The sequence below is a fragment of the Catenibacterium mitsuokai genome (assembly GCF_025148785.1).
In the GTDB taxonomy this organism is placed as follows: Bacteria; Bacillota_I; Bacilli_A; order Erysipelotrichales; family Coprobacillaceae; genus Catenibacterium; species Catenibacterium mitsuoka.
This window is the reverse complement of the sequence record NZ_CP102271.1, coordinates 1,498,893-1,611,881: the sequence shown is the minus strand read 5'-3', so window position 1 is coordinate 1,611,881 and position 112,989 is coordinate 1,498,893. Positions and strand designations below refer to the sequence as shown.

Sequence of the window (112,989 nt, the reverse complement as noted above, 5' to 3'; positions counted from 1 at the left end):
ACTTCAAACTCCGTGCCGGTTCGATTCCGGCCCAGGGCACCATTTATGAATTGCGCTAGTAGCTCAACTGGATAGAGTACTTGTCTACGGAACAAGGGGTTACGGGTTCAATTCCTGTCTAGCGCGCCAATTATATAAACGGGAAGTAGCACAGCTTGGTAGTGCACCTGGTTTGGGACCAGGGGGTCGCAGGTTCAAATCCTGTCTTCCCGACCATTTGAAATGGGGCCTTAGCTCAGCTGGGAGAGCGCCTGCTTTGCACGCAGGAGGTCAGGAGTTCGATCCTCCTAGGCTCCACCAATTTATTTAATCATATACATGGCGGGATAGCTCAGTTGGCTAGAGCATTCGGTTCATACCCGGAGTGTCGGGGGTTCAAATCCCTCTCCCGCTACCATTTGATTAAAAAGCACTCTGATAGATGAGGACCCTTAGCTCAGTTGGTTAGAGCCACCGGCTCATAACCGGTTGGTCGCTGGTTCGAGTCCAGCAGGGTCCACCAAATTACATATCGCGGGATGGAGCAGTCTGGTAGCTCGTCGGGCTCATAACCCGAAGGTCGTTGGTTCAAATCCTTCTCCCGCAACCAAGATGGTCTGGTAGTTCAGTTGGTTTAGAATGCCGCCCTGTCACGGCGGAGGTCGCGGGTTCGAGCCCCGTCCAGACCGCCATTTTGGTTCCGTAGCTCAGTCGGTAGAGCAGAGGACTGAAAATCCTCGTGTCGCTGGTTCGATTCCGGCCGGAACCACCATTAGAATGATGCAGGTTTACCCAAGTCCGGCTGAAGGGATCGGTCTTGAAAACCGACAGAGGATTAACGTCCTGCGGGGGTTCGAATCCCTCAACCTGCGCCATTGAATGTTACTCGGGAGAAATCCTGAGTTTTTTTTGTATTTTCATTAAGGAGGTATTTCATGACATTCTACCAAGAATTACAATTGAATCAGAAAGGCTCTAAAGAGTTAATTAGAAACAGTCAAACCACAAAAGAGAAACTGTATCACATAGCAGTATATCTTTTTAAAATTGCAATCACAGTGGCTTTCTGCTTTCTCTTTGTAACATTATTTAGTATTTTATTTGGAAGTGAGAATAGTATTGCTGGAGTGGTTGTTCTCTTATGTATTATGGTATTTAGACAGGCACACTTTGAAATACATGCAGGACAATCTACAGTGCTTCTGGCTTTATTTTTCATTAATATGACTGTGTGTTCACACCTGGCTAATAAACTCCCACCAGTCGTAGGGATGCTGGTAAATATCGCGGCATTAGCTCTATTAGTATTCCTAGGATGTCATAATCCATCTATGTTCAATCAATCAACGCTTGTTCTAGGATATTTATTATTATACGGTTATGACGTATCTGGAAAGAGTTATTTGATGAGACTTGCTGGAATGGCTGTAGGTGCTGTTCTTACTTGTATCGTATTCTATCGAAACCATAAGCATAGAACTTATGATAAGCATGTAATACATTTATTACAAGAATTTGATCTTTCTTCTACTAGAACAAAATGGCAGCTATGTCAGATTATCTGTGTGCCAGTTGTAATATGTATAGCTGAACTTTGTGCTATGCCACGTGCTATGTGGGCTGGTATTGCCGCAATGTCTGTAATCTTACCACTTATGGACGATATGCAATATAGAGTACGTAAAAGAATTGTTGGAAATATTGCAGGAGTGATATGCTTTACAGTATTATATTTCCTTCTTCCTTCACCAATCTATGCATTTATAGGTGTGATTGGGGGAATTGGAGTAGGTTTTTCTACACAATATAGCTGGCAGGCTGTTTTCAATACATTTGGTGCTTTAGCTATAGCAACACAACTATATGGATTAAAGGGCGCAGTTAGCTTAAGAATAATCCAAAATGTATTTGGTGTAGTCCTTGCTTTACTCTTCTGTATTATATTTCATTGGTTTATATCAAGAATTAAAGTAAAAGAAACATTATAATCTATCTTAAAGTGAAATGAGGGCGTACAAAACTGTACGTTCTTTTTGTATAAATGATATTGCGAAAAGAATCTAATTATTATACTATTAGCAATAACTAATAAAGAAGGACTGAATGGGAAATCGATTATTAGTAAAAATCAGCTTGTTAGTAGTTGCATGTTTACTTGCATGTCCTATCGGGGGATTTCTAGCAGAACATATTGGATCTGTTCCAACAGAGGCTTTATTTCTTGCAAGAATGTCTCAATATGTATCCAGTATAAGAGTGGTTTGTATTATATTGCTGGTCTATTTTATTTATAGGGAAAAGAATTCTTGAGAGATGTGTAATGCATCTCTTTTGTAATGCGCGTAAATAAGCGTTTTGAGGCAGTTTTGTATATATTTGACATCTGTTTATGTATAATGTGTTATAAAGCTTAGAGGAGCTATATATGAGGAGAAATAACAATGAGAACGGAAATGGTTGAACTAACTAATCTCTGCATGATTAAAGATGGAGATAAGTACTTGCTGCAGAATAGAGTTAAGAAAGATTGGCAGGGTTATACATTCCCCGGAGGACATATAGAACCTGGAGAATCAATTGTACAATCTGCAATAAGAGAAGTAAAAGAAGAAACAGGTTTAATTATGAAGAATCCTCGTTTAGTAGGAGTGAAACAATTCTGGGTAAAATCGGGTAGATATATTGTATTTTTATTTTCAGCAACTAAATTTAGTGGAGAATTAAGAAGCAGTTATGAAGGTGAAGTGGGGTGGTTTACCAAAGAAGAGATGAAAAATATCAATTTAGTAAGTCATTTTTTTGACCATTTAGCTGTATTTGAAGGTGATTACTCAGAATATATCTATGAATCTGACGATTCTATTAAGATTTACTAAAAAAAGTTACCTAAAAAAACATTGATATATAGTACATATTTTATAAACTTAAAAAAATAATTTAAAAAAAGGGTTGCAAAACGTCTGAATTCATTGTATATTATACAAGCAATCTCGATTGCGAAGTGCCCTGGTGGCGAAACTGGTAGACGCACAGGACTTAAAATCCTGCGGACTTCAAACTCCGTGCCGGTTCGATTCCGGCCCAGGGCACCATCTATTTATTAACTCAGTGTACTGAGTTTTTATTAAGGCTTATAATTAAAAATAAGTCTTGACAACATAGAGATGATTTGATAAAATAATCAAGCATCACAAACGCGCCAGTAGCTCAACTGGATAGAGTACTTGTCTACGGAACAAGGGGTTACGGGTTCAATTCCTGTCTGGCGCGCCATCTAACGGGAAGTAGCACAGCTTGGTAGTGCACCTGGTTTGGGACCAGGGGGTCGCAGGTTCAAATCCTGTCTTCCCGACCATTTGAAATGGGGCCTTAGCTCAGCTGGGAGAGCGCCTGCTTTGCACGCAGGAGGTCAGGAGTTCGATCCTCCTAGGCTCCACCAATTTATTTAATCATATACATGGCGGGATAGCTCAGTTGGCTAGAGCATTCGGTTCATACCCGGAGTGTCGGGGGTTCAAATCCCTCTCCCGCTACCATTTGATTAAAAAGCACTCTGATAGATGAGGACCCTTAGCTCAGTTGGTTAGAGCCACCGGCTCATAACCGGTTGGTCGCTGGTTCGAGTCCAGCAGGGTCCACCAAATTACATATCGCGGGATGGAGCAGTCTGGTAGCTCGTCGGGCTCATAACCCGAAGGTCGTTGGTTCAAATCCTTCTCCCGCAACCAAGATGGTCTGGTAGTTCAGTTGGTTTAGAATGCCGCCCTGTCACGGCGGAGGTCGCGGGTTCGAGCCCCGTCCAGACCGCCATTTTGGTTCCGTAGCTCAGTCGGTAGAGCAGAGGACTGAAAATCCTCGTGTCGCTGGTTCGATTCCGGCCGGAACCACCATTAGAATGATGCAGGTTTACCCAAGTCCGGCTGAAGGGATCGGTCTTGAAAACCGACAGAGGATTAACGTCCTGCGGGGGTTCGAATCCCTCAACCTGCGCCATTGAATGTTACTCAGGAGAAATCCTGAGTTTTTTATTTTCAGAATATGTAAGAGATTACAGAATTATTTCTATTCTGTTATAATATTCTTATCACATGTAAGGGAGATTATATAATGGATCAGTCAAAAAGTATTAATATTAAATACTCAATGTTGCAGGGGATTTACTTTGTAGGATTCTGTGCAGTTATGGGCTATGCTGCAGTATATCTAGGGTCAGTTGGCATGAGCTCATCTTTAATTGGGATTGTACTTGCAATCGCAAATATTCTAACAAGTATTGCACAACCCGTACTTGGAGGATTTGTAGATAAGTCAAACATTTCTATGAAGAAAGTCTTAATGATCATGTTTGGTCTTTGTAGTATTCTATCTGTATTACTTATGTTTGTAAGTAAGGTGACATTCTTAGCTGCTGCTTTGTTTATTGCAGTTTCTACAATTCTTTATACTACAATGCCTTTAGTTAACTCACTTGCTTTCGCATTCCAGAAACAGGGTATTGATGTTAAGTTTGGTGTAGCACGTGGTATTGGATCAGTGGCTTATGCTCTTGCGTCTCTTGTATTAGGAAATGTAGTAAAAGCAGTGAGCCCTACTTTAATGCCGCTTGCTTATATTGTTATCTTCTTAGGTATTTTACCTCTCATTCGCTCATTTAAGATGCCAGAAGCTGAAATAGATGAAGTCATTGAAGAAAAAGTAGTCGAAAAAGAAAGCACAGGAGCTTTTATTAAGAAGCATCTTAAATTCATGATCTTTTTAGCTGGTTTTGTATTAGTTTATTTTGATCATACAATCATCAACAATTTCTTTATTAACGTAATTAGAAACGTTGGTGGTAATACTGGAGATATGGGTAATGCAGTATTCTTGGCTGCGATGTTGGAACTACCAACAATGGCTTTATTTGAAAAGTATAAAAATAAAATCAATATCAAAAATACAATCATCATTTCCGCAATATTCTTCACACTTAAACATACATTAACTTATTTTGCGACAAATATGTTTATGATCTATTTAGCTCAGGCTACACAGATGCTTGCTTATGCATTATTTATTCCAGCATCAGTTTATTATGTAGATAAATTATTTGATGCAAAGGATGCAGTTAAAGGACAGGCACTCGTTACTACAAGTATGACTGTATCTGGTGTACTAGCTAGTTTCTTAGGTGGTATTTTACTAGATAGTATGGGTGTTTATGAAACATTATTTTTAGGTTTAGTATTAAGTGCATTAGGCACAATTGTGATGATTGTGACTGTTGAGAACGTAAATAAGAAGGGGGCTTAAATATGTTAGATGTTTTAAAAACAAGAAGAAGTATTAGAAAATATACAGATGAAATGCCTAGAGATGAAGATCTTGAGAGAATTGTAGAAGCTGGTTTATATGCTCCTACTGGTATGGGCAGACAGGGCGTTAAGTTTGTAGTAGTAAAGAATAAAGAAATGAGAGATTATTTATCAAAGTTGAATGCTGATATTATGGGAAGTGATAAAGATCCTTTCTATGGTGCGCCTGTAGTGATTGTAGTATTAGCAAAGAAAGAATATCCTACATATATCTATGATGGATCACTTGCGATTGGTAATATGCTCAATGAAGCACATGGCTTAGGACTTGGTTCTTGCTGGATTCATCGTGCGAAAGAAGTATTTGAAGGTGAAGAAGGAAGAAGACTTCTTAAAGAATGGGGCATTGAAGAAGACTATGAAGGTATCGGAAATGTTATTATAGGATTTGCGGATGGTAAGGCTCCAGAAGCAGCACCTCGTCTTGATCATCGTGTGATTACAATCGAATAATGAAATAATCCTCCTTGCGGAGGATTATTTTTTTATCGGAAACAATGGAAGGGCTGCACCGACACCTAAGCAGATTCCTATACCTATATTGTCAAAACAAATACCAAATACGACACCTAAACTGATGCCAATAGGTAAATAATATGCTAATTTACCATTGTCTTTTTTCATGAAATCACCTCGACTAGAGTATATCATACCTATGTGAAGATAAGATGTTTATTGTGGAAATAATGCCTTAAGAATATCCTCTAACCCATTTTTATCGATAGATTTGCAGATGATATCGGCTTGTGCCTTTAATTCATCTACGGCATTACCCATAGCTACACCTATCTGACATAACTGAATCATTTCAATATCATTAAGACCATCACCAAATGCATAGGTATCTTTGATATCTAAACCATAATATTCGAGAACTTTCTTAATACCGATGGCTTTACTCATGGTTGGTGAAAAGAACTCAAATGAATTATCACTGCCATGCTGATCAAAACTGATAGTAGTACCAAACTTACCATCTAAATAGTCGCTTACTTTCTGCTTGTCTTTATTTGTGACATTGGCTTCTATTTTAATGGCACGTTTTAAGACATCATCACGGTCAAAATCCATAGAGAACATCTCTTCCATGCCGAGGTTCTTAAAGAACGTATAAAGCTCTTTATAACGCTTATCAATATAAATATGATGTGCTGTTTCAATCATATAATCACAATTCAGTTCTTCAAGCATATCAACTGTCTGAGTCGCAAGTTCTGTATCCATTCTCTCTTCAAAGATAGATTCACCATCAATCTCGATATAACCACCGTTATATAAGACATAACCATCAAAACCCAAATCAAGGAACTGCTGGTTAATCATGGCTTTAGGACGACCACTGCAGATAAAAAGCTTATGCCCATCATTTTGAATTCTTTTAAGTTCTCTTTTTACACCTTCAGGTACTTCATAAACTCCATAAGTGTTATCTACAAGCGTACCATCAATATCAAAAAATAATACTTTTTCTTTCATATGTATCTACTTTACCTCTGGTCTTAATATTTCTACAAATTTAAACTCATTGTTGTCATATGTATAATGAAGAATACAGCAATTAGTTAATCCTCCAGAGTTAAAAATAAAGGCTGGGTCATTAAATGCACTAAAGAATTGCATAGAAGCACCGGCATGACTTACTGCAAGAACTACTTCATGATCTTCTTTATTCATGATTTCAGTTAATGTTTTTACAACTCTATGTTGTACTTGCTTGGTTGTTTCGCCACCATAATGGGGAAATAAGTCATCATATTTAAAATCATCAAAATGAGGATTTAAATCTTCACTTTCTCCTTCAAATAATCCAAAATCTCTTTCCTTAAGACCTTTTACTCTTGTATAAGGTACTTGACCGTCTGTTACTATTTCTAATGTATCCGATGCTCTTTCAGCCGTACTAGAGTAGTAATGATCAAAAGGAATATCCTTGATTAACTCTTTTGCAGCTTTTGCCTGCTTAATACCTAGTTCAGTAAGCGGAGAATCACATGATCCCTGAATTCTTCTTCGAACATTAAATAGAGTCTGTCCATGACGCATCATATATAAATGTTTCATAATAAATTTCCTCCTGTATTTATGCGGTTTTTTAGGGGTATGAAACACTATGAAAGCGTAAACTAGTAACAAATCAGTAACAAGAAAACCGTTTAGAGTGCTTCAACCGCTAACACAATAAGTATATCATAAACCTCGCATAAACCTTTCATAAACCTCTCAAAATTTAATCTTATTGATCTCTGTCCATAACTTATTCTTAGAGGCATTGGTATAGATATCAAAGGTGATATCATTCAGTTTGTGCCCAAGAACCTTCTTACGTATATAAATATCAATATTGTAAAGCTGACAAAGAGAAGCAAAAGTATCTCTTGTATCATGCATCTTGTGGTTCATGCCTAGCTGATCATTGAGGGTATAGAGTACAGTCATGTAAAACCATGTGCGCTTAGAATCAAATAGTCTTTCTTTCTTATTAATCAGTTCATCAATGACATACTGCTTGATTCCTTCATGAATCGGAATGATTCTGTTTCTTCCAGCTTCAGTCTTAGAACCGGTAATGATATAACTGATTTTTCTTTCTACTCCATCATCGTTGCAAGGCTCATCTATGTGTATCTGTTTTCTATCAAGTGAGAGGAGTTCGGAAAGCCTACACCCTGTATAGATATAAATAAGTATCGCATGCGCTTCTGGAGTATCTAATTTCTTGAGTTTTCTTATTTCATCTAAAGTAAAGGATTTGTGCATTGTTGATTTAGGGAGATTCTTTATTTTTATATAAGTAGAATAATCATCATCTCTACTGATATATTTGTGCATCACTGCATACTCGAAGACTTTGACACAGATAAGCTTCATATCTCTCTGTACACTTACACCAGTATCCATTTCATCAAATATGTTCTGCATATCTCTTAATGTGATTATATTGACAGGCATATTTGACAACCTATCGAGGTGGCTAAAAGCATTCAGAATGTTTTTGTGTCCTTTTTCGGTTCTCTTAATAAAGGTTTCATTGTCTATGATAGTAAAGATTTCTTTGAACGTTGGCACTTTCTTCTGTGTCTTTTCCTGTATTCTGTCAAACAGATCAGGAGCGAGGTTTCTAGCTTCTTCATTTGTTATGCTGCTTGATCTCTTTAATGAGTAAATAGATAAGGCATTCAATGCTTCTTCACGAGTTGCAAACGTTCCGATGCTGATTTGTTTCTTCTTTCCGGTTATGAGGTCTCTTGAATCCGCTGAAATTCGAGCACAGTAGGGCTTTCTTCTATTGCCCGGAAGTTTGATAACAGTTCCACTATTATTCGGTCTGCGTCTAAATCTAGCGTTTCTAGGCATAATATGACACGTCCTTTCAGTTGTGATTTGCCTTTGACGTGCCAATAGTGATATAATTGAGTACGTAAAAGGACTTTATGAGAAGGTCTTTTATAAGAGGTATTGGTAGTACCTCGCTCTTACTCCTCTGTTGGTAGCAGGGGAGTTTTTTTGTTGTTTAATTGTTTAATACTGCTTTACCTAAAATTCTATCAAATTCTCTAATATCACATTTATCCGAAAGTTTTATTTTAAAGAATCCTGCTTTTGTCCATAATTCTAGTTCTGTATCTAGGTCAAAAGTTCCTGCGTTCGCAGTACTCCACATATTGATTGATCTATAAGGCAAAGAAAATATTTCTTTTTTTGCTCCTATGACTCCTTGAGTATCACAGATTATCAATCTTTTATTTGTTAATGCTGCTACATCTCTAACGGTTGAATAACATTGATAAACTTCCTCCCCTTCCACAAGAATTTCTTTGATTGCATTGTTTGGTTCGCATTTGCATCTGAATGCCCAGCTTAATGCTTTTTCAGTGTTTGCCATACTATTTCCTCCTTTTATTTTTTTAAAGTTTTTTTTAACAAACATCAATCTTCCCAATTGAAATCTTTAATAACTTTCTTCAATTTTCCCAGACATCTAATATTGCTGTTTAATGGATCAACAACGATAGGATCATAATCTGCATTCATTGGCTGTAACATGATTATCCCATTTAGTTCCTTATACTTTTTGCAAGTGGCTGTATTGGTGTCTGTACAGAAGCATCCAATAACACCATCATCTACTTTATTCACCTTCTCAAATATAAGAAGATCACCATCAGAGATACCAGCATCTTTCATACTTTCACCGCTTGCATATTGTGCAAAGTATTTAGCCGACTTACTCAAGCCTTTAGAAGGCACAGGAATCATATCAATGATATTGTCATCTACAAAGCCACCATTTCCACAACAAATAGAGTCGTACAACGGTACTCTAGTGTAATCAATATTCACATTTTCATATATTGCATCATCATGATTACCTTTTATTAAATAGTCTGTAGAAACGCCAAAGTAGTCAGCGAGTTGCTGAACTATCCCCATTTTTGGCTCGGTTCTATTGATTTCCCACGATGAAACTGTTTTATCGCTCACACCGACAATTTCGCCAAGTTCTTTTTGATCTATTCCTCTTTTTTCGCGTAATTGTTTTACATTCGTGCCGAATTTCGTTTTCATTTATAACACCTCTTTTCGCTTCTATTATAATGCAAATTGTAGAACAAATAAAGCAAATTGAAACGAATGTTCTACAAAGTGCATATTTTTATTGACAATCTACAAAACGTAGGATAGAATGGAATGCGTAAGGAGGTGGTAAGATGATTTCGAGAATGAGACTTGATGAAATTAGAAGAGCAAGAGGTTTTTCGCAAGAATATATGGCTGACAAATTGGGCTGTCACAGAAATACATACGCAAAAATGGAAGAAAAGCCCCAAAATATCACCATGGAAGCAGCTGATAAAATAGCCAAATTATTAAACGTTTCAATTAATGACATTATTTTTTTAGAGTCGAATCTACAAAACGTAGAATCAAAAGGAGAAACAAAATGAATGAAGTACAATTATTTAATTTTGAAAGCAATTCAGTAAGAGCACTGGAACGTGACGGGCAAGCGTGGTTTGTTGCTAAAGATGCTGCTAAAACTCTCGGTTACAAGAATCCAAGAGATGCTATCAGTAAACACGTTGACGAAGAGGATAAGGAGGTCGCGAAATGCGACACCCTTGGAGGAAGGCAAGATATTGCAATCATCAATGAAAGTGGTCTATACAGCTTAGTCCTCTCAAGCAAGTTACCAAGCGCAAAGAAGTTCAAACGTTGGGTAACATCTGAGGTGTTGCCAGCATTAAGAAAAACAGGGCAGTACCAAGTGAAGGAACTAAGCGGACAGGAATTAATGGCTAAAGCCTTAATCGAGGCTCAGAGCGTGTTAGCTGCTAAAGATAAGCAGATAGAAGAGATGAAACCTAAAGCATTATTCGCTGATGCAGTAACTGCTAGTCACACATCTATATTGGTGGGTGAACTTGCTAAGATTCTAAAGCAGAACGGTATTGATATGGGTCAGAAGCGTTTATTTGCATGGCTCAGAGAAAAAGGCTATCTGATCAAGCGCCAGGGCACTGATTACAACATGCCTACACAGAAGGCTATGGAACTAGGTCTCTTTGAAATCAAGGAAGGCTCTTACGTCAACGGCTCAGGTGTAAACATCACAACCAAGACACCTAAGATTACTGGTAAGGGTCAGCAGTATTTCATTAATAAGTTCCTTCAATAGGAGGTGATCAGCATGGATGAATGGAGTATCAGCGTTGAGGAAGTCATGCAGATTACCCACAAAAGTAGAGACTTCATCCTAAACGCTATAGAACAGGGTGTAATGCCTGGGTCAGTAGTAAAACATGACTCAGGTAAAAGAAGTACTTACATCCCTAGAAAGGCTTTCATGGATTACATGAACAATTACTATAGAGCTCCTTCAGATAAGTTGATTGCAGCAGTGGTAGAGGAGCTCACTAAAAGAAAGACAATTGAATAAGTAGCATAGTTGCTCGTAGGCACCTAAGGCTAGGAGACAAATAATAATTCGTAGAATGAACTGCAATACATAATTTAACATTTCTCTTTTTGGATAATTCCATTGACTATACATACCTACTGTATACGGTCTCCTAGCGCTAAGTGCTTATGAGCACAAAAAAAGAACACATGTTAGCGATCATGTGCCTAGATGAATAAAAAGATAACGTGGTTATTGTACCACAGAAAAGGAGAGCTTTCTATGGAAAGAAGAAAACCAAGACTAAAAATCCCATTTTTTAAAAGAATGTGGAGAAAATACGGATTTCCTAGAATTCGTAGAACTAGAAAGTATCAAAAATTAAGAATGAAGGTGATGGGGTATGAATAGATTTGAAAAAGGCATCATTATCGTATCTAATTTAATTATTTTAATCAGTTTCATTTCAGGAGTTGTAAGTGGCAATAACTGGAATTCTACAGGAATGAGAGTTCTAAGTGTTGCATCATTAAGCATGAACTTAATTATTCTTGAGTACATGCTAGTTGTTATTAGAAATAAATAAAGGAGAAGAAAATTATGGAAAAGAAAGCATTTATTAAAGTTGAAACCTTCGATGGAGGGGTTCACATTCAAAACGGTGGTACTAATTATCAAACATTATTAATGATGTCACTTTTAATTGACGCATTTAAAAAAAGGTCAATTAACAAATGAGGATGATCCCAAGAACGATACATTCAAACAGATTGTTGAGTTTATTTGGAAGAGACCAAAAGACGCATCAAGAGCACTTATTCAGATTATCAGTGTTGATAGTGATTTGGATTCTTTATTTGAAGGATTCAAAAATGAAAAGGAGACTAACTAAATGGATAAGATTAAAATCAATTCTCTTGAATTGGAAAACGTCAAGAGAATTAAGGCAGTACAGATTGAACCATCTGAAAATGGCTTAACAATTATCGGTGGCAATAACAACAACGGAAAGACTTCCGTATTGGATGCCATCACTTGGTGTCTTGGTGGCAACAAATACAAGCCATCAAAGCCAACTAGAGAAGGAAGCTATGTTCCAGCATCTCTAAAAGTCACATTAAGTAATGGTATTGTGGTTGAAAGAAAAGGAAAGAATTCAGCTTTAAAGGTTACTGATCCAACAGGCATGAAGGCAGGTCAAAACCTGTTGGACTCATTTATTAGTGAGTTGGCTTTGAATCTTCCAAAATTTATGAATAGTTCGGAAAAAGAAAAAGCCGACACATTGCTTCATATCATCGGAATTGGTGACGAGTTAACAAAGTTGGATTTAAAAGAAAAGGCAATTTACAATGACCGCTTAGCAATTGGAAGAATTGCTGACCAGAAACTGAAATATGCTAAAGAGATGATTCATTATGACAATGTACCAAATAAAGTCGTTTCAGCTTCTGAGCTAATCGCTAAGCAGCAAGAAATGCTAGCGATTAACGGAAGCAACGAAAGAAAAAGAGTATATCTTGCTGAGTGTAAATCTAAATCAAAAGCCATTGAAGAAAAAATGGAAGATTTAGATAAACAATTAAAAGCACTTAATGAAGAGTACTTGAAAGTTATCAAGGAAAGAGACAAGGCAACTATTGAAGTCTCTAACTTAGTAGACAATCCTACGGATGAAATTGAAAAATCCATCAAAGAGATTGATGACATTAACATCAAGGTTCGTGCAAACCTAGAAAAAAAGAAAGCAGAACAAGAAGCCAATGACCTTAAAAAAGAATATGCTTCTAAATCTCAAGAGTTAGAAGATATCAGAAAAGAAAAGGCTAACTTATTAAACAACGCTGATTTACCTCTTAATGGTTTAGGAATCAAAGAAGGAAAAATTACTTATTTAAATCAAGAGTGGGATAACATGTCCGGCTCACAACAGTTAAAAGTTGCAACTGCTATTTGCAGAAAAATCAATCCTAATTGTGGATTTATTCTATTAGACAAATTGGAGCAGATGGACATGAACACTCTTGCGGAATTTGGTGCTTGGTTAAAGTCTGAAGGATTACAGGCTATTGCTACACGAGTAAGCACTGGTGACGAGTGCTCAATCATCATCGAAGACGGCTATGTTGCCAAAAATAATTTAGAAAAAGAAAAGAAAGAAGAAGTAAAAGAAGAACCAAAAGTGAGTGCTAATTCTTGGGAAGGAGTGAAATGGTAATGGATTTTGAAATTACATCAGGAAAAATTAAAAAGCCGTATAAAGTAGTTGTCTATGGTCCTGAAGGAATTGGAAAGTCAACCTTTGCTTCTCATTTCCCTGACCCTTTATTTATTGATACAGAGGGATCTACAAGATCATTAGATATCAAGAGACTTCCTAAACCAACATCTTATGAAATGCTCAAACAGGAGATTGATTACATCATTCAGAATAATACATCTATCTGTAGAACATTAGTCATTGATTCGATTGACTGGGGAGAATCATTAATCGTTCAGGATATATGCAATAAATATCAAAAGAAAGGTATTGAAGATTTTGGATATGGAAACGGCTACGTCTATACAAAAGAGGAAGTCGGAAGACTTCTTAATAGATTAGAAAATGTAATTGACAGTGGAGTAAATGTCGTGCTGACTGCACACGCTCAGATTAGAAAGTTTGAAAAACCAGATGAAAGTGGTGCTTTTGACAGATATGAGTTGAAGTTAGGAAAGAAGACCGCTTCACAGACTGCGCCTCTTGTAAAAGAATGGGCAGATATGGTTCTGTTCGCAAATTATCAGACTTTTGTCTCAAAAGATGAAAAAGGGAAAACAAAAGTATCAGGAAACAGAAGAGTAATGTATACAGTTCATAATGCCTGTTGGGATGCCAAAAACAGAGATGGCCTTCCAGAAATGTGTGACTTTGATTATAGAGTTATTAAGAAAATCATTGAAGAACCATTGAATAATGTTTCTAGCATTCCTGAAAACGAAAAACTACAGGCACAAGAGAATGTACCTGTTGAGCCAAAAGAAACACAGATTAAAGAAAATAAGCCTGTGAGTGCTATTGATTTTGATTCTGAAGAGTATCAGAAGATTCCTAACAGCGTAAGGGACTTGATGAAATGTGACAATATTTCAATTGAGAAATTGAAGGAAGTCATCTTCTTAAAGGGGTTCTTCCCAAGAGATACTCCAATTGAAAACATGCCTAACGAATTCTGGGAATTCATCGCTAGCAATTGGAGCAACTTAAAAGACTTTATCACAGAAACAGAAATGCAATTCTAATTTAAAAAGGAGATTAAGAAATGGATAACAATTTTAATAACTACAATCAAAACAACTTCAATCAGAACGGATTCAACCAAGCACCTCAAAATGATGGCGCTATGGGTTGGGATGATGAAATCACAGCCGAAGCCAAAGAATACACATTATTGCCTGTTGGAACTTATCAATTCATCATTAAAGATAATTTTGTTAGATCTAAAACATCAGGTAATGGAAAACTCCCTGTGTGTAATAAGGCAGACATCACATTAACAATCAACTATGAAGGAAAAGAAGTAAAAGTGACTACTTCATTAATTCTTCACAAATCACTTGAGTGGAAGATTTCTCAATTCTTTGAATGCATTGGAATGAAACAGAAAGGAGTTCCGTTCCGTCCTAATTGGAACGGTATCATCGGAAAAACAGGAACGGTTAAAATCTCTCATAGAGAATATAATGATGCAATCTACAATAATGTAAAAGAATTCGTGATCAATGATAATGTTCCAGCACCTTCTCAGCCACAGGCTTGGGGAAACAATAGCTGGAAATAATGAAATTAAGACCATATCAACAAAAGGCTCATGATGCCATATTCACAGAGTGGGAAGAGAAGGGAACTCAAAGAACCCTTCTCGTTCTTCCCACTGGCTGTGGAAAAACAATAGTGTTCGCAAAAGTGGCTGAGGATTGTGTTAAAAGAGGAGATAAGGTTCTTATTTTAGCACATAGAGGCGAACTGCTAGAACAGGCATCTGACAAAATTAAGAAAGTGACAGGACTTGGCTGTGCAGTCGAAAAAGCTGAACAGACTTGTATTGGCAATTGGTTTCGAATCGTTACTGGAAGTGTTCAAACACTACAGAGCGATAAAAGATTGTCTAAATTTTCAAGAGATTATTTTGACACAATAATTATAGATGAGGCTCATCACGTTTTAAGTAATGGCTACCAGAAAGTACTAGAGTATTTCAACAGTGCGAGAGTTCTTGGAGTAACTGCTACTCCTGACAGGGGAGACATGAAGAATTTAGGCTCTTACTTTCAGACTTTGGCATATGAATATACTTTACCCGAAGCGATTAAAAATGGTTATCTAGTGCCAATCAAAGCACTGACTATACCGCTGACTTTGGATTTATCGAGCGTTTCAATGAGCGCTGGAGATTTCAAAGCAAGCGATATTGGTAGCGCATTAGATCCTTACCTTGAGGGGATTGCCAGTGAAATGGAAAAGTACTGCAAGAATAGAAAAACAGTTGTTTTTCTTCCACTGATTTCAACATCTCAAAAGTTTGTTGAAATTTTAAACAAACATGGTTTCAAAGCCACTGAAGTTAATGGCAATTCAAAAGATAGGAATGAGATCACAAAAGACTTTGCAGAAAATAAATACAATGTCCTTTGCAACTCTATGTTATTAACTGAAGGATGGGATTGTCCTGACGTTGATTGTGTCATTGTATTAAGGCCAACAAAAGTAAGAAGTCTTTATTCTCAGATGGTTGGAAGAGGAACAAGGCTATCACCTCAAACAGGAAAAAAAGATTTACTTTTATTAGATTTTCTTTGGCACAGTGAAAGACATGAATTATGTCATCCAGCCTCACTTATCTGTAATAGTGATGAAGTCGCTAGAAAAATGACTAAGAACCTAGAAGATAGCGCAGGAGTTGAAATGGATATTCAAGAAGCCGAAGAAGAAGCCTTGAAAGATGTCCAAGAAGAACGTGAAGAAGCGCTTGCTAAGCAGCTAGAAGAAATGAGAAAACGCAAGAAGAAACTAGTTGATCCATTGCAGTATGCAATGAGTATACAGGCTGAAGACTTGCAAAATTATGTTCCTTCTTTCGGTTGGGAGTGTGCTCCAGCCAATGAAAAGCAATTAGAATACTTAGAAGCACACGGGATTGAGTCTAATGAAGTTCCTAACGCTGGATATGCTTCGATGCTGATTGACAGATTAAAATTAAGAACTATAGAAGGATTAGCTACTCCAAAACAAATAAGATTTCTCGAAAGAAAAGGATTTAGAAATGTTGGAACTTGGAAGTTCAAAGATGCTAATTCTATGATTTCTAGAATTTCCGCAAATAATTGGAGAATTCCAAAAGGAGTAAAAGCTTCTACTTATAAGCCAGAAGGAGTTGAATAATAATGAAACAATACAATCTATTAGAGTTACTTAACTATATCAACCCTTCGGAACTCTCTTATCAGGAATGGACTAATGTTGGGATGGCTCTTAAACATGAGGGCTATGAAGCGAGTGACTGGGATTCTTGGAGCTCTCAGGATTCAGAAAGATACAAAAGAGGAGAGTGCTTTACAAAATGGAATTCCTTTAACGAAACAGCAGGAGATATTGTCACAGGTGGAACAATCTTTGATTACGCCAAAAAAGGCGGCTTCGTTCCTCCAAAAAAAATAGATCCTAATGAAGGTGTTCTTGATTGGGATGATGAAATTGGCAATATCATAGACAAGGACTCTATAGATAGTATTGAACTTCATGAGCCTAGCGATTCAATTTGGAATCCGGCTAACGAGTTAATTAGATACTTAACCACTCTATTTGATACAGACGAATATGTTGGTTTTGTGGTTTCTTCGATAGAAAACGAAAAAGGAAAATTTATTCCTGGGAATCGTGGAAACTTCAGAATGACAGCAGGACAGATTGTTGAAGGGCTTCACTCATGTAACGGTGATATTGGAGCCGTAATTGGAGACTACAATCAAGCAGCAGGTGCATGGATTCGTTTTAATCCATTGAATGGTGAAGGTGTTAGAAATACTGACATAGCATCATTTAAATATGCTCTTGTAGAATCTGACAGTTTGGACATTGGCAAGCAGTTGTCTATTATCCACCAATTAGAATTACCTGTCGCAGCAGTTGTATACAGTGGTTCTAAATCGATACACGCCATTGTAAAAGTTGATGCATCCGACAATAAAGAATATAGAGAAAGAGTCAGCTATCTGTATAAAATATGTGACAAGAACGGGCTTGAAGTTGACAGTCAGAATAAGAATCCATCAAGACTTTCAAGAATGCCTGGATGTGTTCGTGGTGAACATAAGCAGTTTATCATTGAAACTAATACAGGAAAAGAAACGTGGTCAGACTGGGTTGAGTGGGTTGAGTCAATGAATGACGATTTACCTGATGAAGAGAATTTGGCTGATGTATTGTTTAATCTTCCTGATTATGCTGAAGAATTGATTGAAGGCATACTAAGACAAGGACATAAGATGCTTCTTGTCGGTCCTTCTAAATCTGGTAAATCATTCTCTTTAATAGAATTGTGTATTGCTATTGCAGAAGGTACTAAGTGGATGGGCAGACAATGCAAACAAGGAGACGTGCTATATATCAATTTTGAATTAGATAGAGCCTCATGCCTTCACAGATTTAAAGATGTCTATCAAACATTAGGATTAACTCCCAATAATGCAAATAGAATTTTTATATGGAACCTACGAGGGAAAACCCCTGCGTTAGATCAGTTAGTACCAAAGCTAATCAGACGAGCAGAAAAGAAAAAGTATATTGCTGTAGTAGTTGACCCCATTTATAAAGTCATTACTGGCGATGAAAACAGTGCCAGCGAAATGGCTAAGTTCTGTAATCAATTCGATAAGATAGCAGATGCGCTTGGCGCGTCAGTCATATATGCACATCATCACTCAAAAGGTGCACAGGGTGGCAAGAAATCAATGGACCGAGCAAGTGGCTCAGGAGTTTTTGCAAGAGACCCTGATGCACTGCTAGATATGATTGAATTAGATATGAATAAAGAAGTTAAAGAACACTTTATTAATGAAGCAAGAGTCGAAGCAATGCACGCTGTACTTGATAAATATGTTCCTAAATGGAAGACTTATATCTATCAAACTAAGAAAACAGATGATCATGATTTTGAAGCAATGAATGATTACTGTGCTGAAATGCTTGGATTTGAGCAAATGAACGAATTACAGTATTTGACAGATTTAAAAGTTGATGAAGCAAAACATATCACTGCCCTCCAGATATCTGGAACTCTTAGAGAATTCGCTACATTTGACCCTATCAACTGCTTCTTTAAATATCCTGTTCACTTCTTGGATAATGCTAACTTATTAAAAGGGTGCCGTCCTGAAGGTTCAAAGAAAAAGTCTAAGTTCGAAAAGATGAACGAGACTAATAAGAAGAAACAGGATGAAAATATTGAATTATTTTTGAATGCTTTCGAACAGTTAAATCATGATGGACAGGTCACTGTAAAAGAACTTGCTGAAAGCGGATTGATGATGGGAAAGACACACAGTTCAATCGCTCACGCTATACCTAGATGGATTAAAAACGGAAGTCTAGAAGGGTTTGAATATACTAAAGGAATTGTAACAAAAGCGTAGTGCCACGTGTTCGTGCCACGCTATATATAAATATATATGTGGCACGTTCACTATTGCTAATTGAAAATACGAATATAGGGGAGTTGTGAAACTCTCCCCTATATGTATTTCCATTATCAAGTAAATAGTGATTTTTGAAAGAATTGAGGTATGAATAATGCAGTTTTTTATAAAGATGATTCCTCCAACAATTACAGCGCAGGAACATAGAATCGGAAGGTATGGAGTATATAAAAGTCCTGAACAGAAACAGGCATACATTAAGTTAAGAGATGCAATCGCACCTTACACTCCTAGTGTTCCGATTGATCACGCTTGCCAGTTGATTGTTAAATGGTGTTTCCCTTTAAACAGAAGTCATAAAGTGGACGGTGAATATAAGTATACAAAGCCTGATACTGATAATTTAAATAAGATGTTAAAAGACATCTTAGAAGAGTTAGGATTCTACACTAATGATTCAAGAGTGGCTTCTGAAGTAATTGAAAAATTTTGGAGCACCGTTCCAGGGATCTACATATCATTAGAGGAACTATGAAGTATGTATATAAGAAAGTCGATTATTATTCTATGCAGCAGCTAATGGATTTAATCGAACAGTTAAAAAGTGAATATCAAGTTATAGGATATGAGGCATACGCACAAGAACAGTATGCAGTGCTGACTTTATATTCTAAGAAAGAAGAGGAGAAAAACAAATGGAAAAATTATATCTGGTAAAGTTAGGAAATATGTATGTTACAAGCGCATCGCTAACATCTATTAAATTGGATGAAACAGTAGAGAAAGCGAAAGTATTCAAAAATGTAGTAGAAGCTGAAAGTATTGCTAATACTTTAGGAGCAATTGTCATTACTTTCGTTTCGGAGGATTAAAAGAATGTTTAAAGAAATCGGAAGAGTAGTGGAATTATTAAAATATCCACAAAGCATAATTTTAGGATTGGATAAGGTGGCACATATTAATAGTGATGATCTAACTCTCACTATTACATCAGAAGAGTGTGCTGAACTAATCCAATCTATTACAAAAGTAAAAAGATATGGATTTCATGATAAATATGAAGAAAATTTGCACGAAGAAGTGGCTGATGTGCTTATCTGTATTGCTGAGTTAGTATGTTTAGGCTACTTGGATATTGATAAAGTCAGAGATTACCAAAAGTTAAAAATCAATAGAGAAATAGAAAGGGCAATCCAGAAAGAGGAAGAACTGAGAAAGGAGACAGAAAAGCATGGAACTTGTGAGTAGTCAGAAGCTAGAAGCAGTCGCTGACTTCTTGGCAGATGATGAAGTATTCGGAATTGCTCCATGCTCACACTTTAATAATTCTCTAACAAGAAATAGAGTTAACGTTCCTTGTGACATCGGAGACTGTGAAGGCGACTGTCCATTCTATTCAAAAGAGAACTTCATCAAGTGGGTTAAAAAACCAGACAGTAAGTATGATGTTAGTAATTTAAAGAGACCACAGCAAGAAGACTTTATCGGATATGATAACGTAAGCAACAGTCTTCTTGACAAAGATGGATATATCAAAGCGTTAGAAGAATATTGTGATAACTTAGGAGACGCTCTCGCTGACGCTGAATATGATTTTGAAGAAGTGGAATGTGAAAATAGAGAGTTGCAAGATGTACTAGAAAAGATTAGAGGTGTTCTTGATGGAAAATATTAAACAAATAAATATCTATCTAGTAGATGGATCTAGATACGTAGTTATTCCTTCAGATGATAATTTAGCTAAATATGTAAAAGGTAATTTTTACGGAGGATATAACATTGGCATCTCAAAAAATGAAGCGAAATCAATTATTCATGAGTGGGTGTTTAATGCTGAAAGACAACACAGCGGCAGAATTGATGATATTGGCATTGAAGCAAGCAATATTATGTCTATTGAATTTTTAGAACATAGGGAATGATTATATGAACAAAAAGAATTTAAAAGAAATTACATATTCGGGCGAGTTTGTGAACGAATTAGAAAGCAAGATAGAATATTTAAAAGAAGAAAATGCATTAATCAAACGTAGATATACTGTTTTAGAATGTCAAAATCATTATCTTGAGTTATATAAGGAAGCGTTAGACCTAGCAATCACAAACGCTATTATTGTTGGTGGCTATGATCTTTGGGAAAGAGCTGCAATAGGATATGGCGTGCAAGAATTTTATAACAAGTGCATTCATAGAAACGCACCAAATCTTAATAAAGGTATTGTGGAATTCTATCTTTCGCTAATAGCAAACGCAAAAGCACAAAAGAGTGAGGTAAAAGAAAATGTTAAATGCAGAAAGATTTAAGAAAGAAATATTAGAAAATTCAAATGCTGTTTTTGATTTTTCAATGAGCAAGGATAAGCATACAATTAAGAAATGCCTTGGTGTTTGTGATGATTGTTTCTTTCACGAAGCAGGAAATCACTGCTCGAATATTAAAGTTAAGTGGCTCTTATCAGAATACAAGGAGCCTGTGAAATTAACTAGATTTGAGCAAGATGTTTTAAAACATCTTCTCGAAAAGACACAATATAGATTTATTGTACGTGAAAAAAGCGACAGTATTTACATTTACAAAAGAAAGCCAAAGAAAGGAATAGGTGCTTGGGATAATAGCACAGGGATGCTAAACCTTAATGTATTTATTAATTTATTCCCATTTATCAAATGGGAAGACGAAGAGCCTACATCAATTAAAGATGTGCTCAATAACTGTGAGGTGGTCAATGATGCTGAAGAATAAAGAAGAAAGAACCTCATTCTTAAGAAATGAGAAGAATTGGGAAGTTGAGTATTTAACAGCTGATATTAAAATGCTGACTTTAAAATTAACACCTAAATTATATGTCAGAAAAATTCAAGTGATGGGTTTTAATAAATATTTTAAAAAAAGTGGATGGTATACGCAGTTTACTAAGTTCTTTTATCCTGATGATCTATATTACAGTCCTAATACTTCAGATACAGAATTATTAAAATATTTAACTGCACATAAAAATGATGATTACATTGAAGACTTAGAAGTGAAAGGAGACGAGTAAAATAATGAGAGTAAATGAAGTGTTGACAAGAGTTGATGAAGATGAACTCTTTGATATCAGATGTAAAAGTTGGAATTTTTGTATACAAGGCACAAAATGGGAAATCACTCATAGTGACACATTCATGGATAACCATTTTGGAGATATGTTAGTAACTCATATTGAAGTAAATGATTTGCCAAGAGGACACGCAATCATGCTATTGGTTGATTAAGAAGGAGTTTATAAGATGATATTTGTGTTCATTACGTTCATGATCATTCTTTGGATGATTATGATGTCTGGTTAAAGGAGATTGGATATGATGATTTGGATTATAATAATAGCAGCAGTGCTTATTTGGATCTTGATGACTGCATAATTTTTCGGAGGTGTATCGATGACTACAGAAGAAACTAAACAGTATTTGAAAAACTACAAGAACATGATGCATAGAATAGAATATATTGATAACAAGCTAATCAATGTTAAATCAATACCTTATGATGATTCTTCAGTAGGATCATACGCAGAGCCAAAAACAAATAATGATTACATCATGATGAAGGATAAGTATCTTAAAGAAATGAGCAGTATAAGAGCATCAGTTGAAAGCATAGAAGATATGACTCTAAGAGATGTGTTGTTCTATCGATACATAGAATGTTTAGAGATATATGACATTGCTGATATCATGGATTGTTCTAATACATCTGTATTTGCTTATCTGCGTGATGCGATTAAAGAACTTTCAATTATTCTTGATTAATTCTTATTAAACTGTATTAATCTGCATTAATCAGAAGCGCATAGTATTTCAAAAGGTGCTAGTATGGTATTAGACAGAAATATATATAAGAGGACCGGACTAAACAGTTTGGTCCTTTTTACATTAAGAATCATTAAGGAGGCGTATTAATTGTATGACAGAAAAACAGAGACTGTTTGCAGATGAGTATCTGAAAGATCTAAATGGTACGCGTGCCTATAAAACGATATACACTACTATCAAGAATGATAATGTTGCAGCAGTAAGAGCAAATACACTTCTTAAGCAGAAAGATATTTCTGATTATATAAGCAAAAGACTTGAAGAGATTCACAATGAGAACACGGCTGACATCCAGGAAGTGATGGAGTATCTTACATCAGTCCTAAGAGGAGAATCAGCCTCAGCGGTATTGATGATGAGTGGCAATGGTATGCAGAAGGTCACTGAGAAGCCTCCGGATGAGAAGGAAAGGCTTAAAGCTGCAGAGCTTCTTGGAAAGAGATTCGGCATGTTCAAAGACAATGTAGATGTTACATCAAACGGCAAGACAGTGATTGTGGATGATATAGATGAATAAGATTAGGGTTAGTTTAAAGTCTACTATCGGTCCGGCTTTCTACGAAGTTCATAAGCATGTAAAAAACAATGACTACACGCATTATTGGTTAAAAGGTGGCCGTGGTTCTTTAAAGTCCTCTTTTATAGGTGTTGAGATACCTTTAGGCATTATGAGAGATGCACAGCGAGGTGTAATGAGCAATGCAGTCATTATGAGACGAGTAAAAGATACGCTCAGAGATTCAGTATATGAACAGATTAAGTGGGGCATCTATAAGTTAGGTGCTCAAGATGATTGGTTAATACCTGAGTCTAAATTAAAAATGACTTACATGCCGACAGGTCAGCAGATAATATTCAAGGGTGCCGATGAACCTAAAAAAATGAAGTCAACAAAGGTCCATATAGGTTATGTTAAATATGTCTGGTATGAAGAATGCGACGAGTTCGAAACATACGATAAGATAACCAATATCAATCAGTCACTTCTTCGTGGTGGACATGAGTATTGTGTCTTTTATTCTTTCAACCCTCCTGAATCACAGAGAAATTGGTGCAACAGGCAAGTTCTAGTTAAGAGGGATGATACATATGTCTCCCATACAACTTACTTACAGGCGCCTCCTGAATGGCTTGGAGAACAGTTCTTGATTGAAGCAGAGCATACTAAGAAAACAAATATTGAAAAATACAATCATGACTACTTAGGCGAAGTAACTGGTACAGGTAGTGAGGTTTTCACAAACCTTGATATTAGAGAAATCACAAAAGAAGAAATTGATGTATTTGATAGATTAAAATTCGGACTAGACTTTGGTTATGCTGGTGACCCTTTGGCCTTTATCAAAGCTAACTATGATAAGACACGCAGACGTCTTTTTATTTTTGATGAAGTATATGGCACTAGGCTGTCAAATGCTGATGCCGTCAAACTTATCAAAGAGATTAACCCACTTAACAATCAGGTCACTGCCGATTCAGCTGAACCAAGAACTATAAACGAATTCAAACTGTTAGGATTAAGAATAACAGGCGCCAAGAAAGGCCCTGACAGTGTAAAAAACGGTATTAAGTTCTTACAGGACTTAGAATCAATCATCATAGATCCTGTTAGATGTCCTAATGCTTACAGGGAATTTAATGAATATGAGATTGAAAAAGATAAGGACGGCAACCTCAGAGGCGACTTTCCTGATAAGAATAACCACACTATAGATGCGGTTAGATATGCCATGGAGTACGAAATACTTCAGAAAAAGTGGACTTTGTAAAGGAGATAACTACATGGAATTTAGTATTAATGGAATCAACTGGACAATGGAATATGCCGACAGCGATAAGGACTTTTTAAACGACGGTGATAACACTATCCTAGGCCTTACGAAGTTTCTAGAACAAACAATCTATATTCGAAAACGAATGTCTAAGGAGTTAACAAGAAGAACAGTGATACATGAATTATGTCACTGTTTTTTATTTTCTTTAGGCTTCTCAATGGATTGCTATACAGAAGAAACAATGTGCGATTTATTTGGAAATTATGCTGATCATATTGTTGGTTTAGCTGATGACTTTGAAAAAGAGGTGATTGAATGCTGACAGAAGAAGAAATCTTGAAGTTTATCAATGATGATAAGACATCAAAAAAGAAGCGACTCGCAAGAGTCGGAGAACGCTATTATGAGTCTGAACACGATATCTTAGATTATAGAATGTTCTACTATAATCAGGACGGTGTTTTAGTCGAAGATACAACTAGATCCAATGTTAAGAAGTGTCACGGCTTCTTTGGTGAATTGGTGGACCAGGAAGTACAGTATATCTTGAGCGGAAAAGACGGCATAGTTCACTCAGATGACACTAAGCTTCAGAAAGAGTTGAATAAGTATTTCAATAGAAAATTCAAAAACGCTCTTAGTGAAGTGATTACTGGTGCTATCACGAAAGGCTTTGAATATATGTATGCCTACGTAAACAAGAAAGGCAGATTAACATTCGAGCGTGCTGATTCTCTAGGAGTTATTGAAGTCAGAGAAAGAGAGACTGATGATGGATGCGCATATGTCATTTATTGGTACATTGATAAACTGACCAAAGATAACAAAGCAATTAAACGTATTCAGGTATGGGATGAAAATCAGACATATTACTATGTTCAGGAAGAAAACGGAAGACTTCTTTTAGATGATTCAGAACGAATTAATCCAAGGCCACACGTAATCTACACCAAAGATGGTGATGATACTATCTATTATGAAAATTTTGGCTATATTCCGTTTTTTAGATTAGATAACAACAAGAAGCAGCATTCAGGAGTCAAGGCTATTAAGTCGTTGATTGATGATTATGACATGATGTCATGTGGTTTATCGAATAACTTAGCCGACTTTGACAATCCAATTTATATAGTGAAGGGCTTTGAAGGGAATGACTTTGAAGAATTACAAACTAATCTGAAAACAAAGAAGATGATGGGAGTTCCAGAAGGTGGAGGGCTTGAAGTTCATACTGTTGAAGTACCTTATCAAGCGAGAGTTGCGAACATGGATAAGGATGAAGAAAATATCTATCGCTTTGGCATGGGCTTTAATTCCGCACAGGTAGGTGACGGCAATGTTACAAACGTAGTAATCAAATCAAGATACGCTCTTCTAGATCTTAAGTGTAATAAGCTGCAGGCAAGGCTTGAGGAGTTCCTAGATAACATCCTTGAGGTTGTTCTAAAGGAAATCAACAAGAACAATAAGACCGATTATGATATCGATGATGTTTATTATAGTTTCGAAAAAGAAATCATAACAAATGAATCAGACAATGCACAGATTGAATTATTAAAGGCTCAGAAGAGACAGACTGAAATTAATACTATTCTTTCACTTGCTGAAGAAATTGATAACGAGACTATTGTTAAATTGATTTGTGAACAGATGGACATCGATTACGAAGAAATCAAAGATAAACTCCCAAAGCCAAAAGAAGCGTATGAGCAAGTAGATGATGTGACCGATACGTTAAACAATACGGTGCCAGATGAATAAGAGACAGCTAGAAGTTGAAAAAGCCAAACTGCGAGAAGAGAAGAAGCTTCTGAAGGAATTAAAAAAGATATATGAAGATGCAGCTAAAGAAGTAGAACAGAAAATAAGGATTTCAAACGGTAAGATTGATTTACTCCTTTCTGTATTTGATGAATTAGATGAAAAGCAGAAATCATTGCTTCAATCTCAGATATATCAGAAGAAGTTTCAAGAAAATCTCAAAAAGCAGTTAGATGAACTGATTGGGAATTTAAACGCTGATTCTTATGACAGTATTACAAGATATCTAACAGATTCCTATTACACAGGATATATCGGAACTATGTATGATATTCAAGGCCAAGGCATACCGCTAATTACTCCTATCAATGAGAAGCAAGTCACAAGGGCTATGACATTAAATACTAAATTGAGTGTACCACTGTATACTAGAATGGGTATTGATGTTGGAGTCCTCAAAAAGCAGATTGCAAAGCATATCTCAAGAGGTATAGCCACATCTTCGTCTTATGCACACATTGCTAGAAACATAGATGGAGCATCTAATATTGGTTTTAATAAAGCAATGAGGATTGCTAGAACCGAAGGGCATAGAATACAGGTTCTTAGCGCTAATGATGCGCAGCATGCAGCAAAAGCCAAAGGTTGTGAAGTAGTCAAGCAGTGGGATGCTACACTAGATGGAAGAACTAGACCAATGCACAGGCTTCTTGATGGGAAGCTTGCAGAAATAGACGAGCCTTTTGTGGTAGATGATATGGAAGTTATGTATCCTGGAGGCTTTGGGATTGCATCACAGGATGTAAACTGCAGATGTGCGCTCCTTCAGCGTGCTAGATGGGCTTTAGATGCTGACGAACTCAAGACACTGAAAGAAAGAGCCGAATATTATGGGCTTGATAAGAGCGATGATTTTCGAGACTTTAGAGAAAAATACTTGATGACATCGAACAGATTGAAAAGCTCAAATGATGATGGTAATATAAACATAGAAATAGATGGGTTCGCGCCTTGCCTTATTGAATGCAAAACAGGCAGAGTGGTTAATACTACTGTGAAAGAAATGAAACGAAGTGAATTAAAAGGATATAATAAGACAAGCGGATGGGTCATTAATTGGACTAAGGTTCCACATGATCAGATCATAAAAGCTATATTCGCAGAAGGTAACGAGGAAATACAAGGGCTTATAGCGTATAAACCTGTGCATGAAAATTTAACTATAAAGATTCATTGGATAGTCGCCAATCCTAAAAGTAACGGCCATTTAACGAAAGATAAAGAGTATAAAGGAATCGGTGCCCATTTATTTGCTATTGCAGCAAAGGCCTCGTTTGATGAGGGTTATGATGGTTATGTTGAAAGCAAGGCTGCAAATAGTAAATTACTAAATTATTATATTAGTAAAATAGGTGCAAAATATGTAGGTGGTTATGATTTTTATTTAGATACCGCAGCAGCAAAAGAGTTATTAGCAAAGTGCAATTGGAGGGATGAATGATGAAGAATAAATTTGAGCCAATACCAGATCCGACAGAAGAAGATGGATTCGAAGGCATATATGTTGGGGATTTAGAAGATGGTGAAAAGTGTAGTACAAAACCGGTGCCGTATGATTTGCGTGGTTTGACAAAATATTTACAAGAACACCATCTGGATCAGCCAACAGAAGAAATACTATTAATGTTTAGAAAGTAGAAGTTATTTAAACGGTTCCTCAGAACCGTTTTTATTTTACTCTGAAAGGAGGCATTTAATGTCTGAAGGACTGCGACCACACAGGCACTGTTACTTTGAAGTAGAATCAAGAAGATACTTCGATAAAAATAGAGGCTGTGCAATCAGAAAAACGCACTATGAGTGCATGATATGTGGTCATGAGTTCTATGAAACAGTAGAACTTTCTCATGATCCACCGCAATACAAGAATAAAAACAATGTATTAAACAAAAATAGAAACAGAGGCTAGACGTAGGCTCTTTTTATTTTGCCCTGAACACGGCATTTAAAAGGTTTAAAAATTCATCCAGCATGATGTTAAAACTGCGACCGCACTAGAAGACACTAGATTTAAAAACGTAGCGGAGAGAGGTATTACATGGATTTTCTTAAAGATATTCTAGGCACTGAATTATTTGAACAGGTGGCTAATGCAGTAAATGCATATAACGGCAATGAAGCGAATAAGGATAAACAGATTAAGATTGCAAATCTAGCAAGTGGTAAATACGTTGATAAAGGCAAATATACGGCTCTTGAGGAATTATTAAATAAGAAAGATACCGATTTAACGGACGCTCAGAAACTTATTGAAGGTCTAAAAGAATCGGCCGGAAAAGGCGAAGATATGGCTGCTAAGATTACAGAATTTGAGACAACTATCAGAAATCAGCAGGAAGAACTAAAAAAAGCAAAGACAGAGTCAGCATTAAAGATTGAACTTCTTTCAGCTGGTGCCAAGGCTGACGACATTGATTATTTACTTTTTAAATTAGGTAATGACAGTGATTTTAAGGCTGAACTTGACGAAAACGGCAAGTTAAAAGGCATTGATGAAAAAATGAAGAATTTAAAGACTATTTATCCTAATCAGTTCGAAGCCGAAACATCTAAGAAAATTGATGAAAATAACTTACCAGGTGGCAAAACCGACGATACTCCTGAACCAACCACATTGACAGGAGCAATCAGAAACAGATATGAAAATAAAGAATAAAGAGAGGATTAATATATGCCAATTTTATTAAAAGACATGAAAGTTGGAATGCATGACAAAGTCGCTGAACAGGTAGTTGACTCATTTATCAGACATTCCGAAGTATTAGAATTATTACCATTCGATAATGCAGTATCACCAAGTGGAGGCTCTACATTAACATATGGATATGTACAGACTAAATTACCTTCTAACACTGCATTCCGTGCTTTAAATACTGAATATGCTTCTAGTGAAGCAAAATTAGAACAGAAAGCCGTTAACTTAAAGGTATTCGGTGGCGCTTTCGAAATTGACCGTGTTATTAAGGATGCAGAAGGCATGTACGATAACATGGCATACCAGATTGATGAAAAGGTCATCTCAGCAATTGGAACATTCCACAATGCTATGATCAATGGAGATTCAGCAACTAACTCTGAAACCTTTGACGGCTTAGACAAGTTCTTAGTTGGTCAGACAACAGAATTCAATACAGGCGCTTACTATGATTTATCAACAATGGCTAAGTTAGAAGCTAATGCCAGCACATTCTATGAAGCATTAATCAAATTAATCAACAGAACAGGCGCAGATGCTTTATTTGTGAATGAAGATATGAAATCTAAAATTCAGACTGTCGCTAGAGTATTGGGATATAAGACAGAAAGCGAAGAAGCTTTCGGCCGTGTCGTTACTACTATTGGAGAAAATAAAGTAAGATTAATTGATTTAGGAGACGTTGTAACTGCTTCAGGAGAAACAGCTGTTGAAACTCCTATCATCGGATTAAAGACTAGAAAGGTTGGTTCTGAAGCAAGTGTGACAGGATTAACAGATATCTATGCTGTTAAGTTTGATGTAAAGAAAGGATTCCACGGTGTCACTTTAACAGGATCTAGCGGAGTGAATACTTATTTGCCTGATTTCAACACTCCAGGAGCAGTCAAGAAGGGTGAAGTTGAAATGGTTGCTTGTGTTGCCTTAAAGAATACAAAAGGCGCTGGAGTATTAAGAAACGTTAAAATCTTATAGGAGGTATGACTATGGATAAAAAGAAACATTATGAAGTAAAAACACCTATTGAAGATTATTGCGGCATCGGGGCTGCAGGTATTCAGTTCGCTTACGGGAAAGCTGAAGTATATGACGAATGGGTGGCGCAGTGGTTCAAAGAACATGGATACACTGTAAAAGAAGTGAAAGAAGAAACTGAGACAGTTTCAGAAGCACCAAAAACAGAAGCCAAGCCAAAAGGCAATGCTAAAAAATAAGAAAAGAGGTGATTTTCTATGATCATGACAATTGAAGAGTTCAGGCTTTTGAACGATACAGATGACTCTGATGGAATCATCAAGATGAAATTAGAAGCCTTAGAGTTGATGATTAGAAAATACACTAATAATAATTTCCAAATGCGCAATTTTAGAACGACCGCCAATATAAAAGACGGTCGTTTTTCTTTTAATGGTCCTCAATTTTTTAAGGTCGGTGACACTGTACAGGTATCTAATTCATCTTTTAATGATGCTTTATATACTGTTACAGAAGCAAATGAGCATGACTTTGTGGTTGACAAGCCTGTCAATAATGAGGCTCGTGTACTATGCACTAAAGTTGAATATCCTGCCGACATTAAAATGGGAGTTATCAACCTTATGAAATGGGATAAAGAGAACAGAAGCAAGGTCGGAGTACAGTCAGAAACGATTTCTAGACACTCTGTGACCTACTTTAACATGGATGGGGATAATTCCTCTCTTGGCTATCCAAAGTCTCTCACAGGCTTTCTAAAGCCTTACATGAAAGCGAGATTCTAAGTATGATAGGTGGAAACATTACAGCAACTCTTCAAAAGTGCATCTATTCATTCAACGAGATTGGTGAACCTATTGAAGATTATACAGATTCAATCTCTTTGTTTGGTTTCTTAGATTTATCAAGTGGTGATAGCCATTACACTAACTTTAACGCAAAGGTACAGGAGTCAACCCATATCTTTTTATGTGATTATAAGGACTTAAAAGGCTATAAAGCTGATAACTCAAGACTGATTGTAAATGGTGAAGTCTATGATGTAACTCTCATTGATGATCCTATGAATTTACATCAACACTTAGAGATATATCTACAGTACAAAGGAGCACAAGATGAGCGTACAGTTTGAAGATAACTCAATGTTTATAATCGATGAAATTGAGAATGCAGCTTTAAAATTCTTAGAAGAAGCAAGCGGAGAACTAGAATCACAGGTAAAAAGAAATACCAGGGTGGATACTGGACAATTAAAAAACTCATGGGAGCATGTGGTAGATGCTGACAATATGATTGGTATTGTTGGATCATCTGAAGAAAATGCTATATGGGAAGAATTTGGTACAGGTGAGTATGCTCTTAAGGGCAATGGTAGAAAAACCAAATGGAAGTATAAGCATCCTAAATATGGATGGGTTACTACTACAGGGAAAGCACCATCAAGAGCGCTCGAGAAAGCCAAGAACTCCTCTAAGAAAAAGATTCAAGCAAGAGCCGAGGAAATCTTTGGAGATATTGGAAAATGACACCAGAAGGCTTGAAATTTATTTCTAAGACATTAAAACCACTTGTGAACTATCATTTTCTTTATTACAAGACTGATAAGGTTGAATATCCTTATTGGGTTGGCGAGTACTTAGAAAATGAATACAGTGCAGAGACCAATTACCAAGGAACCACTTTTATTCTTACAGGTGTCACAAGAGGCAGTTATTTAGAACTAGAAAAGCAAAAGGAAATTATTAAAAAGGCTCTCAAGGATAAGAGAGCTATCTTGTCGAACGGAGCAGGCATAGCCGTACATTATGACTACTCAATGCCGATTCGCACAGACGATATAGAATTGCAGAAAATACAGATTAATTTAACTATTCAGGAATGGGAGGTATAAATATATGGCGAATGAAATCATTCCTTCAAGTGGGATTACAGCCAAAACACCTGAAAACATTATGTTAGGTGCTGGAACTATTCACAAAGGTTTGAAATACGAAGGTGGTAAATGGAACTTTGTAGAATCATTATTTTGTGCTACATCAGGCGGTGGTTCAGTAAGTTTTTCCCCTGAATTATTAGACTTAGATATTGATGGAGCAACAGTCAAATTCGTTGGTGGCACTCTAAAAGTCGGAGAAAGCGCCAAGATGAAATTTAAAATGGCAGAAATCACTCCTGATTTTATTAAAAAGTCTATCTTTGCTAAAGAAGCGGAAAACAGCACGGCAACAGGATATACAGAATTAGTGTCTAAGCCACAGATTGAAACAGGTGACTATTATGAACATCTAGCGTATGTCGGAAAGAAGATTGATGGAACTCCAATCATTGTTATTTTTGATAAGGCTTTATGTACATCAGGACTTTCCGTTGAAGGCGAAAATAAAAAGATGGTAGTACCTGAAGCAGAATTTGAATGCTATGCAGAATTAGAACAGGCTGATAAGAATGTACTACCTTATCACATCTATTACCCTAGCGCCGTAGCTGCATAACTAAAATAAGAATTGAGAGGAGTTATTTATGGAATACAAATTAAGAAAATTAAAAGCAACAGATGCATTTTTAATCATTAAATTAATCAATAAGTTTGGCATCATGGAATTCAAGAAATGCTTTAATGCAAATGAGATTGCTAAACTAGCAGAAAATAAGGAAGGACTATCAAAAGAGGAACTAACTGAAAAAGTTGGCTTCAATATCATTCTTTCTTGCTGTGCAGTTATTTTTGAGAACATTGGAAAATGTGAAAATGAGGTTTTTGAATTCTTGTCAGCTGTAAGTAATCTAAATAGAAAGCAGGTTGAATGCTTATCACTTGCAGAACTTGCACAGATGATTATTGAAATCTTTCAAAAAGATGAATTCAAAGATTTTTACAAGGTTGTTTCTGGATTGCTGAAATAGGAGAAGTCGGCTTCATGGATTTGGTTTATAAGAGATATTCAAACCCCATGGAGTTGATTGATAACATGATCTCTTTATCTAATTTTTCAGAGTTCATTTCCGAGCTTGCTGACAATGTGTCAGAAGAGAAGTTATACGACATTTGGAAGTCAAAAGTTTATGACAAGTCATTTGCTGACTTTAAGAATGAAATGATGGCTAAGTGGAAGAAAAATACAGGAATTGAAACATCTGAAACAATGACAGACGAAGAGATGGAAACAACTATAAATGACTCCTATGAAATTCTTAACAATTTTAATCCTAATCTTTAAGAAAAAGAGAGGGGGAAATAAATGTTAGAATTATTTAAACTCTTTGGTATTGTCGGTCTAAAAGGTGTCGATAAGACAAAGAAGGATTTAAAAGATACAACTAACACAGCAAAAGAAGAATCTAGCAAGATTGAAAAAGCTGTAAACAAGACAGGTGAGATTGCTTCTAAAGTTGGGAAGCTAGCGGTCAAGGGAGTTGCTGCAGCGGGTGCTGCAATAGGGACTATCACAAAGTTCGCTGTATCTTCTTACTCTGAATATGAGCAGTTAGTTGGTGGTGTCGAAACCTTATTCGGTGCTCAGGGCATGAGCCTAAAGAAGTACGCTAAATCAATCGGCGAGACTGTCGGACAAGCGAAAGGAAAATATGATCAGTTAATACAGGCACAGACGGACGTTATGAATAATGCAAAAGTAGCATATAAGACGGCTGGAATGAGTGCGAATGATTATATGAACACTATTACTTCTTTTGCTGCAGCATTAAAGCAATCAACAGCCAATGAGACAGAAGCGGCTAAGGTTGCTAATATGGCTGTTATTGATATGGCTGATAATGCGAATAAGATGGGTACCAATATGGAAGATATCCAAAACGCTTATCAGGGGTTCTCAAAGCAGAACTACACAATGTTGGATTAACAAAATAGTTCAACTAAAACCTCGTGAAAACGGTGGAACTCTTAGAAAAGACAATACCGTGCCAAGACTAGAAATAGTAAGGTGTAACGACTATCGAAAGCACATAATAAATGTTATGAAAGTGAGTAGAGTACAATCAAGTGATTGGAAGTGCGAGGGAACGATTATATCGTTCAAGAGATAGTCTACTCTTTATAGTGATATAAAGCAGTTCATAAGAGAACGATGTAAGATTAACGACCTTACATGAATACAAAGGAATTTAAAATTGGGATACGGTGGTACTAAGTCAGAGATGGAGCGACTTTTACAGGACGCCGAAAAACTGACAGGTATACATTATGATATTAATAATTTAAGTGATGTATACAAAGCAATTAACGCTATTCAAGGCAAACTCGGAATAACTGGTACTACTGGCGAAGAAGCGATGAAAACCATCGACGGCGCGATGAAGATGACTAAAGCGTCATGGGATAACCTTTTAACAGGTCTAGCAGACCCTAAACAGGCAGTCGGACCGCTTATTAGTGAATTTACTAATAGTTTGGGAATTCTTGCCAAAAATGTGACTCCAAAAATCAAAGAGGTATTTAATGCGCTTCCTGATGCATTGATACAGATAACTCCGCAATTAATGAATACGATCATTGATTTAGCACCATCATTAATTCTTGCAGCTATTAATTTAGTGGCTGGGCTAATCGGTGCGCTCCCAGGAATATTGGAACCGATTTTTTCAGAATTAACAGATATATTCAATAAGATTCCTCAATTCTTGAAAGGAAATGCGAATATAGTAGATGGTTTCCTAAAATCTATTGACAGCGGGAAGCCTTCAATAGCTGCAAAAGGGATAGAGATGATAACGTCACTTATCAACGCTATCGTAAACAGTCTTCCTATTATTGTTCAGATAGGTGCGAAAATAATTGACAGTTTAGGAAGTTCTATATCTTCAAATATGCCTTCGTTCTTGTCGAGATTTCTTGATATTCTAATTCAGTTATCACAGGCGATATTAACTAATCTTCCTATTCTAGTAGGTGTCGGAATGAAATTAATCTTTTATTTAGTTCAAGGATTAATGAGTTCACTTCCTACATTGATATCTAAAGTGCCAACAATCATCTCTAATCTAGCAGATGCATTTTCTAACAGTGCACAAACTATTTTTGTGTGGGGAATTAAGATTATTGCTGAAATCATTAAAGGATTAGTAATGGCAATTCCTTCATTAATCGCGAATATCCCTAAAATTATCTATGCCATTTTTGCTGTGTGGAACGCTATCAATTGGTGGAACCTAGGGGAAGGGCTTATCAAAGGAATTAAGAAAGGCATTACCAGCATGGGAGAATCTCTTACTAGTTCAGCAAAGAACTTATTTAACAGCCTAAAAAGTCATGTATCAAGCATTTTCAATAACATTAAGAACGTAATTCAAAGTCCTATTTTTAGCGCTAAGACCAAGGTTTTAGCAATCATAGGAGAATTACAGAATGGTGTTAGAGTAGGATTTAACTTTATTAAGTCACATGCCTCAAGTATATGGAACGGCATAAAGAATGCGATTATGTCTCCAATGAGTGCTGCTGCTAACTTTGTGAAAGCCATCATAAGCAAGATTAAAGGATTCTTTAATTTTAAAATTTCATGGCCACATATCCCATTGCCTCATTTTAATATCAAGCCTAATGGTTGGAATGTTGGGGACTTACTAAAAGGTAAAATCCCATCGCTTGGTATTAAGTGGTATGCGCAGGCTATGGATAACCCAATGATTTTAGACGCTCCAACCATTTTTGGAATGTCTAACGGTCAGATGCTAGGTGCTGGAGAAGCAGGCGCTGAAGTTATTGCTGGTAGAGACACATTAATGAAGATGATTAATCAGGCATCTAACAATAGGGCTGATGAAATCCTAGACGCATTGCATAGAATCATTGCCTTATTAAGTGATGAAGATAGAATGCACGATATTATCGTAAAAGCTTTAAATGATGGCTCTTTTGTTGTTATGTTAGATGGCAGAGAAGTAGGAAGGATAGTGAGAAAATATGCTGGATAAAATTAAACATACAAATTCAAACAATGAAACACTAGACTTTACTTCTCTTGGTATCTTTGCAAATTATAGTGATTTACGTGATTTTGAGTGGAGCGTTAAAACGAATAACAATAGGATTACAGGATTTTATAAAGGGGTTGTCACTAAGACAATTCCTTTTGTTTTCCTTGTTGATCAGCAGAAAGCCAATGAGATTAAAAACCAATTTTATGAGCATTTTGAAATAGACATACTTAAAAAAGAGAAAGGATATTTTGAAATCAATGGTTATAAATATTATTGCTATGCAATCAAGTCCACTAAAAGCAAATATCTAATTGATAAGAGACTCTTATATTTAAGTGTTGAAATCACTACAGACGACTCTTATTGGATTAAAGAGACAACCTACACCGCTGACTTCAGTTCTAGCAGTTCGAGAACTGTTACAAAGTATCCTTTTGCATATCCTTTTACTTATTCAGTACCGAAGACGGTCAACATTGTAAATGAATCATTTACTGATACAGACATGATCATGCGAATATATGGAAGATGTACGAATCCTATTATTAATATCAGTGACAACACTTATCAGTTATACGTGACCTTGAACGCTGAAGAATATGCAGAGATTGACACGTTCAAGAAGACTATCACAAAATATTCTTCTAATGGAGTGCAGTCTAATATATTCAACAGTCGTAACAAGTCATATGATGCTTTTAAGAAGATACCTCAAGGCTCATTTGACATAACTACAGTTGGAGTTGAAAAAGTTGACATAGTCTTGATTGAAAGAAGAGGTGAGCCTAGGTGGGATTAGAATATATCTATACAGATGCTAACTATAACGAATTAGGATACCTCACTCATTTTGATGCTGACATTGAGATAGGAAAGTATGATGTAAGTAAGAACGATTTTGAATTGACATTATCCTTGGAAGATAGAGACCCTTTGTTTACTGTGGGGTCTCTTTTCTATAAGGAGAACACTGAAATTGGTGGAGTAATCCAGAGATTGAAGATTAATACGTCAGATAACACTATCACTTTGATAGGTCCTACATTTCGAGGACTGCTAGAAAAGGAATATGTACAACCACCAGCAGGAAGTGCATATTTAACTTTAAATGGTGAAGCTAACACATGCATCAATACTCTCATTGGTGACAGGTTCGATAGTCTCTATACAGTCGATAATGTGGGCGCTAGCAATATCAACGTTAAATATGATGTAAGAGATATAAATCTTTTACAAGCCTTAGAGAAAGCGTTAGGCGCTAGTAATGCGAGATTATGCATTAGGCATCGTGTTGATGGGAAAATCCATCTATATGCCGAAAAAATCAACGATTTAAGCAACACGCTACAGTATGACAATGACTATCAGATAGATATGACAGTAAAGACCGAATCTAAGCCATATAATCATATTTTATGTCTGGGAAAAGGTGAACTCCTGAATAGATTAAGAATTAACTTGTATCTACAGTCTGATGGATCATGGTCAGAATCCAATGATACTTATGCAGGGCTCAACAGGAAGACATACAAACATGAGGATGTAAATGTTGAAAAACGTGATGAATTAATCAAGAATGCGACCGAGAAGGTAGCAGAAGCAAACGAGAGCGACACATTAGAAATCTCTTTTGATGCTGATGATGCAGAACTTTTTGACATCGTTGGAGCAAAAGAAAATATTACAGGCATATCGTTCAAGGAGCCGATAACTCAAAAAATAATCAAGATTAGTGATGATGATATTTCAATTTCTTACAAGGTAGGTGATGCGAAGTGATAAAGAACATTAATATTACAGATGCTGAAGTCAGTGCCGAACTGCATGGATATATGTATCTAGCGTTATATGACTTTCAGGGCATTTTACACGCAGGAAGCAGAATGACGGCTGAAATTGTTTCCAACAATGAAATCAAGATTAATGACGGCATCCTGTGCAACTATGGCCGTTTTATGAGAATCGTTGGGAGCGAAACGGTACGCATTGAAAATGGTACAAGTGGAGTGAAGAGAACTGACTTGATTGTAGCAAGATTTACAACCACAGGCACAAAAGAGACTCATACTCTTACAGTTATTAAAGGGTCAGCAGGTGGAGCAGAACCATCATACAATCAGACCGACATATACAGCGGTACAGGCACAAGAGACTTAGTATTATATGCGGTGCATCTAGATGGATTAAATATCACATCTGTTGAGCGTAAATGTCAGGAATATATGAGTATGAGAGAACTTATTGATAAGGTCAATACACAAGAAAGCGGAACAAAACTCTATGGGCATGATGTTCTCGATGTCAAGAATGGTATTACGTTAGAGGCTAAATGGAATGACACTTATATAGAATTCTATTGGTACGGCACACTCACCACTGCATGGAACATGACTGGTGGCGCCGATGGAGAAAAATTCGGAAATGATTCTACAATGAAAAATGTTCTTAAAACCCATACAGCTTTCATGTTTGATATTTCTGTTAGTCCAGACTGCCCAATCATGTTCAAGTATGATAGAAACAAAAACGGTTTCAGTGTATTCTCTATGAAGAATTGCACTGTTTCTAAAGGAACATGGCTCTCTGGCAGCCATATGATGCTCAGATAGGAGGTGATGCATATGATTAGAGGTACATCACCAACAATAACATGTGAGTTTCCTTTTGATATATCTACACTTTCTTACGCTTATTTCACGATTGCTCAAAATGAGCGAATTATGCTTAATAAAAAAATTGAATGTGAAGGGCTTGAAGGAAGACAGATAAAAATACACCTTACGCAGGAAGAAACTCTTAAATTAAAAGAGAATCTACAGGCAGAAGCACAGGTGAGAGGAATTACAAGAGATGGTGAAGCTATCGCATCAGATATCATTAAAATATATGTTGATAAGATTTTAAAAGATGGAGTGATCTGATGTGCAATTTAGGTCTAATGATATTCGATTCAGGTTAAAATTTCATACTAATGACGCATCTTTTAAGTTTAAGGTTCATGATATGGAAAACGGCTTCAAATTCCATTATGATGATTTTTTTGAAGTTGACAAAAGTTATGATGCTTATTTAGGAGAGTATGAGGTTGTTCCAGCAATCAAACAACAACAACTAGATACTAAAGATAAGCTAATGAAAAAAAATGTGGTTATTAGCGCAATCCCCTTCTTCGAGACTAGTAACGATGAAGGGGGTAATACAGTATACATAGGAAAGGAATTATAACATGGCAGAAACTAAACATATAAATAAGGTCGTCTATGGTGGCAAGACATTAATCGACTTGACAGGTGACACTGCGACAGCAGACAAAGTATTGAAGGATTTGACGTTCCACGATAAGACAGGTGCCACAGTCACAGGGACTTGTACATTTGATGTAGATTCTGGTGATGCGACTGTGGCAGTCGCTGAAATGCTAGCTGGAAAGACTGCGTATGCAAGAGGCACTAAATTAACAGGTACCATGAAGAACAATGGTTCTGTTAAAGGAAGCATCACAACCAAGGCACAGGTATACACGATTCCCCAGGGGTTTCACGATGGTTCTGGTAATGTTCAGATTGCGACTGCTGAACAGGCTAAACTTATTCCTACGAATATTCGTGATGGAGTAACAATCCTAGGCATCAAAGGTACTATGTCGGGAACAGAAGGTGCTAAACCTCAGCAGAAGACAGTGATACCTAGTACAACTGCGCAAACAATCATGCCTGATACAGGATATAACTATTTATCACAGGTTACTGTTAATCCGATTCCATACGCAGAAAGTGAGAACTCTGCTGGCGGAACTACAGTAACAATCGCATAGGAGTGTTTATATGAGCATCAACAAGGTCATATATAACGGAAAGACATTGATTGATATATCAGACAGTACAGTAACTGATGATAATATTGAAGAAGGGCTGATTGCCTATTCGGGAGATGGGAAAAGGGTGGTAGGAACTAAGATGAATCTAGAAAACAGAAGCAAAAGAAAACTGATTTTCATTGGTGACAGTTATGGAGATGGTTATACTCCTGATGGAAATGCCACGGGTTGGTGCGACAGACTCAAGAATAAGTTAGTGAATTGCCACTTCTCTGCAGCCAACATCTATATCAATCATAAAGGTGGTGCATCCTTTTCTAATCCATCCAATAACTATCTGACTCTACTTAAAGGTGTTCAGGTGAGCAATAAAAAGATGGTAACTGATATATTGATTGGTGGTGGCTATAACGAGCTGGCATATGGCGATAAAGCAGACACTGTTAAATCCAACATCGATACAGTGATATCATATGTACAGAGTACATATCCAAATGCAGTTGTTCATTTTGCACCTTTTGGAGTCGCGTTCAAAAACAGAAATAACCAATTTGCATTAAGATATAAATTGATGCCTGCATACATAACAAAAGCGTGCTATACAAATCAGCCTTTTATGTTAGTTCCAGGTGCTGAGAACATTCTGTCTTTTGAAAACATGATGAGTTCTGACGGGATTCACCCAAATGAATGGGGATTAGAAAACATTGCTGAGTATCTAAAAGGATATATTCTAGGTACAGGTAGCAGTGCGATTGATAAGAGACAGTTAAGCGTAAGTTTAAATGGTGGCACATTTACAGGTACTATGTACGGACAGTGCTTAGGTGATATTAATATCTATAGAATTATGTTTAATTCATCGGTTAAGAATCTTAACTCCAATGGAATAAATGGGTTCAAATTATATAGTCCTCGTATTGGTGATGCTTTCCCTTGGCGAGCTCCTAATATGGGGTATACGGATGCTAATGCAATCATACAGGCTAACGGTGGATTCTTTGACGTTCCTGTCAAATTCAACGTTACTAACAATAATGAATTATATATGCAATTTAAGCAGTGTAACTCTGCTCACAACAATTATCAGAGTTATTCGAACATCACTCAAATTCAGCTAGATGCATGGATCATTGCAGAAAATATGTAATAAAGAGGTAATAAAATGAAATTATACGACACATCGCTAAAATATATGGACACTCTTAATGCAGTAGGGGGCACTATTGTAGCAGTGTTAACCGCTGCATTAGGTACGCACTGGTTTTTATTTATTGGTTTTTTAATCTTGAATATTATCGACTACATTACAGGAGTTAGAAAATCAAGATTGACAGGCAAAGACAACAGCGCCAAGGGAGTGCGAGGAGTGTGGAAGAAACTAGGCTATTGGTTAATGGTTTTAGTTGCATTCTTGGCTTCCGCTATCTTCATTGAAATTGGTAAGACTATAGGCATTGACTTGGCGGTTACTGCCTATATTGGGTGGTTTACTTTGGCATCTCTCATTATCAATGAGTTACGCAGTATTCTTGAAAATTTCGTTGAGGCAGGGGATAACGTACCATCCGTACTTACAAAAGGTTTAGAAGTGGCTGAAAATGCCATTAAAAAAGGAGAAGAATAATGGGCAACGATGAATTTTTAAAGATTGCAGTTGAAGAAGTAAGAAGATATACAGATGAACATCTAGAAGAGCCACAGGAGTATGATGTGTATGTGGTATGGGTGTGTAAGACACTTCAGAATAACAAGGCTCTTTTGTCAACTACTCTGCCAGACGGTATGTATTTTGAAGTGACTTATAATGGAGACAAAAAAGAATTATACTTTGATGCCTACCATAAATTAGAAAATAGATGTATTAAAGCGGAGGGATAAACATGGCAAGTTATTTTAATCTTGTATTAGATACACTCGCTCCCCAGGGACTGACTGTCAAGCTAAACAATGGATCACAATACACTACATCTAAGAATGTTACTTTAAGCATCTCAGTATCTGATACATCCACATCAGGATATCAGATGAAGGTGTGGGGCATCAACGGTGCTGAGAAAGAATCAGATGCTTCCTGGGAGACTTTTGCAACTTCCAAGAGCATCACTTTATTAAACAATGATGGACTCAAGACAGTTTACGTAAAAGTACGTGATGATGTTTACAATGAGACAGCATCAGCATCTGCTACTATCACATTAGATACATCAGTACCAGCAGTCACTATTATCGGACCAGACGTATCAAGAATCTCTAAGACAGCACCTAAAAACGTAGCTACATTCAGTTTTACTTCTGATGTTGCATTTACAGAATATAAGGTCAAAGTTGTTCCTTCTAAGTCTTCATTGCATGATTCTGGTGTTCTTATTGGTTCTGCAAATGGCTCTACTAATATGAGTGCAACTGGAACGTTTAAGGCTAGCACAGCAATCTCTTGCAAGATTTATGGCAAAGACCTCGAAGCTGCTTCAAGTGGAGATGGTGAGAAGATCATCAAGGTATTCGTTAAGAACGCACACGGCACTTGGTCAGTGGCTTAATTATGGCACAGGAATATACAGTAACGGCAGAAGCCACAATGTCTAAAATCCATATTTCAGGTAGTGGACACAATATAGAGAAAGTTACATGGACTATTCCTTCTCTGCCATCAAATGCGATAGTCGTCAATGTTAAATTCTCAGGAATATTCAACTGTTCATATACTTATGCCAATGCAGTCAGATTCACCATAAATAGTGGGACACAATACAAGAAGACTGCCAGCGTAACTATTGATTTAGGCACTTCACTTGATGGCTCGGTCGAATGTGATGCGTGGGGAGCATCGTGGGCCGCTGTTGGTAATGTATGGCTTACTGAAGGACTTATCACAGTCACTTATAGACTTGCTGAGGCACCTATCGTAACAATTGATAGTATTGATAAATATCGAATATCTAGAGTATTAGGTATCAACGAGTGTATCTGTAGATTTCATTGTGATATTGATGTATCTGAATGGGAGGCTCGTGCTACTCGTGAAGGCGAAGCATCCGGAAGAGGAATAGGGTTACTCGTTGAAAGTGGAACGAATCTAAAAACTGGAGAAACAGGAATAGTTAGTGTATTAGACACAGAGTTGTTAAATGGAGATGGAGAATATCTCATAAGAATATATGCTAAGTCATCAGATGGAGTGTGGTCAGGATGAGTAGAGGATGGTTCACTCTTTTTCTTTATTCAGGACCAGATGAAGCACAGACTACTGAAGTAGATATAGAAGCCTCTCATACTGTAGGTGTGGATATTAGCAAGTGTACACACGTTAACGCTTCAATAGATGCTGATCATAGGAATATCAATATAGCTGCACAAACTGCATTAGATGCTGAAATTGAAGTAAGCAATACAATGCATATAGATATCGGAAAGGTTTCGCATTTTGAAGGAGATGAATAAATGAATTGCAATAAGCGTGATATAGATGTGATTGAAGGAACTACACATCTTATCAGATTTTCGTGCTCGTCTGATGGCGAGCCTTTTAATTTCAATGAATATAGGGCTCTTCTTGTAATCATTGATGGCGATGAGATTAGAAGAAAAGAAACAACAATCAAGGATAATGTAATAACTGCGAAGATAGATCCTACTGATACACTAGGCAGAAGCAGAAACGAGCTTTCTTATGAATGCCGTGCTTTCTCAAGCGCAGGAGATGTGTTTCATATATCTTTAGGAGATATCAACGTCATCAAGGCGAAAGCACCTATTATCAAATATGAGGAGAATTAGAAATGAAAATATTTATTTCACAACCTATGAAGGGATTGCCTGAAGAAGAAATCAGACACAATAGAGAAAAGGCTATCAAAAAAATCAAAAGTCTCTATGGTGATGATGCTGAAATTATTGATAGTTATATTAAAGTAGAAGGCACTCCTTTATGGTGCCTTGGTAAATCTATTGAATTATTATCAACTGCCGATGTTGCTTACTTTTTAAAGGGATGGAACAAAGCAAGAGGGTGCAGAATTGAATATATGTGTGCGTCAGATTATGGAATAGGTGCATACTTAGAGGAGGAATAAGAGTATGAATTTCAATGTACATGGTGGACATTCATTGAAATGCCGTGGTGCTAGTGGATTACTCGACGAAGTCAATGAAGATAGAAAAGTTAAGAACAGAGTTATCGAATTATTAAGAAATGAAGGACATACAGTATATGATTGTACCGACGATAATGGAAAAGACCAAAATTCAAATCTTAAGGCAATTGTTAACAAATGTAATGATCATAAGGTTGACTTAGATGTCTCAATCCACCTCAATGCTGGAGGAGGCACAGGAACAGAAGTATACATCTATAGCGATAACTCAAAAGCGAAAGACGAAGCAACTAGAATTGCTGATAATATTTCTAACACTTTAGGAATTAGAAATAGAGGTGTTAAAGTAAGCAATAAGTTATATGTGCTAAGAAAATCAAAAGCTCCAGCACTACTTGTTGAGTGCTGCTTTGTTGACAACGCTATTGATAAAGTGAAATGGAACGCTGACAAGTGCGCAAAGGCAATTGTAGAGGGTATCTTAAATAAGAGTGTTAATGAACACGTTGAAACTCCTACACCTAAGCCACAGAGCAATGCATCTAATGCTTTAGGTACTTATATGATTACTGCTAGTGATTTAAGCGTCAGAACAGGACCAGGGGCTAACTGTAGAAGAAAGACATATGAGGAATTAACTAAGAACGCTAAGGCTCACGATTACGATAAGGACGGATGTCTTAATTACGGTACTCGTGTCACTGTATCTCAATTCGATGGAGATTGGGCAAAGATTCCTAGTGGATGGGTTGCGAGAAAGTATTTGAAAAAAGTCTAATTTAAGTTTTATTATGAGGTTATTCATAAAGATGTTGACTAAACTCGACTAAATCTCGACTACACAACAATTTAAAGCATAAGAAAGGACCAGGGCTTAATTGCTCTGGTCCTTTTTTGCTTTCTCAATATCATCTCTTATAAGTTTTTTAATGTAACCCATTTTAGATTCGACATGATCAAGTTTTTCTAGAATGTCTGCATCTGTTTTCTTATTGAATGCAAGATTGACACATTTCGTCATCTTCTTAGCATAGTTTGCGCTAGCTTTCTTCTGCGCTTCAGTTGACACGGTTATACCTCCCTTAGAATAATTTTGAAATCAAGAATACTAATACTGCAATAAGCCCAATCAATTCGATAGCTTTTAAAATTAATTTTTCCATTGTTTTCTTTGAAAAGTGGTTTTATAATGGTAATGGGAAGAGAGGACAAGCCTCTCAACCTACTTAGTTGAATAGTTTGATTAGAATCAAAACCCAACCAATCAAGGAAATGATTTTAATCACTAGCGCTTCGAATAGGTCCAATATTCGAAGCATTTTTTTTAACTTCTTTTCCACTTTCCTTACCTCCTTTCTTGATTATAGTATATCATAAAATTATACATATGTCAATGTATATTGATATATTTATGAGAATATTATATAAAAAATATCAGTAAACAATGATAGTTTTTGCGTTTTAATTATGTTGTTTCTAACACTCAAAATGAGCGTTAGAACTTATCAAAAAATAAAAAAATGGCTTATTAAGCCATAAAATTAGAATCATAAGTGAGCGTTAAATAAGTGTTAGAATGAGCGTTATAAATATATGATGCGCCACTATGTAGGTACTAAACTAGTAACAAATCAGTAACAGTGGGTAAAAAGTCTAGGAAACAAGCCAATTTTAACATCATATATAAATGTTTCATAATAAATATAACCCCTTTCATTGGATGATAAGTTAATTATATCTATTATTTAAGAAAAATTTAAGGTGAAAGTACACAAATAATACACTTTTCTTTGTTAAGATAGTGCAATAGATTAAGGAGTGGTGGATATGAATGAATTAAAAGGCCTCTCACAACAAGAGGTACAAGAAAGAATAGAACAAGGACAAGTGAATTATACAGGTCAGTCTATTTCTAAAACAAAAAAAGAAATTGTGAAGCAGCATACACTTACATATTTCAACTTTCTAAATATATTTTTAGCTGTTTTGATTGTGATTTCAGGACAGCTGCAGAACTTAACTTTTATTGGAGTTATGGTAGCTAATACAATATTAGGTATCATTCAAGAATTCAAGGTTAAGAAAACTATTGATAAGCTAAGTGTTGTGACTGTAGAGAAAGTAAAAACATTACGTGATGGGACTTTGATAGATGTTCCTGTAGAAGAACTTGTTATGGATGATATTATTTTCTTGCAGGCTGGTAATCAGATTGGCACAGATTGCCAGGTTGTAGAAAATCATGCATTAGAAATCAATGAATCTCTTTTGACTGGAGAATCAGTGCCTGTTAAAAAGAAGGAGAACGATGAAATATATGCAGGAACCTTCGTTGTGGCAGGAAGTGGTTATGCAAAAGTAATTCGTGTAGGGAATGCGAACTATTCTACAAAGCTAGTGAACCAAGCTAAACATAAGAATCTTGCATCTAGTGAGATGAGAGATTCTATTGAGAAGATTATCAAGGTTATGAGTATTATTATTGTACCTGTAGGTATACTACTTTTTAGAGCACAATATAAAGCCATGCCGAATGATTTTAATACAGCCCTTGTTAAAACGGTAGGCGGTGTTATAGGCATGATCCCTGAAGGACTTGTCCTTCTTACTTCTTTATCTTTTGTATTAGGTGTTGGTCGTCTTGCAAAAAAGAAAGCTCTTGTTCAACAGATGGAATCTATTGAAGCGTTAAGCAGAGTTGATGTACTATGTCTTGATAAAACAGGGACTATTACAACAGGTGAACTTAAAGTTAAACATATTGTTCCTATTAGTGATCAATATACGCGTGAGATGATTTGCGATATTATGGGTTCATTTGCTTTCTTAGTAGATGATATTAACCCGACACAGAATGCTTTAATGAATTACTTCACTAAAAATGATAAATATCATAAGAAATCAGAAGTACCATTCTCTTCAGAACGTAAATATCGTGCCATTACTTTTGATGATGATCGTTCTTTTGTGTTAGGTGCTCCTGAATTCTTGACTGATAATAAAGAAATCTTAGATCAGGTCAGGGGTTATTCTGAATTTGGATTACGTGTATTACTGTTAGGAGAAGCAGACTATTTAGAAGAGGGACATTACCATTCTCTTACTCCAGTTTGCCTTATTACTATTAGTGATATCATTAAAGAAGATGCACACGATACATTTGATTATTTTAAATCTCAGGGCGTTTCTATCAAGGTCCTTTCAGGTGATAACCCTCTTACAGTTTCTCGTGTATGTACCCTTGCAGGGCTTGATAACGCAAATAATTATATGGATGCTTCGACTCTCCCTGATACTGTAGAAGAAATGAAACAAGTATTAGGAGAAACATGTGTCTTTGGACGTGTTAAACCAGAACAGAAACAATTGATTATCAAAGCTTTCCAGGAAAATGGTCATGTTGTTGGTATGGTGGGTGATGGTGTCAATGATGTACTTGCGATTAAGGATGCAGATTGTGGTATTGCGATGGCCAATGGAGCAGATGCGGCTAAGCAGGCAGCACATATTGTATTATTAGATTCTAACTTCAGTTCAATGAAGGAAATTGTAAACGAAGGTCGTGTCATCATTGCGAATATCGAAAAGGTCAGCTCACTCTATCTGACTAAGACTATTTATTCTACAATTCTTAGTCTGATCTTTGGATTCTTCTGCTTAACTTATCCATTTACGCCTTTCCAGCTCTCTTTAGTAAGTGGTATGGCAATTGGATTACCATCATTCATTATTACTCTTGAACACGATACAACAATGAGTTCTAAGGGCTTCTTAACACATGTGATTCATACAGCACTTCCATGTGCTTTAAGTGTTGTAGTGCTTGTATTGTTTAATTTTTTATTAAAGTGGGTGTTCTTCTTAAATGCGAAATACTTTTCTACATATAGTTTCTTAGTGACTATATTTATTAGTTTTATTGTATTATTTAAGGTTTCTAAACCACTCAATTTTTTAAGAAAGTTTAATATTGGTTTAAATATCCTACTTACTATTGGTTGTCTTTATGCAATTCCAACCTATTTTTATATGTATCCTATTACGGACTTACGTGTTATTATAGTAGTAGCTTTTGAATGTGTTGTTGCTTATTATTTAGTCGCACTTATTACAAAAGCATTAGATAACATAACTGAATATAGACGTTGGAAGAGGGAGAAGCATGGATAAAAAATATTTTTTCTTTGATATTGATGGCACTTTGACAGATATTAAAACAGGTATTCCGGTAGCAAGTGCCTTAGAAACAATTAAAAAATTACAGGATAAAGGACATTTTGTCGCAATTGCGACAGGACGCGCCTATTATAAAACAAAAGAAACAGCTAAGATGCTAGGTATTCATAATCTTGTATCTAATGGAGGAGCTGCTTTGATTTATAATGATGAGTTAGTTACAAATAGTCCGTTAGACAGAGAAAAGGCTCTTGCACTTATTCATGAAGCAGATGAAAAAGGCTTTGGAGTATTAATTGCTGTTAATGATAGTATTGATGTCGTGATGAAGGATGAACGCTTTATTGAACAGGTAGGAGAAAGACAGGAACCAACTCGTTATATTCTTGATAAGTCATTAAACTATGATGATTTGAAGGATATCTATAAGATTTATATTGCAATTCCAGAAGACAAAGAAGAAGAACTTACTCTAAGAGATACAGTAGGTCATATCCGCTTTGTACCGCCTTATCTCACTTATCAGCATGATGCAAAAGAAAAAGGTATCATTAAGATGATGGAGTATTTAAAGGCTGATATTAAGGATGTTGTTGTTTTTGGTGATGGTGAGAATGATCTTGTTATGTTTAAGAAGGAATGGACATCTATTGCGATGGGTAATGGTGTAGAAGACTTAAAGAAAAAAGCAGATTTTGTCACAAAAGATTCTACTGATGATGGTATAGAGTATGCATGTCGTCATTTTGGATGGATTGATTAAGAAGGAGTAATCCTTCTTTTTTTATATATAACACAAATACATGTATAGATAATTATAAAACAACTAAATAAACTTCTGATATTAATAAGAATACTTGTATACAATCCATGAATAATGTGATAGAATAGATTCAACCTTCAAAAAGGAGTTGATGATATGGATCAGAATATAAAAGATTGTTTTAAAAAATCTTTAGATGAGACAGCTATCCCTGGTGAGCTTTATAAGAAGTATTCTGTAAAGAAAGGCTTACGTAATGAAGATGGTACTGGTGTATTAGTTGGTCTTACAAATATATCAGATGTAGTGGGGTACAAGAAGGTTGATGGTGAAAAAGTTGATGACTATGGTACATTGTATTATCGTGGTATCAATGTGAAAGACATTGTGGAAAATGGAAAAGGACGCCGTTTCCTCTATGAAGAAGTGTGCTTCTTGATTCTATTTGGCTATTTACCAAATAGAGAGGAATTGGAGCATTTTAAGAAGATGATTAGTGATCATTACACCTTGCCTGAAAGATACCTAGAATTAAATATTTTGGGCTATCCAGAGAAAAATCTCATGAACAAGCTACAAAGAGAAGTATTGATGCTTTATAGCTATGATGATGATCCAGACAATGTAGGCGTATTAGAAACATTATATAAGGGAATTGATTTGATTGCGAAGATTCCTGTTATTGTTAGCTATACATATCAATCAAAGGTCCATCATTTTGATAAGGGATCTATGATTATTCATCATCAGAATTATGATTATTCTATTGCTGAACAGATTTTATATTTATTAAGAAGAGATGGTACATTCTCAAATAAGGAAGCAGAAGTACTTAATACTGCACTTATTCTTCATGCAGACCATGGTGGAGGTAATAACTCTACATTCACAAATGTTGTTATATCTTCTACTGGTACAGATATTTATTCAGCTATTTCTGGTGCTATTGGTTCTCTAAAAGGTCCAAAGCATGGTGGGGCAAATTTAGCTGTTAAGAAGCAGATGGAACTTGTTATTAACGAAATTGGTATACAAGCTTCAGAACTTCGTATTAGACAGATAGTCCAGGACATCTTAGATGGGGACTTTAATGATCATACAGGACTTATTTATGGTATTGGACATGCCGTTTATACACTAAGTGATCCACGTAGTGAAATCTTAGCAAAACAATGTGAAGAACTATCATATGAAAAATTCAGACATGATGAATATGAATTTTATAGAAAATTCTCAGCTATTGCGATTGAGGAAATCTATAAAAGAAAAGGAATTCATGTTTGTACAAATGTCGATTTCTATAGTGGTTTAGTATATGATATGCTTGGTATTCCTGAAGATCTCTATACATTACTCTTTGTAATTGGAAGAACAGTAGGGTGGGTCGCTCATAATATTGAATCTAAGCTTTATAGTGGACGAATTGTTAGACCTGCCACTAAATTTGTGGGAGAACTTAAAGAATATAAAAATATCGAAGATAGATAGGGAAAGTGCGACTAAAATCGCATTTTTTCTTTTGTTTTCAATAAAAACACTACACTTTTGAACCAATAAATGTTACTATCTTTATAAGGATGTTGTCCTCTTAAGGAGAAATATATGGTTGTTTCCTATTTATTGACAATATGTGGTTCTTTAATCATAATTATTGGAGCTGCTGTATTTATTATTGGAAAACACAGCAAATAAACCACTCCGGCTTAATTTTAAAATTAAGTCGGAGTTTTTAGTTACTTAGTATTTCAGTTTTCACCTAATGCGAGTCTACGTCGCCTCTATCGTATAGGCCACTTGTAGCCACGACGTTACTTTTAGACAGTATATTTAATGCGCCATTAACATCTGCATTCAGCACTTGCCCACGATATATTCTCTTACCATTGAAATGATATTATATCACTGTTATAGATTGGTATTGCATTTCTTATCCCAGAGGCTGCCTTTGAGGTGTACGATTCTTCTTGCATTACAAGCAGGATGCCATTTTATTTACAGAGATATTCAAGCTTATCTTGAAGCATCTCATAGGGGATATCAACAAAACTCTGATGCTTGCTTTTACTTATATAGGAATCCTTCTGAAATGTTTTGCTATAGTTCACAACAAGTATTCCTATATCGTTATCAAGACAATAATTGATCCCAATGCGTGCAGTTTTGTTCATGTAGTCTTTGATTCTATTGTTGCGCTTACGTGCTATTGTCTTTTGGTCAGCTTATTGGGATAGTTCTGTTTTTCCTTGATGGATTCTAATCGTGCATTCTCCTGTCAATCTCGAAAAAGAGTTTCCTATACTTTTATTCTAGATCACCCAATTAAAAGTACAAAAAAAAGCGCCAAAGCGCTTTTTTGATTATTTTACTTTATGAATCCAGTTGAACTTATCTGGAAGTTTACCCCATTGGATACCTGTTAAAGTATCATATAATTTCTGAGTTAATTCACCAGTCTTGAAGTCGTTGATAAGAACTTCTTCACCCTTATAACATAATTCACCTACTGGAGAAATAACTGCTGCAGTACCTGTACCCCAAGCTTCTTTTAAAGCACCAGTACGTCCTGCTTCCATTAATTCATCAACACTTAGATGACGTTCTTCTACTTTATAGCCCCAGTCACGAAGAATTGTAAGCATAGAATCTCTTGTAACACCTGGAAGTACTGAACCTTCAAGAGGTGCAGTGACTACTGTATCGTTGATTAAGAACATGATGTTCATAGAACCAACTTCTTCAACATACTTTCTTTCCTGACCATCTAGCCATAATACCTGAGTATAACCATGTTCTTCTGCTTTAACCTGAGCAGCAAGTGAACCAGCATAGTTACCACCACATTTAGTGAAACCAGTACCACCCTTAACAGCTCTTACAAATTCATCTTCAATCCAGATCTTAACTGGTGCAACACCTTCAGGATAATAGTTTCCAACTGGTGTTAAGATAATAACAAATTTATATTTATTGGCTGGATGAACACCAACACCTGGTTCAGTCGCAAACATGAATGGACGAATATATAGAGAAGTTTCAGGTGCAGTAGGAATCCAATCCTGTTCATACTTAACAAGAGTTTCTACTGCTTCTACGAAGTCTTCTTCTGGTAATTCAGCCATACATAAACGTTTGTTTGAGTTTCTCATACGTTTTGCATTCATTTCTGGACGGAATAATTGAACATTTCCTTCAGGATCACGATAAGCCTTTAATCCTTCAAAAGTTTCCTGTGCATAGTGAAGAACCATTGTGGCTGGATCCATCTGAATTGGAGCATATGGTACAATACGTGCATCATGCCATCCTTTTTCTGAATCCCAATCATATACAAACATATGATCTGTAAAATATTTACCGAAGCCAAGATTTGACTGATCTGGCTTTTCTTTAAGAGTCTTTGCTCTTTCTACTTTGATTTCCATTATTAAAATCCCCCTTTAGAATTGTTCTCATTATAGTACTATCATTTACTAGATGCAATACAAAATGAGGAAATAATACAAAACAATTTATATAATTTATGGAAAACAGAAAAATAACACTAAATCACTTTAACCTGTAAACTCTTTTCTAATAATGTCAAGGCTGCTTTTTCTAGGTTTTCATCAAAAGAAGCACATCCTTTTGTATCTACTTCAATTAAAGCTTCAGGAAGCGCACTCTTAATCATAATACAATTAGAAATAACACAAATATCAGTCACTACTCCTACTACTCTTACTTCTTCATAAGCTGTATCCTTTAATAAGTTCGCAAGCATTAAAGATGGGAAAGTATTTTTTTCAATCACTGTATGATTTCTACTTAAAGACTGCAATTCTCCATAAAGTTCATGTCCTTTAGTCTGCGAGATACAGTGAGGAACAGGTAAATTCTTACCTTCCTGTGTTTCTAGATAGTTATTAAAGTGTGTATCTTTAGTAAACCAGACATCTTCACCTTCTTCTTCATATTTCTTTACTAATGAAATGATATAAGGGGCAATCTTGGGTGCTTTTTCAAATCCAAGTGCACCATCCACAAAATCATTCTGATAATCTACAACAACCAGTAGTTTCTTGCTCATGATGAAACCTCCTTTTTTATTTATTATAAACCACTTTCATATGTTATAATAGGGGACAGAGAGGTGTTTTTTATGGATAAGAATTTATTGGGTATGTATGATTTGAAAATTGAAAGATTAAAGAAAGCATTAGAAAGAAATAACATGACTTGTGAAGTATTTAATACTGAAGAAGAACTTCATGATTATTTTAAGACAATTTTCAAGGACCAAAAGGTAGTGGCAGTAGGTGGCTCTATGTCACTTGATGAAATGCATGTATTAGATTTAGTGCGTGCAAGTGATGTCAAGTTCCTTGATCGTTATGCTAAAGGATTAACTAAAGAAGAAATCAACGCAATACATCATGAAGCATTTAATGCGGATATTTATTTAACGAGTACCAATGCAATGACAACAGATGGCTGTTTATATAATATTGATGGCAATGGTAATAGAGTGGCCGCAATGATTTATGGACCTAAGGATGTTTATGTCGTTGCAGGTGTCAACAAGATCTTTGAAACAGAAGAAGAAGCCATTGATCATATAAAGAACGTGTCAGCACCAGCAAATGCAATCAGATTAAACCGTCAAACAGGCTGTGCTGTTACTGGTAAGTGTGTGAACTGTATGGCAGATCAAAGAATCTGTGCATCTTATGTCAAACTTGCACGTCAAAGAAACAAGGATAGAATTCATGTAATTATTATGAGACAGGAGTTAGGTTATTAATATGAAAGCAGGAATACTATGTCCTATCTCTACACTACCATCGTCTTATGGTGTAGGAGATTTTGGAAAGAACGCATATACATTTGTGAATCAACTAAAGAAATCAGATATAAAGATCTGGCAGATCTTACCACTTAATCCTTTAGCATATGGTAATTCACCTTATCAGCCTTATTCATCTTATGCGGGTGATGAACTTTATATTGATTTAGAAGACTTAGTTAAAGATGGATTACTTGAAAAAGGAGAACTAAAAACATTTAATAAACAGGCTGAAACAGTGGAATATGAAGCTGTACGTGCACATAAAGAAGACTTATTAAGACTCGCTTATAAAAGATTTGAATTTAATGATGATTTTAAGCAGTTTGTGGAAAACAATAAATGGGTTGAGGGTTATGCATTATTTCGTACCTTTAAATTAACAAATGAGGGAAAGCCATGGACAGAGTGGCATGAGGAATATAAGGAGTTCCCTAAACATCAGTCTTTTGAATTATTACCTTTTGAAAAAGAAATCAATTATCAGGAGTTCCTACAGTACTATTTCTTTAAACAGTGGTATGCATTAAAGAAATATGCGAATGATCAGGGTATTATGATTATAGGGGATATGCCTATTTATGTAGGATTAGATAGTGCTGATTGCTGGTTGGATCAGGAAGACTTCTTATTAGAGGAAGATGGCACACCTTCATTTGTAGCAGGTGTACCACCTGATTATTTTAGTGAATTTGGACAGAGATGGGGTAACCCTATTTATGACTGGGATCATCTAGAAAAGACAAATTTCAAGTTCTGGATTGATAGAATTCATAGTGCAAATAAGCTTTATGATGAAGTACGTATTGATCATTTCCGTGGATTTGATACTTATTGGAAGATTCCAGCATCAGAACCTACTGCAGTAGTAGGGGAATGGGTCGAAGCACCAGGCTATGCACTATTTGACAAATTATTTGAAGAGTATCCAGATACACATATTCTTGCTGAAGATCTAGGATTATTAAGAGATGAAGTGTATGAACTAAGAGATCATTATAATTTCAAGGGTATGTATATCTTCCAGTTCCATTATAAGGATGAATTTGATTTTGATAAGGTTGTTGTATATAGCGGTACACATGATAATGATACATTAATGGGATGGTATAGTAATCTTGATGAAGATACAGCAAAGGAAGTAGATTTACTTCTTGAAGGTTATAAAGAACGTAAGAAACATCGTCAAATGATTCATTATTGTATGGATTTACCTGCTGAGTCTGTCATTATTCCTGTATGGGATCTTCTAGGAGAACCAGAAACATCACGTTTTAATACTCCAGGTACAATTGGATCTCCTAACTGGGAATGGAAGATGTCTCGCTTTACAGAATTAAATAAGGAAATGAAATTCATGAAGAAAATCATTCATGATACGAATCGAGATGAAACTCTATGAAAAGAGCTCTTGTATTAAGTGGCGGAGGATCAAAAGGTGCTTATGAAGCAGGTTTCTTACTTGCTGCAAAAGAATTAAACCAACATTTTGATATTGTGACAGGAACTTCTATTGGTGCTCTTAATGGTGCGTTAGTCGCTATGGGAGACTATGAAGGATTAGAGTATACATGGAATATATTAGATATGGATCATGTTTTTAATAATGCCCCTGATTTGACTGATTTAAAAGATGACTTTATGACAACTTCTTTATTTAATAAGGAAGAGGGAAGTAACTTGTCTGAACTCAAAGAATCCATTGCCCAGCAGACATCACTGGCACAATCTTTTTTAAGATACTATTTCAAAAACAAAGGGGCAGACAATACACCTTTTGTCGAACATTGTCGTGGATTAATGGATGAAGAACGCTTATTGTCTTCACCTATTGATTTTGGTATATGTACAGTGCAGTTTCCAAGCATGAAAGCGTGTTATAAGACAAAATCTGAAATGGAAAGAGGACATATGCTTGATTATTTACTTGCAAGTAGTGCCTGCTTTCCTGTCTTTCCAATGACAGAAATAAATGGTAATAAATATATTGATGGGGGATTTAGCGATAACCTGCCTATTGATCTTGCCTTAGATATGGGTGCCGATGAAATAGTCGTAGTGGATATGCATCTCGTTCCAGTTCATCCACAATATCTTAATCGTCCTTCTATTCTTTATTCATGTCCACCAGTTGATTTAGGTGGTTTTATGGACTTTAATAAGGATGCACTAGAAAGAAATAAGCGTTTGGGCTACTTAATGGCTTATAAGCTATTTGGAAATTACGAAGGCAATCAGTATACTTTTCTTCCTTCAAATCAGACAGTATTTCATGATTACTATAAACAATTATTGATGATGGAAAAAGAAATGAGAGGATTCTTTAATAGTAATTCTTCAGAACTGACATCTTTATTATTAGAAGCCAATCATCAAATGATCTTAAATCTCAAAGACTATACATATATTACTTTAGATTTTATTGGAGAATTAATGGACTTTGATGATTTAAAGGTTTATGCGTTTGAAGAATACAAAAATATGATTCGTCATGCATTTGAGAAATATATGGAGAAGGATTATTTCCCTCAGGAATTAAGTCTGACAAAGGTGAATCTATCTTTCTTACAAAATCATCTCAACAGAGAATCAATTGTGGGATTCTTTCTACATCAAATGAAATACAAGGAAGCAATGGATATGAAGTCGTATTATACGTTCTGTAAAAAGGAACTAATGATGGCTTCACTCATTTATTTATTAATAGGAGGTTTAACAGATGAACATCATTAAAAGACAATATCAGAAAGATGATTTAAAAGACGTGGTTTCTCTTTTTAATGAAGTGATTGAAACAGGACTTTATCTTGAAGAAGACACACCTGTTCTTGATGATTTTATTGAATCAGCATCATATTGTGGTGTGATGCTTGATGATCATCTATTAGTAGGTGCTTATTTGATTAAATCTTTAGGAACTGGACATTGTAAGCATATTGCAACCTGTTCATATGCAATTAAAGCTGACTATAAGAAAGAACTAGATAGTCTGATTAAGGACTCTTTGGAACAGGCATTTAAAGCTGGATATGCAATTATGCAACTAAATACAGTCACTAAAACATTAAAGACAGTTTTAGATACAGTAGGCTTTAAGAGTTTAGGAATGATTCGTGATGGCTTTAAAACGTCTAAAGGTGATTATGATAACACTTATGTTTTATATCGTACTCTAGATGAATCTGTTTTAGAATGTAAGGAAAAACAGGACCCTATATCTATTGAAATCAGTCATATCTCAAAGAAGATTCAAAATAGAGGAATTTATTGGATTGTATCAGAAGTCAAACATTATCGTATACAAACAAAAAGAGAATACTCTACTTTTGATTATCGTGATCTTCATTATCAATCAGAAGAAGATATTAAAAAATTTGTAGAAAATATTTTCCATAAGTATTATATTGAGAATGAAAAAAATCACGATACTGTGCATGTTTTATCCGTTCATACATCTAAGGATGATGCAGTAGCTGAATGGATCAAAAGAGATGATCTAGAATTACAGAAGCAGATGACAAGCATGCATAGTTTTTCAAAGGGAGTTAAAGTGTGAAACAAAAATCAATCAAAACGTATAAAAAAAGACAAACTTAAAAACAAGTTTGAGTAATTTAGAAAAAATAGAATAATTGAATATTATTGTTTAGTTAATTTAGAAACATCAAAACCTGATTTCTTAAGAAACTCAATTGCTGATTCTTCTGTTAAATCTTGTTGCTTTATGGGTGGCTTAGGATTTCTAAATGATTCATAATCTGAAGGATTAAATGTCTCTCCAGTAAGAATCATATGGTATATACTGACAAGCATCATTCTTGCAATTGCGATAATGGCTTTCTTGTGGCCTCGTCTCTTTTTGATACGAGAATACTTGATTCCAAAATAGCCCTCCTTATCTTTGATTGCTCCAAGAGCACACTGAACTAATAAAGGTTTTAAATATTGACCTGCTTTAGAAATACGAACTGATTTTTTCTTATTAGCACTTTCGTTATTTGCAGGTGCTAATCCAGCCCAACAGGTTAGTTGTTTATCTGATTCGAATTGTTTCATATCTACTCCGATTTCTGAAATAATAAGAATTGCAGATAAAGTGCTGATACCTGGTAGTTGGGTGATGTGCATGAATTGATCGAACATTGGTGCTGCACGTTTCATCATTTCGATTTCACAGTTATCAATATGGACTTGTAATTCTTCCATATGAGTCATTGACTCATTCATTTTAAACCTTTGATCAGTTTCGATATTGCAGTGTTTAATGGAATCTAGAATCTTATCTTTATTTTTACACGATCCATGGATACATTTCAAAATTTTCTCATCTTCAATGATATCTGACTCAAGTACTTCTTTCATGATTGCTTGTGCAGACTTTCCAAACGGATCTGAAAATACAGAACCAATACCGATATTGGAAACTGTCATACAGTTTTGATATCGATTACGTTCAGAGGAACGCATTCCAACCAATTTATAGCGATAGCGAGATATCTCTCGTAAAGCTCTTATTTCTTTGGGCGGTATAAAAGAAAATTTGATTAGATCATGTTTAAATAAATCACAGATCCATTTTGAATCTTTCTTGTCAGTTTTCTTCCCTTTAATTGCTTTGACATATTTTGGATGAGTTAAGTAAATATTGATTTCATCTTCTAAGATGTTGAAAATTGGAATCCAATATTTACCAGTAGATTCCATGCATGCATCAAAGCATTTGTGATTAATGAGCCACTGTTTAAGATTCAGTAAATCAGGGTTTAAAGTTGAAAACGTTTCTTGGATGTATTCGGTAATACGAGTTTTCTTATTAGTAATACCGATTGTAGCCACAATGATATTCTTGTGAACATCCATGCCACAGCAGATTGGTCTAACAATCTTCATAAAAAAAATCTCTCCTTTCATTGAAAGAAGAGAAGTGGCATTGACTGCTATCTAAGCTAATCACTCAGTTGATTGTACAATCATAAGTGTCCTGGCTCTAAGTCCAACTTATTTGTGCTTGAAAAGATAGCGGCGACTTATAACAATTCAGGATATTCTATTTGAGTAGAATTGCCTACTCACCCCCACGTGCTCTGTAGTATACCACCTCTCTTTGATTATACTATTATATCGAGATGCACACTAGAGTTTTGGTGGATTTGAGTTTGGTTATATATTTGTGTCCGCGCAACGAAGGCGCGGGGAAATGGAGAAAATAATGAAGGAACTGAATTACAAAAGAATTGGAATTTATCTTCTTGGATTATTGATTTTAGGCTGTGGTATTGATCTCAATACAAAGACACAATTAGGTGTGTCACCCATCATCTCTGTAGCCTATAATATCGCCTATCTCACTCATATTCCTATTGGTGTAATGACTTTTATCTATTATGTTTTACTTGTCATTATTCAATGGATTTTACTCGGTAAGAAGTTTGATTATTTTCAATTCTTACAGATTCCAGCCAGTCTTGTCACAAGCCTCTTTATTCAGATATTTTATGGAGTTATTCCTGTCGCTTCTAGTTATTCATCACGTTTAATGATGCTTATTTTTGCGATTGTAATTACGGGTATTGGGGCATCACTCACTGTAGGTATGAAAATAGTACCTAATCCTGCAGATGGCTTAGCAAGTGTTATTGGAGAAAAGTGTCATAAAGGATTTGGTTTTGGTAAGAATCTCTTTGATGGTATTTCTATTATCATTTCACTTATTATAGGCTTTGTCTTTACAGGTGGCATTTTGGGTATTGGACTAGGAACCGTGATTTCTATGATTTTTACAGGTCGAGTTATTGCTGTGCTTGAAACAAGTATTTCTAGATTATATTCTTCTGTCACAGAAATAGAGTTTGTTGAGTGAACTACCTCGACTTAATACTCCGTATTTGAAGTCAAGGCTTCTAGGATGCTTACGCATCCGTTTAAGAAGATTGATATTTAAGTCTCCACCTATCGCTAGGCAATCCTTATTCTTATAGGCGTGTCCACTTCGCCTCTACTGTATAGGATGTTTACATCCACAACTCTACTTTTACGCATGATATTTAATACACCATTCACATCTGCATTCAGAACTTGTCCACTGGCTGTTCTATACTGTCCACGATGTATTCTCTTTCCACTGAAATGATATTCTTCAGTATCATCACTCTTATAGACTGGTATGACATCCTTATCCCAGAAGCTTGCTTTTGATGTATAGGACTCCTCCTGCATTACAAGTGTGATGCCATTCAGTTCACAGAGATATTCAAGCTTGTCTCTCAGCTTTCCATATGGAATATTGACGAAAGTCTGATTGTTTCTTCTGCCTATGTTGGAATCCTTCTGAAATGTTTCATTATAGCCCACAACAAGAGTTCCAATATCATGATCGATACAGTAATCAATCACCCTGCGTGCAGTCTTGTTCATGTAGTCATTTATTCTATTGTTGCGCCTGCGTGCTAATGCCTTCTGTCTGTTGGTCGGCTTCCTGCCATAGTCCTGCTTATCCTTGATGGACTGTAATCTTGCATTTTTCTTGTTGAACCACTGGTTAATGGACTTCAGTCTTCTTCCATCGATGATGAATGTTTCACCTTTACTTGATACTGCAGTGACAAGATTATTGATACCTAGATCTAATGCCAGTGCATTTGTTGTATTGAGATTCCTTTGAATGCATTCAGCTTCATAGGTATACTGAATTTCAAAGAACCTGGCATCTGCCTTTGGTATGATACGTATTTCCTTCACTTTCTTATCAAGCAGTATAGGTGGAATAGTAATCTCAACAGCCTTATGTGTCTTTCTGAAGCTGTTTGAATATGGAAGTATGAGCTTATTCCCTTTAAGTCTTACAAATCCAATGACAAGTGTAGTATATCCATCCTTCGGAAGATAGCGTGGAAGTCTGCAGTCCTTAAGTGCATACTTTCCCTGCTTTGCCTTTTTAAGAAGACCAAAGAATGATTTAAATGAGCCATCTACTTCCTTCAGTATCTGCTGTGCCATATTGGAATTAAGCGTTCTATAGTTATCAGACGACTTCAGAAGTGCATAGTTCTTCTCATAATTGAGATACTTGCCTTCTGCAAAGTAATGCTGTCTGATGTTATAGATTGCCTGATTAGTAAGATTCTTTGCAATATGACATAATTCCTTGATGGAACGATAGTCTTCCTTGGACAGATGCTTTACCTGCTGCTTGACTGTAAGATACATATATTTAGCCTCCTTTCTGTAGATTCAGGAAAAGAAGTTTCCTATATGTATTATACTATTTCTTACTCCAAATTTCTCTATCAGATGCATTAACGGCATTCATCCCCCACCTATATTCTATATTGAGGTGGGGGTTCTGCCTGTTTTTTAGATAAAAAATACTTTAAAGGTAACGTTTGCAGTATTATAATAGTGACAAGGTTATTGAGGAGGCAATATATATATGGTAAACATTATGTTATGTTGTGCAGCAGGTATGTCTACAAGTTTACTTGTTGAAAAAATGAAGAAAGAAGCAGAAAAACAAGGTATTGAAGCAAATATCTGGGCAGTCGGTGCGAATGAAGCAAAAGCAAACGGTGTTAAAGCAGATGTTGTATTACTTGGCCCACAGGTAAGATATCTTGAAGCAACTGTTAAGAAGGAAGTAGCACCAACTCCTGCACAGTTAATTGATATGCGTTCATATGGTCGTATGGATGGCGCTGCAGTATTAAAGCAGGCTATGGATCTAATTGAAGCAAATAAGTAATGAAATCCGCATATGCGGATTTTTTTGTTTTATAATGGTAATAGAGGTGAGCATGATGGAAACAATATCTATTACCAATAGAGGGTCTATACGTAAGTTTGTGGATGATGTATTTATTGATACAATAGAAAATATCTATGCTTTATTTGATTTGAAAATATCTTATTATGGTGTAAGTATCGCATATAAGAATACTGGTCAGTTGAAGAAATATAAGAGAGGAAAAATATTACATAACTATCTATCAAATAATGAACTAGAAAGAATCAATTTCTTTTCAGTACCAGATGATTTTGTGACAGTAGCATATGATTATCTCCTCTCTATTTCTATTAACTATAAAAATAACTTTATGACAGCGACATTTGATAAAAATATAATGAATCATGAATGTATTGAAGAAATTAAAACCCTATTAGATACCTTCATGGAAAAACCCTATATGCAGGAAATATATACGATGGATAAAGAAGAAACGCCTTTATTATATGCGATGGGAATTAAAAATAATTTCAAAACATTAAAAATACTTTCAAGTGAAGCAGTGAAGGAGGACGATGTATGAATCTTCTTGTATTAGGAAATGGCTTTGATTTACTACATGGGTTGCCAACAACCTATAAGGATTTTATCGATTTTACTACGTTATTTCGTATGTCGTTAGAAAAGAATGATATATCTCGTCGAGATTATGATTCACGTATGATAGATTTTATTCTTCATCTTTCTCTTGAATTATCCAATGAACTAGAATCTCTTATTAAAGATAATCTTTGGCTTATTCATCTAGAAAAAGAAACAATAGGAGAGGGCTGGAAGGATTTTGAAAAAGAGATGTCTGAAGTCATACAAAAGCTTGATGCAATCAGAGTTGAATGTGATATGCAGTTTAAATCAGGGCAGAAGGTCGCAAGAGTCAATGAGTATTTAGGCACATCTCTTCTTGATTTCTGGGGAGATCGTTGTTCTTTTTCCTCTATGGAGCCTATCAAAGAACTAAGAGATATCCTCACTCATGATCTCTTGCGTCTAACTAGGTGCCTAGAAATATATCTAGATGCATTTGTGAACCACCTAGACACTCCAAAATATGTAGAAAAACTACAAGTATTGAATGTAGATAAAGTATTAAGTTTTAATTATACGAATACATATGAACGTCTCTATGGTGACTCAGAAGTAGAATACGATTATATTCATGGTAAAGCAAATCTTGAACATGATATAGAAACATGTGATCTTGTCTTAGGAATAGATGAATATTTGACAGGAGAACGTAAAGATCAGGATAACGAATACATTGAATTCAAGAAATTCTACCAGCGTATATTTAAAAGGACAGGATGCCGTTATCTCACATGGTTGAAACAATCCCAGGAAGAACGTCTCAATATCTATATCTTTGGCCATTCTCTAGATGTCACTGATAAAGATATATTGAGACAACTTATTCTTGCTCGTCATGCCCATACAACCATATTCTATATTCATAAATCAGACTTAAAGAATCAGATTAAGAATCTTGTCAAGGTCATAGGGGAGGATGAATTGATTGAACGTGCCTATGGCTCTCATATCACAATACATTTCAAGAAGGTATAAGAAAAGACTCCATAATTTTGGAGTCTTATTTAATATCGCTGAATAAATCAGTTGAATATACGTTGTTGTCAATTAATTCTTTAAAAGAAGCTTTTACAACAGGTGCATCTTCTTTATATGTTACACCAAACCATGAATCCTGTACTTCTAATACCTTAACACTTAATTTATTATCTCTTAATAGTTCACCAATATAGATAGGTAATAAATATTCATCTTTTAGTGGATCTTTGATGTTTTCAAAGAATTCTACAAAACCTTCTTTTAAAGTATTTACGAATTCAGGAGTTAATCCCCAGAAGTTCATAGATACATTCACGTTAGGATCAATTTCTCTGTCTCCTACACGTGCACCAGTAGATGTCTTTTCAATATTCTTAGTTTCTTCTACATCTGTTAAGTATCCTTCATCATTGACTGCACAGATACCTCTAGTCACACCACCATTATCACTTAAAGTATTCTTTAAGATAAATCCTGCCATAGCTAGTTTTTCTGGATGTTCAGGTGTGTAGTCTAATAAGAAATCATGAATCTGTACAAATGCTTCTTTACCATAATAATCATCGGCATTAATAACTGCGAATGGTTCATTAATTAAACCATCACATGCAAGAACTGCCTGACCAGTACCCCAAGGCTTAGTACGTCCTTCAGGACATTTAATACCTTCTGGTAATGCCTTTAAATCCTGGAATGCATAAGCAATCTCTACATCATATTTCTTTACGACTTCTTCGATACGATTACCAATGACTTCTCTGAAGTCTGCTTCAATATCCTTACGGATAATGAAGATAATTTTGTTGAAACCGGCCGCAATGGCATCGTGGATTGAATAATCCATAATAATTTCACCATTAGGTCCAACTGGTTCTAACTGCTTGATTCCTCCACCAAAACGTGAGCCGATACCAGCAGCCATAATAACTAAACTTGTTTTCATTAGATACCTCCACTTTTACCTCTAGTAAAAGTATTCAATCATTTTTACCAACGCCATAATACACTATTTATATTCGAAAATCAAACTATTACAGTTAATCTACTCGATTTTATTAAGGAATTCTTAAGAAATTAGTATTTCACTAAGCAATATTAAGGAAAAGGAAAAAGCCTCACGAATGAGGCTTTAGGATACTAGTCTAAATCTTCGCCGTTAGATTTGAATGCTTTAGAGATCCAATAGAATGATTTCTTAGGTACTCTTCTTAAGTCTAATAGTTCTTCATCAGTTCTATTAACGTATACGAAACCATATCTCTTGGCAATCTGGCAGCTAGATGAAGGAATATCAATAGGTCCCCAAGTGATGTAACCTAAGCAGTCAACACCATCTTCAAGAATGGCATTCTTCATTTCCTGGATATGATTGCGATGATATTCAATTCTGTAATCATCATCTACAGTATCATTTTCATTTAATGATTCTCTTGCACCCATACCGTTTTCTAATACGAAGCAAGGAAGATCATATCTTTCGCTTAAAGTATTCATGACCCATCTAAATCCAATGGCATCCTTTTCCCAGCCCCATTCAGTCGCTTCTAGGTGAGGGTTCTTTACAACATGCTTTTCTACAATATCATTGAAAGGTGTAGTCATATCAAATTCACCTTCAGTGAGTGTATTAGAACGATAGTAAGAGAAGCATAAATAATCACATGTATACTTTAATAACTCTTCATCGCCTTCTTCAAATACAGGGAACCAACCTCTGTTTTTTAAGTATGCTGTATAATATCTAGGATATTTACCATTTGCTTGTACATAGCATACCCAGTCATTGACTAAATCATAAGCTTTCTGACAGAATAAGTTATTCTTTGGTGTATCAGTTGCAGGATAGAAGTTAGTAATAGTTGTCATGCCACCAAACTTAGCATCTGGTACGAGTTCTCTTAAAGCCTTAACAGCTTTACAATGAGCAATCATAACATTATGTGCGACCTGGTATAGATGTTCAGCTTTAGTTTTTCCCTCAGGAATAATTTCCGCATTTGAATAGATTAAGTTACATGAATGTAGGTTCTGTTCATTAAATGACATCCAATGCTTTACTCTATCACCAAAACGTTCCATACAAACTCTTGCATAACGTTCAAATAAATCAACAACCTTACGTGATGCAAAACCATTGTATTCCTTTACTAGATGATAAGGCATATCAAAATGAACTAATGTAATCATTGGAGTAATACCATTCGCAATTAATTCATCAATTAAATTATTATAGAACTGTACACCTTCTTCATTGACTTCATCATCTCCATTAGGAATAATACGGCTCCAGCAAATAGAGAAACGGTAGAAGTTGAATCCCATTTCTTTCATTAACTGAATATCCTCTTTATAACGATGATATTCATCAATTGCAACTTTCCAGTCTGCATGTCCTTCTGGTGTAGGTCTTACATCATAGATTGATAAACCCTTTCCGCCTTCATCCCAGGCACCTTCAGTCTGGAATGATGATACTGAGCCACCCCAGAAAAAATCTTTTGGTAATTTCTTTTCCATTTATTTGTCCTCCTCTATGGTACAATCTTATTCTCACATAAGCGTTTTAAGAAGTAAATATGTACAGGTATTAATTTATTTTTGTTTCAAAAAAGAACATTAAAAATCAAGTTTATTGAAAATACGTTTCATGATATAATTGAATCAGGTGATAAACAATGAGTATAATGACACAATTAGAATTCGCATTAGATTTCACACATGCTGAGGTGGAAATCGCCCATTACATATTGAATCATGGAGAAGATGTATTGAATTTATCAATTAAGGAATTGGCAAAAAGAACGTATACATCTCCTGCAACTATAGTTAGACTATGTCGCAAACTAGGATTAGAAGGATATAATGACTTTAAGATCAAGTATTCAGCAGAACTGCAATATACACTTACTAAAACCAAAAGAATCGATGTTAACTTTCCCTTTGGTCCAGAAGATAACTACCCACAGATTGCCTATAAACTCGGTACAATGAGCAGAGAAGTTATTGAAGATACAATTAAACTGATAGATTTTGATGATTTGCGTAAAGCGATAGAACTTATGAATCAATATGAGTCTATAGATATATATGGAAATGGTAATTCAATGTTAGAAGCATTAAGTTTCCAGCATAAGATGACGCGTATTGGACGTAACGTAAATATTCGTACACTAGAAGGAGAACAGATCTTTTTAGCTTATAACTCTTCTTCATCACATCTTGCAATGATTCTCTCTTATTCAGGAGAAACAGCTGAAATTATTCGCATTGCCCAGACATTAAAAGAGAAGGGGACAAAGATGATTGTGATTACTTCTCTAGGCGATAATCAGCTATCACATTATGGTGATGTGATACTAAGAGTTGGCTCAAGAGAGAAAATCTTTACTAAAATAGCTCCTTTTGCCTCAAATCTTTCTATGGAGTATATTTTAAATCTTATTTTCTCATGTATATTCCAACGTGATTATAATAGAAACTTAGAGAAAAAAGTCAGTTATGATAAAACAAAGGATGCAAGACATCCGGCTCGTTCTCCAGTTAATGATATATAATATGGGAAAATGTAATGCTTTTCATTTCCAAAAAATGAGTATATAATGGTTTTGCTGTGTAGGATATGCCCTGTGGCTACCTATTTAGGAGCTAACTTAATATTCTGCTGGCAAAATTTATATTTACGTCATATTGCGTATGCAAATGACAGTGGAGGAAACAAATGAATAACAAAAAAACAAAGAATCTGACTTTACTTGCATTATTTATTGCGATTGAAGCAGTGATGGTCATGGTACCATTTTTAGGATTTATCCCAATTGGACCATTAAGAGCCACTTTACTTCATGTTCCAGTTATTATTGCAGCAATTGTATTAGGTACTAAGCAGGGATGCTTGATTGGTCTTGTATTTGGTTTATCTTCATTATTAATGAACACAATGCAGCCAACAGTGACATCTTTCGTCTTCTCACCATTTATTAGTGGATCAGTACTTAGTGCAGTCATTGCGATTGTCCCAAGAGTTATGATTGGGTTTGTATCAGGTTCTATTTATCAGTTAATTAAGAATAAACAGCAGACTATTGCGACTGCAGTTGCTGCTTTCCTAGGTGCTTTAACAAATACAGTATTAGTATTAGGTGGTATCTGGGCTTTATTTGGTACATCTTATGCTAAGGCTATTGGTCAGGATGCAAGCAAGCTTGGAAGTTATTTCTTAGCAGTATCAAGCACACAGAGCTTACTTGAAGCTTTTGTGGGTGTTGTTATTGTGGTAATTGTCACAAAACCTCTCTTCGCTTTAATGAAGCGTGGATAATTTATAAATGAAAAGAGGGTATTAATAGATGAAAAAATTGATTATAGGGATTACTGGTTCTATTGCAGCATTTAAGACTGTACAGTTCATCAGTGATCTAGTGAAAGAAAAATATGAAATTGAAGTCATGCTCACTCCAAGTGCAGCGAAGTTTGTCACACCAACTTCTATTTCTGCTCTCACAAAGAAAAAAACATATATTGATGTCTTTGATGATGATCCAGGATGTATTACACATGTAGATATCGTCAAGGATGCTGATTTGTTTATGATTGTACCAGCGAGTGCAACAACCATCGCAAAATGTGCTAATGGTATTGCAGATAATATGTTGACAGCTGCTTTTCTAGCAGCTACATGTCCTAAACTCATTGCACCTGCAATGAATGTACATATGTATGAAAATAAAACAACACAGCGTAATATCCAAACTTTAAAGGATGATGGTGTTTTATTTGTAGAACCTGCTGTAGGTCTTCTTGCATGCGGTGATACAGGTAAAGGTAAACTTGCAGACTATGATCATCTTCATTTAATGATGGAATATGCACTTAGTGACCATCCATTACAAGGCAAAAAGGTATTAGTCACTGCAGGACCAACTCAAGAATCTTTAGATCCTGTACGTTTTCTTACAAACCACTCATCAGGTAAAATGGGATACTCAATTGCACGCGCTGCATTTATACTTGGTGCCAAGGTACGATTAATTCATGGCCCTACATCATTAAAGCCAGTGCCTTATATTATCAATCAATCTATTACAAGTGCCCAGGATTTATTTGAATGTGTAAAAAGACATCATATACATTATGACTATATTATTATGTCAGCTGCAGTAGCTGACTATACACCTGTAGAAACATCTACAGAAAAGATTAAGAAAAATGACAATGAACTTATTCTTAAACTAAAAAAGAATCCAGATATACTTGATTATATAGGGCATCATCAAGTTGAACATCAAGTGATATGTGGATTTGCGATGGAAACACAAGATTTAATTGAAAATGCATCAAAGAAATTAAATAAAAAACAATGTGATCTGATTATTGCGAACCATCTTAAAACAGAGGGTGCAGGATTTCAGGGTGATACAAATGTTGTTACTATTATTACTCAGGATTCTATGAAGGGTATCGATAAGATGTCTAAATCAGATCTAAGCTATATTATCTTAAAAGAATGTATGAAAATAGGAGCTAAGAAATAAGAATGCTATTGGTTATAGATATCGGTAATACAAATATTACTATTGGTGTTTACAAAGAAGATCATTTAGTAGGTCGTTTTCGTATGACAACACGTATGGAACGTACATCAGATGAATATGGCTTAATGCTTCATTCATACCTTCAAGCCTCTCACTTGAATGTAGAAGATGTTAAGGATGTCATTATTAGCTCGGTTGTACCAAAGATTAACTATTCTTTCTCAAGTTCCATTATTAAATACTTTCATATTAGACCACTATTTGTTGGCCCAGGTGTGAAAACAGGCATCAATATTCAAATTGATCATACATCTACTCTTGGTTCAGACCGTTTAGTGGATGCAGCTGGGGCTTATTATACATATGGTGGTCCCTGTCTCGTTATTGATTTTGGTACAGCGACTACTTATGATGTTATTACAGAGAAAGGTGTTTTCATTGGTGGAGTAATTGCACCAGGCATTGGTATAGAAGCCGGTGTTCTTTCTTCTATGGCTGCTCAGCTCCCTGAAATTGAATTAGTCAAACCACAGCATATTATTGCGAAAAATACAGTCACTGCAATGCAGGCTGGGGTAGTCTATGGCTATATTGGGAAGACTGAATATATTATCAAGAAGATAAAAGAAGAATATGGTCAGAATCTAAAAGTAGTTTCTACAGGAGGCTTAGGTAAGCTTATTGCGAAAGAAACTGACTTAATTGATATTTATGATCAGGAACTTACATTTAAAGGTTTAAAGATCATATATGATAAGAACAAGAAGGATCGTCACTGATCCTTCATTTTTTTTACAAATCTTATTGACACCTATATTATTATTTGGTATTATAAATAAGCACTCCTCGAGTGTTAGTGAGGCCGCATTCGTATAATGGCTATTATATCTGCTTGCCATGCAGAGGACGCCGGTTCGACTCCGGCATGTGGCTCCAATTTTAAAACTTTATATGCCGCATTCGTATAATGGCTATTATATCTGCTTGCCATGCAGAGGACGCCGGTTCAACTCCGGCATGTGGCTCCATTTAAAAATTTCATATGCCGCATTCGTATAATGGCTATTATATCTGCTTGCCATGCAGAGGACGCCGGTTCGACTCCGGCATGTGGCTCCATTTTAAAATTTTATAAGCCGCATTCGTATAATGGCTATTATATCTGCTTGCCATGCAGAGGACGCCGGTTCAACTCCGGCATGTGGCTCCATTGAAATCAACTAGGCTAAGGCCTAGTTTTTTTGTGCATCTTATACAATCATTTCTACAACTTAATTGGATGTGATATTCACATGTATTATATTATGGTATCATTTTTGTAAGGGAGAAAAATATGAAGACAAGAATTGAATTGATATCTGAAGATCAAAAAGAAGAAGTTGTCATTAAATGCTATCAGATAACAGATGAAATACAAAGTATGATCTCTTTCATAGAAAATGAGAAAAGAATAATTGGATACAAAAGGGGAACTGCCTATCTATTGAATATCAATGATATATATTACTTTGAAATAGTTGATCAAAAAGCATTTCTCTATTGCAAAAAGGAAATATATGAATCAAAGATGAAACTTTATGAATTTGAAAAAGAAACAGAAGGTACATCATTCTTTAGAGCATCTAAATCATTCATTATTAATGCGGATAAAATTGATTCTATTAAACCATCATTATCTGGAAGATTTGAAGTGATGCTGACTAATAAAGAGAAACTTATCGTTTCTAGACAATATGTACGTGTACTAAAACAAATGATTGGGTTGTAAGGAGAGTAATAATGAATAAAAAAGAATTAATGCATACAATGCTTGTAGAATATTTCGTAATATATAACTTATCAATGATGTGTACAATCTTATTCTGTTATTTTAACCAGCCACAAATAAAAATGCTTTCTGTATCTTATTTAGGACAGGTAGCAGTCTTCTCTTTGCTTGCTTGTCTACCTACTATAATCTATAGTTTCAAGTTGCAAAATGTAATAGTGAAGGATATTCTTCATACAATATTCTTAGAAGTTATACTTCTAACTGCAGGCTATCAAATCGGTATGTATCAGGATTTCTTGGGAGGAATTTTCTTCTTTATAACAATTATTATTGTAGATATATTAGTCAGACTCTTTAATTATATTAATGATTGTCGTATGGCTATAGAAATCAATAAAGCTCTGAAAAGTAGAAAGGGGTGACAACTATGAATAGTATTGAAATTAAACATCTTACAAAAACTTTTGGTGATATTAAAGCAGTAGATGACTTAAGCTTTACTGTAGAAAAGGGAACGTTCTTTTCCTTTCTAGGTGTTAATGGTGCAGGTAAGAGTACCACTATCTCTATGATATGTGGTGAACTTACAAGTGATACAGGAGAAATATACATTGAAGGCAAAGATATTAAAACACATATGGATGAAGTAAGAACTACTATAGGTGTTGTTTATCAAACTTCTGCATTAGATGATGTGCTCACAGTTTATGATAATCTCAAGTATCGTGCTGCTTTGTATGGTATTACAGGGGATTCTTTTAAGAAGAAACTAGAAGAACTCTCTCTATTATTAGATTTCAAAGACTTTTTAAAGAAACCTTTAAATAAGCTATCAGGAGGACAAAGAAGACGTATAGATATAGCTCGTGCTCTTATTCATGAACCAGAACTTCTTATCTTAGATGAACCAACAACTGGTTTAGATCCTCAAACAAGAAAAACATTATGGAAAGTTATTGATAATTTAAGAAAAGAAAAACATATGACTGTATTTCTTACGACTCATTATATGGAAGAAGCAGCTGAAGCAGATCAAGTTGTTATTATTGATCGTGGCCGTCAAATAGCTTCTGGAACACCACATGAATTAAAACAGAAATATGCTTATGATTATTTAAATATCTATCATGTAAAAGAAGAGGACATCAAGTCTTTAGGACATCCATATATATATAATAAGGATCATTACACAATCCGTATCAATCATCCAGGTGTTGTGAAAGAAATGATTCTTCAAAAACCAGAATTGTTTAATGACTTTGAACTAGTAAAAGGAAGAATGGATGATGTCTTCTTAAATGTAACAGGAAATAAACTCCCAGGAGGTGAACAAGTGTGAAACAGCTTTATCATCTTACATTAAGACATACAGTATTATTTTTTAAGGATAAAGGACGTTTCTTAACAGCTTTGATTACACCAATAGTCTTAATTGTCTTATATATGACATTTTTAGGTACTATCTATCATGATTCACTTGATAGTATAGTGAAATACTTTAATGTCTCTCAAAATACTATTGATGCTTTTGTGAATGGTTATCTCTTTTCTTCATTACTTGCGGTGAGTTGTGTCACAGTATCATTCTGTTCAAATATGATTATGGTACAAGATAAAGCAGATCATAAAATAAAGGACTTACTCATAGCACCTGTCAGTAAAACAACATTAGCTCTTAGTTATTTTATTTCTACTTTACTTATCACTATGATTATTAATATCACTGCGTTACTTGCATGCTTTATTGTATTAGGTACAAGTCACTTTGTCTTACCGTTAAAAGATGTATTATATTGTTTGCTAGATATCTTTTTACTTACTTTGTTTGGTGCTTCTTTATCATCTATTATTAATTATTTCCTTACAACACAAGGCCAGATTTCAGCTGTTAGTAGTGTAGTGAGTGCGGGATATGGTTTCTTATGTGGTGCTTATATGCCTATTTCTCAATTTACACCTGCAGTACGTACATTTATTAAGTTCCTGCCAGGGACATATGGCACATCGCTTATTCGTAATCATTTATTAAGAAGTTTATTTCTAAAACTAGGTACAAAAGTTCCTGCCAATGTAATGAATGAAATCCATCAAAGTTTTGATACATCATTTACACTTATGGGACATACTGTAACACAAAGTATGATGTATCTGATTATGATTGGCTCATGCTTTATCCTTACCTTAATTTACATATTCTTAAATCAATCAAAAATAAATATGTAAATTCTATGTATTTTTAATCCAAGGATTGAAAAATATGAGAAATAGTTTAAGATGTTTTTGTGGAGGATTTTTAGTAGTGCCATGAAAATCTTAAAGAAATTGATTATTATTGTTGCATTGGTGATCTGTTATGTATTTTCCAATGCAGTCAGTATTTATATATATAGTTTTAAAGATGATGCAAGAAATGCTGATGTTGCGATTGTATTAGGTGCATCTACATATAATGGGCATCCATCACCTGTTTATCAGGAAAGAATTAATCATGCTGTTGATTTATATAATAAGCATCTTGTAAAGAAAATCATTATGACAGGAGGATATGGAAAGGGAAATCCTGTAAGTGATGCTTATAATGCTAAGCTTTATGCAGTCAGTCAAGGTGTACCAGAAGATGATGTTCTTACGGAAGATCAATCTACAGTCACATTAGAGAATCTGATTAATGCAAAAAAGATTATGGATGTATATAATTATCAGACGGCATTAATTGTAAGTGATCCGTTACATATGAAAAGAGCTATGCTTCAAGCAAAAGATGCTGGGATCATAGCATATACCTCTCCTACACATTCTTCTCGTTTTCGTACAAGAGATACGAAGTTTAAATTTCTTAAACGTGAAGTAATCAATTATATTGGTTATAAATGGTATCGTCTCTTTAAATCCTTTATCAAGTTGTGATAAAATAGAAATAGAAGGGTGAAGGGAGTTGTTAGTATGTTTATGATTAATACAGGATGTATATGCTGTGCGATTCTTGCATTGACATTCTTGTTTTATTATATAGTTTGTTCATGTCTTAAGGGATTAGGAGTTTATTGTATTAGTGCATTTAAGGATGTACCTCGTGAAGAAAGCCGTTATTATGATAAGAGAAGAATTAGCCGTGCTCAAAGAAGAGCATTTAAGAAATGGTTCATTATATTAAGTGTAGGTGCCATACTTTCTTATTTTATTAGTCAGTATTTTGCCTATATTGCGATTGGACTATGGGCACTTATATTCTTTAAAGATATCTTTGTGAAAAAAGAGAACTTATTCAGAAACTATCGTATCTAATGGCCTATCGGGCCATTATTTTTTTAGAGGTTATTATGGAAAAATTATTACTTGTACTTATATGCATCCTAGGTATTGTAATGATGGTTAAAGGGCTGATTGCTCGTTTTAAATATCGTCTAAAGGCGACACGCTGTTCTTTGCAGGCTCCAGGAAAAATCATAGATATCAAACAGGATGAACATTATCTCTATATCATGACAATTCAATATTATGCAGAAGGTAAGTTTATAGAAAGAAAACCTTGTATCACTTATTTTCAGATGAAATATTTTAAAAATAATAAACGTGTTACAGTGGACTATGATCCAAACTCTCCTGATACGTTTATCATTGAAGAAGAACTATTTACTATACGATTCACTAATTTTCTTATATTTAGTGGTTTTGTATTGGTGTGTTGTGCTGCATTATTTATCATTTGAGGTCAATTATGAAGAAAATAATAATAATACTTCTTGGTGTACTTTTAACAGCTTGTACACCATCTTCAACAACTAAAAATAAAAAATATATTAACTCAGAAGGAACGACATTAGAAACACGTATTCTTGTACCAAAAGGATATCAAAGAGAACAAAGTGATGTTGCTCATTTCTTACAGATATATCCGTTAAAGAAAAATGGCAGTCCTATTCATTTATATAATGGAAAGAAGAAATTTAATCAAAATTCACAGATTGCTATCTTTAAGCTTCCACTAGAAAATGAAAACCTTCAACAAAGTGCCGACTCAGTTATGAGAGTCTATGCAGAATATTACTGGAACACTAAACAATACGATAAGATTCAGTTTCATTTAAGCGATGGATTTTTATTGTCTTATAATAAATGGAGAGAAGGGAATCGCGTTGTTATTAAGAATGATCATGCCAGTTATGTAAAGAGTGCTTCCTATGATGATTCTTATGAATGCTTTAAAAAATACTTGCGTATTGTATTTGCTTATTCAGGAAGTGCGAGCATGGTGAGTGAATCAACACCAATCAAACTGAATGAAATAAGAGTAGGAGATGTTTTCTTAAAAGGTGGTTCACCAGGACATGTTGTGATGATTGTAGATGTTTGTACAAATAAAGAAGGTAAGAAGGCTTTCTTACTTGCACAAGGCTATATGCCTGCTCAGGAATTTCATTTATTAAAGAATCCATCACATGATGATCCTTGGTATCATGAAGATGAAGTCAAATACCCATTTGAAACACCTGATTATACATTTGAGGAAGGTAGTTTAAGAAGATTATGTTATTGATGAATGTGTTTAGTGGTCACAGAATAGATCCATTACATATTAAGGAAGATGATATTCATCTAGAGGATATTGCTCATGCATTAAGTCTTATATGTCGAGGGAATGGTCATATTAAATATTTCTACTCTGTGGCACAGCATTCTCTCAACTGCGCGAAAGAAGCACAAAGCAGAGGCTATAATAAACATGTTGTTTTATCATGTTTATTTCATGATGCAAGTGAAGCTTATATGAGTGATCTCATCACTCCTATAAAAAAACAAATGAAAGAATATCAGGTAATAGAAGACAAGCTTCTAGAAACAATATTTCAAGCTTTTCATATTCAATTAAAGGATGAAGAAAAAATAATCTGGAAAGAGATGGATCACTTACTACTTGAAGCAGAATTAAAAGAGATGATGCCTCTAGAAGAAAATAGATCTTCTGTTACATTGATGAGTACACCTGATTTAAAGGAATATTATTATCGTGATATAGAAGAAGAGTTCAAGGTTTATGCACTACAATTATTGGAGGATTTATAATGAAGATATTTGTTACCTATACATTTAGAAGTAAAGAAGAGAGAGATGCCTTTTATCAATCTATTAGAGACAATCATATTCAGAAATTATCATCAGTGGATGAAGGATGTCTCAAATATTCTTATACACCTATAGATGATACTGTTCTTTATTTACAAGAAGAATGGGTATCTGAAGAATTACAGTTAAAACATTTGAAGCAGCCTCATATGGACTTGTTGAAGGAATTAAAGAATCAATATTCGTGTCAAACTACAGTGCGTCATGGAACGGCTTCTTTAGAGACAGAGCGTTTAGTATTAAGAGAGTTTAAAATAGAAGACGCAGATGATATGTACCATCATTGGGCTAATGATGAAAAGGTCACTCGTTATTTGACTTGGCCACCTCATCAAAATGTTGAAGATACAAAGCAGTTACTTGCTTCATGGATTGGGTCATATGAAAAGGGTGATTCATATAACTGGGGCATTGTAGTAAAGGATAAGAATACACTCATTGGAAGTATATCTGTCACAAATATTGATCAAAAAACAAATACAGTAGAAATTGGCTATTGTATTGGACAGGCTTATTGGGGTCATGGATATGTTGCCGAAGCACTTAGAGAAGTTATTTCTTATCTGTTTAAGGAAGGCTATGATGTTGTACGTGCAAGACATGATAAAAATAATCCTCATTCAGGTAGAGTGATGCAAAAAGCTGGTATGAAATATGAGGGCACTCTTAGAAAACATGGAAAAAATAATCAGGGAGTAGTAGATGATGTTTTTTATTCTATTCTTCCTGAAGAATTATAATAGGAGATCTTATGGAAGTTAGAGAAATATGCTTGGCACATGTCAAAGAGATATCACAATTATTTAATGAAATATTCTCCAGGGAACCATGGAATGATGAATGGAATGAAGAGGACCTATCTATTTATATGCATGATCTAGTAGGCAATCGCTTATCTCTTTCTATTGGCTTATATGATGGAGATAAACTCATTGGAATTGCGTTGGGTCGCATCAAACATTGGTATAATGGAAGAGAATTCTGGATTGATGAATTTGGAATTATGACGGATGAACAATCTAAAGGACTCGGTTCACAATTCATGGACTTAGTTGTTGATTATACGAAAAAAAGAGGAATAGACCGTATTATGTTGATTACGGAAAGAGAATTTCCTGCTTATTACTTTTATCAGAAAAATGGCTTCAAAGAACAATCATCACAGGTCGTATTCATGAAAGAATATTAAAGAAATAGGTGTGTACTTTTGTGTACGCACTTTTTTGTCTTAAAAAATGTATAGTTTAATCTTTTGATGACAAAATATACCCTATAAATTCCATATAATTACTATCATTTGTAAAATGAAAGCGCTATAATAGGAGTGGTTAAAATGTATTGTAAGGAGATTGATAATATGAAACTATTAGAACCAATTAAAGTAGGTCCAATCACATTGAAAAACCGTATCATGTTCCCACCAATGACAACTGGCTATGAAGAACGTGACGGTTCAATTTCTAAACAGAGCTTCAACTTCTATAAACGTATTGCAGAAGGTGGCGTATCTTATATCGTACTTGGAGACGTCGCACCAGTAAATACTGTTTCTCCAACACCAAAATTATTCAAGGATGAACAGATTCCAGCTTATAAAGAATTAGCTGATGCATTACATGAATTTGATTGTAAATTAGGTATTCAGATTTTCCATCCTGAATATGATGTTCAGGCTTTAGCTGAAATGTTTAAGAAGGGTGATATGCAGGCAGCTCGTGCTAAATTACATCATGATATGCTTCATTTCACTGATGAAGTAACTCCAGAAGCATTAAATACAATTCTTAAACAGATGGGTGAATGCGTAAGACGTGCTTATGAAGCAGGGGTAGATGTAGTAGAAGTTCATGGAGACCGTTTAGTAGGTGCTTTATGTTCTACAGTATTAAACCATCGTACAGATGAATATGGAGGAAGCTTCGAAAATAGAACACGTTTTGCATTACAGGTAGTAGAAAGCATTAAAGAACATGCCCCTCATATCTGTATTGACTATAAACTTCCAATCATCACTGATAACCCATTAAGAGGTAAAGGTGGATTAAAGATTGATGAAGCTGTTGAACTTGCTAAAAAGCTTGAAGAAGCAGGCGTTAATATGATCCATGTTGGACAGGCTAACCATACAGGTAACTTGAATGATACTATTCCAGCAATGGGTACTCAGCCATATTGCTTCATGCAGTCATATACTAAGAGAGTTAAAGATGCTGTAAGTATTCCAGTATCTGCGGTAGGACGTATCGTTACTCCACAGAATGGTGAAGCCTTAATCGAAAATGGTGTATGTGATATCGTAGGTTATGGACGTTCATTATTAGCTGATCCTGATTATGTTAAAAAGATTGAAGATGGACAGCCATGCAGAATTCGTTTATGTATGATGTGTAATAAGGGATGTACAGACTCTATCCAGAACAGAAAGTTCTTAAGCTGTGTCCTTAACGCAGAAAATGGTTATGAATATGAAAGAACAATTACACCTGCTGATACTAAGAAGAAGGTTGTTATTGTAGGTGCAGGACCTGCAGGTTTAGAAGCTGCTAGAGTTGCTGCTGTGAAAGGCCATGATGTTATTGTTTATGACAAGGATACTAAAGTAGGCGGACAGTTAAATATTGCTTCTGTACCACCTAGAAAAGAAGAAATGAATCGTGCTATTCATTATCTCGCAAATGAAGTAAAAGTATTAGGCGTTGATTTACGTTTAGGTAAAGCTGTTACTTGCGAAGATATCTTAGCTGATCAGCCTGATGAAGTCATTGTTGCAACAGGTGCTTGTAATTTCATCTTAAATATCCCAGGTAAGGATATGCCTCATGTACAGGATGCTTGGAAGGTACTTTCTAATGAACAGTTCCCAGCAGGAAGAATCGTTGTAATCGGTGGTGGACTTGTAGGTGCTGAAACAGCTGAATACCTTGCACTTAGAGGTAATGATGTCAGTATCGTAGAAATGATGGATACTATCGCAAAAGAAGAATCAACTACAATTCGTCCAGAAATGATGGCTGATTTTGAAAAGCATGGTGTTAAACAGTTTACTAATACCAAGGTAACAGAAATCACTGCAACTACAGTAGAAGCAGAAACTGCAGAAGGTAAAGTTTCACTTCCATGTGATTATGTAGTATTTGCAGTAGGTGCTCGTTCTAATGCATTTGACATTACTGCATTAGAAGAAAAGAACATCCATGTGCAAACAATTGGTGATGCAAATAAGGTTGCAGACATCAATTCAGCTATTGAATCTGGTTATCTTGCAGCAAACGCATTATAAGAAGCTTAAGACAGGCGGTGCCTGTCTTTTTTGTGTTATAATAAGTTTCTCAAGGAGGTGAGACTATGGCACATGTTCCAACATATCTAGTGATAGATATTAAATCATTTTATGCATCTGTAGAATGTCTAGAGAGAGGACTCGATCCACTAGACACCAATCTCGTTGTCGCGGATGCCTCACGTACAGAAAAAACCATATGCCTTGCCGTCTCTCCGAGTTTAAAAGCCTATGGTCTTCCTGGACGTGCAAGACTCTTTGAAGTCATTTCTAAACTTAAACAACTCAATCATCAAAGAGAACCACTTGATGGAAGTTCTTTTCTTGCATCAAATCTTAATAAGAATAAACATAAAGCCATAGATTACATTATTGCGAAACCTCGTATGTCTCTCTATCTAGAATATTCAACACGCATTTATTCTATATATTTAAAGTATTTCTCTCCTGATGATATTCATGTCTATTCTATTGATGAAGTCTTTATTGATGCAACACATTATCTTGATACATATGAGTTAGATGCCTTTCATCTTGTTCAAAATATTATTCATGATATATATAAAGAAGTGGGTATTACTGTGACTGCAGGAATAGGAACGAATCTCTATCTTGCAAAGGTGGCTATGGATATTGTCGCTAAACATAAAGAACCAGACGAAAAAGGGGCCCGTATTGCGTACTTAAACACATATGCCTATAGAAAACTATTATGGTCTCATACACCTTTGACCGACTTCTGGAGAGTCGGTAAAGGTATCTCTAAGAAACTCAATAATATCGGGTTATATACAATGGGAGATATCGCAAGATGCTCATTAGAAGATGAAGAAAAACTATACAATCTATTTGGAGTCAATGCAGAACTGCTTATTGATCATGCCTGGGGCTGGGAACCTTGTACCATGTCTGCCATTAAAGCCTATAAAGCACCTTCTAAAAGTATAGGAACCGGGCAGGTATTATCATGTGCTTATGATTATAAGCAAACTGAAATCATTTTAAAGGAAATGATAGAATCATTAAGTCTGGATTTGTTTGAAAAGCATCTAGTGACTAATAAACTTGTTCTTACAATTGGCTATGATATTGAGAATATGAAGGATTATCATGGAGAACTCATGGAAGATCGTTATGGAAGGAAACTTCCAAAGCATCTCCATGGAACAATTAATCTAGATAGATACACATCTTCTTTTAAGCTCATGTGCGATGCCTTATTACGTTTCTATCACTTACATATAAATCATGCACTTACAATAAGAAGAATTCAGCTCAATGCCACACAGGTAAGAAGTGATGACGATATTCCTATGACCTATAAACAGCTTTCTTTATTTGATGAAGAAAAGATAGAAGTGGACTTATCTAAAGAAAAGAAACTGCAGGGTGTGACACTTGATATTAAGAAGAAATATGGCAAGAACGCCTTGCTTAAAGGGGCTGATCTTCAGGAAGGTGCCACAACTAGAGAAAGAAATAAGATGATAGGAGGACATAAAGCATGAATTATGACGATATAATCAATATGAAACATCCTACTTCACCGAATCATCCTAGAATGTCCATGAATAATAGAGCAGCTCAGTTTGCACCGTTTGCGGCTCTTAAAACACATGTAGATAAAATAAGTGAAGCAGGAAGACTAACTACTCAAAAACGTATATTAGATGAAGATCAAAGACAAGTATTAAATAGAGTGCTTAACAATCTACTTATTAATAAAAAAGAACATCCTTCTATCACGATAGATTATTTTCTAGAAGATGAGTATAAAGAGGGTGGGTCTTATATGACTGTAAGAGGACAGTTTAAAGATATTGATGAAATCAATAAAAGAGTGCTACTACTAGATAAAACAACCATTCTCATCGAAGATATTTATCATATAAGTATACTAAAGGATTAAGACTGATTCATTTCAGTCTTTTTAATTGTTTAGCACTCAAATATTGACAATGCTAATAAAGGTGTGTATACTGTCTTTAGCATTTAAATTACTAGAGTGCTAAAGGAGCGTATAAAAATGTCAGATAAGAAAGAATTTAAAGCAGAGTCTAAAAGACTTCTCGATTTAATGATTAATTCTATTTATACTCATAAGGAAATCTTCTTGAGAGAATTGATTTCAAATGCAAGTGATGCAAGTGATAAGCTTTACTATAAAGCGTTACAGGAAAATATTACAAGTTTCTCAAGAGAAGATATGGCTATCAACCTCATTGCTGATAAAGAAAATAGAACCCTTACAATTGCTGATGAAGGTATCGGTATGACTAAGGAAGAATTAGAAGAACATTTAGGTACTATCGCAAATTCTGGTTCTTATGAGTTCAAGAATGCCTTAGAAAAAGGTGTAAGCGATGTTGATATCATTGGTCAGTTTGGTGTCGGTTTCTATAGCGCCTTCATGGTTGCTGATGAAGTAGAAGTTTATTCTAAGAAATATGGTGAAGATAAAGCATATTTATGGAAGAGTGATACAAGTGATGGCTATACTGTTGAAGAAGTAGAAAAGGCAGAACATGGTACTACAATCATTCTTCACTTAAAGAAGGATACAGAGGAAGAAGATTATAGTAAGTATCTCGATCAGTATGAAATTGAAAGACTTGTTAAGAAATATTCAGACTACGTTCATTACCCAATCAAGATGGATGTGACTACTTCTAGAAAGAAGGAAGACAGTGATGAATATGAAGATGTTGTAGAAAACAAGACTTTAAACTCACAGGTTCCTTTATGGAAACGTCAGAAGAAAGATATCACAAAAGAAGAATATGATGAATTCTATAAGGCTAAATTCAATGATTTTGAAGCTCCTCAGAGAGTCATGCATAATGTTGTAGAAGGTGCTGTTTCTTATACGTCATTACTATTTATCCCATCTAAAACACCTATGAATTACTATTCACAGGATTATAAGAAAGGCTTACAGCTTTATTCTCGTGGTGTCTTCATCATGGATCATGCAGAAGATTTAGTCCCTGAACATTTCAGATTTGTAAAGGGTCTTGTTGATTCACAGGATTTAAACTTGAATATCTCTCGTGAAATGTTACAGCACGATAGAAAGATGAAGGTTATTGCAAATAAGATTGAAAAACGTATCCAGACTGAACTTGAAAAGATGCTTAAGAATGACCGTGATGAATATATAACATTCTTTAAAAACTTCGGTATGCAGTTGAAGTTTGGTATTTATAACAGTTATGGCATGTTGAAAGATAAACTTCAGGATTTATTGATGTTCTATTCTTCTGATAAGAAAGAACTTATTACATTAAAGGAATATGTAGAAGCTATGCCTGAAAATCAGAAGGAAATCTATTATGCTTCTGGTGAAACAGTAGAAAAATGTGATTTATTACCACAAGTAGAAGCAGTTAAGTCTAAAGGCTATGATGTTCTTTATATGACTGATAATGTGGATGAATTCTGCTTACAGATGATGAGAGACTATGATTCTAAGACATTCAAGAATGTCACTCAAGGTGATTTAGACTTAGAAACAGAAGATGAAAAGAAGGAACTTGAACAGAAGACTGAAGATAACAAGCCATTACTTGAAATCGTTAAGAAGGCTTTAGGTGATAAGGTACAAGATGTTAAGTTATCTCATCGTTTAAAATCTCATCCAGTATGTCTAGCAAGTGGTGATGGTGTTTCATTTGAAATGGAAAAGGTATTAAACCAGATGCCAGATGCACAGGGTATCAAAGCTGGAAGAATTCTTGAAATTAACCCGGATCATGATTTATTTAAATCATTACAGTCTGTTTATGAAAAAGAACCTGTAAAGATTGATGAATATGCATCTATCCTATTTGATCAGGCTTTACTTATTGCTGGATTCTCTATTGATGATCCTGTAGATTTCTCTAATAAGATCACAAAGCTTATGATTGAGGCTTCTAAATAACAATTTGATTTGATATAATGAGAGCAGAAAAGAGGGATTTTTATGAAATTATTCTTATCTGCTCTTTGTTTATGTGCGAGCGGGTTATTAATATTTGTTTCTTATAAATTGATTTATGCTTATACAATGATTGACCAGTTTCATGATGCATCATTAAAATGGATTGAAGCATTAAAAGAGAAGGATGAAGACTTAGAAAACATCCAGATGATCTTGTCTCAATATGAAAAACCAATTGATTTTACTTATAAAGTTTTTCATAAAATACACTCTTTTGTGAAATAAATCGTTTAAAGTTTGCGAATAACATAAATATATATAGAAAATATAGATTTTGCATAAAAATATGAAAAATATCATTTTTCTTGTTGACAATTAAAATCGTCTGGTTATAATAAGACACATACAAAGAAAACTCAATGACAAAGAGAGTAGTTTAACTGGAAATTGCAGCGAGCTGGCGTAGGTGAGAGGTCAGCATGGAAAGTTGAATGAACCGCACTTTTGAGAGGATGGTCTGAATACATAGGATCATCGGTGTTCCGCCTTAAGGATAAGAGAGGATTTAGGAATAAATCAAGAAGAGTGGTACCGCGTTAATTGACGTCTCTTGCGAAAGCAAGAGGCGTTTTTGTTTTCTTAATATTAAAAAAGGAAGGGCATATTTATGAAAAAATTATTAAGCGTAGTATTAGTTATGTTACTTGCTGTTGGAATGACTGGTTGTGGATCATCATCTAATGGTAAAACTGAATTATTAATTGGAGTATCTCCAGACTATCCACCATATGAATCTTATAACAATAAGAAAGAAGTAGTTGGATTTGACGTTGATATGACTAAAGAATTAGTTAAGATCATGAATAAGAATGGTGGTAACTATTCTTACAAATTTAAACCTTTAAGCTTTGATGCTATTTCATCTTCAATCACTTCTGATCAGGTTGATTTAGGTATTTCTGGTTTCACTTATCATAAGGAATGGAAAAACATTCTTTGGTCTCATGCCTATAACACTTCTGAACAGATTGCTTTAGTAAAAGGTGATTCTACTTTCTCAAAAGTATCTGATCTTGAAGGTAAGAAGATTGGTGCTCAGTTAGGTTCTACTGGTGTAGATGCTGCAAAAGATATTAAAGGTGCTAAAGTTACTACTGTACAAAATGCTAAGATCTTAGTAGAAACTTTAAAATCTGGTGGATTAGATTCAGTTGTTCTTGATGGTGCAGTTGCAGAAAACTATGTTAAGAATGCTGGCTTAAAGATGATTGATGAACCATTAATTAAAGAAGAAAACATGATCATCACTAAAAAGGGTAACGACAAGTTAATGAAAGACGTTAACAAAGCAGTTGATGAGTTTGTTAAGTCTGACAAATACAATGAATTAAAAACTAAATGGGGTTGCTAATTTATTAATCACATAAGTGCAGACATGTTCTGTCTGCACTTAATTTTTTATTGTTAAGGAGTCAATGCGAATGAAAACAATTATGGATATTCTTACGCCGTCTAATATTCAATTCATGATTTTCACTGGTGCAAAGTATTCTCTATTACTTGCAATAGGGGCTTTGTTCTTTGGTGTTATTCTTGGAATTATTGGAGCGGCTTTAAAACTTTCTAAACATTTTGTATTAAGAGCAATCGGTAATGTTTATGTAGAAATCTTCCGTGGTACGCCGATGCTATTACAGATCATGTTCTTATACTTGGCAGTACCTACTGTTGTTCAGTCTATTACAGGACAAAGATTCCAGGCTGATCCATATGTATGTGGTTTAATTGCTATGAGTTTAAACAGTGGTGCTTATCAGGTAGAATTAATTAGATCTGGTATTTTAGGTGTTGATAAAGGTCAGTGGGAAGCATGTGAAACAATTGGGTTAAACTATGTTCAGACCATGCGTTATGTTATCTTACCACAGGCATTTAAACGTATTATTCCACCTCTAATTAGTGAATTTATTACATTAATTAAGGATTCATCACTTATTTTCACAATTGGTGCAGTAGAATTGCTTGCTACTGCAAGTGTTATTGGTGCCAATACATTTAACTATCTTGTACCTTTAACTGCAACAGGTGCTATTTATTTAGTAATGACACTTTGTATTTCAGCTATTGCAAGATATGTAGAAGGGAGATTAGCTGTCAGTGACTAACGATATCATGATCCAGGTGGATCACATTACAAAAAAATTTGGTAAATTAAAAGCTGTAGATGATGTTTCTCTTACATTAAAGAAGGGTGAAATTGTCTGCCTTATTGGACCTTCAGGTAGTGGTAAAAGTACAGTATTAAGATGTATTGACCATTTAGAAAAGCCTGAGGCAGGTTCTATCTATATTGATGGTGAACTCTTAAAAGAAGGAACACCTGAATATACTAAACTTAGAGGAAAGATGGGATTTGTATTCCAGCATTTCAACTTATTCCCTAATATGACTGTATTAGAAAATCTTACTTTAGCACCATTAAAGGTTATGGGTATGACTGAAGAAGAAGCTAATGCTGTAGCTATCAAGTACTTGCAGAAAGTAGGTCTTGAAGATAAGAAGGATACTTATCCTAATAAATTATCTGGTGGTCAGAAACAGAGAGTGGCTATTGCAAGATCTCTTTGTCTAAATCCAGAAGTGATGTTATTTGATGAACCTACAAGTGCATTAGACCCAGAAATGGTTATCGAAGTATTAGAAGTTATGCAGGATCTTGCTAAACAGGGTATGACTATGATGGTTGTGACTCATGAAATGGGATTTGCTAGAACTGTTGCAGATCGTGTTGTATTCTTAGAAAACGGAAAAATCGTAGAAGAAAATGATTCAGAAACTTTCTTCTCTCATCCAGAAAGTGAAAGAGCGAAAGATTTCTTATCTAAGGTTATGCATTAATAAATAAAGGAGAAAGAAGACGTGTATTTAAAGGAATTTGATGTAGAAACATGGATGACGAACCATGAACAAAATTGTCAATACAATTTAGCCGATACATGTGTATCAGATATGTCCATTCATGAATTAGAATCTCTGATTCAAAAAGATCTTATGGGAGATCTTATGCATATGCGTATGGATTATGGACCTATTACAGGCTCAGATTCTTTAAAGGATGCGATTCTTTCTTTATATAAGACAGGAACAAGAGATAATATTGCAGTCGCTCATGGGGCAATTAATGCCAATGAACATGTAATGGATACTTTACTCAATAAAGGAGACCATATCATTGCATTAACACCTTCCTATGAGCAGTTCTATTCTTATCCAGCATCTTTAGGATGTGATTATGACTTAATAGAACTTGATGAAGACAATAACTGGGAACCTGTCATAGAAGATTTTAAGAAGCTTATTAAGCCTGAAACAAAGATGTTTATATTAAATAGTCCTAATAATCCTACGGGTACTGTAATTAGACAATCTTTGATGGAAGAATTAATTGAGCTTGCAAGAAGTCATTCTATCTATATTCTTGTGGATGAAATCTATCGTGGTATGAATAATACTCTATGTGATAGTATTTCTGATATGTATGAATTAGGTATTGCGACAGCCTCTTTATCTAAAGTCTACTCTTTTGCAGGTCTTAGATTAGGCTGGATCAAGGGACCTAAAGAACTCATTGATGAAATCAATTTTAGAAGAGATTATACAATAATCTCTACGGGTCCATGGAATGATTATTTGGCTACTGTTGTATTAGAAAATAAGGATTTAATACTTGATAGAAGCAGACATATCATTGCTGAAAACAAGAGAATATTAAAAGAATGGCTTGAAAAAGAAGACCTTGTTGAATGTGTCATACCAGAAGATGGTACTGTATGTTTCTTACATTATTTATTTGATATGCCCTCAAAAGAAGTATGTGAGAAATTACAGAATGACACAGGTGTATTCTTTGTGCCAGGTATGGCATTTAATAAGGAATACCATTTACGCTTTGGTTTTACTTCAGATTCAAAAATAATCAAGGAAGGATTAGAAACATTTTCTTCCTGGATTCATTCGCATATTAAAGAAGCAGATTAATTGCTTCTTTTTTTATTATATGCAAATCATTTGCATATTCATTGACATAGAAATGAGAATCATTATAATACAATATGCAAATCATTTGCATCGGAGGTATTCTATGAAACAATATCGTACTAAATATAAAGATGTTATTATTGACTATATGAAGCAGAATGAAGATCATCGTTTATGTGCTAAGGATATCTATCAAGCATTAGTTGATAAAGGATTAAATGTGAATCTTGTGACAGTTTATCGTAATTTAGATAAATTATCACAGCAGGGATTATTACAAAAGCATACACTTTCAGATGAAGACAGTGTGTATTATCAATATGCCAGAGAAGAAAAGTGCAATCATCATCTTCATTTATTATGCAAGAAATGTGGGAAAATAACTCATTTAGAATGTGATTTGATGGATATCATTCGTACTCATTTACTAGAAGATCATGGCTTTGAGATTGATTGTAAGGATTCTACAATTGTAGGATTATGTAAAGATTGCAGGGAGACTACTCATGCTTAAAAGGATTGGTTTATTGATTCTCTCTTTATTATTGATGACAGGTTGTACAACAGAAACTAAAAAGAAATCATTCAATATTGTTGTCACTAATTTTCCTTGTTATGATTTTGTTCGTGCAATTACTAAAAATGATCCAGATATCTCTATAAAGATGCTTATTAAACCAGGAATGGATTCTCATTCCTATGAACCAACACCACAGGATATGGTTGCTATTAAAGAGAGTGATTTATTCTTTTATGTAGGAGGAGAATCAGATGATTGGGTAGATAGCTTGCTAGCCGATATGGATTCTAAAAGAATAGTTAAAATGTTGGATCTTGTATCTCATCTTCAACATGAAGAGCATGTTGAAGGGATGGAAGAAGAAAAACATGAAGAACATGATGAACATGAAGAAGAATATGATGAACATGTCTGGACAAGTCCTAAAAATACAATGGAGATTGTCGAAGGATTAAATAAAAGAATGTGTGCTTTGGACAAAAATCATGCTTCAAAGTTTAATAAGAATACTGAAAACTATATTGAACAGATTGCGTCTGTTGATTATTCATTTAAACAAGTAGTTAAAAATGCGAAAAGAAAAGATATAGTTGTAGGAGATCGTTTTCCTTTGCTCTATTTTGCGAAAGAATATGGTCTTACATATAGTGCAGCATTTCCAGGATGTTCTGAACAGACCGAACCAAGTGCTGCAACAATTTCATACCTCATCGATAAGGTCAAGAGGGATCACAACCCTGCTATATTTAAAATTGAATTATCCAATGGACAGATAGCACGTACGATTTCTGAAGAAACAGGTACAAAAATACTCACTATTCAAAGCATGCATAATGTGAGTGCAGAAGATTTTAATAATGGTGAAACATATGTTTCAATCATGCGTAAAAACGTAAAGGCAGTAAAGGAGGCACTTCAATGAAGACACTTATAAAAGTGGAACATTTACATTTAGGTTATGACAATCAAGAAGTGATCAATGATTTATCTTTTGATATACAACAAGGTGATTTTATTACCGTATTAGGACAAAATGGTGCAGGTAAAAGTACCCTTATTAAGGGGCTACTTGGTCTTATCAAACCTATGGCAGGACAGATCACATATTATATGAATGAAAGAGAAATAGGTTATATGCCTCAGGAAACTAAGGTAGATCGCCACTTTCCTGCCTCTGTATATGAAATAGTATTATCTGGTGCATTAAATAGAGTTGGTTATCGACCATTCTTTAACAATAAAGAGAAGAAACTTGCAGTAGAATGTTTAAAGACACTACATATAGAGAATTTAAAAAACAGTTCTTTTGGAGAATTATCAGGAGGACAAAGACAGAAGGTCCTACTTGCGAGAGCCCTCTGCGCAACAAGAGAATGTCTTGTTCTAGATGAACCTTCTAATAATTTGGATTATGATTCTAAAGAAGAATTTTATGCTGTCTTAAAAGAACTTCATCAAAAAGGTCTCACTATTATTATGATTACTCATGATTTAGCCTCACATGAAGTCATTGGTAACAAAATTCTTCATCTAGATAAGGATAACTATAGAATGGAGGAAGTAAAATAATGAGTCCATTACTCCATATGTTCAACTATACATTTATTCTTCGTGCATTTATTGTCGGTTTACTCATTTCATTATGTGCAGCAATGCTCGGTGTAAACCTAGTACTTAGAAAGAATGCGATGATTAGTGACGGGTTATCCCATGTTTCTTTTGGTAGCTTTGCGATTGCAACAGTACTTGGCGTAGCACCACTTTATTTAGCTGTGCCAGTCGCAATTATTGCGGCAGTGGCTATTCTTAAACTCAACAACAATCATCATATTCATGGTGATGGAGCGATTGCAGTTTTATCATCGAGTTCACTTGCTATTGGAATCATGGCTATCTCACTCACAAGTGGTGTCAACACAGATATCAATAACTACTTATTTGGTAGTATCCTCTCACTCAATAATCAGGATATGATAATTAGTATTGTATTGTCTTTGGTTGTATTAATACTCTATGTCTTCTCTTATCACAAGATGTTTGCTTTGACTTTTGATGAAGACTTTGCGAAAAGTACAGGTATTAACGTAGAATTCTACAACATCATTATTGCGATACTTTGCTCATTGACAATTGTACTTGGTATGCGTATGATGGGCGCATTACTTATTTCAAGTTTGACAATCTTCCCTTGTCTTACATCCATGTATTTCTGCAAGGATTTCAAACATGTTGTTATTTCATCGGCCATCCTTTCTTCTATTTGTTTTATTATTGGTTTATCTATTTCTTATCTCTATGCGGCTCCAACAGGTGCTTCTATTGTCATTGTGAATCTCGGTGTTTTATGTATGACACAGCTAATACATAATGTCAGTACAAAATAGTAATTAAGGCTTTTCATTATCTTATAATTCTTATATAATGTTTACTCGTGGGAGCGTAAGAATATGGAAATCGATTTATCAAAGCCGCTTCCTGATGAAGTTGTATTTATCCTTCGTTCTAAAGCGTATGAATTTCAGAGGGATGGCGTAGAAAAGATTGTTGCACAAGATATTGAAGATTACCTAAGAAATGTCACATGGAGAAACAAAGTATCCCTTTCTTTTTGTGATATGATTGATGATATTATGTCTTTGCAGTTCTCAACAATTTTTGAATATCTACAAGCTAAAGTCATTAAGGAAGCAGAAACTAAAAACTTAGCAGACTTTCAAAGTCTGATCATGAAATAACTCATTATTTCAAATAAAGGTGGCTTAAAAGCCACTTTTTGATTAGAACACTTATTTTGACTTTTATGCCTATATTTATTAATATGTAAGGTAGTTAATTTTGAAGAGGTTAGTTATGAAATATAAAACAATACAATTAAGCCATACAGAAGAAATTATGCAGAAATATGGTGTCAATTCTTTAATGGCTAAAGTAATAGAAAGTAAAAAATTAGATCAAAAACAATTTGAAGCCTTTATGGATCCTCATCTTATATATCATGATTTCTCTTTGTTTGAAGAATCTGACGAAACACTCGAGCGTATTGAAGAGGCCATAGAGAATAAAGAAAAAATCTGCATTTATGGAGATTATGATTGTGATGGTATTCTTGCGACAACTATTCTTGTACAGGCTTTTCATGAACGAGGTGTAGAAGTAGGCTATCATATTCCAAATCGCTTTACAGATGGTTATGGCCTTAATACAACTCGCGTAGAACAGATGGCAGAAAAGGGCTATTCTTTGATTATTACTGTAGATAATGGAATCAAGGCATTTGATGCAGTAGAAAAAGCAGGAGAGCTTGGTATTGATGTGATTATAACTGATCATCATACATTTGATGCTGAAGTACCTGTAGCTTATTCTATTATTCATACAAAGATGTCACCTCGTTATCCTTTTAAAGAAATATGTGGTGGCTTTATAGCTTATAAGCTTGCAGCCGCTCTTTTAAAACATCATGATCCCTATTTATTTACTTTAGCAGCTATTACAACTCTATCTGATATGATGCCATTATTGGATGAAAATAGAAGCTTGGTAAAACGTGGCTTACAATTCATGAAACAATATAAATACCCGGCATTAGAACTGTTAAAAGGAAGTAGAGACTATGATGTGACAACCATTGGTTTTACAATAGCGCCTCGTATTAATGCCTTTGGCCGTTTACCTGAACTCGTAAATCCGGTATGCTTAGTAAAGTACTTTTTAAAAGGGACAAATCCTGCCTACTTAGAAAAGGTATCAAATTATGCATCTAAAGTGAATTCTAAGAGACAATCCATGACGACTTCCTTATATAAGGAAGCAGTAACTGATACTACCTCACCTTGCTTATTCTATGGATCAGAAGATATGCATGAAGGATTAGTGGGACTTGTAGCTGGTAAGTACGCCAGAGAATATGAACAGCCTGCTTTTGTCATGCATTATGATTCTAAAAAAGAAATATATAAGGGAAGTGCGAGAGGAATTGATGGTTTTAACATCTATGATTTCTTTAAGCATCATGAAGATCTCTTTGTACAATATGGTGGTCATGCGATGGCAGGTGGTTTCACTATCACAAAGTCAAACTATCCTTTAGTCTATGATGCTCTTGTCAATGATTTACAGGGCTGTCATTTTGAAGTGAGTGAATCAGTGATTCCTATTACTCTTGATGATACGACTATTCATAATGTAGAAACTTTAAGTTTACTTGCTCCTTATGGTGAAGAAAATAAAGCACCACTCTTTATTCTGGAAGATGTTACGTGTAGTAGAGTAGACCGTTTGTCTGAAGGTAAACATTTGAAATTCCATTTAGGCGATGAACAGGTTTCTGCCTTGGCTTTTAATAAGGGACAGAAGTATGAGGAAGTTGTACATAAAGAGTCTATGACTTTGGTGGGTACTTTATCTATCAATGTTTTTAGAGGAAATAAGTCAATTAACTTTATTGTAGAAGAAATCTTATAATTTATGTGATCTGTAAGGATTTATTTTTGAATTTGTACTGTATTCATCATTTTGTAATGATATAATAATGTATTGTATAGGAGGAATCGTTATGGATTTTAAACAGCATATTGCATCTATTCCAGGATTTCCAAAAGAAGGAATTATTTTTAGAGATGTAACACCTTTATTAGAAGACAAGGATGCATTCAAAGCTTGTATTGATGATTTAGCAGCACATGCAAAGGATTTAGGCGCTGACATCGTTGTTGGACCTGAATCAAGAGGATTCATCTTTGGATGTCCAGTGGCTTTAGAATTAGGATGTGGTTTTGTACCAATCAGAAAGCCCGGAAAATTACCAAGAGAAACAGTGAGCAAGAAGTATGATCTAGAATATGGATCAAATGAAATCTTCATGCATAAAGACAGCATCAAGCCAGGTATGAAAGTATTGATCGTTGATGATTTACTTGCTACTGGTGGAACTGTAGAAGCAGCTGCTGCACTTATTGAAGAAATGGGTGGAGAAGTTGTTGGTATGGAATTCGTTATTGAACTAGAAGAATTAAAAGCAACTGAAAAATTAAGTAAATACAATATTTATTCTCAGGTTAAATACTAATAGAAAACTCCTTTTTTGGAGTTTTTTATTTAAATGAATTTATATTTGTGATTAACACAAATAAATAGGAAATATCAGAATTAGTGAAGTGATATTTGTATCATTCCATTCTTAGTCTCTTTTTGTTATTAGGAAACTATGTTATAATTGAGGCGAAAAACCCATAGGCTTGCCTATGGGATGAAAGCCACATAATTTTTACTTAAGGTTTCCACAGAGTAAATATATAATGTATGTATAAAAATAGAAAAGACTTTTTAATCAATGGGAAGACCAAAATCAAATAATGTTCAAGTAAACATATCTATTCTTGTGGAGTGGAAAATAGGACTTGAAAACCTTGCACGTATCTATTCTGTTGAGAAAGGCGAGACTATTACATTTCTTGATCTTATGCGTAGAGGCATTCAGGGAAAATATCAGCTTAAAGAGCAAGGTGATGAGTGAAGAAAAATATCGCAGTGCTTCACATTGTAGATATCTAATACAATATCATATAGTGTCCTAAATTCAGATTTTCGTAGATGTGCCACAGACTGTTGCTCCTTATGCGATGTGGCTAGAACTCTTAAAAGTATCAGCGCTATCGAATTATTTAAAGTGTATCCACAGCTAAAAAGTTCTACGCAGGATGTGGAGCTTTATGGTCAGGAGGGTATTTTGTCTCAACTGCAGAACGCATAAGCGAAGCTGCAGTAATCAAGTATATCGAGGAATAAAAAGATGATAAGTGACGAAGAATACAAAAAGGCTCTAAAACAATTTCATAAGCTTTCTGATAGACATATTTTAGCTGCTGAAACTGATATGTCTTCTTCTGATATACAAAAAGTTGTAAAGCTTTCAGATAAGATCAGAAAAGCAGATAACGAACTTGTAGGTCTAATGAGAAAGAATTATGACCAGCTTATGCGTACCAAGAGGTATCGTAAACTGCTTAAATTATATGGTTCTACGAAAGACAAGAAAAAACGTAAATATTTTGCTGGACAGCTCAATGAAATGCAAAAGCAGTATGATGTTACCTGGGATTTTTGTAGAAAATCAATGATATATATCGGTAAGAAGTATAATATAGATGCGATCTTTGCCCTTACTAAAGCTGAAGATATTTGGCGTGGCATGGAAAAATGTTTATATGGTAATGGTAATATCTTACATTTTTCTAAATACGGAGACCTGCCCTGTATAAGGGCAAAACAGATAAATCGTGGTATCCCTGTATTCGTCAAGGATAATAAGCTACAATTCAAACTTGGCAGGACTGTATTTGGAATAAAGATCAATGATAGATTTCAGACAGATGAAGTGAATGCAATATTGGATTATCTTGCTGAACCTGAGATCATGAATAATAAGGCTGTGCAGACATTCATGGATGAAGCGTACTGTATTGATACATATAGACCATGCTATGCTACTCTTGTACCAAAATTAATTCGCGGTAAATACAGAGTATATCTACATTTAACCATCGAAGGTAGGGCAAAACCTAAATATGATAGATTCGGCAATCCAAGACATAAATATGGCAGAGGAATGATCGGTGCTGATATAGGAACACAGACAGTTGCCTATACTTCCACTACAGAAGTAGGACTTAAAAATCTTTCAGAGCGAGGCAGAAGTATTCAAAAATCTGAACGATTAGAAAGACTATATTATCGTGCTATGGACAGGTCAAGACGAGCAACTAATCCTCAGAATTATAATGAAGATGGTACAATTAAAAAAGGCCGCAAAACTTGGAGATATTCCAATCATTATAAGAAACTAAAAGAAAAACATTCTGAATTATATCGTATTAATGCGATAAATAGACAGTTTGCTATAAACGAAGATGCTAATCATTTAAGGAGTCTTGGTGATGTATTTATAACAGAACCCAGAAATGCAGGTAATCTTATGAAAAGAGCCAAGGAAACTACTGTTAATAGCAGGGGTAAGTTTAATAAGAAGAAACGTTTTGGCAAGTCCATAAAGAATAGGTGCCCTTCTGGTTTTCAGGCTACTGTAGAAGAAAAGTTCAAGAGCACAGGTGGTACATATATAGAAGTGCCCAATGATTATAGAGCATCACAATATGACCATATAGCAGATGATTACATAAAGAAGAAATTATCTGACAGGATGTATCATCTGGCAGATGGAACTCTAGTACAAAGAGACTGGTATTCATCATTTCTGCTGTACTGCTATGATTGCAGGACTAAGAATATAGATAGAGACAGATGTATTTCAGAATTTGAAGAGTGTTACAGTAAGGAAGAAGCCTTAATTAAAAGAATTAAAATTAATAGAATCAAAGTATTGAATAGTGGAATCAAAATAGCATAAAATAAACATCAGGGAGATTGATTATACTTCCATATCGCAAGATAGAAATTTACCGTTAATGTGGTCGTTGGACTGCTTGGTAATAGAAGTTCTTACTTAAATAGATTTACACTTGTATTCCAAAGTCTGAAAATGATGTACGATTACAAGCTAAACTTGACAGTAAGAACCCCACGGACTTGCCCGTGGGAGTAGTCAGAATTGAGGTAATATATGAGGGGGTGTTATTATGAAATATAAAGGCGCAGGGGACCCAATGAGTTACGACGACGTCCTTGCTCTTGTTAAGACATATATCACAAAAGAAGAAAGCTTGGCTCTGATCCAGAAGGCTTATGATTTTATCATGGTGAAGCACAAGGAACAGAAAAGAAAAAGTGGTGAACCTTATACAATTCATTTGATCTGGGTTGCTTATATTCTTGCAACATTACAGACTGGACCAATTACTATTGCAGCAGGACTTCTTCATGATGTCATGGAAGATTGTGATGTGCCTCGAGAAGAAATGATTGAAAAATTTGGTGAAGAAGTCACTACACTAGTAGAGGGTGTTACTAAGATCACTAAGATGCCTTATATGGAAGAAAGTGATTTCCATGCTGAAAATCATCGTAAGATTTATATTGCGATGGCCAAGGATATTCGAGTTATCTTGATTAAATTAGCTGATAGACTTCATAATATGCGTACGCTTCAATATATGAGCCCTGAAAAGCAGCAGCGTATTTCTAGAGAAACACTGGAAGTCTATGCACCAATAGCGCATCGTTTAGGTATTAATGATATTCGAGTTGAATTAGAAGATTTATGTTTATTCTATCTTGATCCAAAGGCTTATAAAGAAATTGCTGCGCTCCTTGATAAGAAGAAGAGTGAAAGAAAAGATTCAGTTGATGCAATGATTAAGTCAGTGGAAAAGAATCTTGAAGGTACAAATATCAAATATCGTATTAAGGGTCGTGCAAAGCATATTTATTCTATCTATAAAAAGATGGTTTATAAGCATAAGCGTTTTGATGAAATCTATGATTTAAATGCTTTGCGTATTATTGTAGAAACTAAGAATGAATGTTATGAAGTATTAGGTATTATGCATGAAAAGTATCGTGCGATTCCTGGACGTTTTAAGGATTATATTGCCATGCCTAAGCCTAATATGTATCAGTCATTACATACATCTGTTATTGGTGAAAAAGGCTATGTATTTGAAATCCAGATTCGTACTGAAGAGATGGATGAACTCGCTGAAAGAGGGGTTGCATCTCATTGGCGTTATAAAGAAGGCAAGAAGTATAATGCGAAACAGGAACAGAAGGAAATTGGAGAAAAGCTTCAGTGGATGAGTGAGTTCATTACTGTAAGTGATGAAATGAAGGATAATGAGGCCAAAGATTATTATAATACGTTACAACGTGATATCTTTGAAGCCAATGTTTATGCTTTAACACCTGCAGGTCGTATTGTAGAATTACCAAATGGGTCTACACCGATTGACTTTGCTTATCGTGTCCATACAGAAGTTGGACATCATGCGGTTGGGGCAATTGTGAATGGTGTTATGGTTCCTTTTGATACCAAATTAAAAACAGGTGATATTGTAGAAATCAAGACCAACAAGAATTCTAGTCCAAGTGAAGGCTGGCTGAAGTTTGTAAGAACAGCGGGTGCTCGTAATAAGATTCGTCAATATATCACAAAACATGAAGAAGAAAATAAAAAACAGATTATTGAAGAAGGAAGAAGACTTCTTAGGGATGAAATCCGAGCAAGACAGCTTGATGAGAAGACTTATATGAGTCCAGATACTTATAGAACATATCTTGGCTCATTTGGTGCCAATACATTTGATGATGTACTTTTCGCATTAGGTAAGAAGCATGCGACTGCTTCTACACTTTTAGATAAGGTGGCTCCACAAAAGAGAGGATTCTTTGACAACTTGTCTCAAATCCTTCGCCACAACAACAATATTCAGGAATTAAATAAGAAACATGAAAAAAGTATTGGTGTAGCAGTCACTGGTGTAGATGGATTAAAGATGCAGTTATCTAAATGCTGTAATCCTATTCCTGGTGATAAGATTGTTGGTTTCGTATCTAAAGGACAGGGTATCAAGATTCATCGTGCGGATTGTCCAAATGTCAAGAGTGTTGCTAAAGGACGTTTGATTGATGTTTATTGGGATTATCCTAATATTGAACAGAAGCGCTTTAATGTGGATCTAGAAGTCGTTGGATTAGATCGTCCTAATTTATTAAGTGATATTGTGACATGCTTAAGTCAGGTAAAAGTGAATATTCTTAAGATTAATGCGAATATCATGGATTTAGATGCTCATATTCGTTTAACGTTATCTGTAGAGAATGCAGAAATCTTACAGAATACAATTGATAACATGAATAAAGTACAGGGTGTTGCAGAAATTCGCCGTGTAATTCATTAGTGACTTGAATTAAATATACTTTTGATTTATAATCACCTTATATTCAGTGAAGAAGATTAAATAATGGACATTGATAGAGAGGTCATGGCTGGTGGAAATGACTAATGAGAAGTTATGGGACACTTTGGAGAATGCTTTAAAAAAGCACGTTGGTAACGTTATAACTAAATAAAGTGCATGATTTATTCATGAACTAAGGTGGTACCGCGTATTAACGTCCTTAGATTAAGGACGTTTTTTATTGTTTAAAAAGGAGGAACCTATGAAATACAATAGACCAAGAGGGACAGTAGATATTACCCCTGAAAATTCAGAAAAATGGATTGAAATGGAACAGCTATTAAGAACTGTTGCCGCAAATTACAACGTAAAAGAAATGCGTACACCAATCTTTGAGCACACAGAACTATTTAGCCGAGCAGTTGGTGATACTACAGATGTAGTGACTAAAGAAATGTATACATTTAAGGATAAGGGAGATCGTTCTCTTACTTTAAGACCAGAAGGAACTGCAGGTATTGCAAGAGCTTATGTAGAAGATAAGATGTATGCTTTACCTGAAAAGCTACAGAAGGTTTACTATATGGGACCAATGTTTAGATATGAACGTCCACAAAATGGTAGACAGAGACAGTTCCACCAGTTCGGTGTAGAAATGTTAGGTGTAGAATCACCATACGTAGATGTTGAATGTATGTTGATGGCAGTGACAATTGTAGAAGCACTTGGTATTAAGAATATTAAGCTTCATATCAACTCATTAGGTGATGATGAATCAAGAACTGCTTATAGAGAAGCTTTAAAGGATCATTTCAGACCTGTGCTTAATGATTTATGTGAAGACTGCCAGGCTCGTTTTGAAAAGAACCCATTAAGAATTCTAGATTGTAAAGTCGATGCGAAGAATCCAATCATGACTTCTGCGCCTCGTACAATTGATTATTTAAGTGAAAAAGCGAAAGCACATTTCGATAAAGTCTGCAGTTTATTAGATGATTTAGAAATCGAATATGTTGTAGATACGAATTTAGTAAGAGGATTAGACTACTATTCTCATACAGTATTTGAAATCATCAGTGATGATCCAAAGTTAGGAGCTGGTTCTACTGTTGGTGGTGGAGGACGCTACAATGGTCTTGTTGAAGAACTTGGAGGTCCTGCGACTCCTGGTGTAGGCTTTGCATTTGGTATGGAAAGACTCATGCTTGCATTAGATGATGAAGAAGATGAAGAAAATGGTATTGATGTTTATGTTATGCCATTAGGTGATGAAGCAAGAGATTTAGCAATGCAGATCATTACAATGCTTAGAGCAAACGGCTTTACTTGTGATATGGATTATGCAGGTAGAGGCTTAAAAGGACAGTTCAAGTCTAGCGACCGTTTTGGTGCACATCTTTCTATTATTATTGGTGAAGATGAAGTAAAGGGTGAATATGTAAATATCCGCTGCAATCATTCTAAAGAACAGAGTGAAGTTAAATTAGAAGATATCTTAAGTTATATTGAAAATCATTATGAAGGAGATCATGAACATGAATAGAACTCACAACAATGGAGAACTAAGAATTACTGATGTCAATAAAAAAGTAGAACTTATTGGCTGGGTAGCTAAAAAGAGAAACTTAGGTGCTTTAGTCTTTGTAGACTTAAGAGACCGTCATGGTATTACACAGGTGATCTTTGATGAATCATTCAATGAACAGTTAAAGGATGTTAAGAACGAATATATTCTTGATATCAAAGGGACTGTCGTAGAAAGAAGCTCTAAGAATCCAGATATGCCAACTGGTGATATTGAAATCCAGGCTGAAGAAGTAAAGATTGTTAATAAGGCTGCGACTACTCCTATGATTATTGCGGATGAAACGGATGCCTTAGAAGAAACAAGAATGAAATATCGTTATCTTGATTTAAGACGTCCAGCTCTTCAGAAGAACATCATGAGACGTGCTAAGATTGTCAGAGCTATTCATGAATATTTAGATAGTGAAGAATTCGTAGAAATTGAAACACCTTATTTAAATAAATCTACACCAGAAGGTGCAAGAGACTTCTTAGTACCTTCACGTGTACATAATGGTTCATTTTATGCATTACCACAGTCTCCACAGTTATTTAAGCAGTTATTAATGGTAGCTGGTTTTGAACGTTATTATCAGATTGCTAGATGTTTCCGTGATGAAGACTTACGTGCTGACCGTCAGCCAGAATTCACTCAGGTGGACGTAGAAATGAGTTTCATGAATACGGATCAGGTAATTGGTATTGGTGAAGGCTTAATCAAGAAGGTTATGAAGGATGTTATGAACATTGATGTTCAGTTACCATTCCCAAGAATGACTTGGCATGATGCGATGGAAACTTATGGTATCGATAAGCCTGATACACGTTTTGATTTGAAACTCGTTAATTTAAATGAAACAGTGAAGGATGTTGACTTTGTGGTATTCAAGAGTGCACTTGAAGCAGGAGGACATGTAAAAGGTCTTAATGTCAAGGGTGAAGCAGATAACTATTCACGTAAGAAGATTGATGCTTTAACTGAACTTGCTAAGAAATATAAGGCTAAAGGTCTTGCTTGGTTAAAAGTGACTGATAAGGGTGTATCTGGTCCTATCGCAAAATTCTTTACTGAAGAACAGATGAGTGCCTTATTAGAAAAGATGAATGCTGAGGTAGGAGATTTATTACTATTTGTGAGTGATACTCATTATATGGTTGTATGTGATGCTCTTGCAGCAATCAGAAATCATTTAGGTAAAGAATTAAAGTTATATGATCCTCGTCAATTCAACTTCTTATGGGTTGTTGATTTCCCAATGTTTGAATATTCTGAAGAAGATGGAAGATACTATGCAATGCACCATCCATTCACTCGTCCAAAGGATTCTGATCTAGATAAGATTGATACAGATCCAGCAAACTGCTTAGCAGATGCTTATGATATCGTCTTAAACGGTTTCGAACTTGGTGGCGGATCTCAGAGAATCTATGAAGAGGAATTACAGGATCGTGCCTTCAAGGCTTTAGGATTCACACAGGAAAGAATTGATGCACAGTTTGGCTGGTTTGTGGATGCATTTAGATATGGTGCACCACCACATGCTGGATTTGCATTGGGATTAGACCGTTTCGCAATGTTACTTTGTGGATGTGATTCTTTAAGAGACGTTATTGCCTTCCCTAAGAATACAAGTGCAACTTGTCCAATGTCAAAAGCACCTACACCAGTAGATAATGATCAGTTAAAGGACTTAGGAATTGAGGTTACTGAATATGAATCAGAAGAGAATAAATAAAGTATTAGAAAAGATGGAAGAAAGAGGCATTGACTATTTATTAGTCACTGACCCTGTTTCTATCGATTATTTATTGGATTATGTCAATCATCCTGGTGAAAGAATGTATGTCATGGTTGTTTCTTCAAAGGGAAATCATCAGTTATTCTTCAATAACTTATTCTATGTAGAAGAAGACTTAGGTATGCCTATTACTTGGTTTGATGATACAGATAATGCTCCAGCATTACTTGCAGATTATTTAAAGGATGCAAAGGTGATTGGTGTAGATAAGAATATGCCAGCACGTTTCTTGATTCCTGTACAGGATAGCGTCAACGCTCAATATGTCTTAGGATCACTATGCGTGGATGAAGTAAGAATGCAGAAGGATGATGAAGAAAAGGCACTTATGTTTAAAGCAAGTGAAATGAATGATACAGCAATGGCTGAAGTAAAAAGATTACTTGCAACAGATAAGACTGAAATTGAAATGGATGAAGCATTACTTGCTTATTACAAGTCATTAGGTGCATCAGGTCATTCATTTAGTCCAATCATGGGTTATGGTGCCAATGGGGCGAATCCTCATCATTCATGCGATGATAGCCGTTTAAAGCCAGGAGATTCTATTATCGTTGATATGGGATGTATCTATAAAGGATATTGTTCTGATATGACAAGAACATTCTTCTATAAAGAAGTATCCCAAAAGCAGAAAGAAGTATACAATCTTGTATTAAAGGCAAATGAAGCAGCTGAAGCTGCCATCAAGCCAGGTATGAAATTATCTGAAATTGATGCAGTCGCAAGAAATATCATTACTGAAGCAGGTTATGGTAAAGAATTCAATCATCGTTTAGGTCATTTCATTGGTAAAGATGTCCATGAATTTGGTGATGTATCTTCTGTGAGTGATATTATCGCAAAGCCTGGTATGATCTTCTCAATTGAACCTGGTGTTTATTTACAGGGTGATTTTGGAGTTCGTATTGAAGACTTAGTTATGGTCACTGAAGATGGTTGTAAGGTATTAAATAGTTATCCAAAGGAATTAACAATCATTGAATAATTAATGTAGAAAGGATAGTTAGGATGTAGATTAATGTGGACCCCGAGTCAAGGACATTAAATAAAAAGGCGCTTAAAAATGATTAGAAATAAAGATATCCTCTAGGTGTAATTAACCAGGAGGATATTTTTATGTGTAAACTATGTAAATATGTAATTATTAAAGATGGAGTTTTATGTGTATTGGAAACAGATAGAATGAAGGAAGTCATAAGAAATGAACTTGGTGTATTTGACTACCGAGATTATATATTTGATGATGATCCATCAGTCTATCTTCTTGTAAAGGATTTAAGTGTATATGATACTGGTCATACTATTGTTTACAGATCATTTCCAGATGATGCTGACGGTTATTTTAATGGCACTGTTATATTCACTAAGATGGATGATTTTGGCTTTGCATCATTAAGTAATAATGATATAGATATAATCAGAAGTCATTTACGCAGACTACCTGATGGACTGTTTGAAATGAGTTATTCTTTGAAGGATAGCTACTAATTTCTCGAGCGTTGAGTTTCTATCAAGATTATTTCTTATCTGTCTGAATTTTTCCTTATATTCATCAGGCTCCTTTGCGACATGAATTAGTGGGTATTCACCAGTTATATAATATTCAAAATATTCATTTGGTGAAAGTTTGGCCAGATTGTACTGATAACGATCATTGTTGTAATAAACCATATAGGAATCTATTATTTCCTTTAGTTCTTCATATGAGCAGGCATTCTCTGTATATCTACCTATCTCATCTTTCATATGTCCGAAGAAGGATTCCTGGGGAGCGTTGTCCCAGCAGTTTCCTCTTCTTGACATTGACTGTCTGATTTCCAGGCTCTTGAGTAAGTCAATAAACTTGACACTTGTATAATGCACACCCTGATCACTGTGTATCAAAGCATCAGTGTGAATATTATGCTTATGTTTACTGTAAAGCTGATTGATTGTCTCCAGGACAAAGTCTACTTCTAAAGACGGTGATAATACATATGCAAGAATCTGCTTTGTAAATCCATCCTTTATCACCGATAGATAGGCTTTAGATCTTTTGTGACCGTAGAATAGATAAGTAATATCTGTTTCAAGCACATATCCAGGACCATATTCCTCGAAGTGTCTGTTTAGAATATTATCTGCATAATTTGATGTTTTCATTGCCTTAGCCATTCTTCTTGCAGGATTGGCTTTTCTTATTGGACAGAATAGTCCGTATTTCTTCATCAGTCTTGAAATCTTTTTATGGTTCATCACAATGCCCATGTGAAGAAGACGCATATGAATACCACGTCTGCCCTTGTCATATCCTTTGAACCTGTATGCTTCTAAAATCAGTTCAAAATCCTTACGGTCTTGTTCTTCTTTTTCGCTTATGGAACCTTTTCGTTTCTTCCATGAATAGAACCCACTTCTTGAAACACCTGCAGTATCACATAATGCTGAGACACTCAGATTATTACTAGGTGATTCAAGAGTTCTATCTATCATTTTATATTTTTCTCTTATTGTTTGCCCTTCTGCAGTTTTAATATTTGCTTTCTGTTGATAAATCTCACTCTTTTTAAAAAATCGTTCTCCTGCTGGAGAATTTTATTTTTCTGCTTAAGCCTTTCTAGCTGTTCCTCAATGGTAAGATTCTTTGTAGAAGGTCTTCCGGATTTTGTGCCTCTGGTATCCTTGAATCCTTCTTCCCTTGCTGCTTCTTTCCTTACACGATCTGTGAACTTGAGAGTTCGACTAGATCCTAACATATGAGGATCAAATCCATACTTTCTAAATATGTTTCCAGGCATCATGCCTTTCTGTAAATCAATCCAGAAGAGTTCTTTGAATTTTTCTGAATAGGTTATGCTTTTGATAGATACTTTCTTTACATATGGATTCTTTTCGAGTTCCTTTACTTGTTCATCACTAAAATAGTTTACTCCCATAATAACACCACCATTCTATAATCATTATACTATGCAAAATAAAAACCCTGTAAAACAGGGTCACGAAATAAATATCCTTTTTTATCGTGTCCTTTTTACAGGGTCCATTTTAGATTCTAGCTGTCCTTTTTTTACGTGTTGAAAGATTTATTGAAAAAGTGAAATGAGTTGAATACATCGATATATTATATATATAATTTGTTATAGAAAGGTTGTGTATGATTATGTATTGAATATAAGGAGGCGTTATACAATGAAGAATAATCGTAGACAAGCACAATTTTTAATTAATGGTATATCTGATAATGTTCCGCAACTTCTGTTAGAAGAAAATGAATTAGTTTTTAAAGATGGATTGAAAGAAGATGTTTTAATTCCTTTAAGCAGTATTACAGGCATTAAGATTTTACCTATTAATAGAATCTATAATCCCTCTGTTGGATTTTTGAAAGATGGGACGAAAGGGTTCATGGCACATCGTAATGCGGGAGTGTTTAGTATTTATTTTAATTATTATGTCGATTTGAATGTTGTGACTACTACGAATACTTACTTATTTGAAAGTCTTGATCTTGAGAATGCATCTCAATTTATCTTGAAATTAGATGAAACCATCAAGGTTATTGATGATGTGAATCTTATTGATTTATTCAAAACAAAATCGATTAATGAATTGAAGGAATATATGGATCAGCATTATAAAGATTGGGCTAAAAAATATAATTTGGAGAATCCACGTACGACATTAGATGAAAATATGATAAGATTAGCTCGTAACAAGATTTAGTATCTTTTTGAAAAGGAAAATAATAATGAAACAATATGATTTCAGGTTTGACACAGAGTTGATCAAATTATTGATAGGAAAAACTTTCTTAACATACAAGCATGCAGATTTCATCGTTACAGATTCTGTGACAGGTATTTGAATTAGTGAACAATTATGAGGCGTTAGATTATTTTGGGTTAGATGGTGAAGCAACAATACTAAGTATTTCTACATCCAATTGGACAGCAGTAGAATCAAGGTTTAATAATGATATCAAAGAAACATATATTGATGAGGCAGTACAGAAAGTTATTCTAGTCAATGATCATACTTTTTCTAAAAATTATGATATGTGGGAAACGAAAGCTATTGTCTTCTGCTTTAAAAATTTTGAAATCTGTTTTGAAAAACAGGATTGTTGGTTTTCAATGGAAATTGAAATCCATAAAGGACATAATTCATTGAATATGATAGATGATGGTAAAGATATATTGAATGATTTTGATGGGAATCCTTCTATTACGATAGAAAGAACAATTGTAGAAATTGTGTAATATGGGGGTCTGGATTTTTTCAGACCCTTTTTTGTGTTATGATATAAATCAGAGGGGTTAACTATGGAAATAAAAAAAGCAGATAGGGCTCATATAGATGAAATAATGAGTCTTTATAAAGATGCAAAGATATTTATGGATAATCATGGCAATAAAGATCAGTGGCCTGTAGGTTATCCTTCAAAAGAATTGATTACTAAAGATATAGATAAGATGTATTTATGCATGTATGAAAATCAAATTGCGGCTGTTTTCTATTATGCGATAGAAGAAGATCAAGATTATAAGGAAATCGAGGGACAATGGCTCAATAATGCACCTTATGGTGTGGTACATCGTGTTGTTTCTGCACATATTGTGAAAGGGGCCTGCAAGTTTATCTTGAACTGGGCTTATAGTCAGATTCCTAATTTAAAGATGGATACAGGAGTCAAGAATATTCCTATGCAGAATTTATTAGAATCATGTGGATTTAAAAAGTGTGGGAAAATAGTCAATACGCAAGGAATAACATGTCTTGCATATCAAAAAGGAGAAACAAATGAAATATAAATGTTTAATACTAGATCATGATGATACGATTGTAGATAGCACACGTACAGTGAACTTTCCTGCATTTCTAGATTCATTAAGTAAGCTTCGTCCTGGTGTTACTATGACTTGTGAAGATTATTTTAAGTATAATTATAAGCCAGGATTTACTGCATTATGTTTTGATATACTAAAATTCAGTGAAGAAGAAATGCGTATTCAAGAAAATAACTGGCAGTCTTATATTCGTGGTCATGCACCTGTCTGTTTTGATGGCATTCATGATTTATTATGGCGTTATGTGAATGAAGGTGGCACTATCTGTGTTATTTCTCATTCAATGAAGCATACAATCATTCGTGATTATAAGAATAATAATTTACCTGAGCCTTCTATTATATATGGCTGGGAATTACCTCCTGAAAAGCGTAAACCATCTATTTGGCCTGTTGAAAGCATTATTAAAGAGCTTCATTTAAATAAAGAAGATGTCTTACTTGTAGATGACTTATTACCAGGTATACAGATGGCGCGAGATGCGCATATTGATGCATGTGGAGCTGGATGGGCTCATGATATCAAGGAAATTAAAGAAGATATCAAGAATAAATGTACTTATTATGTTGAGTCTGTAAAAGAGTTAGAAGACTTATTGTTTGAGGGAGAGTAAAGATGGAATTAGAAGCATTTTTATTAGTAAAAGAACCATTCAATGAAACAAGTGATTATATTAATCAACCATTAGATGACAAAGTACGTCTTAATGCAGCTTTAAGTAACTTTATGTGGGAAGAAGCAGATGCATGTACTAAAAACCATACGGGAATGATTCATATCCATAAGACAATTGAAACCATTCAGACAGACTGTCCTTTATTTGTGGAAGAAGTATGTTCAAACATTGATGAGAATGTTGTAGGAGTTTATATGAATGATGTCATTTATGAACCATCTTTTTATCAAACAATGGCCAAGATGATTGATCAGGATATGTTTCCTATTTATAACGTCATCTGGTTTGGTTTATATCCATTAGAAAATGGAGTAGGGGCTTATACAGATGGTCTTGAAAAGCTCGGCTATCATGAAATAGAAGTTTCTTCTATTGGGGAACCTATGGCTGTATTAGACTTCATTAAAGACACTGCACTCTATGTTATTATGAACAATGTGGTATTTAAAGATGGTGAAACTATTGGGCTCACTATTGAACAGGTTTTGACTATTCATTTGGGTGAAAGTGAGATATTTGATACACCAACTTTTAGGATAGACGATCCTTTTCTTACCAATTTATGAAAATACTTTCATTTTTAAGTGATATCTATGTAATCATTATTTAATTTGTGTTAATATATTATCGAGGTGACAAAATATATGTATTATTTTATAGGTATTAAAGGTTCAGGAATGGCTTCTCTTGCGAGAATTTTATATGATTTAGGTTATGAAGTTGCAGGAAGTGATATTGATAAGTATATCTTTCTTGAAGATGGATTAAGAGAAAGAAATATTCCTATTTATTCATTTAACAAAGACAACATTAAAGACGGTATGGATGTTATTGTAGGGAATGCATTTGACCGATCTAATGAAGAAGTGGCTGCTGCAGAAGATAATCCTAATGTAACAATTCACCACTATTATGATTTCCTAGCTAAGCTTATGGATGATCATATTACTATCGGTATTGCAGGTACACATGGTAAGACTTCTACTACAGGTATGGCTTATCATTTGTTTAAAGACTATGATAAGACAAATGTATTAATTGGAGATGGTACTGGCTATGCTACTAAGGGTGCTAAGTATTTTATAGCTGAATGCTGTGAATATAAAGATCATTTCTTATGGTATCATCCAGATTATTCTTATATCAACAATATTGAAATGGATCATGTAGACTATTTCAAGTCAATGGAACAGTATGAACAGTCTTTTGAAAAATATGCCAACCAGGCTAAAAAGGCTATTGTCATCTGGGGTGATGATCCACATCTTCCACATTTGAATTATACAAAGAGAGTTGTAAAATTCGGTGTAAAAGATGGCAATGATGTTCAGGCTAAAAATGTAATTAATAATGAAAAAGGTCTTTCATTTGATGTATATATCTATGGTGATCTTTTTGGACATTTCACTTTACCATTCTATGGTATGCATACACTTTATAACACACTAGGTGTTATTACTTTAGGTTATCTTGAAGGTATGGACTTTGATTATATGCAGAGTCAGTTAAGTACATTTAAGGGAACTAAGAGACGTTATGCAGTGAAAGAAGTAGGCAATAACGTATATGTTGATGACTATGCACATCATCCAACAGCTATTAAATATGTAATTGAAGAAACAAGAACACGTTTTCCTGGTAAGCAGATTGTTGCGGTTTATCAGCCAGATAGATATTCACGTGGCTTAAGATTTGCGAAGGATTATGCACGAATCATGGATACAGTTGATCATCCATATTTTGTGGATTTCCCTAAAAATGCGCCAAAAGAACCAGGAATCGATATTGATGTCAGTGTTATTACTAAGAACCTACCTCGTTCTAAAGTGGTCACTGAAGATGAAGCAGGTGCAAAAGAACTGGCACAATATGATAATGCAGTATTCTTATTTATGAGTCCTAAGGATATTTATAAGTTAGAAGATTTAGTTATTAAGGAAAAAGAAAAGGCATAGGAGGACATCCCGTGGATATCTTAACAATTTGTCTATGTATTCTAGTGCTCGCTGGTGTATTTGCATTAGTGTCTCTAGGAGTATTTCTTATCCATGCACTTACAACTTTAAAGGATGTCAGTCATTTGGCACAGCATTTAGAAACAACAGTTTCTAAAGTAAATGTTACAGTGGATGATATTAACTATAAAATGGATAAGCTCAATGAACCAATCAACGTGGTAAGCGGTATTTTTAATAGGAAGAGATCAGGTGCAGGTTTTTTAGGAACGGTATTAGGCTTGAAAAATATCTTGAAGAAAAAATAGGAGGTATAATTATGAAATTCGGAAAAGTATTATTCGGAGTAGGATTAGGCGTTTTAGCTGGTTTATTATTTGCACCTAAGAAAGGTAGCGAATTAAGAGAAGACATCAAAGCTAAATCAAAATCTACTTATGACTATTTAGCAAGTCTTACTAGAGAAGATGTTGAAGCTAAATTAGGAGAAACAATTGAAAATATTAAAAAGTCAGTAGATGAATTTGATCCTGATGATTTTAAAGAAACTACTAAAGAAAAAGTAGATGAAGTACAGAAAAAGTTAGAAATTTTAGCAGAAAAAGTAAAATCTAGTGAAAAATTTGATAAGGTGAAAGGTTCAGTTGTAGAAGTAACTGGACGTGTGAATCAGAAAATCGATGAAGTGAAAACAATGATTAATGATAAGGCTGCCATGATTGATGAAGATGTGATTGATCAGCAAATTGATGATGTTGAAAAACAGCTAGATGAAATGATCGAGGAAATTAAGGACTAGTATGAAGAAGAAAGTAACAATCTATGATGTTGCAGAAGCAGCTGATGTTTCACTTGCAACAGTTTCAAGAGTAATTAATGGTTCAAATGTTGTAAAGCCTGCAACTAGAGAACGTGTACTTGAAACAATTAAAAGACTCGATTTTAAGCCTAATCAGATTGCAAGAGGTCTTGCAACTAGTAAAACTACAACTATTGCAGTTGTATTCCCACAGTCACTATTTGGACATGTAAAAGATATGATTGGTGGTATTGGAGATACTGGACGTACTTTAGACTTCAATATCATTATGTATACAACTGATGAACTTGGTTTAGGTAACCCTATTGAAGAAGTTATTGAAAAGGTTATTAAGTCACGTGCTGATGGTGTAGTATTATTCAATAATAACTGTATTGATAAAGAAATTGATCTCATTAAAAAATACCGTATTCCTGCAGTTGTTGTTGGATATAAGATTTCTGATGAAGATATCTGTTCTGTATATGTTGACGCAAAGAGCATCGCTTATGATATGACAAAACAATTCATTGAACAGGGCAAAAAAGATATCTGCTTTGTAAGAGCGACTCAAAACCTAGTTGACTTAAATGATTTTGCGAAGGGTATTGAAGAAGCATTTAAAGATAGTGGTGAAACACTTCCTGAAGATTATATTGTGGATGTTTCTAACCATTATGAAGAAAGTTATCCTCAATTAAAGGAATATTTTGATACTCATAAGCATGATGTTGTTTTAACAGGCTATGACAAGGAAGCAGTCGCTGTTGTCAATGCAGCAATTGATCATGGTATCAATGTACCTGAAGATATGCAGGTTGTTGGTATGATGGATACAAGTTATGCTACTATTTGTCGTCCACCTCTTACTACTATTCATGTACCTGTATATGATATGGGTGCTATCGCAATCAGACTTCTTACAAAGATTTTAAATCATGAAGAAATTGATGAAGCAGAAGTACCAATGCACTATGCATTCATTAAGCGTGATACAACTAAATAACGAAAGAAGGATGCTGAGGCATCCTTTTTTACTGGTTTAGATTGTGCTAAAATAGTATCGGTCAATATAATTACTGGGAGGATTATATATGCTTAAAAATCAGTCTGATACTGCAAATGTATTACGAGAAAGAAGTAAACTCAATAAGCGCTTGGCTTATGAAGGTTTACTTGTTGGTATCGTGTCAGGTGCTGTCTGCATCGTTTATCGTCTTGTTTTATCAAATGCAGAATCTATTTATTTTACTATAAGGGACTTTGTTGCACATAACGTGTCTTATTGGCCTTTGTGGATCATTGGCCTTATTGTATTAGGTCTTATTATTTCAATCTTTTTAAAGTGGGAACCTATGATTGGAGGCTCTGGTATTCCACAGCTAGAAGCAGAAGTACAGGGACGTATTGATGAATGCTGGTGGAGAGTCTTACTTGCGAAATTCTGTGCAGGTGCACTTGCACTTGTAGGCGGCTTATCATTAGGGAGAGAAGGTCCAAGTATCCAGCTTGGTGGTATGATTGGTAAAGCTCTTGCGAAAAAAGGAAAACGTGTAAAAACGGAAGAACGTTATTTAATGACAGCAGGTGCCGCAGCTGGCTTATCGGCTGCATTCAATGCACCTCTTGCAGGTATCATGTTTGCTTTGGAAGAAGTTCATAAGAACTTCTCTACAAGTGCACTTGTTTCTGTGATGATTGCATCTATTACTGCGGATTTCTTAAGTAGAAATATCTTTGGTTTATCACCTACTTTAGCTTTCTCAATTAAAGAAACATTCCCTTTGAAGAACTATATCTGGGTTATTATTCTTGGTATTGTCGCTGGTGTATTAGGTGCTTTCTATAATAAGGTTACAATGGGAACTATTAAACTTTATAAGAAAACACCATCCTTGAAAAAACATCAAAGAGTCATTATACCTTTGGTGTTATCTGGAATTTTAGGATTTTATTGTCCACTTGTCATGGGTGGAGGACATAAACTTGTAGAATATCTCAATGAACCAAATCTTGTTTTATCTACTCTTGTCTTATTATTTATATTAAAATTATTGATTTCGTGTGTTTCATTTGGTTCAGGTGCGGCTGGGGGAATCTTCTTCCCATTACTCATTCTTGGAAGTCTCATTGGTGCAAGTGTAGGTAAGGTTGCTATTATGTGTGGCGTTCCTTCTGAGTATTTTATGAACTTCATTATTATGGCAATGGCTGCTTACTTTAGTGCCATTGTAAGAGCACCGATTACTGGTATTGTATTAATAGCTGAAATGAGTGGAACTTTAAAGATGCTCCTACCAATTGCACTTGTTTCATTTGTTTCTTATTATGTCGCCAATCTTTTACATAGTGAACCAATTTATGAAAGTCTTTTAACAAATCTTTTAAACAATCAGCCTTATCATTCTATGGATGAATATGCGGATAGTAAGGAACTCATTGGCTATACAGTTGGCTTTGGTTCAAATGCCTGTGATCACTATATTAAGGATTTACAGCTACCACGTCGTAGCTTGATTGTTTCCGTTATTCGTGGTGGAGAAGAAATCATTCCAAAAGGGGATACAAAGCTTATTTCAGGAGACCGTGTTATTGTGTTAGTTGATGCATTCCATCTTGATGAAACGAAGCTGATGTTGGAAAGTGTCTTTACAAGCTGATATTGACAAACATCATGAATTCATGTAGACTTTTAATTGTGATGAAGAAGACAAGTAATTCATATGCGCTGGTTTAGAGAACTTATGGCTGGTGAAAATAAGAGCAGCAGTATGAATGAATACACTTTGGAGCTTCTAGATGCAAAGTCTAGACGGTGAGTGCACCGTTATCAACAAGAGAGCATGTCTATGACATGAATAAAGGTGGTAACGCGAGAATTCGTCCTTTGGATGGATTCTCTTTTATATTATAGGAGGAAATTATGACATTTTATGATGAATTAGTGTGGCGTGGCCTCATTAAAGATGTAAGTTCTGAAGACTTAAAAGACAAATTAAATGCAGGAGGAATGACATTCTATATTGGTACTGACCCAACTGGGGATTCTTTACATATTGGACATTTCTCATCTTTCTTAATGTCTAAGAGATTAAAGGATGCAGGTCATCACCCAATTCTTTTGGTCGGTGGTGCAACTGGACAGATTGGGGATCCAAAGCCAACAACTGAAAGACCAATGATCACAAAAGAACAGGTACAGCATAACTTTGACTGCTTAAAGAAACAGGCTGAAGACTTATTCGGTTTTGAAGTAGTTAATAACTTGGATTGGTCTAAGGATATAAATTTCATTGACTGGTTAAGAGATTATGGTAAATATTTTAATATCAACTACATGTTATCTAAGGATATTATCAAAAGAAGATTAGATGAAGGAATCACTTTCACTGAATTCTCTTATATGATTATGCAGGCAATGGACTTCTATTACCTACATGAAAACAAGGGCTGTGATTTACAGGTTGCTGGTCAGGACCAGTGGGGTAATATCACTGCAGGTATTGAATTAATTAGAAAGAAGACTGGTGATGAAGCATATGGATTCACTATGCCTTTACTTACTAAGAGTGATGGTACTAAGTTTGGTAAATCAGAAGGAAATGCAATCTGGTTAGACAGAGAAAAGACTTCACCATATGAAATGTATCAGTTCTTCATTAATAGTGAAGACAGCAAGGTTATCGATTACTTAAAATACCTTACTTTCTTATCTAAAGAAGAAATTGAAGCATTAGAAGAATCAAATAAGAATGAACCACACTTAAGAAAAGCACATAAAGCACTTGCGAAAGAAGTTATTACTTTCATTCATGGTGCAGATGCTTATGAAGAAGCTGTCAATATTTCTGAAAAATTGTTCAGTGGTGATATCAAGAGCATGACTTATGAACAGGTAAAACAGTGCTTCAATGGCGTGCCAAGTATTGATGTCACTGAAGATGAACAGATTTTAAATGTATTAGTAAAAGCAGGTGCCGCTTCTAGTAATCGTGAAGCAAGACAGTTCGTAAAAGGTGGAAGTGTTCTTGTAAATGGTGAAAAGGTCACTGATGAAAAGTTTGTTGTATCAAAAGATAATGCTTTTGGTGGCAAGGTGACTGTTATTAGAAGAGGTAAGAAGAAGTACTTCGTTATTAATCATATCTAAGCAGACAATAGTCTGCTTTTTTTAGGAAGGATGTGAGTAGATGGATGGTATTATTTTAATTAATAAACCACAGGGTATGACAAGTCATGATGTCGTTAATCGCGTGAGACGTATTATGCATACTAAAAAAGTAGGACATTGTGGCACACTAGACCCTATGGCGACGGGTGTTTTAGTTGTTGGTATTAATAAAGCCACT

General features: G+C 35.0%; 137 protein-coding genes, 24 tRNA genes and 3 other annotated features (2 of these 164 running past the window's edge). Of the genes, 146 read left to right on the top strand and 15 right to left on the bottom strand.

Annotated features, from left to right (window positions below; all coding sequences use genetic code 11):
• The 25 genes from NQ499_RS08455 to NQ499_RS08335 all read left to right on the top strand — a co-directional run.
• Nucleotides 1-42 (top strand) — tRNA-Leu (locus NQ499_RS08455); it begins 47 nt to the left of the window's first position.
• A gap of 10 nt (nt 43-52) precedes the next feature.
• Nucleotides 53-129: transfer RNA gene (locus NQ499_RS08450), tRNA-Arg, on the top strand.
• A gap of 10 nt (nt 130-139) precedes the next feature.
• Nucleotides 140-216, top strand: a tRNA-Pro gene (locus NQ499_RS08445).
• 8 nt (nt 217-224) lie between these two features.
• Nucleotides 225-300: transfer RNA gene (locus NQ499_RS08440), tRNA-Ala, on the top strand.
• Nucleotides 301-320: 20 nt separating this feature from the next.
• Nucleotides 321-397: transfer RNA gene (locus NQ499_RS08435), tRNA-Met, on the top strand.
• Nucleotides 398-425: 28 nt separating this feature from the next.
• Nucleotides 426-502 (top strand) — tRNA-Ile (locus tag NQ499_RS08430).
• 10 nt (nt 503-512) lie between these two features.
• Nucleotides 513-589, top strand: a tRNA-Met gene (locus NQ499_RS08425).
• A 4-nt stretch (nt 590-593) separates the two neighbouring features.
• Nucleotides 594-671 (top strand) — tRNA-Asp (locus tag NQ499_RS08420).
• Between the two features lie 4 nt (nt 672-675).
• Nucleotides 676-751: transfer RNA gene (locus NQ499_RS08415), tRNA-Phe, on the top strand.
• Nucleotides 752-761: 10 nt separating this feature from the next.
• Nucleotides 762-854 (top strand) — tRNA-Ser (locus tag NQ499_RS08410).
• A 60-nt stretch (nt 855-914) separates the two neighbouring features.
• Nucleotides 915-1,967, top strand: a complete 1,053-nt coding sequence (locus tag NQ499_RS08405; protein WP_006504245.1) for an FUSC family protein — start codon at nt 915-917, stop codon at nt 1,965-1,967.
• Between the two features lie 115 nt (nt 1,968-2,082).
• Nucleotides 2,083-2,289 carry a hypothetical protein gene (locus NQ499_RS08400; protein WP_040389515.1) on the top strand — a complete coding sequence of 69 codons (207 nt, stop codon included), beginning with the start codon at nt 2,083-2,085 and terminating at the stop codon, nt 2,287-2,289.
• A gap of 131 nt (nt 2,290-2,420) precedes the next feature.
• Entirely contained in the window at nt 2,421-2,855 is a 435-nt protein-coding gene (locus NQ499_RS08395; RefSeq protein ID WP_006504246.1) for an 8-oxo-dGTP diphosphatase, read from the top strand.
• A 127-nt stretch (nt 2,856-2,982) separates the two neighbouring features.
• Nucleotides 2,983-3,071, top strand: a tRNA-Leu gene (locus tag NQ499_RS08390).
• Between the two features lie 104 nt (nt 3,072-3,175).
• A tRNA-Arg gene (locus tag NQ499_RS08385) sits at nt 3,176-3,252 on the top strand.
• 5 nt (nt 3,253-3,257) lie between these two features.
• Nucleotides 3,258-3,334: transfer RNA gene (locus tag NQ499_RS08380), tRNA-Pro, on the top strand.
• An 8-nt stretch (nt 3,335-3,342) separates the two neighbouring features.
• Nucleotides 3,343-3,418, top strand: a tRNA-Ala gene (locus NQ499_RS08375).
• A gap of 20 nt (nt 3,419-3,438) precedes the next feature.
• Nucleotides 3,439-3,515, top strand: a tRNA-Met gene (locus NQ499_RS08370).
• 28 nt (nt 3,516-3,543) lie between these two features.
• A tRNA-Ile gene (locus tag NQ499_RS08365) sits at nt 3,544-3,620 on the top strand.
• A gap of 10 nt (nt 3,621-3,630) precedes the next feature.
• Nucleotides 3,631-3,707, top strand: a tRNA-Met gene (locus NQ499_RS08360).
• Nucleotides 3,708-3,711: 4 nt separating this feature from the next.
• Nucleotides 3,712-3,789: transfer RNA gene (locus NQ499_RS08355), tRNA-Asp, on the top strand.
• A 4-nt stretch (nt 3,790-3,793) separates the two neighbouring features.
• Nucleotides 3,794-3,869 (top strand) — tRNA-Phe (locus tag NQ499_RS08350).
• 10 nt (nt 3,870-3,879) lie between these two features.
• Nucleotides 3,880-3,972: transfer RNA gene (locus NQ499_RS08345), tRNA-Ser, on the top strand.
• Between the two features lie 114 nt (nt 3,973-4,086).
• Nucleotides 4,087-5,271, top strand: a complete 1,185-nt coding sequence (locus NQ499_RS08340; protein ID WP_006505276.1) for an MFS transporter — start codon at nt 4,087-4,089, stop codon at nt 5,269-5,271.
• Nucleotides 5,272-5,273: 2 nt separating this feature from the next.
• Nucleotides 5,274-5,786 (top strand): nitroreductase family protein, encoded by a 513-nt coding sequence (locus tag NQ499_RS08335; protein WP_006505277.1) that lies wholly within the window; start codon nt 5,274-5,276, stop codon nt 5,784-5,786.
• 24 nt (nt 5,787-5,810) lie between these two features.
• On the opposite strand, the gene NQ499_RS08330 is transcribed toward NQ499_RS08335, so the two are convergent.
• The 6 genes from NQ499_RS08330 to NQ499_RS08305 all read right to left on the bottom strand — a co-directional run bounded on the left by NQ499_RS08330 (nt 5,811) and on the right by NQ499_RS08305 (nt 9,899).
• Nucleotides 5,811-5,957, bottom strand: coding sequence for a hypothetical protein (locus NQ499_RS08330; protein WP_202898378.1), 147 nt, complete (start codon nt 5,955-5,957; stop codon nt 5,811-5,813).
• A 48-nt stretch (nt 5,958-6,005) separates the two neighbouring features.
• Nucleotides 6,006-6,809, bottom strand: a complete 804-nt coding sequence (locus tag NQ499_RS08325) for a Cof-type HAD-IIB family hydrolase (protein WP_006505279.1) — start codon at nt 6,807-6,809, stop codon at nt 6,006-6,008.
• A 6-nt stretch (nt 6,810-6,815) separates the two neighbouring features.
• Complete coding sequence (locus tag NQ499_RS08320) at nt 6,816-7,394, bottom strand: histidine phosphatase family protein (RefSeq protein WP_006505280.1); 579 nt, start codon at nt 7,392-7,394, stop codon at nt 6,816-6,818.
• A gap of 159 nt (nt 7,395-7,553) precedes the next feature.
• Nucleotides 7,554-8,282 (bottom strand): tyrosine-type recombinase/integrase, encoded by a 729-nt coding sequence (locus tag NQ499_RS08315; protein ID WP_238319829.1) that lies wholly within the window; start codon nt 8,280-8,282, stop codon nt 7,554-7,556.
• A 562-nt stretch (nt 8,283-8,844) separates the two neighbouring features.
• Nucleotides 8,845-9,216 (bottom strand): PH domain-containing protein, encoded by a 372-nt coding sequence (locus NQ499_RS08310; RefSeq protein WP_006505282.1) that lies wholly within the window; start codon nt 9,214-9,216, stop codon nt 8,845-8,847.
• A gap of 44 nt (nt 9,217-9,260) precedes the next feature.
• Entirely contained in the window at nt 9,261-9,899 is a 639-nt protein-coding gene (locus NQ499_RS08305; protein WP_006505283.1) for a LexA family protein, read from the bottom strand.
• A 143-nt stretch (nt 9,900-10,042) separates the two neighbouring features.
• Between NQ499_RS08305 and NQ499_RS08300 the strand changes: the two genes are divergently transcribed.
• The 56 genes from NQ499_RS08300 to NQ499_RS08025 all read left to right on the top strand — a co-directional run bounded on the left by NQ499_RS08300 (nt 10,043) and on the right by NQ499_RS08025 (nt 44,653).
• Nucleotides 10,043-10,279 carry a helix-turn-helix transcriptional regulator gene (locus NQ499_RS08300; protein ID WP_155812609.1) on the top strand — a complete coding sequence of 79 codons (237 nt, stop codon included), beginning with the start codon at nt 10,043-10,045 and terminating at the stop codon, nt 10,277-10,279.
• Nucleotides 10,276-11,010: a phage antirepressor gene (locus NQ499_RS08295; protein WP_006505285.1), complete on the top strand. Its 735-nt coding sequence runs from the start codon at nt 10,276-10,278 to the stop codon at nt 11,008-11,010. The genes NQ499_RS08300 and NQ499_RS08295 overlap by 4 nt, the downstream gene beginning before the upstream one ends.
• Nucleotides 11,011-11,022: 12 nt before the next feature.
• Nucleotides 11,023-11,271: a hypothetical protein gene (locus tag NQ499_RS08290; RefSeq protein WP_006505286.1), complete on the top strand. Its 249-nt coding sequence runs from the start codon at nt 11,023-11,025 to the stop codon at nt 11,269-11,271.
• Between the two features lie 243 nt (nt 11,272-11,514).
• Nucleotides 11,515-11,643: a hypothetical protein gene (locus NQ499_RS08285; RefSeq protein ID WP_259848481.1), complete on the top strand. Its 129-nt coding sequence runs from the start codon at nt 11,515-11,517 to the stop codon at nt 11,641-11,643.
• Nucleotides 11,636-11,818 carry a hypothetical protein gene (locus NQ499_RS08280; protein ID WP_006505288.1) on the top strand — a complete coding sequence of 61 codons (183 nt, stop codon included), beginning with the start codon at nt 11,636-11,638 and terminating at the stop codon, nt 11,816-11,818. The genes NQ499_RS08285 and NQ499_RS08280 overlap by 8 nt, the downstream gene beginning before the upstream one ends.
• A 14-nt stretch (nt 11,819-11,832) precedes the next feature.
• The gene (locus NQ499_RS08275) at nt 11,833-11,970 is read left to right on the top strand and encodes a hypothetical protein (RefSeq protein WP_006505289.1); all 138 of its coding nucleotides are present in this window, start codon (nt 11,833-11,835) and stop codon (nt 11,968-11,970) included.
• Between the two features lie 154 nt (nt 11,971-12,124).
• Complete coding sequence (locus tag NQ499_RS08270) at nt 12,125-13,450, top strand: AAA family ATPase (protein ID WP_006505291.1); 1,326 nt, start codon at nt 12,125-12,127, stop codon at nt 13,448-13,450.
• Nucleotides 13,450-14,514 (top strand): ATP-binding protein, encoded by a 1,065-nt coding sequence (locus NQ499_RS08265; RefSeq protein WP_155812611.1) that lies wholly within the window; start codon nt 13,450-13,452, stop codon nt 14,512-14,514. Before NQ499_RS08270 ends, NQ499_RS08265 begins: the two co-directional genes overlap by 1 nt.
• 20 nt (nt 14,515-14,534) lie before the next feature.
• Nucleotides 14,535-15,053: a DUF669 domain-containing protein gene (locus NQ499_RS08260; protein ID WP_006505293.1), complete on the top strand. Its 519-nt coding sequence runs from the start codon at nt 14,535-14,537 to the stop codon at nt 15,051-15,053.
• Nucleotides 15,053-16,654, top strand: a complete 1,602-nt coding sequence (locus tag NQ499_RS08255; RefSeq protein ID WP_006505294.1) for a DEAD/DEAH box helicase — start codon at nt 15,053-15,055, stop codon at nt 16,652-16,654. The genes NQ499_RS08260 and NQ499_RS08255 overlap by 1 nt, the downstream gene beginning before the upstream one ends.
• 2 nt (nt 16,655-16,656) lie before the next feature.
• Entirely contained in the window at nt 16,657-18,903 is a 2,247-nt protein-coding gene (locus tag NQ499_RS08250; protein ID WP_006505295.1) for an AAA family ATPase, read from the top strand.
• A gap of 157 nt (nt 18,904-19,060) precedes the next feature.
• Nucleotides 19,061-19,441 (top strand): RusA family crossover junction endodeoxyribonuclease, encoded by a 381-nt coding sequence (locus NQ499_RS08245; protein ID WP_006505296.1) that lies wholly within the window; start codon nt 19,061-19,063, stop codon nt 19,439-19,441.
• Nucleotides 19,438-19,623 carry a hypothetical protein gene (locus tag NQ499_RS08240; RefSeq protein ID WP_006505297.1) on the top strand — a complete coding sequence of 62 codons (186 nt, stop codon included), beginning with the start codon at nt 19,438-19,440 and terminating at the stop codon, nt 19,621-19,623. The genes NQ499_RS08245 and NQ499_RS08240 overlap by 4 nt, the downstream gene beginning before the upstream one ends.
• Nucleotides 19,602-19,778 carry a hypothetical protein gene (locus NQ499_RS08235; RefSeq protein ID WP_006505298.1) on the top strand — a complete coding sequence of 59 codons (177 nt, stop codon included), beginning with the start codon at nt 19,602-19,604 and terminating at the stop codon, nt 19,776-19,778. Before NQ499_RS08240 ends, NQ499_RS08235 begins: the two co-directional genes overlap by 22 nt.
• Before the next feature lie 4 nt (nt 19,779-19,782).
• Nucleotides 19,783-20,154 carry a MazG nucleotide pyrophosphohydrolase domain-containing protein gene (locus NQ499_RS08230; RefSeq protein ID WP_006505299.1) on the top strand — a complete coding sequence of 124 codons (372 nt, stop codon included), beginning with the start codon at nt 19,783-19,785 and terminating at the stop codon, nt 20,152-20,154.
• A complete protein-coding gene (locus NQ499_RS08225; protein WP_006505300.1) occupies nt 20,138-20,581 on the top strand; it encodes a hypothetical protein in 444 nt (147 codons plus the stop codon). The genes NQ499_RS08230 and NQ499_RS08225 overlap by 17 nt, the downstream gene beginning before the upstream one ends.
• Nucleotides 20,568-20,828, top strand: coding sequence for a hypothetical protein (locus NQ499_RS08220; protein ID WP_006505301.1), 261 nt, complete (start codon nt 20,568-20,570; stop codon nt 20,826-20,828). Before NQ499_RS08225 ends, NQ499_RS08220 begins: the two co-directional genes overlap by 14 nt.
• Nucleotides 20,829-20,832: 4 nt before the next feature.
• Complete coding sequence (locus NQ499_RS08215; protein ID WP_006505302.1) at nt 20,833-21,210, top strand: hypothetical protein; 378 nt, start codon at nt 20,833-20,835, stop codon at nt 21,208-21,210.
• Nucleotides 21,188-21,649 (top strand): hypothetical protein, encoded by a 462-nt coding sequence (locus NQ499_RS08210; protein ID WP_006505303.1) that lies wholly within the window; start codon nt 21,188-21,190, stop codon nt 21,647-21,649. Before NQ499_RS08215 ends, NQ499_RS08210 begins: the two co-directional genes overlap by 23 nt.
• The gene (locus NQ499_RS08205; protein WP_259848480.1) at nt 21,636-21,947 is read left to right on the top strand and encodes a hypothetical protein; all 312 of its coding nucleotides are present in this window, start codon (nt 21,636-21,638) and stop codon (nt 21,945-21,947) included. Before NQ499_RS08210 ends, NQ499_RS08205 begins: the two co-directional genes overlap by 14 nt.
• A gap of 4 nt (nt 21,948-21,951) precedes the next feature.
• On the top strand, nt 21,952-22,161 hold the full coding sequence (locus NQ499_RS08200; protein ID WP_006505305.1) for a hypothetical protein: 210 nt from the start codon (nt 21,952-21,954) through the stop codon (nt 22,159-22,161).
• Nucleotides 22,162-22,326: 165 nt separating this feature from the next.
• Nucleotides 22,327-22,695: a DUF1492 domain-containing protein gene (locus NQ499_RS08195; RefSeq protein ID WP_006505306.1), complete on the top strand. Its 369-nt coding sequence runs from the start codon at nt 22,327-22,329 to the stop codon at nt 22,693-22,695.
• 154 nt (nt 22,696-22,849) lie between these two features.
• Nucleotides 22,850-23,275, top strand: a complete 426-nt coding sequence (locus NQ499_RS08190; protein ID WP_006505307.1) for a terminase small subunit — start codon at nt 22,850-22,852, stop codon at nt 23,273-23,275.
• Complete coding sequence (locus NQ499_RS08185) at nt 23,268-24,527, top strand: PBSX family phage terminase large subunit (protein ID WP_006505308.1); 1,260 nt, start codon at nt 23,268-23,270, stop codon at nt 24,525-24,527. The genes NQ499_RS08190 and NQ499_RS08185 overlap by 8 nt, the downstream gene beginning before the upstream one ends.
• A 13-nt stretch (nt 24,528-24,540) precedes the next feature.
• On the top strand, nt 24,541-24,855 hold the full coding sequence (locus NQ499_RS08180) for a hypothetical protein (protein ID WP_006505309.1): 315 nt from the start codon (nt 24,541-24,543) through the stop codon (nt 24,853-24,855).
• Nucleotides 24,849-26,294, top strand: coding sequence for a phage portal protein (locus NQ499_RS08175; protein ID WP_006505310.1), 1,446 nt, complete (start codon nt 24,849-24,851; stop codon nt 26,292-26,294). Before NQ499_RS08180 ends, NQ499_RS08175 begins: the two co-directional genes overlap by 7 nt.
• Nucleotides 26,287-27,795: a phage minor head protein gene (locus NQ499_RS08170; RefSeq protein WP_006505311.1), complete on the top strand. Its 1,509-nt coding sequence runs from the start codon at nt 26,287-26,289 to the stop codon at nt 27,793-27,795. The genes NQ499_RS08175 and NQ499_RS08170 overlap by 8 nt, the downstream gene beginning before the upstream one ends.
• Entirely contained in the window at nt 27,792-27,992 is a 201-nt protein-coding gene (locus tag NQ499_RS08165; RefSeq protein WP_006505312.1) for a hypothetical protein, read from the top strand. Before NQ499_RS08170 ends, NQ499_RS08165 begins: the two co-directional genes overlap by 4 nt.
• Before the next feature lie 58 nt (nt 27,993-28,050).
• Nucleotides 28,051-28,263 carry a hypothetical protein gene (locus tag NQ499_RS08160; protein WP_006505313.1) on the top strand — a complete coding sequence of 71 codons (213 nt, stop codon included), beginning with the start codon at nt 28,051-28,053 and terminating at the stop codon, nt 28,261-28,263.
• Nucleotides 28,264-28,392: 129 nt separating this feature from the next.
• Nucleotides 28,393-29,010 (top strand): phage scaffolding protein, encoded by a 618-nt coding sequence (locus NQ499_RS08155; protein ID WP_006505314.1) that lies wholly within the window; start codon nt 28,393-28,395, stop codon nt 29,008-29,010.
• A gap of 15 nt (nt 29,011-29,025) precedes the next feature.
• On the top strand, nt 29,026-30,024 hold the full coding sequence (locus NQ499_RS08150; protein ID WP_006505315.1) for a major capsid protein: 999 nt from the start codon (nt 29,026-29,028) through the stop codon (nt 30,022-30,024).
• 11 nt (nt 30,025-30,035) lie between these two features.
• Complete coding sequence (locus NQ499_RS08145) at nt 30,036-30,263, top strand: hypothetical protein (protein WP_006505316.1); 228 nt, start codon at nt 30,036-30,038, stop codon at nt 30,261-30,263.
• A gap of 18 nt (nt 30,264-30,281) precedes the next feature.
• Nucleotides 30,282-30,809: a head-tail connector protein gene (locus NQ499_RS08140; RefSeq protein ID WP_006505317.1), complete on the top strand. Its 528-nt coding sequence runs from the start codon at nt 30,282-30,284 to the stop codon at nt 30,807-30,809.
• A 2-nt stretch (nt 30,810-30,811) separates the two neighbouring features.
• Nucleotides 30,812-31,156 carry a head-tail adaptor protein gene (locus NQ499_RS08135; RefSeq protein WP_006505318.1) on the top strand — a complete coding sequence of 115 codons (345 nt, stop codon included), beginning with the start codon at nt 30,812-30,814 and terminating at the stop codon, nt 31,154-31,156.
• The gene (locus tag NQ499_RS08130; protein WP_006505319.1) at nt 31,140-31,550 is read left to right on the top strand and encodes an HK97 gp10 family phage protein; all 411 of its coding nucleotides are present in this window, start codon (nt 31,140-31,142) and stop codon (nt 31,548-31,550) included. The genes NQ499_RS08135 and NQ499_RS08130 overlap by 17 nt, the downstream gene beginning before the upstream one ends.
• Nucleotides 31,547-31,915: a hypothetical protein gene (locus tag NQ499_RS08125; RefSeq protein WP_006505320.1), complete on the top strand. Its 369-nt coding sequence runs from the start codon at nt 31,547-31,549 to the stop codon at nt 31,913-31,915. Before NQ499_RS08130 ends, NQ499_RS08125 begins: the two co-directional genes overlap by 4 nt.
• Before the next feature lie 4 nt (nt 31,916-31,919).
• Nucleotides 31,920-32,516 carry a hypothetical protein gene (locus NQ499_RS08120; RefSeq protein WP_006505321.1) on the top strand — a complete coding sequence of 199 codons (597 nt, stop codon included), beginning with the start codon at nt 31,920-31,922 and terminating at the stop codon, nt 32,514-32,516.
• 28 nt (nt 32,517-32,544) lie between these two features.
• The gene (locus NQ499_RS08115) at nt 32,545-32,928 is read left to right on the top strand and encodes a hypothetical protein (RefSeq protein WP_006505322.1); all 384 of its coding nucleotides are present in this window, start codon (nt 32,545-32,547) and stop codon (nt 32,926-32,928) included.
• 14 nt (nt 32,929-32,942) lie between these two features.
• Entirely contained in the window at nt 32,943-33,242 is a 300-nt protein-coding gene (locus tag NQ499_RS08110) for a hypothetical protein (protein WP_006505323.1), read from the top strand.
• Nucleotides 33,243-33,263: 21 nt separating this feature from the next.
• Nucleotides 33,264-33,884, top strand: a complete 621-nt coding sequence (locus NQ499_RS08105; RefSeq protein WP_006505324.1) for a hypothetical protein — start codon at nt 33,264-33,266, stop codon at nt 33,882-33,884.
• A gap of 295 nt (nt 33,885-34,179) precedes the next feature.
• Complete coding sequence (locus tag NQ499_RS08100; RefSeq protein WP_006505325.1) at nt 34,180-35,955, top strand: phage tail protein; 1,776 nt, start codon at nt 34,180-34,182, stop codon at nt 35,953-35,955.
• Nucleotides 35,945-36,760, top strand: coding sequence for a hypothetical protein (locus NQ499_RS08095; RefSeq protein WP_006505326.1), 816 nt, complete (start codon nt 35,945-35,947; stop codon nt 36,758-36,760). Before NQ499_RS08100 ends, NQ499_RS08095 begins: the two co-directional genes overlap by 11 nt.
• Nucleotides 36,751-37,740 (top strand): Gp37-like protein, encoded by a 990-nt coding sequence (locus NQ499_RS08090; RefSeq protein WP_006505327.1) that lies wholly within the window; start codon nt 36,751-36,753, stop codon nt 37,738-37,740. The genes NQ499_RS08095 and NQ499_RS08090 overlap by 10 nt, the downstream gene beginning before the upstream one ends.
• A complete protein-coding gene (locus NQ499_RS08085; RefSeq protein ID WP_006505328.1) occupies nt 37,737-38,570 on the top strand; it encodes a hypothetical protein in 834 nt (277 codons plus the stop codon). The genes NQ499_RS08090 and NQ499_RS08085 overlap by 4 nt, the downstream gene beginning before the upstream one ends.
• Before the next feature lie 12 nt (nt 38,571-38,582).
• Complete coding sequence (locus NQ499_RS08080) at nt 38,583-38,882, top strand: hypothetical protein (RefSeq protein WP_040389772.1); 300 nt, start codon at nt 38,583-38,585, stop codon at nt 38,880-38,882.
• An 82-nt stretch (nt 38,883-38,964) separates the two neighbouring features.
• Nucleotides 38,965-39,186, top strand: coding sequence for a hypothetical protein (locus NQ499_RS08075; RefSeq protein ID WP_155812615.1), 222 nt, complete (start codon nt 38,965-38,967; stop codon nt 39,184-39,186).
• Between the two features lies 1 nt (nt 39,187).
• Nucleotides 39,188-39,775: a hypothetical protein gene (locus tag NQ499_RS08070; protein WP_006505331.1), complete on the top strand. Its 588-nt coding sequence runs from the start codon at nt 39,188-39,190 to the stop codon at nt 39,773-39,775.
• A 10-nt stretch (nt 39,776-39,785) separates the two neighbouring features.
• Nucleotides 39,786-40,928, top strand: coding sequence for an SGNH/GDSL hydrolase family protein (locus NQ499_RS08065; RefSeq protein WP_006505332.1), 1,143 nt, complete (start codon nt 39,786-39,788; stop codon nt 40,926-40,928).
• Between the two features lie 15 nt (nt 40,929-40,943).
• Complete coding sequence (locus tag NQ499_RS08060) at nt 40,944-41,405, top strand: phage holin family protein (protein WP_006505333.1); 462 nt, start codon at nt 40,944-40,946, stop codon at nt 41,403-41,405.
• Nucleotides 41,405-41,659 (top strand): DUF6275 family protein, encoded by a 255-nt coding sequence (locus NQ499_RS08055; RefSeq protein WP_006505334.1) that lies wholly within the window; start codon nt 41,405-41,407, stop codon nt 41,657-41,659. The genes NQ499_RS08060 and NQ499_RS08055 overlap by 1 nt, the downstream gene beginning before the upstream one ends.
• 2 nt (nt 41,660-41,661) lie before the next feature.
• Nucleotides 41,662-42,321, top strand: coding sequence for a hypothetical protein (locus NQ499_RS08050; protein WP_006505335.1), 660 nt, complete (start codon nt 41,662-41,664; stop codon nt 42,319-42,321).
• 2 nt (nt 42,322-42,323) lie between these two features.
• Nucleotides 42,324-42,974 carry a hypothetical protein gene (locus NQ499_RS08045; protein WP_006505336.1) on the top strand — a complete coding sequence of 217 codons (651 nt, stop codon included), beginning with the start codon at nt 42,324-42,326 and terminating at the stop codon, nt 42,972-42,974.
• Nucleotides 42,971-43,222, top strand: coding sequence for a hypothetical protein (locus NQ499_RS08040; RefSeq protein WP_006505337.1), 252 nt, complete (start codon nt 42,971-42,973; stop codon nt 43,220-43,222). The genes NQ499_RS08045 and NQ499_RS08040 overlap by 4 nt, the downstream gene beginning before the upstream one ends.
• A complete protein-coding gene (locus NQ499_RS08035; RefSeq protein ID WP_006505338.1) occupies nt 43,223-43,558 on the top strand; it encodes a hypothetical protein in 336 nt (111 codons plus the stop codon).
• A 2-nt stretch (nt 43,559-43,560) separates the two neighbouring features.
• Nucleotides 43,561-43,854: a DUF4406 domain-containing protein gene (locus NQ499_RS08030; RefSeq protein ID WP_259848479.1), complete on the top strand. Its 294-nt coding sequence runs from the start codon at nt 43,561-43,563 to the stop codon at nt 43,852-43,854.
• 4 nt (nt 43,855-43,858) lie between these two features.
• Entirely contained in the window at nt 43,859-44,653 is a 795-nt protein-coding gene (locus NQ499_RS08025) for an N-acetylmuramoyl-L-alanine amidase (RefSeq protein ID WP_259848478.1), read from the top strand.
• A 96-nt stretch (nt 44,654-44,749) separates the two neighbouring features.
• On the opposite strand, the gene NQ499_RS08020 is transcribed toward NQ499_RS08025, so the two are convergent.
• On the bottom strand, nt 44,750-44,944 hold the full coding sequence (locus tag NQ499_RS08020) for a hypothetical protein (RefSeq protein WP_006507052.1): 195 nt from the start codon (nt 44,942-44,944) through the stop codon (nt 44,750-44,752).
• Nucleotides 44,945-45,702: 758 nt separating this feature from the next.
• On the opposite strand from NQ499_RS08020, the gene NQ499_RS08015 reads away from it, so the two are divergent.
• The 3 genes from NQ499_RS08015 to NQ499_RS08005 all read left to right on the top strand — a co-directional run bounded on the left by NQ499_RS08015 (nt 45,703) and on the right by NQ499_RS08005 (nt 50,302).
• Nucleotides 45,703-48,045 carry an HAD-IC family P-type ATPase gene (locus tag NQ499_RS08015; RefSeq protein WP_006507053.1) on the top strand — a complete coding sequence of 781 codons (2,343 nt, stop codon included), beginning with the start codon at nt 45,703-45,705 and terminating at the stop codon, nt 48,043-48,045.
• Nucleotides 48,038-48,814: an HAD-IIB family hydrolase gene (locus NQ499_RS08010; RefSeq protein WP_006507054.1), complete on the top strand. Its 777-nt coding sequence runs from the start codon at nt 48,038-48,040 to the stop codon at nt 48,812-48,814. The genes NQ499_RS08015 and NQ499_RS08010 overlap by 8 nt, the downstream gene beginning before the upstream one ends.
• Nucleotides 48,815-48,970: 156 nt before the next feature.
• Nucleotides 48,971-50,302 (top strand): citrate synthase, encoded by a 1,332-nt coding sequence (locus tag NQ499_RS08005; RefSeq protein WP_006507055.1) that lies wholly within the window; start codon nt 48,971-48,973, stop codon nt 50,300-50,302.
• Nucleotides 50,303-51,171: 869 nt separating this feature from the next.
• On the opposite strand, the gene NQ499_RS08000 is transcribed toward NQ499_RS08005, so the two are convergent.
• The gene (locus NQ499_RS08000; RefSeq protein WP_006507057.1) at nt 51,172-52,236 is read right to left on the bottom strand and encodes a branched-chain amino acid aminotransferase; all 1,065 of its coding nucleotides are present in this window, start codon (nt 52,234-52,236) and stop codon (nt 51,172-51,174) included.
• 119 nt (nt 52,237-52,355) lie between these two features.
• Entirely contained in the window at nt 52,356-52,880 is a 525-nt protein-coding gene (locus NQ499_RS07995; protein ID WP_006507058.1) for a cysteine hydrolase family protein, read from the bottom strand.
• 72 nt (nt 52,881-52,952) lie between these two features.
• Between NQ499_RS07995 and NQ499_RS07990 the strand changes: the two genes are divergently transcribed.
• The 4 genes from NQ499_RS07990 to NQ499_RS07975 are packed head-to-tail and all read left to right on the top strand — an operon-like array spanning nt 52,953 to nt 57,192.
• Nucleotides 52,953-53,594 (top strand): lactate utilization protein, encoded by a 642-nt coding sequence (locus NQ499_RS07990; protein WP_006507059.1) that lies wholly within the window; start codon nt 52,953-52,955, stop codon nt 53,592-53,594.
• Between the two features lies 1 nt (nt 53,595).
• Complete coding sequence (gene malQ / locus NQ499_RS07985) at nt 53,596-55,038, top strand: 4-alpha-glucanotransferase (RefSeq protein ID WP_006507060.1); 1,443 nt, start codon at nt 53,596-53,598, stop codon at nt 55,036-55,038.
• Nucleotides 55,035-56,369: a patatin-like phospholipase family protein gene (locus NQ499_RS07980; RefSeq protein ID WP_006507061.1), complete on the top strand. Its 1,335-nt coding sequence runs from the start codon at nt 55,035-55,037 to the stop codon at nt 56,367-56,369. Before malQ ends, NQ499_RS07980 begins: the two co-directional genes overlap by 4 nt.
• Entirely contained in the window at nt 56,356-57,192 is an 837-nt protein-coding gene (locus NQ499_RS07975) for a hypothetical protein (RefSeq protein ID WP_259848477.1), read from the top strand. Before NQ499_RS07980 ends, NQ499_RS07975 begins: the two co-directional genes overlap by 14 nt.
• An 83-nt stretch (nt 57,193-57,275) precedes the next feature.
• Here the strand turns inward: NQ499_RS07975 and NQ499_RS07970 are convergent, their stop codons facing one another.
• On the bottom strand, nt 57,276-58,526 hold the full coding sequence (locus NQ499_RS07970; protein ID WP_259848476.1) for an IS110 family RNA-guided transposase: 1,251 nt from the start codon (nt 58,524-58,526) through the stop codon (nt 57,276-57,278).
• Nucleotides 58,527-58,845: 319 nt separating this feature from the next.
• On the opposite strand from NQ499_RS07970, the gene NQ499_RS07965 reads away from it, so the two are divergent.
• Entirely contained in the window at nt 58,846-59,496 is a 651-nt protein-coding gene (locus NQ499_RS07965; RefSeq protein ID WP_259848475.1) for a DUF6198 family protein, read from the top strand.
• 95 nt (nt 59,497-59,591) lie between these two features.
• Here the strand turns inward: NQ499_RS07965 and NQ499_RS07960 are convergent, their stop codons facing one another.
• On the bottom strand, nt 59,592-60,842 hold the full coding sequence (locus NQ499_RS07960; protein WP_259848474.1) for an RNA-guided endonuclease InsQ/TnpB family protein: 1,251 nt from the start codon (nt 60,840-60,842) through the stop codon (nt 59,592-59,594).
• 223 nt (nt 60,843-61,065) lie between these two features.
• On the opposite strand from NQ499_RS07960, the gene NQ499_RS07955 reads away from it, so the two are divergent.
• The 3 genes from NQ499_RS07955 to NQ499_RS07945 are packed head-to-tail and all read left to right on the top strand — an operon-like array spanning nt 61,066 to nt 62,976.
• Nucleotides 61,066-61,374 carry a PTS sugar transporter subunit IIB gene (locus tag NQ499_RS07955; protein WP_006505340.1) on the top strand — a complete coding sequence of 103 codons (309 nt, stop codon included), beginning with the start codon at nt 61,066-61,068 and terminating at the stop codon, nt 61,372-61,374.
• A gap of 52 nt (nt 61,375-61,426) precedes the next feature.
• Complete coding sequence (locus tag NQ499_RS07950) at nt 61,427-61,939, top strand: hypothetical protein (RefSeq protein WP_155812617.1); 513 nt, start codon at nt 61,427-61,429, stop codon at nt 61,937-61,939.
• On the top strand, nt 61,936-62,976 hold the full coding sequence (locus NQ499_RS07945; RefSeq protein ID WP_006505342.1) for a bacteriophage abortive infection AbiH family protein: 1,041 nt from the start codon (nt 61,936-61,938) through the stop codon (nt 62,974-62,976). Before NQ499_RS07950 ends, NQ499_RS07945 begins: the two co-directional genes overlap by 4 nt.
• A 25-nt stretch (nt 62,977-63,001) precedes the next feature.
• Here the strand turns inward: NQ499_RS07945 and NQ499_RS07940 are convergent, their stop codons facing one another.
• Together NQ499_RS07940 and NQ499_RS07935 are read right to left on the bottom strand one after the other, a co-directional pair.
• Complete coding sequence (locus tag NQ499_RS07940) at nt 63,002-63,922, bottom strand: sugar phosphate nucleotidyltransferase (RefSeq protein WP_259848473.1); 921 nt, start codon at nt 63,920-63,922, stop codon at nt 63,002-63,004.
• A gap of 194 nt (nt 63,923-64,116) precedes the next feature.
• Nucleotides 64,117-65,496, bottom strand: coding sequence for a glycoside hydrolase family 1 protein (locus tag NQ499_RS07935; RefSeq protein ID WP_259848472.1), 1,380 nt, complete (start codon nt 65,494-65,496; stop codon nt 64,117-64,119).
• Between the two features lie 158 nt (nt 65,497-65,654).
• Here NQ499_RS07935 and NQ499_RS07930 point away from each other — a divergent pair, with 158 nt between their 5' ends.
• The 42 genes from NQ499_RS07930 (at nt 65,655) to NQ499_RS07725 (ending at nt 101,872) form a co-directional block, all read left to right on the top strand.
• A complete protein-coding gene (locus NQ499_RS07930) occupies nt 65,655-66,533 on the top strand; it encodes a MurR/RpiR family transcriptional regulator (RefSeq protein ID WP_006505185.1) in 879 nt (292 codons plus the stop codon).
• Between the two features lie 164 nt (nt 66,534-66,697).
• A complete protein-coding gene (locus NQ499_RS07925; protein WP_006505184.1) occupies nt 66,698-67,297 on the top strand; it encodes an ECF transporter S component in 600 nt (199 codons plus the stop codon).
• 28 nt (nt 67,298-67,325) lie between these two features.
• Complete coding sequence (coaBC, locus tag NQ499_RS07920) at nt 67,326-68,510, top strand: bifunctional phosphopantothenoylcysteine decarboxylase/phosphopantothenate--cysteine ligase CoaBC (protein WP_006505183.1); 1,185 nt, start codon at nt 67,326-67,328, stop codon at nt 68,508-68,510.
• 2 nt (nt 68,511-68,512) lie between these two features.
• A complete protein-coding gene (locus NQ499_RS07915) occupies nt 68,513-69,289 on the top strand; it encodes a type III pantothenate kinase (RefSeq protein ID WP_006505182.1) in 777 nt (258 codons plus the stop codon).
• An 82-nt stretch (nt 69,290-69,371) separates the two neighbouring features.
• Nucleotides 69,372-69,446: transfer RNA gene (locus tag NQ499_RS07910), tRNA-Gly, on the top strand.
• Nucleotides 69,447-69,463: 17 nt separating this feature from the next.
• A tRNA-Gly gene (locus NQ499_RS07905) sits at nt 69,464-69,538 on the top strand.
• A gap of 16 nt (nt 69,539-69,554) precedes the next feature.
• Nucleotides 69,555-69,629 (top strand) — tRNA-Gly (locus NQ499_RS07900).
• A gap of 16 nt (nt 69,630-69,645) precedes the next feature.
• Nucleotides 69,646-69,720, top strand: a tRNA-Gly gene (locus NQ499_RS07895).
• A gap of 123 nt (nt 69,721-69,843) precedes the next feature.
• A complete protein-coding gene (locus NQ499_RS07890; RefSeq protein ID WP_006505685.1) occupies nt 69,844-70,278 on the top strand; it encodes a LytTR family DNA-binding domain-containing protein in 435 nt (144 codons plus the stop codon).
• An 11-nt stretch (nt 70,279-70,289) separates the two neighbouring features.
• The gene (locus NQ499_RS07885; protein ID WP_006505686.1) at nt 70,290-70,703 is read left to right on the top strand and encodes a hypothetical protein; all 414 of its coding nucleotides are present in this window, start codon (nt 70,290-70,292) and stop codon (nt 70,701-70,703) included.
• A gap of 5 nt (nt 70,704-70,708) precedes the next feature.
• On the top strand, nt 70,709-71,620 hold the full coding sequence (locus tag NQ499_RS07880; RefSeq protein ID WP_006505687.1) for an ABC transporter ATP-binding protein: 912 nt from the start codon (nt 70,709-70,711) through the stop codon (nt 71,618-71,620).
• Nucleotides 71,617-72,504 carry an ABC transporter permease gene (locus NQ499_RS07875; RefSeq protein WP_006505688.1) on the top strand — a complete coding sequence of 296 codons (888 nt, stop codon included), beginning with the start codon at nt 71,617-71,619 and terminating at the stop codon, nt 72,502-72,504. The genes NQ499_RS07880 and NQ499_RS07875 overlap by 4 nt, the downstream gene beginning before the upstream one ends.
• Before the next feature lie 81 nt (nt 72,505-72,585).
• Complete coding sequence (locus NQ499_RS07870; protein WP_155812648.1) at nt 72,586-73,188, top strand: YdcF family protein; 603 nt, start codon at nt 72,586-72,588, stop codon at nt 73,186-73,188.
• A 36-nt stretch (nt 73,189-73,224) separates the two neighbouring features.
• Entirely contained in the window at nt 73,225-73,566 is a 342-nt protein-coding gene (locus NQ499_RS07865; RefSeq protein ID WP_050772171.1) for a DUF3784 domain-containing protein, read from the top strand.
• Nucleotides 73,567-73,601: 35 nt separating this feature from the next.
• On the top strand, nt 73,602-73,991 hold the full coding sequence (locus tag NQ499_RS07860) for a DUF3592 domain-containing protein (protein ID WP_040389866.1): 390 nt from the start codon (nt 73,602-73,604) through the stop codon (nt 73,989-73,991).
• An 8-nt stretch (nt 73,992-73,999) separates the two neighbouring features.
• Nucleotides 74,000-74,818, top strand: a complete 819-nt coding sequence (locus NQ499_RS07855) for a DUF4846 domain-containing protein (RefSeq protein ID WP_006505692.1) — start codon at nt 74,000-74,002, stop codon at nt 74,816-74,818.
• Nucleotides 74,809-75,345: an HD domain-containing protein gene (locus tag NQ499_RS07850; RefSeq protein WP_006505693.1), complete on the top strand. Its 537-nt coding sequence runs from the start codon at nt 74,809-74,811 to the stop codon at nt 75,343-75,345. The genes NQ499_RS07855 and NQ499_RS07850 overlap by 10 nt, the downstream gene beginning before the upstream one ends.
• Nucleotides 75,345-76,145: a GNAT family N-acetyltransferase gene (locus NQ499_RS07845; RefSeq protein WP_006505694.1), complete on the top strand. Its 801-nt coding sequence runs from the start codon at nt 75,345-75,347 to the stop codon at nt 76,143-76,145. The genes NQ499_RS07850 and NQ499_RS07845 overlap by 1 nt, the downstream gene beginning before the upstream one ends.
• A gap of 11 nt (nt 76,146-76,156) precedes the next feature.
• Entirely contained in the window at nt 76,157-76,594 is a 438-nt protein-coding gene (locus NQ499_RS07840; RefSeq protein ID WP_006505695.1) for a GNAT family N-acetyltransferase, read from the top strand.
• A gap of 168 nt (nt 76,595-76,762) precedes the next feature.
• Nucleotides 76,763-78,685, top strand: coding sequence for a bilirubin reductase, long form (bilR, locus tag NQ499_RS07835; protein ID WP_040389875.1), 1,923 nt, complete (start codon nt 76,763-76,765; stop codon nt 78,683-78,685).
• 65 nt (nt 78,686-78,750) lie between these two features.
• Entirely contained in the window at nt 78,751-80,193 is a 1,443-nt protein-coding gene (locus NQ499_RS07830; protein WP_006505697.1) for a Y-family DNA polymerase, read from the top strand.
• Nucleotides 80,190-80,594, top strand: coding sequence for a hypothetical protein (locus NQ499_RS07825; RefSeq protein WP_006505698.1), 405 nt, complete (start codon nt 80,190-80,192; stop codon nt 80,592-80,594). Before NQ499_RS07830 ends, NQ499_RS07825 begins: the two co-directional genes overlap by 4 nt.
• Nucleotides 80,595-80,711: 117 nt before the next feature.
• The gene (gene htpG, locus NQ499_RS07820) at nt 80,712-82,607 is read left to right on the top strand and encodes a molecular chaperone HtpG (protein WP_040389867.1); all 1,896 of its coding nucleotides are present in this window, start codon (nt 80,712-80,714) and stop codon (nt 82,605-82,607) included.
• A gap of 42 nt (nt 82,608-82,649) precedes the next feature.
• Nucleotides 82,650-82,892: a hypothetical protein gene (locus NQ499_RS07815; RefSeq protein ID WP_006505700.1), complete on the top strand. Its 243-nt coding sequence runs from the start codon at nt 82,650-82,652 to the stop codon at nt 82,890-82,892.
• A 125-nt stretch (nt 82,893-83,017) separates the two neighbouring features.
• Nucleotides 83,018-83,221, top strand: a binding site (T-box leader).
• Nucleotides 83,222-83,274: 53 nt separating this feature from the next.
• A complete protein-coding gene (locus NQ499_RS07810) occupies nt 83,275-84,018 on the top strand; it encodes a transporter substrate-binding domain-containing protein (protein WP_006505701.1) in 744 nt (247 codons plus the stop codon).
• Nucleotides 84,019-84,088: 70 nt separating this feature from the next.
• Nucleotides 84,089-84,772: an amino acid ABC transporter permease gene (locus tag NQ499_RS07805; RefSeq protein ID WP_040389868.1), complete on the top strand. Its 684-nt coding sequence runs from the start codon at nt 84,089-84,091 to the stop codon at nt 84,770-84,772.
• 7 nt (nt 84,773-84,779) lie between these two features.
• Nucleotides 84,780-85,505: an amino acid ABC transporter ATP-binding protein gene (locus NQ499_RS07800; RefSeq protein WP_040389876.1), complete on the top strand. Its 726-nt coding sequence runs from the start codon at nt 84,780-84,782 to the stop codon at nt 85,503-85,505.
• Between the two features lie 21 nt (nt 85,506-85,526).
• On the top strand, nt 85,527-86,645 hold the full coding sequence (locus NQ499_RS07795; protein WP_006505704.1) for an aminotransferase class I/II-fold pyridoxal phosphate-dependent enzyme: 1,119 nt from the start codon (nt 85,527-85,529) through the stop codon (nt 86,643-86,645).
• A 103-nt stretch (nt 86,646-86,748) separates the two neighbouring features.
• Nucleotides 86,749-87,159 carry a Fur family transcriptional regulator gene (locus NQ499_RS07790; RefSeq protein WP_040389869.1) on the top strand — a complete coding sequence of 137 codons (411 nt, stop codon included), beginning with the start codon at nt 86,749-86,751 and terminating at the stop codon, nt 87,157-87,159.
• The gene (locus tag NQ499_RS07785; RefSeq protein ID WP_006505706.1) at nt 87,152-88,087 is read left to right on the top strand and encodes a metal ABC transporter substrate-binding protein; all 936 of its coding nucleotides are present in this window, start codon (nt 87,152-87,154) and stop codon (nt 88,085-88,087) included. Before NQ499_RS07790 ends, NQ499_RS07785 begins: the two co-directional genes overlap by 8 nt.
• On the top strand, nt 88,084-88,734 hold the full coding sequence (locus NQ499_RS07780; RefSeq protein ID WP_006505707.1) for a metal ABC transporter ATP-binding protein: 651 nt from the start codon (nt 88,084-88,086) through the stop codon (nt 88,732-88,734). Before NQ499_RS07785 ends, NQ499_RS07780 begins: the two co-directional genes overlap by 4 nt.
• Nucleotides 88,734-89,549 carry a metal ABC transporter permease gene (locus NQ499_RS07775; RefSeq protein WP_006505708.1) on the top strand — a complete coding sequence of 272 codons (816 nt, stop codon included), beginning with the start codon at nt 88,734-88,736 and terminating at the stop codon, nt 89,547-89,549. Before NQ499_RS07780 ends, NQ499_RS07775 begins: the two co-directional genes overlap by 1 nt.
• 63 nt (nt 89,550-89,612) lie before the next feature.
• The gene (locus NQ499_RS07770; RefSeq protein ID WP_006505709.1) at nt 89,613-89,900 is read left to right on the top strand and encodes a post-transcriptional regulator; all 288 of its coding nucleotides are present in this window, start codon (nt 89,613-89,615) and stop codon (nt 89,898-89,900) included.
• A 115-nt stretch (nt 89,901-90,015) separates the two neighbouring features.
• Nucleotides 90,016-91,629 carry a single-stranded-DNA-specific exonuclease RecJ gene (gene recJ / locus NQ499_RS07765; RefSeq protein WP_006505710.1) on the top strand — a complete coding sequence of 538 codons (1,614 nt, stop codon included), beginning with the start codon at nt 90,016-90,018 and terminating at the stop codon, nt 91,627-91,629.
• A 91-nt stretch (nt 91,630-91,720) separates the two neighbouring features.
• Nucleotides 91,721-92,233 carry an adenine phosphoribosyltransferase gene (locus NQ499_RS07760; RefSeq protein ID WP_040389871.1) on the top strand — a complete coding sequence of 171 codons (513 nt, stop codon included), beginning with the start codon at nt 91,721-91,723 and terminating at the stop codon, nt 92,231-92,233.
• A gap of 264 nt (nt 92,234-92,497) precedes the next feature.
• Nucleotides 92,498-92,680, top strand: a complete 183-nt coding sequence (locus NQ499_RS07755) for a hypothetical protein (protein WP_006505712.1) — start codon at nt 92,498-92,500, stop codon at nt 92,678-92,680.
• 276 nt (nt 92,681-92,956) lie between these two features.
• Complete coding sequence (locus NQ499_RS07750) at nt 92,957-94,570, top strand: hypothetical protein (protein ID WP_259848471.1); 1,614 nt, start codon at nt 92,957-92,959, stop codon at nt 94,568-94,570.
• A gap of 229 nt (nt 94,571-94,799) precedes the next feature.
• Complete coding sequence (locus NQ499_RS07745) at nt 94,800-97,016, top strand: RelA/SpoT family protein (RefSeq protein WP_006504991.1); 2,217 nt, start codon at nt 94,800-94,802, stop codon at nt 97,014-97,016.
• A 37-nt stretch (nt 97,017-97,053) separates the two neighbouring features.
• Nucleotides 97,054-97,241: a binding site (T-box leader), on the top strand.
• Nucleotides 97,242-97,278: 37 nt separating this feature from the next.
• Nucleotides 97,279-98,559: a histidine--tRNA ligase gene (gene hisS / locus NQ499_RS07740; protein WP_040389694.1), complete on the top strand. Its 1,281-nt coding sequence runs from the start codon at nt 97,279-97,281 to the stop codon at nt 98,557-98,559.
• Complete coding sequence (gene aspS, locus NQ499_RS07735) at nt 98,552-100,318, top strand: aspartate--tRNA ligase (RefSeq protein ID WP_040389693.1); 1,767 nt, start codon at nt 98,552-98,554, stop codon at nt 100,316-100,318. Before hisS ends, aspS begins: the two co-directional genes overlap by 8 nt.
• A complete protein-coding gene (locus NQ499_RS07730) occupies nt 100,296-101,369 on the top strand; it encodes a M24 family metallopeptidase (RefSeq protein WP_006504988.1) in 1,074 nt (357 codons plus the stop codon). The genes aspS and NQ499_RS07730 overlap by 23 nt, the downstream gene beginning before the upstream one ends.
• Before the next feature lie 131 nt (nt 101,370-101,500).
• Complete coding sequence (locus tag NQ499_RS07725) at nt 101,501-101,872, top strand: hypothetical protein (RefSeq protein ID WP_006507025.1); 372 nt, start codon at nt 101,501-101,503, stop codon at nt 101,870-101,872.
• Here NQ499_RS07725 and NQ499_RS07720 read toward each other — a convergent pair.
• On the bottom strand, nt 101,822-102,856 hold the full coding sequence (locus tag NQ499_RS07720; protein WP_006507026.1) for an IS3 family transposase: 1,035 nt from the start codon (nt 102,854-102,856) through the stop codon (nt 101,822-101,824). The two genes, NQ499_RS07725 and NQ499_RS07720, sit on opposite strands and share 51 nt — an antisense overlap.
• Before the next feature lie 14 nt (nt 102,857-102,870).
• Entirely contained in the window at nt 102,871-103,299 is a 429-nt protein-coding gene (locus NQ499_RS07715) for an HTH domain-containing protein (protein ID WP_006507027.1), read from the bottom strand.
• 253 nt (nt 103,300-103,552) lie between these two features.
• Between NQ499_RS07715 and NQ499_RS07710 the strand changes: the two genes are divergently transcribed.
• From NQ499_RS07710 to truB, 12 genes are all read left to right on the top strand, one after another.
• Nucleotides 103,553-104,086, top strand: a complete 534-nt coding sequence (locus NQ499_RS07710) for a hypothetical protein (protein WP_006504370.1) — start codon at nt 103,553-103,555, stop codon at nt 104,084-104,086.
• A gap of 146 nt (nt 104,087-104,232) precedes the next feature.
• Nucleotides 104,233-104,622, top strand: a complete 390-nt coding sequence (locus NQ499_RS07705) for a hypothetical protein (protein WP_006504369.1) — start codon at nt 104,233-104,235, stop codon at nt 104,620-104,622.
• 63 nt (nt 104,623-104,685) lie between these two features.
• Complete coding sequence (locus NQ499_RS07700) at nt 104,686-105,174, top strand: hypothetical protein (RefSeq protein WP_006504368.1); 489 nt, start codon at nt 104,686-104,688, stop codon at nt 105,172-105,174.
• Nucleotides 105,164-105,823 carry an HAD family hydrolase gene (locus tag NQ499_RS07695; protein ID WP_006504367.1) on the top strand — a complete coding sequence of 220 codons (660 nt, stop codon included), beginning with the start codon at nt 105,164-105,166 and terminating at the stop codon, nt 105,821-105,823. The genes NQ499_RS07700 and NQ499_RS07695 overlap by 11 nt, the downstream gene beginning before the upstream one ends.
• Before the next feature lie 2 nt (nt 105,824-105,825).
• Entirely contained in the window at nt 105,826-106,452 is a 627-nt protein-coding gene (locus NQ499_RS07690) for a DUF4261 domain-containing protein (protein ID WP_006504366.1), read from the top strand.
• A 78-nt stretch (nt 106,453-106,530) separates the two neighbouring features.
• Nucleotides 106,531-107,841: a UDP-N-acetylmuramate--L-alanine ligase gene (locus tag NQ499_RS07685; RefSeq protein WP_006504365.1), complete on the top strand. Its 1,311-nt coding sequence runs from the start codon at nt 106,531-106,533 to the stop codon at nt 107,839-107,841.
• Between the two features lie 11 nt (nt 107,842-107,852).
• Nucleotides 107,853-108,149: a DUF948 domain-containing protein gene (locus NQ499_RS07680; protein WP_040389538.1), complete on the top strand. Its 297-nt coding sequence runs from the start codon at nt 107,853-107,855 to the stop codon at nt 108,147-108,149.
• Between the two features lie 11 nt (nt 108,150-108,160).
• Nucleotides 108,161-108,640, top strand: a complete 480-nt coding sequence (locus NQ499_RS07675; protein ID WP_006504363.1) for a YtxH domain-containing protein — start codon at nt 108,161-108,163, stop codon at nt 108,638-108,640.
• A 1-nt stretch (nt 108,641) separates the two neighbouring features.
• Nucleotides 108,642-109,646 (top strand): LacI family DNA-binding transcriptional regulator, encoded by a 1,005-nt coding sequence (locus NQ499_RS07670; RefSeq protein ID WP_006504362.1) that lies wholly within the window; start codon nt 108,642-108,644, stop codon nt 109,644-109,646.
• 88 nt (nt 109,647-109,734) lie between these two features.
• Complete coding sequence (locus NQ499_RS07665; protein ID WP_006504361.1) at nt 109,735-111,300, top strand: ClC family H(+)/Cl(-) exchange transporter; 1,566 nt, start codon at nt 109,735-109,737, stop codon at nt 111,298-111,300.
• A 32-nt stretch (nt 111,301-111,332) separates the two neighbouring features.
• Nucleotides 111,333-111,531: a binding site (T-box leader), on the top strand.
• Between the two features lie 32 nt (nt 111,532-111,563).
• The gene (gene tyrS / locus NQ499_RS07660) at nt 111,564-112,790 is read left to right on the top strand and encodes a tyrosine--tRNA ligase (RefSeq protein ID WP_006504360.1); all 1,227 of its coding nucleotides are present in this window, start codon (nt 111,564-111,566) and stop codon (nt 112,788-112,790) included.
• Between the two features lie 40 nt (nt 112,791-112,830).
• Nucleotides 112,831-112,989: the 5' portion of a tRNA pseudouridine(55) synthase TruB gene (gene truB / locus NQ499_RS07655; protein WP_006504359.1), read on the top strand. Its footprint extends 675 nt past the window's final position; 159 of the gene's 834 nt are visible here — the first part of the coding sequence; the start codon lies at nt 112,831-112,833; its stop codon lies beyond the right edge, outside the window.

Coding starts and splice junctions, on each gene's coding strand:
- NQ499_RS08405 (WP_006504245.1), top strand. CDS start 915: ATGACATTCTACCAAGAATTACAATTGAATCAGAAAGGCTCTAAAGAG.
- NQ499_RS08400 (WP_040389515.1), top strand. CDS start 2,083: ATGGGAAATCGATTATTAGTAAAAATCAGCTTGTTAGTAGTTGCATGT.
- NQ499_RS08395 (WP_006504246.1), top strand. CDS start 2,421: ATGAGAACGGAAATGGTTGAACTAACTAATCTCTGCATGATTAAAGAT.
- NQ499_RS08340 (WP_006505276.1), top strand. CDS start 4,087: ATGGATCAGTCAAAAAGTATTAATATTAAATACTCAATGTTGCAGGGG.
- NQ499_RS08335 (WP_006505277.1), top strand. CDS start 5,274: ATGTTAGATGTTTTAAAAACAAGAAGAAGTATTAGAAAATATACAGAT.
- NQ499_RS08330 (WP_202898378.1), bottom strand. CDS start 5,957: ATGAAAAAAGACAATGGTAAATTAGCATATTATTTACCTATTGGCATC.
- NQ499_RS08325 (WP_006505279.1), bottom strand. CDS start 6,809: ATGAAAGAAAAAGTATTATTTTTTGATATTGATGGTACGCTTGTAGAT.
- NQ499_RS08320 (WP_006505280.1), bottom strand. CDS start 7,394: ATGAAACATTTATATATGATGCGTCATGGACAGACTCTATTTAATGTT.
- NQ499_RS08315 (WP_238319829.1), bottom strand. CDS start 8,282: ATGCCTGTCAATATAATCACATTAAGAGATATGCAGAACATATTTGAT.
- NQ499_RS08310 (WP_006505282.1), bottom strand. CDS start 9,216: ATGGCAAACACTGAAAAAGCATTAAGCTGGGCATTCAGATGCAAATGC.
- NQ499_RS08305 (WP_006505283.1), bottom strand. CDS start 9,899: ATGAAAACGAAATTCGGCACGAATGTAAAACAATTACGCGAAAAAAGA.
- NQ499_RS08300 (WP_155812609.1), top strand. CDS start 10,043: ATGATTTCGAGAATGAGACTTGATGAAATTAGAAGAGCAAGAGGTTTT.
- NQ499_RS08295 (WP_006505285.1), top strand. CDS start 10,276: ATGAATGAAGTACAATTATTTAATTTTGAAAGCAATTCAGTAAGAGCA.
- NQ499_RS08290 (WP_006505286.1), top strand. CDS start 11,023: ATGGATGAATGGAGTATCAGCGTTGAGGAAGTCATGCAGATTACCCAC.
- NQ499_RS08285 (WP_259848481.1), top strand. CDS start 11,515: ATGGAAAGAAGAAAACCAAGACTAAAAATCCCATTTTTTAAAAGAATG.
- NQ499_RS08280 (WP_006505288.1), top strand. CDS start 11,636: ATGAATAGATTTGAAAAAGGCATCATTATCGTATCTAATTTAATTATT.
- NQ499_RS08275 (WP_006505289.1), top strand. CDS start 11,833: ATGGAAAAGAAAGCATTTATTAAAGTTGAAACCTTCGATGGAGGGGTT.
- NQ499_RS08270 (WP_006505291.1), top strand. CDS start 12,125: ATGGATAAGATTAAAATCAATTCTCTTGAATTGGAAAACGTCAAGAGA.
- NQ499_RS08265 (WP_155812611.1), top strand. CDS start 13,450: ATGGATTTTGAAATTACATCAGGAAAAATTAAAAAGCCGTATAAAGTA.
- NQ499_RS08260 (WP_006505293.1), top strand. CDS start 14,535: ATGGATAACAATTTTAATAACTACAATCAAAACAACTTCAATCAGAAC.
- NQ499_RS08255 (WP_006505294.1), top strand. CDS start 15,053: ATGAAATTAAGACCATATCAACAAAAGGCTCATGATGCCATATTCACA.
- NQ499_RS08250 (WP_006505295.1), top strand. CDS start 16,657: ATGAAACAATACAATCTATTAGAGTTACTTAACTATATCAACCCTTCG.
- NQ499_RS08245 (WP_006505296.1), top strand. CDS start 19,061: ATGCAGTTTTTTATAAAGATGATTCCTCCAACAATTACAGCGCAGGAA.
- NQ499_RS08240 (WP_006505297.1), top strand. CDS start 19,438: ATGAAGTATGTATATAAGAAAGTCGATTATTATTCTATGCAGCAGCTA.
- NQ499_RS08235 (WP_006505298.1), top strand. CDS start 19,602: ATGGAAAAATTATATCTGGTAAAGTTAGGAAATATGTATGTTACAAGC.
- NQ499_RS08230 (WP_006505299.1), top strand. CDS start 19,783: ATGTTTAAAGAAATCGGAAGAGTAGTGGAATTATTAAAATATCCACAA.
- NQ499_RS08225 (WP_006505300.1), top strand. CDS start 20,138: ATGGAACTTGTGAGTAGTCAGAAGCTAGAAGCAGTCGCTGACTTCTTG.
- NQ499_RS08220 (WP_006505301.1), top strand. CDS start 20,568: ATGGAAAATATTAAACAAATAAATATCTATCTAGTAGATGGATCTAGA.
- NQ499_RS08215 (WP_006505302.1), top strand. CDS start 20,833: ATGAACAAAAAGAATTTAAAAGAAATTACATATTCGGGCGAGTTTGTG.
- NQ499_RS08210 (WP_006505303.1), top strand. CDS start 21,188: ATGTTAAATGCAGAAAGATTTAAGAAAGAAATATTAGAAAATTCAAAT.
- NQ499_RS08205 (WP_259848480.1), top strand. CDS start 21,636: ATGCTGAAGAATAAAGAAGAAAGAACCTCATTCTTAAGAAATGAGAAG.
- NQ499_RS08200 (WP_006505305.1), top strand. CDS start 21,952: ATGAGAGTAAATGAAGTGTTGACAAGAGTTGATGAAGATGAACTCTTT.
- NQ499_RS08195 (WP_006505306.1), top strand. CDS start 22,327: ATGACTACAGAAGAAACTAAACAGTATTTGAAAAACTACAAGAACATG.
- NQ499_RS08190 (WP_006505307.1), top strand. CDS start 22,850: ATGACAGAAAAACAGAGACTGTTTGCAGATGAGTATCTGAAAGATCTA.
- NQ499_RS08185 (WP_006505308.1), top strand. CDS start 23,268: ATGAATAAGATTAGGGTTAGTTTAAAGTCTACTATCGGTCCGGCTTTC.
- NQ499_RS08180 (WP_006505309.1), top strand. CDS start 24,541: ATGGAATTTAGTATTAATGGAATCAACTGGACAATGGAATATGCCGAC.
- NQ499_RS08175 (WP_006505310.1), top strand. CDS start 24,849: ATGCTGACAGAAGAAGAAATCTTGAAGTTTATCAATGATGATAAGACA.
- NQ499_RS08170 (WP_006505311.1), top strand. CDS start 26,287: ATGAATAAGAGACAGCTAGAAGTTGAAAAAGCCAAACTGCGAGAAGAG.
- NQ499_RS08165 (WP_006505312.1), top strand. CDS start 27,792: ATGATGAAGAATAAATTTGAGCCAATACCAGATCCGACAGAAGAAGAT.
- NQ499_RS08160 (WP_006505313.1), top strand. CDS start 28,051: ATGTCTGAAGGACTGCGACCACACAGGCACTGTTACTTTGAAGTAGAA.
- NQ499_RS08155 (WP_006505314.1), top strand. CDS start 28,393: ATGGATTTTCTTAAAGATATTCTAGGCACTGAATTATTTGAACAGGTG.
- NQ499_RS08150 (WP_006505315.1), top strand. CDS start 29,026: ATGCCAATTTTATTAAAAGACATGAAAGTTGGAATGCATGACAAAGTC.
- NQ499_RS08145 (WP_006505316.1), top strand. CDS start 30,036: ATGGATAAAAAGAAACATTATGAAGTAAAAACACCTATTGAAGATTAT.
- NQ499_RS08140 (WP_006505317.1), top strand. CDS start 30,282: ATGATCATGACAATTGAAGAGTTCAGGCTTTTGAACGATACAGATGAC.
- NQ499_RS08135 (WP_006505318.1), top strand. CDS start 30,812: ATGATAGGTGGAAACATTACAGCAACTCTTCAAAAGTGCATCTATTCA.
- NQ499_RS08130 (WP_006505319.1), top strand. CDS start 31,140: ATGAGCGTACAGTTTGAAGATAACTCAATGTTTATAATCGATGAAATT.
- NQ499_RS08125 (WP_006505320.1), top strand. CDS start 31,547: ATGACACCAGAAGGCTTGAAATTTATTTCTAAGACATTAAAACCACTT.
- NQ499_RS08120 (WP_006505321.1), top strand. CDS start 31,920: ATGGCGAATGAAATCATTCCTTCAAGTGGGATTACAGCCAAAACACCT.
- NQ499_RS08115 (WP_006505322.1), top strand. CDS start 32,545: ATGGAATACAAATTAAGAAAATTAAAAGCAACAGATGCATTTTTAATC.
- NQ499_RS08110 (WP_006505323.1), top strand. CDS start 32,943: ATGGATTTGGTTTATAAGAGATATTCAAACCCCATGGAGTTGATTGAT.
- NQ499_RS08105 (WP_006505324.1), top strand. CDS start 33,264: ATGTTAGAATTATTTAAACTCTTTGGTATTGTCGGTCTAAAAGGTGTC.
- NQ499_RS08100 (WP_006505325.1), top strand. CDS start 34,180: ATGGAGCGACTTTTACAGGACGCCGAAAAACTGACAGGTATACATTAT.
- NQ499_RS08095 (WP_006505326.1), top strand. CDS start 35,945: ATGCTGGATAAAATTAAACATACAAATTCAAACAATGAAACACTAGAC.
- NQ499_RS08080 (WP_040389772.1), top strand. CDS start 38,583: ATGATTAGAGGTACATCACCAACAATAACATGTGAGTTTCCTTTTGAT.
- NQ499_RS08075 (WP_155812615.1), top strand. CDS start 38,965: ATGGAAAACGGCTTCAAATTCCATTATGATGATTTTTTTGAAGTTGAC.
- NQ499_RS08070 (WP_006505331.1), top strand. CDS start 39,188: ATGGCAGAAACTAAACATATAAATAAGGTCGTCTATGGTGGCAAGACA.
- NQ499_RS08065 (WP_006505332.1), top strand. CDS start 39,786: ATGAGCATCAACAAGGTCATATATAACGGAAAGACATTGATTGATATA.
- NQ499_RS08060 (WP_006505333.1), top strand. CDS start 40,944: ATGAAATTATACGACACATCGCTAAAATATATGGACACTCTTAATGCA.
- NQ499_RS08055 (WP_006505334.1), top strand. CDS start 41,405: ATGGGCAACGATGAATTTTTAAAGATTGCAGTTGAAGAAGTAAGAAGA.
- NQ499_RS08050 (WP_006505335.1), top strand. CDS start 41,662: ATGGCAAGTTATTTTAATCTTGTATTAGATACACTCGCTCCCCAGGGA.
- NQ499_RS08045 (WP_006505336.1), top strand. CDS start 42,324: ATGGCACAGGAATATACAGTAACGGCAGAAGCCACAATGTCTAAAATC.
- NQ499_RS08040 (WP_006505337.1), top strand. CDS start 42,971: ATGAGTAGAGGATGGTTCACTCTTTTTCTTTATTCAGGACCAGATGAA.
- NQ499_RS08035 (WP_006505338.1), top strand. CDS start 43,223: ATGAATTGCAATAAGCGTGATATAGATGTGATTGAAGGAACTACACAT.
- NQ499_RS08030 (WP_259848479.1), top strand. CDS start 43,561: ATGAAAATATTTATTTCACAACCTATGAAGGGATTGCCTGAAGAAGAA.
- NQ499_RS08025 (WP_259848478.1), top strand. CDS start 43,859: ATGAATTTCAATGTACATGGTGGACATTCATTGAAATGCCGTGGTGCT.
- NQ499_RS08015 (WP_006507053.1), top strand. CDS start 45,703: ATGAATGAATTAAAAGGCCTCTCACAACAAGAGGTACAAGAAAGAATA.
- NQ499_RS08010 (WP_006507054.1), top strand. CDS start 48,038: ATGGATAAAAAATATTTTTTCTTTGATATTGATGGCACTTTGACAGAT.
- NQ499_RS08005 (WP_006507055.1), top strand. CDS start 48,971: ATGGATCAGAATATAAAAGATTGTTTTAAAAAATCTTTAGATGAGACA.
- NQ499_RS08000 (WP_006507057.1), bottom strand. CDS start 52,236: ATGGAAATCAAAGTAGAAAGAGCAAAGACTCTTAAAGAAAAGCCAGAT.
- NQ499_RS07995 (WP_006507058.1), bottom strand. CDS start 52,880: ATGAGCAAGAAACTACTGGTTGTTGTAGATTATCAGAATGATTTTGTG.
- NQ499_RS07990 (WP_006507059.1), top strand. CDS start 52,953: ATGGATAAGAATTTATTGGGTATGTATGATTTGAAAATTGAAAGATTA.
- malQ (WP_006507060.1), top strand. CDS start 53,596: ATGAAAGCAGGAATACTATGTCCTATCTCTACACTACCATCGTCTTAT.
- NQ499_RS07980 (WP_006507061.1), top strand. CDS start 55,035: ATGAAAAGAGCTCTTGTATTAAGTGGCGGAGGATCAAAAGGTGCTTAT.
- NQ499_RS07975 (WP_259848477.1), top strand. CDS start 56,356: ATGAACATCATTAAAAGACAATATCAGAAAGATGATTTAAAAGACGTG.
- NQ499_RS07970 (WP_259848476.1), bottom strand. CDS start 58,526: ATGAAGATTGTTAGACCAATCTGCTGTGGCATGGATGTTCACAAGAAT.
- NQ499_RS07965 (WP_259848475.1), top strand. CDS start 58,846: ATGAAGGAACTGAATTACAAAAGAATTGGAATTTATCTTCTTGGATTA.
- NQ499_RS07960 (WP_259848474.1), bottom strand. CDS start 60,842: ATGTATCTTACAGTCAAGCAGCAGGTAAAGCATCTGTCCAAGGAAGAC.
- NQ499_RS07955 (WP_006505340.1), top strand. CDS start 61,066: ATGGTAAACATTATGTTATGTTGTGCAGCAGGTATGTCTACAAGTTTA.
- NQ499_RS07950 (WP_155812617.1), top strand. CDS start 61,427: ATGATGGAAACAATATCTATTACCAATAGAGGGTCTATACGTAAGTTT.
- NQ499_RS07945 (WP_006505342.1), top strand. CDS start 61,936: ATGAATCTTCTTGTATTAGGAAATGGCTTTGATTTACTACATGGGTTG.
- NQ499_RS07940 (WP_259848473.1), bottom strand. CDS start 63,922: ATGAAAACAAGTTTAGTTATTATGGCTGCTGGTATCGGCTCACGTTTT.
- NQ499_RS07935 (WP_259848472.1), bottom strand. CDS start 65,496: ATGGAAAAGAAATTACCAAAAGATTTTTTCTGGGGTGGCTCAGTATCA.
- NQ499_RS07930 (WP_006505185.1), top strand. CDS start 65,655: ATGAGTATAATGACACAATTAGAATTCGCATTAGATTTCACACATGCT.
- NQ499_RS07925 (WP_006505184.1), top strand. CDS start 66,698: ATGAATAACAAAAAAACAAAGAATCTGACTTTACTTGCATTATTTATT.
- coaBC (WP_006505183.1), top strand. CDS start 67,326: ATGAAAAAATTGATTATAGGGATTACTGGTTCTATTGCAGCATTTAAG.
- NQ499_RS07915 (WP_006505182.1), top strand. CDS start 68,513: ATGCTATTGGTTATAGATATCGGTAATACAAATATTACTATTGGTGTT.
- NQ499_RS07890 (WP_006505685.1), top strand. CDS start 69,844: ATGAAGACAAGAATTGAATTGATATCTGAAGATCAAAAAGAAGAAGTT.
- NQ499_RS07885 (WP_006505686.1), top strand. CDS start 70,290: ATGAATAAAAAAGAATTAATGCATACAATGCTTGTAGAATATTTCGTA.
- NQ499_RS07880 (WP_006505687.1), top strand. CDS start 70,709: ATGAATAGTATTGAAATTAAACATCTTACAAAAACTTTTGGTGATATT.
- NQ499_RS07870 (WP_155812648.1), top strand. CDS start 72,586: ATGAAAATCTTAAAGAAATTGATTATTATTGTTGCATTGGTGATCTGT.
- NQ499_RS07865 (WP_050772171.1), top strand. CDS start 73,225: ATGTTTATGATTAATACAGGATGTATATGCTGTGCGATTCTTGCATTG.
- NQ499_RS07860 (WP_040389866.1), top strand. CDS start 73,602: ATGGAAAAATTATTACTTGTACTTATATGCATCCTAGGTATTGTAATG.
- NQ499_RS07855 (WP_006505692.1), top strand. CDS start 74,000: ATGAAGAAAATAATAATAATACTTCTTGGTGTACTTTTAACAGCTTGT.
- NQ499_RS07850 (WP_006505693.1), top strand. CDS start 74,809: ATGTTATTGATGAATGTGTTTAGTGGTCACAGAATAGATCCATTACAT.
- NQ499_RS07845 (WP_006505694.1), top strand. CDS start 75,345: ATGAAGATATTTGTTACCTATACATTTAGAAGTAAAGAAGAGAGAGAT.
- NQ499_RS07840 (WP_006505695.1), top strand. CDS start 76,157: ATGGAAGTTAGAGAAATATGCTTGGCACATGTCAAAGAGATATCACAA.
- bilR (WP_040389875.1), top strand. CDS start 76,763: ATGAAACTATTAGAACCAATTAAAGTAGGTCCAATCACATTGAAAAAC.
- NQ499_RS07830 (WP_006505697.1), top strand. CDS start 78,751: ATGGCACATGTTCCAACATATCTAGTGATAGATATTAAATCATTTTAT.
- NQ499_RS07825 (WP_006505698.1), top strand. CDS start 80,190: ATGAATTATGACGATATAATCAATATGAAACATCCTACTTCACCGAAT.
- htpG (WP_040389867.1), top strand. CDS start 80,712: ATGTCAGATAAGAAAGAATTTAAAGCAGAGTCTAAAAGACTTCTCGAT.
- NQ499_RS07815 (WP_006505700.1), top strand. CDS start 82,650: ATGAAATTATTCTTATCTGCTCTTTGTTTATGTGCGAGCGGGTTATTA.
- NQ499_RS07810 (WP_006505701.1), top strand. CDS start 83,275: ATGAAAAAATTATTAAGCGTAGTATTAGTTATGTTACTTGCTGTTGGA.
- NQ499_RS07805 (WP_040389868.1), top strand. CDS start 84,089: ATGAAAACAATTATGGATATTCTTACGCCGTCTAATATTCAATTCATG.
- NQ499_RS07800 (WP_040389876.1), top strand. CDS start 84,780: ATGATCCAGGTGGATCACATTACAAAAAAATTTGGTAAATTAAAAGCT.
- NQ499_RS07790 (WP_040389869.1), top strand. CDS start 86,749: ATGAAACAATATCGTACTAAATATAAAGATGTTATTATTGACTATATG.
- NQ499_RS07785 (WP_006505706.1), top strand. CDS start 87,152: ATGCTTAAAAGGATTGGTTTATTGATTCTCTCTTTATTATTGATGACA.
- NQ499_RS07780 (WP_006505707.1), top strand. CDS start 88,084: ATGAAGACACTTATAAAAGTGGAACATTTACATTTAGGTTATGACAAT.
- NQ499_RS07775 (WP_006505708.1), top strand. CDS start 88,734: ATGAGTCCATTACTCCATATGTTCAACTATACATTTATTCTTCGTGCA.
- NQ499_RS07770 (WP_006505709.1), top strand. CDS start 89,613: ATGGAAATCGATTTATCAAAGCCGCTTCCTGATGAAGTTGTATTTATC.
- recJ (WP_006505710.1), top strand. CDS start 90,016: ATGAAATATAAAACAATACAATTAAGCCATACAGAAGAAATTATGCAG.
- NQ499_RS07760 (WP_040389871.1), top strand. CDS start 91,721: ATGGATTTTAAACAGCATATTGCATCTATTCCAGGATTTCCAAAAGAA.
- NQ499_RS07755 (WP_006505712.1), top strand. CDS start 92,498: ATGGGAAGACCAAAATCAAATAATGTTCAAGTAAACATATCTATTCTT.
- NQ499_RS07750 (WP_259848471.1), top strand. CDS start 92,957: ATGATAAGTGACGAAGAATACAAAAAGGCTCTAAAACAATTTCATAAG.
- NQ499_RS07745 (WP_006504991.1), top strand. CDS start 94,800: ATGAAATATAAAGGCGCAGGGGACCCAATGAGTTACGACGACGTCCTT.
- hisS (WP_040389694.1), top strand. CDS start 97,279: ATGAAATACAATAGACCAAGAGGGACAGTAGATATTACCCCTGAAAAT.
- aspS (WP_040389693.1), top strand. CDS start 98,552: ATGAATAGAACTCACAACAATGGAGAACTAAGAATTACTGATGTCAAT.
- NQ499_RS07730 (WP_006504988.1), top strand. CDS start 100,296: ATGAATCAGAAGAGAATAAATAAAGTATTAGAAAAGATGGAAGAAAGA.
- NQ499_RS07725 (WP_006507025.1), top strand. CDS start 101,501: ATGTGTAAACTATGTAAATATGTAATTATTAAAGATGGAGTTTTATGT.
- NQ499_RS07720 (WP_006507026.1), bottom strand. CDS start 102,856: ATGATAGATAGAACTCTTGAATCACCTAGTAATAATCTGAGTGTCTCA.
- NQ499_RS07715 (WP_006507027.1), bottom strand. CDS start 103,299: ATGGGAGTAAACTATTTTAGTGATGAACAAGTAAAGGAACTCGAAAAG.
- NQ499_RS07710 (WP_006504370.1), top strand. CDS start 103,553: ATGAAGAATAATCGTAGACAAGCACAATTTTTAATTAATGGTATATCT.
- NQ499_RS07700 (WP_006504368.1), top strand. CDS start 104,686: ATGGAAATAAAAAAAGCAGATAGGGCTCATATAGATGAAATAATGAGT.
- NQ499_RS07695 (WP_006504367.1), top strand. CDS start 105,164: ATGAAATATAAATGTTTAATACTAGATCATGATGATACGATTGTAGAT.
- NQ499_RS07690 (WP_006504366.1), top strand. CDS start 105,826: ATGGAATTAGAAGCATTTTTATTAGTAAAAGAACCATTCAATGAAACA.
- NQ499_RS07685 (WP_006504365.1), top strand. CDS start 106,531: ATGTATTATTTTATAGGTATTAAAGGTTCAGGAATGGCTTCTCTTGCG.
- NQ499_RS07675 (WP_006504363.1), top strand. CDS start 108,161: ATGAAATTCGGAAAAGTATTATTCGGAGTAGGATTAGGCGTTTTAGCT.
- NQ499_RS07670 (WP_006504362.1), top strand. CDS start 108,642: ATGAAGAAGAAAGTAACAATCTATGATGTTGCAGAAGCAGCTGATGTT.
- NQ499_RS07665 (WP_006504361.1), top strand. CDS start 109,735: ATGCTTAAAAATCAGTCTGATACTGCAAATGTATTACGAGAAAGAAGT.
- tyrS (WP_006504360.1), top strand. CDS start 111,564: ATGACATTTTATGATGAATTAGTGTGGCGTGGCCTCATTAAAGATGTA.